The 88,998-nt window shown below is 53.2% G+C and carries 84 protein-coding genes, 3 tRNA genes, 1 rRNA gene and 2 pseudogenes; 44 read left to right on the forward strand and 46 right to left on the reverse strand.

Annotated elements, in window-relative coordinates:
• The first annotated feature begins 238 nt into the window (after positions 1-238).
• Together rrf and GA0061070_RS10270 are read left to right on the forward strand one after the other, a co-directional pair.
• Positions 239-354: ribosomal RNA gene (gene rrf, locus GA0061070_RS10265) — 5S ribosomal RNA — on the forward strand.
• A 56-nt stretch (positions 355-410) separates the two neighbouring features.
• A tRNA-Asp gene (locus tag GA0061070_RS10270) sits at positions 411-487 on the forward strand.
• 93 nt (positions 488-580) lie between these two features.
• On the opposite strand, the gene fabF is transcribed toward GA0061070_RS10270, so the two are convergent.
• Genes fabF through GA0061070_RS10290 form a run of 4 tightly spaced genes read right to left on the reverse strand, consistent with a single transcriptional unit; the run spans position 581 to position 5,017 of the window.
• On the reverse strand, positions 581-1,855 hold the full coding sequence (gene fabF, locus GA0061070_RS10275; protein ID WP_090135846.1) for a beta-ketoacyl-ACP synthase II: 1,275 nt from the start codon (positions 1,853-1,855) through the stop codon (positions 581-583).
• A gap of 18 nt (positions 1,856-1,873) precedes the next feature.
• A complete protein-coding gene (locus GA0061070_RS10280) occupies positions 1,874-3,436 on the reverse strand; it encodes a DHA2 family efflux MFS transporter permease subunit (RefSeq protein WP_090135848.1) in 1,563 nt (520 codons plus the stop codon).
• On the reverse strand, positions 3,433-4,476 hold the full coding sequence (locus tag GA0061070_RS10285) for an HlyD family secretion protein (protein ID WP_090135850.1): 1,044 nt from the start codon (positions 4,474-4,476) through the stop codon (positions 3,433-3,435). The genes GA0061070_RS10280 and GA0061070_RS10285 overlap by 4 nt, the downstream gene beginning before the upstream one ends.
• The gene (locus GA0061070_RS10290; protein WP_090135852.1) at positions 4,463-5,017 is read right to left on the reverse strand and encodes a winged helix-turn-helix transcriptional regulator; all 555 of its coding nucleotides are present in this window, start codon (positions 5,015-5,017) and stop codon (positions 4,463-4,465) included. Before GA0061070_RS10290 ends, GA0061070_RS10285 begins: the two co-directional genes overlap by 14 nt.
• A gap of 200 nt (positions 5,018-5,217) precedes the next feature.
• On the opposite strand from GA0061070_RS10290, the gene dkgB reads away from it, so the two are divergent.
• Positions 5,218-6,021 carry a 2,5-didehydrogluconate reductase DkgB gene (gene dkgB / locus GA0061070_RS10295; RefSeq protein ID WP_090135853.1) on the forward strand — a complete coding sequence of 268 codons (804 nt, stop codon included), beginning with the start codon at positions 5,218-5,220 and terminating at the stop codon, positions 6,019-6,021.
• A 36-nt stretch (positions 6,022-6,057) separates the two neighbouring features.
• On the opposite strand, the gene yafC is transcribed toward dkgB, so the two are convergent.
• Complete coding sequence (gene yafC, locus GA0061070_RS10300) at positions 6,058-6,954, reverse strand: DNA-binding transcriptional regulator YafC (RefSeq protein ID WP_090135855.1); 897 nt, start codon at positions 6,952-6,954, stop codon at positions 6,058-6,060.
• Positions 6,955-7,182: 228 nt separating this feature from the next.
• Between yafC and GA0061070_RS10305 the strand changes: the two genes are divergently transcribed.
• A complete protein-coding gene (locus tag GA0061070_RS10305; RefSeq protein ID WP_090135857.1) occupies positions 7,183-7,983 on the forward strand; it encodes an endonuclease/exonuclease/phosphatase family protein in 801 nt (266 codons plus the stop codon).
• A 58-nt stretch (positions 7,984-8,041) separates the two neighbouring features.
• Here GA0061070_RS10305 and mltD read toward each other — a convergent pair whose 3' ends face one another.
• Both mltD and gloB read right to left on the reverse strand, forming a co-directional pair.
• A complete protein-coding gene (gene mltD / locus GA0061070_RS10310) occupies positions 8,042-9,412 on the reverse strand; it encodes a murein transglycosylase D (RefSeq protein WP_090135859.1) in 1,371 nt (456 codons plus the stop codon).
• A 74-nt stretch (positions 9,413-9,486) separates the two neighbouring features.
• Complete coding sequence (gene gloB / locus GA0061070_RS10315) at positions 9,487-10,242, reverse strand: hydroxyacylglutathione hydrolase (protein ID WP_090135860.1); 756 nt, start codon at positions 10,240-10,242, stop codon at positions 9,487-9,489.
• Positions 10,243-10,275: 33 nt separating this feature from the next.
• On the opposite strand from gloB, the gene GA0061070_RS10320 reads away from it, so the two are divergent.
• The gene (locus GA0061070_RS10320; protein ID WP_090135861.1) at positions 10,276-10,983 is read left to right on the forward strand and encodes a class I SAM-dependent methyltransferase; all 708 of its coding nucleotides are present in this window, start codon (positions 10,276-10,278) and stop codon (positions 10,981-10,983) included.
• On the opposite strand, the gene rnhA is transcribed toward GA0061070_RS10320, so the two are convergent.
• Positions 10,980-11,447, reverse strand: coding sequence for a ribonuclease HI (gene rnhA / locus GA0061070_RS10325; protein WP_090135863.1), 468 nt, complete (start codon positions 11,445-11,447; stop codon positions 10,980-10,982). The two genes, GA0061070_RS10320 and rnhA, sit on opposite strands and share 4 nt — an antisense overlap.
• Positions 11,448-11,499: 52 nt before the next feature.
• Between rnhA and dnaQ the strand changes: the two genes are divergently transcribed.
• Both dnaQ and GA0061070_RS10335 read left to right on the forward strand, forming a co-directional pair.
• On the forward strand, positions 11,500-12,231 hold the full coding sequence (dnaQ, locus tag GA0061070_RS10330) for a DNA polymerase III subunit epsilon (protein WP_090135864.1): 732 nt from the start codon (positions 11,500-11,502) through the stop codon (positions 12,229-12,231).
• 132 nt (positions 12,232-12,363) lie between these two features.
• Positions 12,364-12,440: transfer RNA gene (locus tag GA0061070_RS10335), tRNA-Asp, on the forward strand.
• Positions 12,441-12,600: 160 nt separating this feature from the next.
• Here the strand turns inward: GA0061070_RS10335 and GA0061070_RS25150 are convergent.
• From GA0061070_RS25150 to GA0061070_RS10375, 8 genes and pseudogenes are all read right to left on the reverse strand, one after another.
• Positions 12,601-12,717, reverse strand: a pseudogene (locus GA0061070_RS25150) (DUF5983 family protein); the annotation flags it as partial.
• Between the two features lie 154 nt (positions 12,718-12,871).
• The gene (locus GA0061070_RS10345) at positions 12,872-13,552 is read right to left on the reverse strand and encodes an EAL domain-containing protein (RefSeq protein WP_090135866.1); all 681 of its coding nucleotides are present in this window, start codon (positions 13,550-13,552) and stop codon (positions 12,872-12,874) included.
• A gap of 182 nt (positions 13,553-13,734) precedes the next feature.
• Positions 13,735-14,748, reverse strand: coding sequence for a fimbrial protein (locus GA0061070_RS10350; protein ID WP_090135868.1), 1,014 nt, complete (start codon positions 14,746-14,748; stop codon positions 13,735-13,737).
• A complete protein-coding gene (locus GA0061070_RS10355) occupies positions 14,748-15,266 on the reverse strand; it encodes a fimbrial protein (protein ID WP_090135869.1) in 519 nt (172 codons plus the stop codon). The genes GA0061070_RS10350 and GA0061070_RS10355 overlap by 1 nt, the downstream gene beginning before the upstream one ends.
• Complete coding sequence (locus GA0061070_RS10360; protein ID WP_090135871.1) at positions 15,257-17,782, reverse strand: fimbria/pilus outer membrane usher protein; 2,526 nt, start codon at positions 17,780-17,782, stop codon at positions 15,257-15,259. Before GA0061070_RS10360 ends, GA0061070_RS10355 begins: the two co-directional genes overlap by 10 nt.
• Positions 17,783-17,805: 23 nt before the next feature.
• Positions 17,806-18,483, reverse strand: coding sequence for a fimbrial biogenesis chaperone (locus tag GA0061070_RS10365; protein ID WP_090135873.1), 678 nt, complete (start codon positions 18,481-18,483; stop codon positions 17,806-17,808).
• A gap of 53 nt (positions 18,484-18,536) precedes the next feature.
• Positions 18,537-19,097, reverse strand: a complete 561-nt coding sequence (locus GA0061070_RS10370) for a fimbrial protein (RefSeq protein ID WP_090135875.1) — start codon at positions 19,095-19,097, stop codon at positions 18,537-18,539.
• Positions 19,094-19,747, reverse strand: coding sequence for a LuxR C-terminal-related transcriptional regulator (locus GA0061070_RS10375; RefSeq protein WP_090135877.1), 654 nt, complete (start codon positions 19,745-19,747; stop codon positions 19,094-19,096). The genes GA0061070_RS10370 and GA0061070_RS10375 overlap by 4 nt, the downstream gene beginning before the upstream one ends.
• Positions 19,748-20,522: 775 nt before the next feature.
• Between GA0061070_RS10375 and GA0061070_RS10385 the strand changes: the two genes are divergently transcribed.
• From GA0061070_RS10385 to GA0061070_RS10395, 3 genes are all read left to right on the forward strand, one after another.
• Positions 20,523-21,314: a winged helix-turn-helix domain-containing protein gene (locus GA0061070_RS10385; RefSeq protein ID WP_090135881.1), complete on the forward strand. Its 792-nt coding sequence runs from the start codon at positions 20,523-20,525 to the stop codon at positions 21,312-21,314.
• Complete coding sequence (locus tag GA0061070_RS10390) at positions 21,298-21,780, forward strand: hypothetical protein (protein WP_090135883.1); 483 nt, start codon at positions 21,298-21,300, stop codon at positions 21,778-21,780. Before GA0061070_RS10385 ends, GA0061070_RS10390 begins: the two co-directional genes overlap by 17 nt.
• Before the next feature lie 234 nt (positions 21,781-22,014).
• Entirely contained in the window at positions 22,015-22,896 is an 882-nt protein-coding gene (locus tag GA0061070_RS10395; RefSeq protein ID WP_090135990.1) for a GlxA family transcriptional regulator, read from the forward strand.
• Between the two features lie 166 nt (positions 22,897-23,062).
• Here GA0061070_RS10395 and GA0061070_RS24740 read toward each other — a convergent pair whose 3' ends face one another.
• The 6 genes from GA0061070_RS24740 to queF form a co-directional block, all read right to left on the reverse strand.
• Positions 23,063-23,269, reverse strand: coding sequence for a hypothetical protein (locus tag GA0061070_RS24740; RefSeq protein WP_139109750.1), 207 nt, complete (start codon positions 23,267-23,269; stop codon positions 23,063-23,065).
• A gap of 354 nt (positions 23,270-23,623) precedes the next feature.
• Positions 23,624-24,376 (reverse strand): flap endonuclease Xni, encoded by a 753-nt coding sequence (gene xni / locus GA0061070_RS10400; RefSeq protein WP_244153085.1) that lies wholly within the window; start codon positions 24,374-24,376, stop codon positions 23,624-23,626.
• A gap of 111 nt (positions 24,377-24,487) precedes the next feature.
• Positions 24,488-25,855, reverse strand: coding sequence for an L-serine ammonia-lyase (locus GA0061070_RS10405; RefSeq protein WP_090135887.1), 1,368 nt, complete (start codon positions 25,853-25,855; stop codon positions 24,488-24,490).
• A 56-nt stretch (positions 25,856-25,911) separates the two neighbouring features.
• Positions 25,912-27,204 (reverse strand): HAAAP family serine/threonine permease, encoded by a 1,293-nt coding sequence (locus GA0061070_RS10410; RefSeq protein WP_090135888.1) that lies wholly within the window; start codon positions 27,202-27,204, stop codon positions 25,912-25,914.
• A 446-nt stretch (positions 27,205-27,650) separates the two neighbouring features.
• A complete protein-coding gene (gene ppnN / locus GA0061070_RS10415) occupies positions 27,651-29,015 on the reverse strand; it encodes a nucleotide 5'-monophosphate nucleosidase PpnN (protein WP_090135890.1) in 1,365 nt (454 codons plus the stop codon).
• Between the two features lie 86 nt (positions 29,016-29,101).
• Positions 29,102-29,947, reverse strand: a complete 846-nt coding sequence (queF, locus tag GA0061070_RS10420; protein ID WP_090135892.1) for an NADPH-dependent 7-cyano-7-deazaguanine reductase QueF — start codon at positions 29,945-29,947, stop codon at positions 29,102-29,104.
• Positions 29,948-30,016: 69 nt separating this feature from the next.
• Between queF and syd the strand changes: the two genes are divergently transcribed.
• From syd to GA0061070_RS10460, 8 genes are all read left to right on the forward strand, one after another.
• Positions 30,017-30,562 carry a SecY-interacting protein gene (gene syd / locus GA0061070_RS10425; protein WP_090135894.1) on the forward strand — a complete coding sequence of 182 codons (546 nt, stop codon included), beginning with the start codon at positions 30,017-30,019 and terminating at the stop codon, positions 30,560-30,562.
• 633 nt (positions 30,563-31,195) lie between these two features.
• The gene (locus GA0061070_RS10430; protein WP_090135896.1) at positions 31,196-31,525 is read left to right on the forward strand and encodes a YqcC family protein; all 330 of its coding nucleotides are present in this window, start codon (positions 31,196-31,198) and stop codon (positions 31,523-31,525) included.
• On the forward strand, positions 31,525-32,319 hold the full coding sequence (truC, locus tag GA0061070_RS10435; RefSeq protein ID WP_090135898.1) for a tRNA pseudouridine(65) synthase TruC: 795 nt from the start codon (positions 31,525-31,527) through the stop codon (positions 32,317-32,319). Before GA0061070_RS10430 ends, truC begins: the two co-directional genes overlap by 1 nt.
• A gap of 5 nt (positions 32,320-32,324) precedes the next feature.
• Positions 32,325-32,774: a flavodoxin gene (locus GA0061070_RS10440; RefSeq protein WP_090135992.1), complete on the forward strand. Its 450-nt coding sequence runs from the start codon at positions 32,325-32,327 to the stop codon at positions 32,772-32,774.
• A gap of 379 nt (positions 32,775-33,153) precedes the next feature.
• Complete coding sequence (locus GA0061070_RS10445; RefSeq protein ID WP_090135900.1) at positions 33,154-34,506, forward strand: MFS transporter; 1,353 nt, start codon at positions 33,154-33,156, stop codon at positions 34,504-34,506.
• A complete protein-coding gene (locus tag GA0061070_RS10450) occupies positions 34,506-35,846 on the forward strand; it encodes an enolase C-terminal domain-like protein (protein WP_090135902.1) in 1,341 nt (446 codons plus the stop codon). Before GA0061070_RS10445 ends, GA0061070_RS10450 begins: the two co-directional genes overlap by 1 nt.
• Before the next feature lie 19 nt (positions 35,847-35,865).
• Positions 35,866-37,206 carry a glucarate dehydratase gene (gudD, locus tag GA0061070_RS10455; RefSeq protein ID WP_090135904.1) on the forward strand — a complete coding sequence of 447 codons (1,341 nt, stop codon included), beginning with the start codon at positions 35,866-35,868 and terminating at the stop codon, positions 37,204-37,206.
• Between the two features lie 88 nt (positions 37,207-37,294).
• Positions 37,295-38,434, forward strand: a complete 1,140-nt coding sequence (locus GA0061070_RS10460; protein WP_090135906.1) for a glycerate kinase — start codon at positions 37,295-37,297, stop codon at positions 38,432-38,434.
• Positions 38,435-38,626: 192 nt separating this feature from the next.
• On the opposite strand, the gene barA is transcribed toward GA0061070_RS10460, so the two are convergent.
• On the reverse strand, positions 38,627-41,392 hold the full coding sequence (barA, locus tag GA0061070_RS10465) for a two-component sensor histidine kinase BarA (RefSeq protein WP_090135908.1): 2,766 nt from the start codon (positions 41,390-41,392) through the stop codon (positions 38,627-38,629).
• 57 nt (positions 41,393-41,449) lie between these two features.
• On the opposite strand from barA, the gene rlmD reads away from it, so the two are divergent.
• The 5 genes from rlmD (at position 41,450) to eno (ending at position 49,266) form a co-directional block, all read left to right on the forward strand.
• Positions 41,450-42,751, forward strand: a complete 1,302-nt coding sequence (rlmD, locus tag GA0061070_RS10470; protein ID WP_090135910.1) for a 23S rRNA (uracil(1939)-C(5))-methyltransferase RlmD — start codon at positions 41,450-41,452, stop codon at positions 42,749-42,751.
• A 52-nt stretch (positions 42,752-42,803) separates the two neighbouring features.
• On the forward strand, positions 42,804-45,041 hold the full coding sequence (gene relA, locus GA0061070_RS10475) for a GTP diphosphokinase (RefSeq protein ID WP_090135912.1): 2,238 nt from the start codon (positions 42,804-42,806) through the stop codon (positions 45,039-45,041).
• Positions 45,042-45,104: 63 nt separating this feature from the next.
• On the forward strand, positions 45,105-45,896 hold the full coding sequence (mazG, locus tag GA0061070_RS10480; protein WP_090135913.1) for a nucleoside triphosphate pyrophosphohydrolase: 792 nt from the start codon (positions 45,105-45,107) through the stop codon (positions 45,894-45,896).
• A 352-nt stretch (positions 45,897-46,248) separates the two neighbouring features.
• The gene (pyrG, locus tag GA0061070_RS10485) at positions 46,249-47,886 is read left to right on the forward strand and encodes a glutamine hydrolyzing CTP synthase (RefSeq protein ID WP_090135915.1); all 1,638 of its coding nucleotides are present in this window, start codon (positions 46,249-46,251) and stop codon (positions 47,884-47,886) included.
• Between the two features lie 81 nt (positions 47,887-47,967).
• A complete protein-coding gene (gene eno / locus GA0061070_RS10490) occupies positions 47,968-49,266 on the forward strand; it encodes a phosphopyruvate hydratase (RefSeq protein WP_090135917.1) in 1,299 nt (432 codons plus the stop codon).
• A gap of 60 nt (positions 49,267-49,326) precedes the next feature.
• Here eno and GA0061070_RS10495 read toward each other — a convergent pair whose 3' ends face one another.
• Positions 49,327-50,436: an SDR family oxidoreductase gene (locus GA0061070_RS10495; protein ID WP_090135919.1), complete on the reverse strand. Its 1,110-nt coding sequence runs from the start codon at positions 50,434-50,436 to the stop codon at positions 49,327-49,329.
• A 382-nt stretch (positions 50,437-50,818) separates the two neighbouring features.
• On the opposite strand from GA0061070_RS10495, the gene queE reads away from it, so the two are divergent.
• The gene (gene queE, locus GA0061070_RS10500; protein WP_090135921.1) at positions 50,819-51,490 is read left to right on the forward strand and encodes a 7-carboxy-7-deazaguanine synthase QueE; all 672 of its coding nucleotides are present in this window, start codon (positions 50,819-50,821) and stop codon (positions 51,488-51,490) included.
• A gap of 154 nt (positions 51,491-51,644) precedes the next feature.
• Here the strand turns inward: queE and queD are convergent, their stop codons facing one another.
• Positions 51,645-52,007, reverse strand: a complete 363-nt coding sequence (queD, locus tag GA0061070_RS10505; RefSeq protein WP_090135923.1) for a 6-carboxytetrahydropterin synthase QueD — start codon at positions 52,005-52,007, stop codon at positions 51,645-51,647.
• 358 nt (positions 52,008-52,365) lie between these two features.
• On the opposite strand from queD, the gene cysJ reads away from it, so the two are divergent.
• The 11 genes from cysJ to GA0061070_RS10560 all read left to right on the forward strand — a co-directional run bounded on the left by cysJ (position 52,366) and on the right by GA0061070_RS10560 (position 66,213).
• Positions 52,366-54,171, forward strand: a complete 1,806-nt coding sequence (gene cysJ / locus GA0061070_RS10510) for an NADPH-dependent assimilatory sulfite reductase flavoprotein subunit (RefSeq protein ID WP_090135925.1) — start codon at positions 52,366-52,368, stop codon at positions 54,169-54,171.
• On the forward strand, positions 54,171-55,883 hold the full coding sequence (gene cysI / locus GA0061070_RS10515; RefSeq protein ID WP_090135926.1) for an assimilatory sulfite reductase (NADPH) hemoprotein subunit: 1,713 nt from the start codon (positions 54,171-54,173) through the stop codon (positions 55,881-55,883). Before cysJ ends, cysI begins: the two co-directional genes overlap by 1 nt.
• 109 nt (positions 55,884-55,992) lie before the next feature.
• Entirely contained in the window at positions 55,993-56,727 is a 735-nt protein-coding gene (gene cysH, locus GA0061070_RS10520; RefSeq protein WP_090135928.1) for a phosphoadenosine phosphosulfate reductase, read from the forward strand.
• 95 nt (positions 56,728-56,822) lie between these two features.
• Positions 56,823-57,701 carry an NAD(P)-dependent oxidoreductase gene (locus GA0061070_RS10525; RefSeq protein ID WP_090135931.1) on the forward strand — a complete coding sequence of 293 codons (879 nt, stop codon included), beginning with the start codon at positions 56,823-56,825 and terminating at the stop codon, positions 57,699-57,701.
• Positions 57,702-58,444: 743 nt separating this feature from the next.
• On the forward strand, positions 58,445-59,161 hold the full coding sequence (locus GA0061070_RS10530) for a FadR/GntR family transcriptional regulator (RefSeq protein WP_090135933.1): 717 nt from the start codon (positions 58,445-58,447) through the stop codon (positions 59,159-59,161).
• Positions 59,158-60,171, forward strand: a complete 1,014-nt coding sequence (locus tag GA0061070_RS10535) for an ABC transporter ATP-binding protein (protein ID WP_090135935.1) — start codon at positions 59,158-59,160, stop codon at positions 60,169-60,171. Before GA0061070_RS10530 ends, GA0061070_RS10535 begins: the two co-directional genes overlap by 4 nt.
• On the forward strand, positions 60,168-61,235 hold the full coding sequence (locus GA0061070_RS10540; protein WP_090135937.1) for an ABC transporter ATP-binding protein: 1,068 nt from the start codon (positions 60,168-60,170) through the stop codon (positions 61,233-61,235). Before GA0061070_RS10535 ends, GA0061070_RS10540 begins: the two co-directional genes overlap by 4 nt.
• An 11-nt stretch (positions 61,236-61,246) precedes the next feature.
• On the forward strand, positions 61,247-62,761 hold the full coding sequence (locus GA0061070_RS10545) for an ABC transporter substrate-binding protein (RefSeq protein ID WP_208598165.1): 1,515 nt from the start codon (positions 61,247-61,249) through the stop codon (positions 62,759-62,761).
• A 21-nt stretch (positions 62,762-62,782) separates the two neighbouring features.
• Positions 62,783-63,727: an ABC transporter permease gene (locus tag GA0061070_RS10550; RefSeq protein WP_090135940.1), complete on the forward strand. Its 945-nt coding sequence runs from the start codon at positions 62,783-62,785 to the stop codon at positions 63,725-63,727.
• Entirely contained in the window at positions 63,727-64,602 is an 876-nt protein-coding gene (locus tag GA0061070_RS10555) for an ABC transporter permease (RefSeq protein WP_090135941.1), read from the forward strand. The genes GA0061070_RS10550 and GA0061070_RS10555 overlap by 1 nt, the downstream gene beginning before the upstream one ends.
• 9 nt (positions 64,603-64,611) lie before the next feature.
• Complete coding sequence (locus GA0061070_RS10560) at positions 64,612-66,213, forward strand: gamma-glutamyltransferase family protein (RefSeq protein WP_090135943.1); 1,602 nt, start codon at positions 64,612-64,614, stop codon at positions 66,211-66,213.
• Between the two features lie 51 nt (positions 66,214-66,264).
• Here GA0061070_RS10560 and GA0061070_RS10565 read toward each other — a convergent pair whose 3' ends face one another.
• Positions 66,265-67,035, reverse strand: a complete 771-nt coding sequence (locus tag GA0061070_RS10565; protein WP_090135945.1) for an amidohydrolase — start codon at positions 67,033-67,035, stop codon at positions 66,265-66,267.
• A 112-nt stretch (positions 67,036-67,147) separates the two neighbouring features.
• Positions 67,148-69,595, reverse strand: a complete 2,448-nt coding sequence (gene fadE, locus GA0061070_RS10570; RefSeq protein ID WP_090135947.1) for an acyl-CoA dehydrogenase FadE — start codon at positions 69,593-69,595, stop codon at positions 67,148-67,150.
• A gap of 235 nt (positions 69,596-69,830) precedes the next feature.
• Between fadE and lpcA the strand changes: the two genes are divergently transcribed.
• Both lpcA and GA0061070_RS10585 read left to right on the forward strand, forming a co-directional pair.
• Positions 69,831-70,412, forward strand: coding sequence for a D-sedoheptulose 7-phosphate isomerase (lpcA, locus tag GA0061070_RS10575; protein WP_007373312.1), 582 nt, complete (start codon positions 69,831-69,833; stop codon positions 70,410-70,412).
• A 150-nt stretch (positions 70,413-70,562) separates the two neighbouring features.
• Positions 70,563-71,330 (forward strand): class II glutamine amidotransferase, encoded by a 768-nt coding sequence (locus GA0061070_RS10585; RefSeq protein WP_090135951.1) that lies wholly within the window; start codon positions 70,563-70,565, stop codon positions 71,328-71,330.
• Here the strand turns inward: GA0061070_RS10585 and dpaA are convergent.
• Complete coding sequence (dpaA, locus tag GA0061070_RS10590; RefSeq protein ID WP_090135953.1) at positions 71,301-72,038, reverse strand: peptidoglycan meso-diaminopimelic acid protein amidase; 738 nt, start codon at positions 72,036-72,038, stop codon at positions 71,301-71,303. The two genes, GA0061070_RS10585 and dpaA, sit on opposite strands and share 30 nt — an antisense overlap.
• Positions 72,039-72,391: 353 nt before the next feature.
• On the opposite strand from dpaA, the gene dinB reads away from it, so the two are divergent.
• Positions 72,392-73,447, forward strand: coding sequence for a DNA polymerase IV (dinB, locus tag GA0061070_RS10595; RefSeq protein WP_090135996.1), 1,056 nt, complete (start codon positions 72,392-72,394; stop codon positions 73,445-73,447).
• A gap of 35 nt (positions 73,448-73,482) precedes the next feature.
• Here the strand turns inward: dinB and pepD are convergent, their stop codons facing one another.
• Entirely contained in the window at positions 73,483-74,940 is a 1,458-nt protein-coding gene (pepD, locus tag GA0061070_RS10600) for a cytosol nonspecific dipeptidase (RefSeq protein ID WP_090135955.1), read from the reverse strand.
• 260 nt (positions 74,941-75,200) lie between these two features.
• Here pepD and gpt point away from each other — a divergent pair, with 260 nt between their 5' ends.
• From gpt to crl, 3 genes are all read left to right on the forward strand, one after another.
• Positions 75,201-75,659 (forward strand): xanthine phosphoribosyltransferase, encoded by a 459-nt coding sequence (gene gpt, locus GA0061070_RS10605; protein ID WP_003863205.1) that lies wholly within the window; start codon positions 75,201-75,203, stop codon positions 75,657-75,659.
• Between the two features lie 107 nt (positions 75,660-75,766).
• Positions 75,767-77,011, forward strand: a complete 1,245-nt coding sequence (frsA, locus tag GA0061070_RS10610) for an esterase FrsA (protein ID WP_090135956.1) — start codon at positions 75,767-75,769, stop codon at positions 77,009-77,011.
• A 57-nt stretch (positions 77,012-77,068) separates the two neighbouring features.
• Entirely contained in the window at positions 77,069-77,467 is a 399-nt protein-coding gene (crl, locus tag GA0061070_RS10615) for a sigma factor-binding protein Crl (RefSeq protein ID WP_090135958.1), read from the forward strand.
• Between the two features lie 140 nt (positions 77,468-77,607).
• Here the strand turns inward: crl and phoE are convergent, their stop codons facing one another.
• Positions 77,608-78,708 (reverse strand): phosphoporin PhoE, encoded by a 1,101-nt coding sequence (gene phoE / locus GA0061070_RS10620; protein WP_090135960.1) that lies wholly within the window; start codon positions 78,706-78,708, stop codon positions 77,608-77,610.
• Positions 78,709-79,003: 295 nt separating this feature from the next.
• Here phoE and proB point away from each other — a divergent pair, with 295 nt between their 5' ends.
• The 3 genes from proB (at position 79,004) to GA0061070_RS10635 (ending at position 81,807) form a co-directional block, all read left to right on the forward strand.
• Complete coding sequence (gene proB / locus GA0061070_RS10625; protein ID WP_090135962.1) at positions 79,004-80,107, forward strand: glutamate 5-kinase; 1,104 nt, start codon at positions 79,004-79,006, stop codon at positions 80,105-80,107.
• An 11-nt stretch (positions 80,108-80,118) separates the two neighbouring features.
• On the forward strand, positions 80,119-81,372 hold the full coding sequence (gene proA / locus GA0061070_RS10630) for a glutamate-5-semialdehyde dehydrogenase (RefSeq protein ID WP_090135964.1): 1,254 nt from the start codon (positions 80,119-80,121) through the stop codon (positions 81,370-81,372).
• Positions 81,373-81,731: 359 nt separating this feature from the next.
• A tRNA-Thr gene (locus tag GA0061070_RS10635) sits at positions 81,732-81,807 on the forward strand.
• Between the two features lie 14 nt (positions 81,808-81,821).
• Here GA0061070_RS10635 and GA0061070_RS10640 read toward each other — a convergent pair.
• The 16 genes and pseudogenes from GA0061070_RS10640 to GA0061070_RS10710 form a co-directional block, all read right to left on the reverse strand.
• On the reverse strand, positions 81,822-82,979 hold the full coding sequence (locus GA0061070_RS10640; RefSeq protein ID WP_244153097.1) for a site-specific integrase: 1,158 nt from the start codon (positions 82,977-82,979) through the stop codon (positions 81,822-81,824).
• A complete protein-coding gene (locus GA0061070_RS10645) occupies positions 82,862-83,209 on the reverse strand; it encodes a helix-turn-helix domain-containing protein (RefSeq protein ID WP_244153090.1) in 348 nt (115 codons plus the stop codon). The genes GA0061070_RS10640 and GA0061070_RS10645 overlap by 118 nt, the downstream gene beginning before the upstream one ends.
• A 114-nt stretch (positions 83,210-83,323) precedes the next feature.
• Positions 83,324-83,665, reverse strand: coding sequence for a DUF7694 domain-containing protein (locus tag GA0061070_RS10650; RefSeq protein ID WP_090135968.1), 342 nt, complete (start codon positions 83,663-83,665; stop codon positions 83,324-83,326).
• A gap of 2 nt (positions 83,666-83,667) precedes the next feature.
• Positions 83,668-83,889, reverse strand: a complete 222-nt coding sequence (locus tag GA0061070_RS10655; RefSeq protein WP_090135970.1) for a TraR/DksA family transcriptional regulator — start codon at positions 83,887-83,889, stop codon at positions 83,668-83,670.
• A complete protein-coding gene (locus tag GA0061070_RS10660; protein WP_090135971.1) occupies positions 83,889-84,389 on the reverse strand; it encodes an HNH endonuclease in 501 nt (166 codons plus the stop codon). Before GA0061070_RS10660 ends, GA0061070_RS10655 begins: the two co-directional genes overlap by 1 nt.
• Positions 84,386-84,604 (reverse strand): hypothetical protein, encoded by a 219-nt coding sequence (locus GA0061070_RS10665; protein WP_090135972.1) that lies wholly within the window; start codon positions 84,602-84,604, stop codon positions 84,386-84,388. Before GA0061070_RS10665 ends, GA0061070_RS10660 begins: the two co-directional genes overlap by 4 nt.
• Positions 84,601-84,888, reverse strand: a complete 288-nt coding sequence (locus GA0061070_RS10670; RefSeq protein WP_090135975.1) for a DUF4406 domain-containing protein — start codon at positions 84,886-84,888, stop codon at positions 84,601-84,603. The genes GA0061070_RS10665 and GA0061070_RS10670 overlap by 4 nt, the downstream gene beginning before the upstream one ends.
• A complete protein-coding gene (locus tag GA0061070_RS10675) occupies positions 84,885-85,550 on the reverse strand; it encodes an MT-A70 family methyltransferase (RefSeq protein WP_090135977.1) in 666 nt (221 codons plus the stop codon). The genes GA0061070_RS10670 and GA0061070_RS10675 overlap by 4 nt, the downstream gene beginning before the upstream one ends.
• Positions 85,543-85,704: a DUF1317 family protein gene (locus GA0061070_RS10680; protein ID WP_090135979.1), complete on the reverse strand. Its 162-nt coding sequence runs from the start codon at positions 85,702-85,704 to the stop codon at positions 85,543-85,545. The genes GA0061070_RS10675 and GA0061070_RS10680 overlap by 8 nt, the downstream gene beginning before the upstream one ends.
• Before the next feature lie 13 nt (positions 85,705-85,717).
• Positions 85,718-86,410, reverse strand: coding sequence for a hypothetical protein (locus tag GA0061070_RS10685; protein WP_090135981.1), 693 nt, complete (start codon positions 86,408-86,410; stop codon positions 85,718-85,720).
• Positions 86,411-86,420: 10 nt separating this feature from the next.
• Positions 86,421-87,089, reverse strand: coding sequence for an AAA family ATPase (locus GA0061070_RS10690; protein ID WP_208598166.1), 669 nt, complete (start codon positions 87,087-87,089; stop codon positions 86,421-86,423).
• Positions 87,089-87,751 (reverse strand): exodeoxyribonuclease X, encoded by a 663-nt coding sequence (gene exoX, locus GA0061070_RS10695; RefSeq protein ID WP_090135985.1) that lies wholly within the window; start codon positions 87,749-87,751, stop codon positions 87,089-87,091. The genes GA0061070_RS10690 and exoX overlap by 1 nt, the downstream gene beginning before the upstream one ends.
• Before the next feature lie 141 nt (positions 87,752-87,892).
• A complete protein-coding gene (locus tag GA0061070_RS10700) occupies positions 87,893-88,288 on the reverse strand; it encodes a hypothetical protein (RefSeq protein ID WP_090135987.1) in 396 nt (131 codons plus the stop codon).
• Positions 88,289-88,355: 67 nt separating this feature from the next.
• Positions 88,356-88,562, reverse strand: a complete 207-nt coding sequence (locus GA0061070_RS10705; RefSeq protein ID WP_090135989.1) for a cell division protein FtsZ — start codon at positions 88,560-88,562, stop codon at positions 88,356-88,358.
• Positions 88,559-88,729: a hypothetical protein gene (locus GA0061070_RS25155; RefSeq protein WP_167353564.1), complete on the reverse strand. Its 171-nt coding sequence runs from the start codon at positions 88,727-88,729 to the stop codon at positions 88,559-88,561. Before GA0061070_RS25155 ends, GA0061070_RS10705 begins: the two co-directional genes overlap by 4 nt.
• Positions 88,722-88,998, reverse strand: a pseudogene (locus GA0061070_RS10710) (DUF7666 domain-containing protein); the annotation flags it as partial. The gene GA0061070_RS25155 and the pseudogene GA0061070_RS10710, both read right to left, overlap by 8 nt.

Below are 88,998 nucleotides of genomic sequence, written 5' to 3' on the forward strand. Positions count from 1 at the left end.
AGCTAACCGGTACTAATGAACCGTGAGGCTTAACCTTACAACGCCGAAGATGTTTTGGCGATTTGAGAAGACGAGCAATATTCAGCTTTGATTCAGATTAGCGGAAACGAAAGATTTTACGCTGAGGCAAGGCGGCAAACGCGGCGAAGGAAGGAGCATACGGTGGTATGTGACTGAGTTCGCAAGAGCAGCCAACACAGTCTCAGTGGAAAAGATTCGTTTCGTGCACCAGAATTTGCCTGGCGGCAACAGCGCGGTGGTCCCACCTGACCCCATGCCGAACTCAGAAGTGAAACGCCGTAGCGCCGATGGTAGTGTGGGGTCTCCCCATGCGAGAGTAGGGAACTGCCAGGCATCAAATTAGCAAGTCAAACCGGGGCAACAAACCGGTGGTTGTAAAGAAATTCGGTGGAGCGGTAGTTCAGTCGGTTAGAATACCTGCCTGTCACGCAGGGGGTCGCGGGTTCGAGTCCCGTCCGTTCCGCCACTTATTTGAAACCGTATCTCATAAGAGATACGGTTTTTTTTCGTCTGTAGATCGCGTAAAAAGGGCACTCATGCCCTTTATGTTACTGTCATGTTACTCCCATCGTTTCAGCAGTAAGCTGGCATTTACGCCACCAAAACCAAACCCATTTGATAATGCATAGTGCATTCGTTTAGGCTGTGCAGTAAGCGCAACCAGATGAAGCCCCGCGGCATCAGCATCCGGGTGATGCAGATTCAACGTTGGTGGAACAATCTGCTCACGCAATGCCTGAACAGTGAAGATTGCTTCAATACCCCCCGCCGCTCCGAGCAGGTGACCGGTCGCTGATTTCGTTGAAGTAATGGCTACCGGATGTGTTGCAAATATGCTCTTAATCGCGGCCAGTTCACCTTTATCTCCAACCTGCGTTGACGTGGCATGGGCATTAATATGCTGAATATCGGCTGAGCTAATACCTGCCTGCTTAATAGCTGCTTCCATCGCCCGACGCGCGCCGTTACCATCTTCTGGCCCGGCAGTAAGATGATACGCATCGGCACTAGTACCATATCCCACCAATTCTGCCAGCGGCGTAGCGCCTCTCGCAAGGGCGTGCTCCAGCGATTCAATAACGACGATACCCGCACCTTCTCCCATCACAAAACCGTCACGATCGCGATCAAAAGGCCGTGATGCCGCCTCGGGGTTATCATTAAAACTGCTGGATAATGCTTTTGCCGCAGCAAAACCGCCAAGACTGACACGATGGATCGCAGCCTCGCTTCCGCCGCACAGGGCAATATCCGCTTCACCGGCGCGAATCATTCGTGCTGCATCGCCAATTGCCTGTGCTCCTGCTGCACAAGCAGTAACTGGTGCGCCAATCGGGCCACGAAAACCGTGGGCAATAGAAACGTGACCGGCAGCCAGGTTGGCGAGAAAGGAAGGGATGGTAAAGGGGGAAAGACGGCGCGGCCCGCGAGTATCAGTGGTGCGTACGGCATTAGCTATCTCATTGAAACCACCAATACCGGTGGCGATCACTGTTGCGGTGCGGTCTCTTTTGGCTTGATCTTCTGGAAACCAATTCGCCTGAGAGAGCGCTTCTTGCGCTGCTACCATCGCAAATTCGATAAAACGATCCATTTTTTTCCGTTCCTTTGATGGGATCGCTACTGAGGGATCGAATCCATGTAGCGGATCGTCTTCAATGGAAGGAACCTGTCCTGCAACTTTACAGGCTATATCCTCAACGATTTCCTCATCGAGCCGGGAGATCCCGGATTTTCCCTGCAATAATGCTTGCCAGACATGCGACACGCCGCAGCCGAGCGGGCTGACGATCCCCATTCCTGTCACGACGACGCGCTTTGTTGGAACGCTCATAACTCTTCTCCTGAACTATCATGGTATCTGCGGCTTTTTCATAAATGGAACAAGCAACGCAGCAATTAAAAAACCCAGCATAATTAACCAGAATGCATCCGAGAAAGCCTGTGTCCGAGCCTCCCGCAGTGCTAAGGCCGAAAGGTTTTTCAGTGTTGCACTGTTGGCTATTTCCGGCGAAACACCCTGGCTCATCAATCGGTTGGTACTGTTCTGAATAAAATCTGTCACTGGAAGGCTGGCGTTATTAAGATGATCGGCAAGGCGGCTATAGTGAAAATTGGTTCGGTCATTGAGCACCGTGCCGCACAGGGCGATACCAATGGCACCACCGAGGTTGCGCATCAAATTAAACAACCCGGATGCCAGTTTTAGGCGCGTGGGAGGCAGGCTACCCAGCGTAAGTGTGACTGTTGGTGCGACAGCAAACTGTTGCGCCAGCCCGCGAAATGCCTGCGGCAACAGCAGCTCCTGCGCTCCCCATTCATGGGTGAGAGGAATAAAGCTGTACATTGAAACCGCAAATCCCAACAACCCCGCCATTAACAGCCAACGTAAATCGACATGGTTGGCCAGCCAGGCATAAAACGGTATCGAGAGCACCTGGAACAAACCGGTAGAAAATACCGCCAGACCGATTTCCAGCGCGCTGTAACCGCGAACAGTCCCAAGAAACAACGGCGTTAAATAGATCGTAGCAAAGATGCCGACTCCTGCCATAAACGAGAAATAGCAGCCCAGCGTAAAGGTTCTGTCCTGCAATGCCCGAAGATCCATCACCGGTTGAGCATGACGGAGGGTACGTACAATAAAAGCAATGCCGCACAGCAACGCTATCCAGCCGGTGGTCGCCAGCGTTGTATCATCAAACCAACCCCAGCGTGGCCCTTCCTCAAGTGTGTACTCCAGACACCCCAGAGAAACGGCGAGCAGGAGAATGCTCAGATAATCAGCTCCGCGCAGAAGCGATGTGTCAGACGTATCGATTTTTACTAATAGCGGAACCGCAATGGTGATGTAAATTCCGGGCAGGATGTTGATAAAAAAAAGCCAGTGCCAGTTAAAATTTTCGGTTATCCAGCCACCGACTGTTGGGCCAAGAGTCGGTGCCAACGATGCCAGGCCGCCAATCGTTGCCGCTGCGATGACTCGTTGTTTCCCCTGGAAAAAAGCAAATGCTGTTGTGAAAACCAGTGGGATCATTGAACCACCTGCCAGGCCTTGTAAGGCACGGAAAGCGATCATGCTTTGAATATTCCATGCCCAGCCGCATAACAGACTCATCACAGTGAAACCGGCCGCAGAAGCGGCAAACAGCCAACGTGTTGACATAACCCGCGCCAGCCATCCGGAGAGAGGAATAATGATGATTTCTGCAATCAGGTAGCTGGTCTGGACCCATACTGTTTCATCGTCCCCGGCGGAGAGCCCACCGCCAATGTCCCGCAGTGAAGCTGAAACAATCTGAATATCAATAAGCGCGATGAACATGCCCACACACATACTGGCGAAAGCAAACACTTTCTGGCTGACTGGCATTGAAACGCCTTGTAACAGCGATGCTGCGCCAGTACTGCTCATTGCGAACTCTTTTCATCAACAGTGACGACAACAGAAAGCCCCGGACGCAATACATCAAGTTTCGCCGCATCACCTTCTAATGCGATACGAACGGGGACACGCTGAACGATTTTGGTGAAATTTCCGGTGGCATTTTCTGCCGGGAGAATGCTAAACCGCGAGCCAGTTGCTGGTGAAACGCTGGCAACATGGCCATGGAAAGTATGACCCGGCAAAACATCTGCCACGATCGTGGCGCTTTGCCCAGGACGCATATGCGTCAACTGGCTCTCTTTAAAATTGGCATCGATCCATAGGCCGTCGGCGGGAACCAGCGAAAGCAGTTGTGTTCCGCTGCTGACGAAAGAGCCGGACCACGCGCGGCGATTACCGATCACGCCATCAAACGGTGCCCGAATTTCGGTATAGCTGAGATTTAATCGCGCCATTGCAAGGCTGGCCTGTGCCTGCACCAGTGCGGCTTGTGTCTGTTTTTCTTTGGCATTCAGCACTAATAACTGGCGTTCAGCGACAGTTGTATCCGCTTGCGCTTTGTTCTCTTCTGCACGGGCACGACGATAATCCGCAGAGGCATTTTCCCTCACCTGGGCTGAAACGGCACTGGACATCACCAGCGCGTTATAGCGGCGATTGTCGTTTGCGGATTTTTCCGTAACGGCTCTGGCTGCCATCAGAGACGCGGACGAACCTTCAATGATGGCCAGTTGCAATTGTCGGGTGGCGTCAATGTCAGCCAGCGCGGCCTGCTGGGCGGCAACTTCACCAATGGCTTGTTCAACGGCGGCCTGGTAGTCGCGATCGTCAAGACGGATCAACAGATCGCCTCTCTTCACTGACATATTGTCCTGCACCGCGAGCTGCTGAATATAGCCGGAAACTTTACTGGAAATTGCGCTGATATCCCCGCCGACATAGGCATCATCAGTCGACTGAATAAAACGTCCGGTTTGCCACCAGTAAACTCCGTAGCTTGCCGCCGCCAACAACCCGCTTGTCAGTGCTATCGACACCAGCATTTTTTTCTTTTTATTCAGCGTCATGATCGCGGCTCATATAGTGTTGCGGTGTGAATTTCTGCACGTTATCGCCAGCCTGTTTTCGTTGCAGATAGTCGTGGCGGTAGTGGATCTGCGGGGATGCCGCAGGGCCTGGAACCATCGTATATTTCTCCGGCGTAATTGGCTCACCGGTTGCTTTATCTACCAGGATTGCCTGGACCGGACGTTGTGTTTCACGTTCAACCAACTGAATTTGTGCCCCTTCCGGGGAGAAGTAACGATTTCCCCATTCAGCCAGCGCAAGGAGCACCGGGCGGAAGTCGCGTCCGAGCTGCGTCAAATGGTATTCGTAACGTGGCGGCGTGCTGCTATAGCTCACTTTTTCCAGCAATCCGTCATCCACCAGTTCTTTCAGGCGACGGGAAAGAATATTCGGAGCAACGTTGGCGCTTTTCTGGAACTCATCAAAGCGTGTGAAACCGGCAAACGCGTCGCGCAGGATTATCATGCTCCAGCTATCCCCAATACGTCCCAGGCTGCGGGCGATGGGGCAAGGAGTAGAGCAAAGCGGTTCATTTTTCATTCTCTGGCCTGGAAATTTTCTGAGTCATTGCGCTCACGGTGACATAGTGACTATCAAAACGCAAGTTACTCATCGCGGATGTTTCCGCCGGACTATTGCTTCTCAGGCAAAAAGTCTCTGCTTTTTATGCCCTTTTTCCTTACCTGGCACCTGGCAATAATCTACGCACTGAGTTAATAAGTGACGAAAGAGGAATTTTTATGTCTATCCCTGCATTTGGTCTGGGTACCTTCCGTTTAACGGATGAAGCGGTGATCGCTTCGGTAAAAAATGCCCTTGAACTGGGTTATCGCGTGATTGATACCGCACAGATTTACGGTAATGAAAAAGCCATTGGTATAGCACTTACTGAAAGTGGTGTGGCACGTGAAGAGCTGTTTATCACCACCAAGATCTGGACAGAAAATCTTGGTGAAGCAAAGCTGATCCCAAGCCTGAAAGAGAGCCTGAAAAAACTGAGTACCGATTATGTTGATCTGACGCTGATCCACTGGCCGTCTCCAGGTGCAGAAGTACCGGTTGCAGTCTCTATGCAAGAGTTGATGAAGGCAAAAGCGCAGGGCCTGACTCGTCAGATTGGCGTATCTAACTTCACCATCCCCTTGATGGAAGAAGCGATCGCGGCGGTGGGTGCAGAGAATATCGCGACCAACCAGATTGAACTCTCGCCGTATTTGCAAAACCACAAAGTGGTTGATTGGGCTAAACAGCACGGTATTCATATCACCTCTTACATGACGCTGGCTTATGGTAAGGCGCTGAAAGATGAAACGATTGACCGTATCGCGCAGAAACATAACGCTACGCCAGCTCAAGTGATCCTGGCCTGGGCGATGGGGGAAGGTTATGCAGTGATCCCGTCTTCCACTAAGCGTGAAAACCTTGCCAGTAACTTACAGTCACAGACACTTAAACTGGATGCAGCAGACAAAGCGGCAATTGCAGGGCTGGATTGCAATGACCGCCTGGTTAGCCCGGAAGGGCTTGCGCCGAAATGGGATTAAGCGATGGAAGAACGGGAGCCTGCACTCCCGTCATTTTTACGCTACTGTCTGCGGTAAATGCTCGCTGACAAAATCGATAAAAGCGCGGATGCGGGTGCTCACTGCCCGGTCGCTGTAGTAGACGGCACTGAACGGCATTTCCACTGGCAGACGCTTATCCGCCAGCAAATCAACCAGTTCCCCACTCGCCAGTTCTTTGTCGATCATATAGTCCGACAGGCTGGCAATACCATTTCCGCTCAAGCACAAATGTTTCAGCGTTTCACCGCTGTTCGACGCAATATCCGGTGTCACTTCATACAGTTGCCCATCGGTAGCAGCAATGGGCCAGACGTTAAGCGAAACCGGCTCGGTAAAACCAAGGCAGACGTGATTGCTTAACTCTTCCACTGTTTCCGGTTTTCCGTGGCGGGCAATATATTCCGGCGAAGCGATAATTTTGCGATAGCTTTTAAACAGCGGACGGGCGCGCAGGCTGGAATCGGTCAGTTTACCTACGCGGATCGCGACATCCACTTTGCGTTCGATCAGGTTGATAAAAGTTTCACTGGAGACCAGAGACAGTTTGATTTCCGGAAAGCGTTCGCGAAACGGTTTTATCAACGGCATCAAAAAATGCAGCACCACGGGTGTGGCTGCGTCGATGCGTAACGTACCGCTGGGCGTGGAGTTGGTCTCCATGATCTCGGTTTCTGCTGCCGCCATCTCCTGCAAGACGTTTTGTACGCGCCGAAAGTAGCGTTCGCCTTCTTCGGTCAGGCTAAGTTGGCGCGTGGTGCGGTTAAGTAAATTAACCCCAAGCTTATTTTCCAGCTTCTTCACAGCGCGGCTAATGGCCGAATTGGCTTGTCCCATGCGTTCCGCTGCCCGGCTGAAGCTGCCGCTTTCAACAACGGCAACGAAAATCGCGAGTTCTTCCGAAGTGGTTTTCATTATTGCCTCTGTAGCAACATTTCAACGATATTTTTCATTCATAAGTTATTTAACCATCTTGCCAGAGATGAGGCCACGACGGGAATGCTTTAGTGATGTCGCTAAGTACTTACTCACCAGAACAGGGGGCTTTTCTGGTGATTGAACGTTGAAACTCGGTGTTAAAATCCCTATAACTGAATGATCACCCGAGGTAGGGGCGGACATCAAAGAGGTTTAAAGCCGAAAGTGTCAAAAAATACCTATGCCATGCGATATGTTGCCGGACAACCCGCGGAGCGAATTTTACCTCCGGGGTCTTTCGCGAGTATTGGCAAGGCGTTACCCGCAGGCGTTCCGCTAAGCAGCGACGAAAAAATCCGTGTTCTGGTGTGGAATATTTTTAAGCAGCAGCGCGCGGAATGGCTATCGGTATTACAAAGTTTTGGTAAGGATGCACATCTGGTTTTACTGCAGGAAGCGCAAACCACGCCGGAACTGGTCCGGTTTGCGACCACCAATTACCTTGCCGCTGATCAGGTTCCCGCCTTTGTTTTACCGCAACACCCTTCGGGAGTAATGACACTTTCCTCGGCGCATCCGGTTTATTGCTGTCCGCTACGCGAACGTGAGCCGATCTTACGGCTGGCAAAATCGGCGTTAGTAACGGTTTACCCGTTGCCTGATTTACGCAATCTAATGGTCGTGAATGTGCATGCGGTGAATTTCAGCCTTGGCGTGGACGTTTACAGCAAGCAATTACTGCCAATTGGCGATCAAATACTGCGCCATAACGGGCCGGTGATTATGGCCGGCGATTTTAATGCCTGGAGCCGTCCGCGCATGAATGCTCTGTACCGCTTCAGCCGGGATATGTCCCTGCGGCAGGTGCGTTTTACCGACGACAATCGCCGGCGTGCCTTTGGTCGACCACTCGATTTTATCTTTTATCGGGGGTTAAACGTGGAGGAAGCTTCAGTTCTGGTGACCCGCGCGTCGGATCATAACCCACTGCTGGTGGAGTTTAGCCCTGGCAAAGCCGGGAAGTAACACGGCGGAAAGGCAAAAAAAAGCACCGTGGGAAACGGTGCTTTTTAATGAGCTTAAATCAGGAATCCGGCGTGGCGCTGTTTTTCACAAAGAGCGTCAGTTGATCGCCTGGCCGCAAATTATCCGTACCGTTGTTCCAGCGCATCACATCCTGGATGTCAACGCCGTGACGTTTTGCGATACTCGACAGCGAATCACCTTTACGCACGCGATACGTAATGCTGTCGCTGTTGCGGGCAAGACGCTGCGCACTGCTACCTGCGCCGACCATCAGGCTCTGACCGATTTTCAGGCTTGCGCCGCGAAGGTTATTCCACTGCTGGAGATCCTTCGTGGTCACGCCGAGGCGTGAGGCAATCGCTGAAAGCGTGTCGCCTGAACGAACTTTGTAGCTGCGACTGGTCAGCGGGATGTTATCCGCCACCTGGGTTGGCTGTACAGCGGCGATTTCGCCGGAGGCCAGAGATTCACGCAGTTGATCGACGTGTTTCTTCGGTACCATCACGTACTGCGGCCCAGCGGAACCGAGCGTGGAACTTTTAACACCAGCGTTAAAGGTTTTCAGCTTGTTCACAGAGATGCCAGCCATTTGCGCCAACTGAGCAACTTCAACCGGGCTGCTCAATCTGACTCGCGCCAGAGCGCGACTTTCGTCTGGCGTTGGCAAATTAACGCCATAACGCTTGCTATTCTTGAGGATATCGCTCAATGCCAGCATTTTTGGCACGTAAATTTTGGTTTCCTGCGGCAGTGAGAGCGACCAAAAATCAGTGGATTTACCCCGAGATTTGTTCGCTTTAATTGCCTTCAGTACACGTCCTTCACCGCTGTTGTAGGCGGCTACGGTCAGTAACCAGTCACCGTCGAACATACGATTCAGACGTTGCATCATGTCGAGTGCGGCTGTTGTAGACGCCACAATGTCACGACGCGCATCGTAATTACGTGTCTGTTTTAAACCATAATTTCGCCCAGTGCTTGGAATGATCTGCCAAATGCCTGCGGCATTGGAGCCAGACGTCGCGTGTGGGTTAAAAGCGCTCTCCACTATGGGTAGTAGTACCAGTTCCATGGGCATGTTACGTTTTTTAACTTGCCCTGCTATCCAGTACATATACGGCTCTGCCCGTAAAGTTACATCGTGGAGATAGCTCTTATTACTTAAATACTTCAGTTTCTGTTCGCGAATCCGGGCATTCTCCGGAATTCCCATCTTTAGCTCGTCGCCAATGGCGGTCCACAAGTCATTGTCATCCTGGCCGGTGAATGTTCCATCATCCATCCACCGCGCCTGACTAGTAAACTTCCATGCTTCCCCTTGACCAGCTGCAGAAAGGCTCTGTGCGTGCTGTTGGACCGTGCTGTCGTGCTTAGACGACTGGCACCCCACGAGCAGGACAGAGGCGAATAATATCGCTTTTGCCTTCATGTGTGTGTCAATAGTAGTTGCTTAAAAGACGAGCGATGATAACGGGACCGCTCAGAAAAGGCAACCAGGAAATATCAGAACTTATCTTTCTTTGCCCGTAACCACGCGAAACGCTCTTCAGGGTGTAGCAAATTTGTTTCTTTATTTATTACATCAATTAAATCAACGTCTTCAGTTCGTAAAAATAAATTAATTCGACGCTCGTTTTTCAGAATTACGGGTAGTGTTTTTTGATTTTTTGCACGTAACTCCTTCACTTCTCGATAGTATTCATTAAGTGCAGCATCCTCCGGCAGGATACTGATTGCAAACTTCATATTCCCTAACGTGTATTCATGTGCACAACAAATGACAGTCTCATCTGGAAGAGCGTTTATTTTACAAAACGATTGATACATCTGTGTTGCTGTACCTTCGAAAAGTCTGCCGCATCCGCCGGAAAAGAGTGTGTCACCGCAAAATAGATAAGGAAAGCTGAAGAAACAGATATGTCCTAAAGTGTGACCAGGCGTGGCGAATACAGAAAATTTATACCCCAAAACAGAGATGACCTGGCCATCAGTGACAATGTGTGTAGCACCTTTATCTTGCGTCTCCGCAGGGCCATACACTACGACGTTGGGATACCGCTGACGCAGTTTTTCCACACCGCCAACATGGTCATTGTGATGATGTGTTAAGAAGATGGCTTCCGGGTGCCACTGTTTCTCTTCAAGGGCTTGCAGTACCGGAGCGGCTTCGCCCGGATCGACAATCAAACAATGCCCGTTATCATTGTTCAGTACCCAGATGTAGTTATCCTTGAAGGCGGGAATACTGTTAAGATTCATAAAATACCTCTCAAAGCGTAGCGGAAGGTGGTGATGAAACCGGCAAGGACTCCTCAGACATTTGTGGCACCAGTAAGCTGGAATGATTTACCCAAAGGCGCATATTACCGTGAGGCGCTGGAAGAAGAACTCAATCCGTGGTTTGCAAAAATGTATGGTTTTCATTTGCTTAAGATCGGTAATCTCAGCGCAGAAATCAATGCCGAAAGTTGCGCCGTTTCCCATCAGGTGAATGTTTCCCTTGCTGGAGAACCCATGCAGGTTCGTGCCGATCCGCTGTATCTGCCCTTTGCGGAAAAATCCGTTGATGCTTGCTTGCTGGCGCATACACTTTCCTGGTGTACCGATCCGCACCGTTTATTGCAGGAAGTTGATCGTGTACTGATTGATGACGGCTGGTTGGTGATGAGCGGTTTTAATCCGATTAGCCTGCTCGGCCTTGCGAAGGCCGTACCGTTTGTCCGCCGCTCGCCAGCCGTCAAAAGCCGCATGTTTACTCTGATGCGCCAGTTCGACTGGTTATCACTGCTCAATTTCGAAGTGTTACATTATAGTCGTTTTCGCGTGCTTCCATGGACGAAGCAGGGCGGTAAACTGCTTAGCTCGCATTTACCTGCGCTGGGGTGCATGCAGGTGATCGTCGCCCGCAAACGCACCGTTCCCTTGACGTTCAACCCGATGAAGCAGAGCCGTAACAAAACGCCAGTGCGCCAGGCCGTTGGTGCAACGCGCCAGTCTTAAGCCTCTGGCTGATAACCAACATCTTCCAGTGTTGGGTTCATCGCAGCCACTCGCGCCAGCTCATCGCAGCGTTCGTTTTCCGGGTGCCCGGCATGACCTTTGACCCATTCCCATTTGATTTGATGCTGGCTGAGCGCTGCATCCAGCCGCTGCCAGAGATCAACATTCTTCACCGGTTTTTTCTCTGCGGTTTTCCAGCCGCGCTTTTTCCAGTTGTGGATCCACTGGGTGATCCCCTGGCGCACGTACTGGCTGTCGGTGCTGAGCACAATTTCGCAATGCTCTTTTAATGCTTCCAGCGCCACGATAGCGGCCATCAATTCCATGCGGTTGTTGGTTGTCAGACGGTAGCCTGCGCTGAAGGTTCTTTCATGCTGGCGATAGCGTAAGATAGCGCCGTAACCGCCAGGACCTGGGTTACCGAGACAAGATCCGTCGGTGAAAATTTCTACCTGTTTAAGCATCTCTGGTAGACTTCCTGAGTTGAAAACGACAAGTCTGACATAAATGGCCGCTATGAGCACTGCAATTACACGACAGATCGTCCTTGATACCGAAACTACCGGTATGAACCAGATCGGCGCCCACTATGAAGGGCACAAAATTATTGAAATTGGTGCGGTAGAAGTCGTCAATCGGCGACTCACCGGCAATAACTATCATATCTACCTGAAGCCCGATCGGCTGGTCGATCCCGAAGCGTTTGGCGTTCACGGTATTGCCGATGAATTCCTGCTGGATAAACCTACATTCGCCGATATCGCCGATGAATTTATCGATTATATTCGCGGTGCAGAGCTGGTGATCCATAACGCATCGTTTGATATCGGCTTTATGGATTATGAGTTCGGCAAGCTGAATCGCGGGATCCCTAAGACCGATACATTCTGTAAGGTCACCGATAGCCTGGCGCTGGCGCGTAAAATGTTTCCGGGCAAGCGTAATAGCCTCGACGCGCTCTGTTCTCGTTATGAAATCGACAACAGTAAACGTACGCTGCACGGGGCGTTACTCGATGCCCAGATCCTCGCTGATGTGTATCTGATGATGACCGGCGGCCAGACATCGATGAAATTTTCGATGGAAGGCGAAGGGCAGTCTCAGGCAGGAGATGTGGGGATCCAACGTGTTGTCCGCGCTGCCAGTAAGCTGCGCGTTGTTTTAGCCAGTGATGAAGAGCTGGCAGCCCATGAATCACGCCTGGATTTGGTGCAGAAAAAGGGCGGAAGCTGCTTGTGGCGCGGCTAAATTAGGCACTTATACGTGAATATTTGCTGCATGGGTGATTTTTGCAGCAAATGATTAAAAACAGAAGAAAAAGCGTTGACGGCACCTGGCGCAATACGTAATATGCGCCTCGTTCCCTGACGGGAACACAGCGGAGCGGTAGTTCAGTCGGTTAGAATACCTGCCTGTCACGCAGGGGGTCGCGGGTTCGAGTCCCGTCCGTTCCGCCACTATTCAGGCCCATGTTATTCATTAACATGGGCCTTTTTGTTTTTTCGGCATACCATTCAATATGCCATTACCGTCTGGTTTGTGCTGGCAGTCCAGAGAAGGCATTCGATGGTGTATTCACCTCGCTGCCAGCGCTCCCGGGTAATGTCGGGCGATAATGTCATTCAGCTTATCAATCAGTTCAGCAAGTTCATTACCGTCGATATCCACGCTAACCCGGCCCATATTGAGAGCCTGGACATTGGCGGTATCAGCTTCGGTCAGGAATAAATTCATAAATGTCGCCGCTGAGCCGCGTTCCCCGCGATGAGTGATCCTTTTATACTCCTTGCATCAGCCTCGTTGCCCGCCAGGTCCGGAGAATATTGTCAACGTCGGGTGAAAAGTGAACAACTTACATCGCCACCGATGGTCTAATTGCTCCACCGTTTTACTCCGTCATGCTGGCGGCTATCCGACTTTCTGGCCAGAGAAAACCCTGGCCAAATTGAGCACCTGACGCACAGGCCCGTTTCAGGTCCTGTGTGGTTTCAATCCCTTCGACAAGGACAGACTTAGCAATCTTCTCTCTGACGAATTGAACAAATGCGTCAAACCGGGCATTCGTGTTCAGCTCTGCGCGGTCAAGTTTTATGCCGTCTACCGGCAGGGCAAGACGTGCATAGTCGTCCACCAGCTCGAGAGTTATGTCATCCAGCCAGATTTTCCAGCCTGCCGCTTTTAGCTGGTGTAGGTTTTTATAGATGCTGCGTTGCTCTGCGGCACTCATGCGGGCCAGGATGGACGGGTCCTGAATTTCTATCGTTAAGCGCTGCTGGTGGCGTAGCGCAAGCAACCGACAGATAGCTCTGGCATCGAGCAGCTGAGCTGCCGGGAGATTAAGCCAGTATTGGCCTTTGTCTGGCATCTGCAACAGCATATTGGCCTGCCAGAAAAAAATTTGCATCGCATAGTGGGTGGGCAGCGAAGCAAAGAGTACATCAAGATCCATGTTGTGGATCTCCACGAGAACCTCATATGCTACGGCCTGGCCGGAATGAAAATCGACTAGAGGCTGAAAGCGCAGCCCCGTGATGGTATGCAGTATGGGGGGGGAAAGCACGGTGTACATGGTAAAACCTTCAGAAAAAAGTTCCCGCATACACGGGAACAAGGGCAAACGATACATGGTCGAACAGTCAATTCAATATCCAGCGGATGCTCTTTCAGGAATGGTGTGAAGCATATTACCTGAACACCACACGAAGTCCGGGCTTCCGGGGGAACCCGTTGGTGTGGGTGAAGTATTAGCCCCTACTGGTATGAAAACGTAATGCTGGCCAGCGCATTGGCCGAGCCGGGAACCAGTTCGCCGGTTCGGATGTACTGAGCCTGGAACGGCAAAGTGAGCGTTTGTGCCGCCGTGGTGCTCTGGATAAAGAACTGGCCGGTCGCGCCTGCGGCCGAGCTGTCCGGCCCCATCATCAGTGGCCCGCTGCCGTTGTAGAAAAATTGCACCCCAACGCCGGATGCCGTGGAGTCCCCGGTCAGCGTCACCACCGACGAGGTGTTCGACGGCGTGGTCTGATCGGTCATTACCGCGTTAACCGCCACGTTAGCGTCGCAGGTCAGGCCAACGGTAAACGTCCCCGATGGCGACGTGCTTCCTACTGTAGGCAGAGTGCGAATATCAATTGTACCCAGCGCCACGCTGGCGTTTTTGCTGCCGACCGTGCACCCGCTTGCGGTCACCGTGATGGTGGTCGGGCTGATAATCACCTGCGCCGTTCTCGTCTCGTTGCTAAAGGCGGTTAAGACCGCTGCGTTGATGCTCGGGATTTGATAGACGCCGGATTTCAGGGCAGCACCGGTTTTAATAAAGGTGACCTTTGCTGACCAGCCCAGATCCTGGGTCATACCACTAGAGCCCTCTGTCGGGTAGCTTTGCGTTACACCGGTTTGCAGCGGGATATATTTTGTACTCTTAAAATCCTTCAGCCCGATGATATACCCCACGCCCGGTACGCCGGTCTCAAAAATGGTGTAGTTCACACCGTCGACGGTGACCGTCATCCCGCTCGAGATGGCGCTGCTGCTGGGCTGTAGGGTGCTTTTGTTGCAGGCAAAAACGAGCAGCCCGCACCAGAACACCTGCTGTACGCTGGCGGTGGCGCTCCAGGTCGGGCCGATAATGTTGCCCGGCACAACCGAATCTGCCGGTCCGCTGTAGGTCATCGGCTGAGGGGAGAGCGTAATGTCCGATTTCCATTCCAGGGCCTGTGCGCTGACACAGAATAAAAACCCACTGATAAAAAAGAATAAACGCATTATTGATACTCCGTTGTCCATGTGGCGAAGGCTGACACATCACCGGCACTCACTGGCGCACCGGTGGCGACAAGCTGTGCATAGAAGGTCATCTGAACGCTGTCATTGCCCGCCATTCCCAGCGCGGCGGTTTGTGTGTTCAGGGGGATCTGCACGCTGTCTTTATCGAGAATTTGTACCGCCACGCCGGTTGCGCCGCCGTCGGCAATTTTTACCAGTTGTGGGTTGTTGTCATCCGGGGTACCGCTGAAGCGGATTTTTACGCCAGCAAAGGTCGGCCCGCACGCTTCTAGCCTGAGCGTGAAGGGCGTTTTGATATTGCTGATGTCCCCGGAATGACGAAATTGTTTAATACCAATGGTTCCCAGCGGAACGTCCTGCTCTTTAGAGTCAGCCGCGACAGTGCAGGTGTTGCCGATCAAATTACCGGTGACGGAAACCAGCACGTCATAGCCGCGAACGGGGAGAGTGAAAACCAGCAGCAGGGCGATGCTGGTCATCCGAAGCGTTACTGACATACCACCTCCTGTGAATAAAGACCTGTTCGGGCGTTATAACTCTGCTTGTTTAACGCATAGTTTATGGTGCAACGCTGGTCGCTGTTGCGCCCCCACACTGCGCTTAGATTGCCCTTCGCAGGCAAGCCGGACAGATACAAACTGCCGCCATCGCCAACAATGCCGCTGGTTTTGTCATCATCCAGTGAGACCAGCGTGCCGAAGGGGAGCACATCATTACCGTGACGCACGATAAACATCGCTTTTTTCCCCTGCCGTGTAACAAGGCTGGCGCGAACCAGAGCGCCTTCGGTTGGCGTTTTGTTGACGATGGCATTCTCGAGCTCAATATCGTTGCCCACAGTCGTGACATCCAGTGCGACCTGATTCACGCGGTACGGCGTGGCGTACGGGATCACCGCGTAGCCCCGACTGTCTGTTTTAATGCCCTTGTGATTAAGCACGGCAACATTACTGGCCCCAGGGGCCTTCACCAGTATGTTGGTATTACCGAGCGGCTGGCTCAGCGTCAAACCATCTTCATGCAGCACCACGCCGCCATTCATTCCGTAGCTGAGGTTGTGGGAATCGTGGGTGTAGCTGTAGCCGAGGTTATAATCCCCGTGTGCGCCTTCGTACTGTAGGGTGGCATCGCCGCCGTACTGTTGCTGCCTGCTGTAACGCTGGTTCACGCTATAAAACAGGTTCTCCTGGCCCGGTAGATAACCGCTCACGCCGGTACTGGTGGTGGTACCAGTTGAATCCGCATGGGTAGTGGTAAAGCGAGCACGGGTCGACAGCGTCGGGTTGCCCAGTGGTACCGAAAGGGACATCGCCAGAACATTATCTTTCTTGTCGTCATACAGGCTGGTGCTACGCTGGACGCTGACGCCAAGCGATACATTACGAAACGTGGCGTTCCACGCAAACTGCAGGCTTTGCGTTGTTTTCGGCGTGTTCCAGAAGGTTTGCTGATCCCACGATAATGACAGCGAGCCGTATTGTCCCATCGGCTGCGACAGCAGCAGTTGGTTTTTGGCTTTACGCGCCGTTAGCAGGTTATACACCGTGTCGTAGTGGGTGGTGATGGTGCCATCATCCTCCACGATCTGCTTTGGCGACCCACCCGCCATGCCTTTGTACGTGGTATCGCTGAGAGTATAAAACCCTTTCGTTGAGTAGCGCAGCGAGAAGAAATTGACCCGCGTGCCGATATCGTTCAGCAGTTTACTGTACCTCAGGCGCACGGAATCGCCGGTGTAGTGCCTGTCATCTGCCAACTGGCTGCGGGCGTGGGTCAGGTCAATGGAGTAGGCGCCAAAGCGGCCAAGGTTCTGCCCAAATCCGAAAGCCAGACCGTTATAGCGATCGGCAAGCTGCGCCCCGCCGTAAAACGTTAGGCCATATCGCCAGCCGTAGAACAGCTCACCTTGCGCGAAAGACGGCGTATATTGATTGCCAGTCGGACGATATTTCCCCACCCCAAGGGCATATTTCACCTGCTCGTTACGCACCAGGTTTGGCACGCTGGCAAAGGGAATGGTGTATTTCGTCTGACGGCCGTCGTTCTCCTGAATGGTGACCGCGAGATCGCCACCGGAGGAGGTCGGATAGAGATCTTTCAGCACAAACTCCCCCGGCGGAACAGAGGTTTGATAGATGATGTTGCCGTTCTGGCGAACCGTCACTGTAGCGTTGCTGCGTGCGATGCCGCGGACTTCCGGCGCATAGCCGCTCAGGCTGGCAGGCAGCATATTGTCATCGGTTTTCAGTGCCATGCCACGCAGGCCCACAGAGTCGAACACCTGCGCAGAGGTATACGTTTCACCGGCGTACACCTGGGCGTTCAGGAAGGGAATATCCCGCTGCAGCCAGGTCTGCACATGGGTAAGCTCGTTATTGTCTTTGGTCCACGTGGTGAAATCACGCAACCGCCACGCGCCGAGATTGACGCCGCTGTTCAGGCTTGCAAACAGTTGCCGATTGCGGGTGCGCGTCTCGCCCTGATATTCACTGTTCGAGCCATTCACCACATAATTTAGCCACGCGGCAGGAATACCCGCCTCCCAGCTTTCCGGGCTGACATACCCACGCGGCAAATTGCGCATCACGCTCTGCGGTACGGTGACACTCAGGGTGAGCGTCTGCTGGTCAAAATCAAACCGAGTGTCGGCAAATGCCTGTGTCAGGAAGATGCAGCGCTGCGCGCGTGGTAGCGCTCCGCCCCTGGCCTGCTGACTGTCAATACCCAGTGCGGCGATTTGTTCAGGCGTGAAGCACGGCAGGACTTCTCCTGCGGTGTTTTCAGCGACGCGGAACATGACGTTGCCTGTGAACGCATAGTTGTTATTGATATACACGTTGAGATTGTAATCACCCGGCGGCAATGCGCTGCCGGCGTTGACCCAGGCAAGATCGGCGCTGTTGGCGCTCTCGCCGTTGAGGAACGCGGGGTTAAATTGCAGCTCGCTTTCAGCAGCAACGGCTTGTCGAATCACCATGGATAGCACCGTGGCGCACAGGATTTTCCTTTTCACGTGGTCACGCCTCACTGTTGTTATTATTGAGTCAACGACGCGCGGGTAGTGGGCGTCCATGCTCCGTAATCGTTAATAGTCTGGTAGCTCACACTGTTTGCGCGGCTGAAGGTTTCGGCCAGCGTCACGCTGGATTTCGGCGGTACCATCACTGGCTTTACCGACATACCATCAATTTTTAGGTTGATGGTGGTGAGGTAATACGGTGTTGGATTGGTGAGAGTGACCTTTCCGGCACGATACGCACCGGCAAGGCTTTTCCATGCCTCTCCTGCGCCTTTCCCGAGGCTGTCCGGGCGATAAAAGACCTTGATGCGGTTAGCAGAAGCAAACTGCAGTGAATTCCCGGAACTGCTTTTAACCTGCTGCGGGATGGCCTTGACTGTCATCCAGTAGAGCGTTTCCCGATCCTCTGGCAGGTTCTTACCGTTAAACATGATTTTCACCACGCTTTCGCTGGCGGGTTTTATGACGTACAGCGGTGGCGTAATGACGAAGTCGTTGGTTCGTTCCCCTTTTTCATTTTCCATCCATGACTGGATCAGGAACGTGGAATCAGGATGTGTGTTCCTTACTTGCAGCATGGACTGGGTGGTAGCGCTGGAGTAAACCATCCGCGTTGCGCCCAGCCCCACGCCACCAGCCCAGACGGCGGTTGAGCATAATGTGGCAGCCAGAAAAATACATGTGCTTACGCGCATAGTGGGTCTCCTCAATGCTGAGTCTGGCCCGGCCGATAAGCCGGGCCAGAAGATTATGAATAGGTAACTGTGTAGGTCGCGACGGCGCTGGCATCCCCTGCCGTGGCATTGCCCTTCGGCGAATAATATTTCGCGCTGAAGTTCAGGGTGTTGGCGCCCTTACGTAAAGGGATAGCGGTGGCAGACTCGCCCAGCTTAACCACGTTGCCCTGCTCGTCGTACAGACGGATAGCGACGTTTTGCGCCGAGTTTGTACTGCCGTTTGACCCGACTGCCAGACTATTGGCATCGGCGGTGTCCGGAGTACCGGTGAAAGTGACTGCCGCGGTTGTTGAGGGCGAGGTAGCGGTGATTTCGCAATCTTCCAGAGTGATTGCAAATGCTTTTGCGGTGTTGGCTTCACTGCCTGCGGTAGCCAGTACTGCGGTGCGCACTTCCCCCATATCGACATCAATGTTGGCGCTGCCTGCACTGATGGCACATGCAGAGGTCACCACTTTGCCGTTGAAGTTAACCGTGCCGCCGCTGGTTGTCGCAGCCAGTGCCGCTCCCGCAGGCAGGACTACCGCAATGGCTACGGCAAGCAGAGTTTTTGTTTTGAATTGAGTTTTCATTGTACGGATTCCATGTTGTTATATCGATATTTGCTCTGAAAACAGCAGGTCTGACTGGTTAAAAAGACCAGCAAATCTGTCTTATTTCTGAGCCCGAGTTTTCTTATCGCTGAGCTTTTTAACGCGCTGACACGACGGTAAGAAAGCTGCTCTGTTTCGGCGATGTAACGCATATCCAGACCCTTTCGTAGGTCTTTCAATACCTTCCATTCACCCGGCGTCAGCGATAACGCCGTGGGTTTCTTTTTAGGGCGATAACGCCTATCAACCATTTTTAATAAGCTGGTTCGCCAGTGATAAATGGGTTCCTGCAGTGAGATATAGGCATCTATATCACCGTGTACCCACAGCCAGGAATTTGCCGACGCAGAGTACACACAAATAAGTACATCGGGATGCCGGGCTTTGATATTTCTTATATATTTCAGGAAATCAAAACCTGCATGATGCTTTTCCATACCAGATAAAAAAAATACGTCTACGGGTGTTTTCGAAAGCATTGTGTCCATTAGTGAGTAATCATCACTTGATGCTTTTATATTTATTTCAGGAATGGCGCTTTTTAATACTTCGCTGATCCCTTTGCGTGCAAAGTGATCTCCGCCCAATAGTGCGATTGTTAAATGACGTTTGTTGTCTGGATTTAACATGTTATTCCCCCGATTTATAATTTTAATGAGGTAAGTCTTTCTGGCAGAACGATGCCTGTATTTTCGAAGCAATTAAGTATCGCTATGGTGTGGGCTGATTATACTGATAGAGTGAAATGAATGATCTCAATTAATCTCAATTAATCTCAACTGGCATTAAGTTTAACTATAAAAGCATTCTCACTGTATCTCTATTTAATCGGCTGCCACTTACTTGCCTGTAAATAATCATACCGTCATTTTTTAATGAAAAGTTGGCTTTAATAAATGTTTTGTAATGGTATTGTATAATGGCGTCATGGGTGAGGGTTTGTTATTTACCATGGATAACAATTTCGCTCTGAAATTGTTAATTAAGCAGAGATTTTCTGCGAGGGGGGGATTCCTCAACTCGTTGTCAGGCCTCGTGTTTTCTCCCTTTAGCAGAAAAAATGAATTAAGTGTTTTGAATGATTCAGACATGGATGACTAAAGTGTTCAATTCTGTATTCTGTCAGTTTTTGTCAATGTCAAGTCTGGAGCGCAGGATATTGTATGATTTATTCTTACCGTATCTTCAGGCCTCTTAATGACTAAAAAGGAAATTAAGAAAGTTTCAGATCAGAAAAATTAAGAGAAGATAAAATAAGATTTTTCGCTAAGTGCGCGGATATACAGTTGCAGGTTTATCCGTCACATTAATCCTCACGCAAGCTGAAGGAATGCAGGCTAACAAAGGTAAAAGAAAGAAAATCTGCGCGGTAACAGTGTTAACGGGAGGTGTTTAGACAATCTTATGCATAAGTATTATATAATTAATGGTGTTGTCGAGTTTCATCCTGCGACCAGCACATTATGTGACCTCAATAATCCTGACTTAGTGGTGGTATTAAACTCTCCTGCTGGACGCTGTTTATTGTTATTAATTGAAAGAGTCGGAACTATTATCACTCAACAGGAATGTATGGACATTGTCTGGCAGAGTCGTGGAATGATGGTTTCGCCTAATACTTATTACCAGAATATTTCTATTTTACGTAAGGGATTGAAAAAGATAGGTTTTGAAACCGACCCAATAGTCACTATTCCCCGTATTGGTCTGACGCTGGCAAGCGACACGCAAATTGTCATTAAAGAGGCACAACTGCAATCTGTCGAGCAAGAAGTACAGATTTGTAAAATCCGCGAAGAGGATATTGGGCCGCATCCAGTTGCCCCGGCTGTGAAACGTCGCTTATGGCTTCCGGGCATTCTGGTGACATTAATGATATTTGTTGGCATGAGAGCCGTTAACCATAATTTACTGCATGACAACTATTTTGTGGACGGTTATCACTTCACTATGATGATGGGAGAGTGTCGACTCTATTTTGCCTACGATATTGAGACGCAACGTGATCGGGATAAAGCGCTAGCCTATGCCGCGCCATTTAAGGATCAGTGCGGCAACTACCCCTGGGTCTATGTCAGTAGATATAGCACGTTATCACGCGCTTCGGTGATACGCTGTGACAGGGAAATGACGGAGCCAAACCATTGTATGTCAGACTATTTTATTGGGGAACGCGAATATGGCTCGCTACCGTAAAATGCTTTTTGCGCTCTGTCTTTCTCTGCTGATGGTGGCTGTAGTGGTTGGATATTATTTCTGGCATCGTCATTACATCCAGCCCTTTTTATGTCAGGTAAGTTTTATTGAACATCATTCTGATGAGACGTTATACCTGTGGCTAAATTATACCGTGGACGGTGATACTGGTATGCTCAGTATAAACGGCCGGCTGAAGAGCGACCCGACAAAGACTATTGATCGTAAAATATTCTTTCAGGTGGAGCGTACAGATCGCATCTATCACCTGAAGTCGGTACGCAATATGAAATTTCCGGATGACAACGTCAGCGACAGCTGGCTGGAGAAGTATGTACCCTTATTTTTCATCTACTCTGATGAGAGTGTATATACACGAATTAAGAAGCAAGATAATCATAATTATTTATTCATTTTTGGAACATTACCGACTTATGTGTGTCACGCCTCAAAAATGGAGAGCTGAAGGGGAGCAGCTTTCCTTTTTTGTGTCTGTAGTTTATACTTCATTCAACCAACAAGAAATATTCCAGGGAAAGATAACGGCAACAAATGTTGCATTAATGTAATTATTATTTTTGGCAAGATGATGAAAAATTTATTTGAGGACTCATACAGGCCCATGCCTGCGAGAAATAAAACCCTGCACATAGGTTTACTTCTGTGGCCCAATTTTTCTTTGTTAGCATTATCAGGGCTAATGGAAGCGTTACGTACTGCGTCCAGTGTGCAAAAATGTAGTCAGAAAATAGCGTTTAACCTCAGCCTGATAAGCGTGAACCCTGACTTACCCATCACCAGCAGTGCTGGTATTAGCGTGCAACCTGAGGTCGCCTACGCAACTCCCGGTGCCTTTGACTATATTGCCGTCATTGGTGGAAGCCTGGAGTATCTTGAGCAGGGGTATAGTGGTGACCGAATGTTTCTTGCTGAAGCCCATCACAGCAACATTCCGTTGATAGGTATTGGCTCTGGCAGCTTTATCCTTGCAGAAGAGGGGTTACTCAATGAACGACGTGCCTCGATTCATCCTGATCACCATGATGTCTTCACACAACGGTTTCCGCAAGTTTATGCCGAGCAGGGTCTTGATTTTATAGATGAAGGTGATGTGCTGACCTGCCCTGGTGGGATCTCTACGCTCACGCTGACCACGGCCCTTATCCGCTCCCATGCAGGGGATGATATTGCTGCCACCACTTCCCGGCGTTTGTCGCTCTCACCGCACGCTGCCGCTACTCCGCGACCTGCTAATATTGCCCTTATCCCTGACTCGCGGCTTCGCAGGGTGGTAATGATGATTGAACAGTACCTTACGCACCCACTCAGTACTGCCGGGTTGGCTCAGGCCGTTAAACTGAGCGAGCGTCAGCTTAATCGCTTGTTTCATGCCGAATTTGGCAAGACGGCGCGTGAATTTATCCGCAGTGCCAGGTTGCGTTATGCCTGTTGGTTGTTGAAGAACTCGCAGCAAAGCGTCACGGATATTGCGCGGCGGTTGGGCTTTAGCGACTGTGCCCATTTTATCCGTCATTTCCAAATTGAGTACGGTTGTACCCCTGGGGTATGGCGCACGCCGTAGAGCTGATTTAGTGCTTTTTTCGTAGGGTTGTCAAAGCTTACCAGGGTTGTCTAACCAGCGGCTTGTTAGAAATGCCCATATGTTGAAAAGGCCGCTGAGAGAATACCTCTCACAGCGACAGCTTTAGCATAACGGCATTAAGCCGCTACATTAACCGACTGAAAAACTAATAGTGTTTTACTGGAACTGATATTGTTCTTTCGGACCAGTCCGGTCGTTCACCCGTCATGATGGCACGTTGTTGAGTTGGGGTAACGGACTGGGTGATCTCCGGCATGGTTTTATAATCCTTCTCATCGGGTAGCGTGATCACCGGGCCAGACTCACAACCGGAAAGTATAATAACGGCCAAAAATGCAGGTAATGTTTTCAAAATTTGCCCCTTCCATTAGGATAAGAAAATGACACGAACACTTTGAAACGATTCTATTATGCTAAACAGCAACAGAGTCTCAATAAGGTCGTCAGGTCATCTTATGAGGAGGTAATGATAATAAATGGGGGAACGAGGAGTAAAGTGCGCATGTAGTGAGGTGAGGGACTTGCCCTGCTGGTTTGCCGCAGCTTTCCCAGGCCATTTCCAGCGCTTTGATGATTAGGCTGTGTCCCGTAATTGTGCGCGAGTGGCGCTGATGGACATTTTTACGCAGGGCAGGCGCGAACGGCGACGTTTGGGGACCCAAATGAGCCGTGAGCAACGCAGTCATGCGTAAACGACCGCTGGCGTTCAGCGCGTCAGGCGAAGCTGTTGTAAATTGCCATCAAGTTGCAGATCGGTTTGCAGACGCGCCACATCCCGGCAGGTAAATGCCATTGCCTGGTGTGTTTCTAGTTTCTGCCGCCATTTCTCCGGTACCGTTTCAAGGTTCTCATATAGCGCCTCCAGCGTTGGGAACGAGCTCAGCAACTGCGTTGCGCTTTTCGGACCAATACCCGCCACGCCCGGCACTTTTGAACTGCTGATCCCCGCCAGCCCCCAGTAATCCGGTAATTGCTCTGGCGTAACCCCATATTCCTGATCAATAAAGGGCGCATCCAGCCAGCGTTTTTGAAAGTAATCGCGAATGCGGATGGTCGGGGAGAGCAACTGGCAGTAGCCCTTGTCGGTTGAGACGATCGTCGCTTGTTGCCCGGCCTGCGCCATTTTCACCGCCAGCGTCGCAGCAAGATCGTCGGCTTCGTTGCCAGGTGTTGCCCAACAGCGGATCCCGCGTTGTTCGAAAGCCGCGCGCAGTAATGGCATTTCCGTCTGTAAGGTATCCGGCATGGGAGGGCGGCCTGCTTTGTAATCCGGCAGCAACTGATGGCGCCAGCTCTGGTTACGGGTCTCATCATCAAAAACCGCGACAGCATGGGTTGGCTGACTGTGAATAATCAACTGCTCCAGCGCATGCAGACAGGTATCCACGCAGGGGGAACCTTGCACCGCATGGATACGGCGAATCAGATTGAGTGCGTCAACAATAAGCAGATGAGCCACAGATACCCTCCTTGAAATCATCCGTTAAGGGTATCATCGCACGCCTTGCGAGGCTATAAAGCAGGGAATAATCAGGAAGATGCCTCGCAAAACAAGGCATCTGATGCGGGATTAGTTACAGGAAACGATCTTCATCGCCAGCCCGCCGCGAGAAGTTTCACGGTATTTGGCGTTCATATCTTTCCCCGTTTCATACATTGTTTCGATAACTTTATCGAGGCAAACGCGCGGTTCACTGGTACGCCGCAGCGCCATTCGCGCCGCATTGACCGCTTTCACCGAAGCAATCGCGTTACGCTCAATACAGGGCACCTGCACCTGGCCAGCTACCGGGTCACAAGTCAGACCGAGGTTGTGCTCCATACCGATTTCCGCCGCGATACAGACTTGCGCCGGGCTGCCGCCCAGCAACTCTGCCAGCCCGGCCGCCGCCATGGAGCAGGCGACGCCGACTTCCCCCTGGCAGCCCACTTCCGCGCCGGAAATGGAGGCGTTCATCTTATACAGCGAGCCGATAGCGCTGGCAACCAGCAGATAACGTGCCAGTGAATTGGCGTTAACCTGGCGGATAAAGCGATCGTAATACGCCAGTACCGCCGGCACGATCCCACACGCGCCGTTTGTCGGTGCCGTCACCACGCGCCCACCGGCAGCGTTCTCTTCGTTCACTGCCAGCGCGAACATATTGATCCAGTCAACCACGGCCATCGGATCGGTGTTGGTCTTGTCACTGCTGACCAGCATACGGCGCAACGCAGCGGCACGGCGCGGAACGCGCAGTTTACCAGGTAATACTCCTTCCGTTGCGATACCGCGCTCTATACCGCCCTGCATCACTTCCCATACACGGGCGAGATGCTGTTCCAGCTCGGCTTTGCTGTGCAGTGCCAGCTCGTTTTTCATCATCAACCCGGAGAGCGATAAACCGGTCTCCTGGCAATAGTGCTGTAAATCGGCAGCAGTTCGGTAAGGGTAGGGTACCTCTACCGGCGCACTGGCAGGCTGGCCAAAGTGTTCTTCGTCAACAATAAACCCGCCGCCGATGGAGTAATAGGTCTGGCTGTAGAGCACCTGTTCGCCCGAGAGCGCGGTAATACGCATGCCGTTTTCGTGCAGCGAGAGGTTATCCGCATGGAAATTCATGCATTGATCGACCGGAAACTCCACTTCATGCGCTTCGTTGGCCAGCAGTAGGCGGCCATGGGTATTAACATCCTGAATAAAACCCGGAATGGCATCAATATTGACGGTATCCGGCAGATTCCCCGCCAGGCCCATAATAATCGCGATGTCAGTATGGTGCCCTTTACCGGTCAGGGAGAGAGAGCCGTAAACATCCACCACAACACGAGTTACGTCGTGCAAAATTCCACGGGCAATCAGATCTTCTGTGAACTGTTTACCGGCTTTCATCGGACCAACGGTGTGCGAGCTGGACGGCCCGATACCGATTTTAAAAATATCAAATACGCTGATCATGACGCATTATCCATTGCTATAGGGGATGCGCCGCCGGACAGGACGGCGCGAAAAGATTAGCTGAACAGGGAGAAGAAGATCGCGGAGATGGCGATGAGACCCATAACCACTACGAAGATGTTGCTGATAGCGCCACTGTATTTGCGCATTGCCGGTACTTTCGCGATGGCATACATCGGCATCAGGAACAGGATCATCGCAATGATTGGCCCGCCCAGGGTTTCGATCATGCCCAGAATGCTTGGGTTCCAGGTGGCAACGGCCCAGGTGGTCAACAGCATAAACAGCGCGGTAATTTTGTTCAGTTTGTTGATTTCGATGGATTTACCTTTGCCGCGCAGAGATTTAATCACCATACCGTTAAAACCTTCACGCGCGCCCAGGTAATGGCCGAGGAACGATTTGGTAATGGCGATCATCGCAATGATCGGCGCCATCCAGGCAATAACCGGCGCATTAAAGTGGTTCGCCAGATAAGAGAGAATGGAGATGTTCTGTTCTTTCGCCGAGGCCAGATCGGCGGGTGCCAGGCTCAGCACACAGCTAAACACAAAGAACATAACCGTCATCACCATCATGATGTGAGCGAAGGCCAGAATGCGGGAACATTTACGCTCGGCTTCTGCGCCGTACTCTTCACGCTTGGCAACGGCAAAGGAGGAGATGATCGGCGAGTGGTTAAACGAGAACACCATCACCGGGATTGCCAGCCATAACGTCATCCACAGACCATTGCCAGTAGCAGAAGCACTGCTCAGCGACAAGGTTTCCAGCACAGCACCGTTCCACTGCGGAATCAGGTACACCGCCAGCACCATCAGTGCGATAACAAACGGGAATACCAGGATACTCATCGCTTTCACAATCATCTGCTCACCGAAGCGCACGATGGTCATCATACCTACGATAAGGATCAGCGACAGGATCGCACGCGGCGGCGGGGTCATTCCCAACTGATGGGTCATAAAGCTGGCCACGGTATTGGTGATCGCCACGCTATAAACCAGCAGGATCGGATAAATCGCAAAGAAATAAAGCAGGGTAATCAACTTACCTGCGCCGATACCGAAGTGCTCTTCGACCACTTCAGTAATGTCTTCTCCCGGGTTTTTACCAGACAACACAAAGCGGGTCAGACCCCGGTGGGCGAAGTAGGTCATCGGAAAAGCAAGAATTGCCATGATGATGAGCGGGATCAAGCCGCCGACACCGGCGTTAATCGGCAGAAACAGAACACCTGCGCCGATAGCAGTGCCGTAAAGGCCCAGCATCCACATGGTGTCGGTTTTGCGCCATGAACTGCGTGTTTCTACTACAGAGGTTCTTGCGCCAGTCTGAATAGTTTCCATTGATACATCTCCTGGGGGGAAATAAAATACTGCCGTTACAGACAGATCAAATGTCGTAAACAACAGTGTTAATATTTAAGTCTGTCAATTACAGTTTTTTTATAATTTATCCCTGTAACTATTTGCGGCGGAAAGATACAGCTAAGTTATGACAGCATCAGTGACACGGATCTCAATTGCAATAATCTACTTTCGATGTGGATATATTTAGACCATTTATCTGGCTAATTATTAACAGATGAAATTTATGGGTGAAAAGGCTAACGCTCGCCAGATATATGATAAAATTTCGCGGAGCGAAATATGATAAATGCACTGAAAAATAACGTTTTTGCAGTCATTTATCGATGTTAAAAGCGGTTATAATGTATGAATTGCTGGTCAGCAAATGATCGGTTAAATGCAAGGTATAAGGGCGGATTATGATTCCGCCCTGGAAAGGTCAATCAGGTACAAATTTCGTAGCAGGGAATGTAAGCGGAACCGGGGAGTTTCATACGGTGCTGGGCAACAAAACCCTGCAACAGATCGTCCATCCGGCGCATCATGTCACTATCGCCGTGAATTTTATAAGGGCCAAACGCTTCAATCGCGCGGATACCGGGTTCTTTCACGTTACCTGCGACAATCCCCGAGAAGGCCCGGCGCAGATCCGCCGCCAGCACTTCTACCGGTTGGTCAGGGTAAAGTTTCAGGTTCGCCATATTTTCATGGCTCGGTTCGAACGGTACTTGTAGATCAGGCGCAATGCGAATTGACCAGTTGAAACTATAGGCATCGCCGGTATCGCGACGGTTCTCTTTCACCAGTGGCATGGCTTTTTTCATCTGGCGTGCCACTTCAGCCGCATCATTAATGATGATGGTGTAGTAGCGACGTGCGGCTTCACCCAGCGTATTGGCAATAAATTCATCCAGAACGCGGAAGTAGTCCGCACTCTCTTTCGGCCCGGTGAGGATCAGCGGCAGTACCTGATTTTTGTTCGCCGGATTCATCAGGATCCCCAGCAGATAGAGCAGCTCTTCCGCCGTGCCCACGCCACCAGGAAAGATAATGATTCCGTGCGCGATGCGGACAAAAGCTTCAAGCCGTTTTTCAATATCCGGCATGATGATCAACTCATTGACCAGCGGGTTCGGCGGCTCAGCGGCAATAATGGATGGCTCGGTCATGCCGATAAAACGTCCATCCTTATAACGTTGCTGCGCATGGCCAACAGCGGCGCCTTTCATCGGTGCTTCCATAGCGCCCGGCCCGCAGCCGGTGCAGATATTCAGCTCGCGCAGGCCCAACTGCGTACCCACACGGCGGGCGTAAAGGTATTCGGTTTCGTTGATCGAGTGGCCACCCCAACAAACCACCATATTTGGCGCTTCGCTTACGTGCAGGGCGCGCGCGTTGCGCAAAATGGAGAAAACCAGGTTAGTAATATGGATAGAACTTTCCAGATTTAAATGCTGGAAACGCCCGGCATTATAAATTTGCCCACTGACGAAGAGGATATCGCGCAGGACCGCGAACAGGTTGGCCTGCAACGAGCGAATGATCCGCCCATCGACAAAAGCCTCTTCCGGCGGGTTGATCAGTTCCAGCTTCACGCCGCGTTCACGGCGCAACACATTAATATCAAAACCTACATTGCGGGAAAGCAGCTCTTTGCTGCTATCCGTCTGACTCCCTGAGTTCAGTACAGCGAGCGAGCAGTTGCGAAACAGTTGATAAAGGTCGCTGCTGGCCGTGCGTTTAAGCATATCGACTTCCAGCTGCGACAGCATATCCATTGAGCCAAGCGGGCTAATATGTGTAATCAAGTGAACTCCTTACGGGACGGAATTTATCTTCCTGGTGATTACAATAGCCCTGGCTTATGACGTTTAACAACCCGGCGGGAAATGTTTTACTGACGAACCAGACGCCCGGTGGCGGGAATGAAATCAGTATTGGTACGCCACGGATTGATATCCAGCCCGCCACGACGCGTGTAGCGTGCGTAAACGCTCAGTTTTTCGGGGTGGCAGAAGCGCTGAATGTCGGTAAAAATGCGCTCAACGCACTGTTCGTGAAACTCGTTGTGATGGCGGAAAGAGACCAGATAACGCAGCAACTTCTCGCGATCGATCTTTGGCCCCCGGTACTGGATCTGCACTGAGCCCCAGTCTGGCTGGTGGGTAATCAGACAGTTTGATTTTAGCAGATGGCTAACCAGCGTCTCTTCAACAACTTTTCCGCTGGCGGCGCCCGTCAGCCATGCAGCGTCAAAGGTGTAGTTCTCGATTTCAATATCCTGATCATCAATGCAGGTACCATGAAAATGGGCAATCGGCTGACCTTCCAGTTCATCAATACGGTACAGCGCCACGCTGACGTTGCCTTGTGCACAGGCACTCAAATCTCGTTGCAGGGTCTCGCGTACCTCATCCCAACTGGCGAAGCGTGTCTGGTTAAAACTGTTGAGATAGAGTTTAAAGCTTTTCGATTCCACCAGATTTACGCTGGCGTAATCCAGTTCGACGTGGCCTACCGCAACTTGCGGCAAACCTTTGGCGTTCAGCCAGGAGAGTTCATAAAGTGTCCAAATATCCGCCCCCTGAAAAGGAAGATTCCCGGCCGTCAGGCCCAGCGGATCGCGGTTTAATGAACGGGGAACGCCCTGCAACAGGCTGGCGTCATAGGTGTCGCGGTAATCGGTAGTTTTGCCAAGCGTCAGGCCAGCCAGCGCCTGGTGGTTATCGTAAGAAGACATGTTTCATCGCCATTTTGCAGGTAAACTATTACGCAGAGTTTATCCTGGCTTATGTGAAGAGAGAAATCGGTGGAAAACGAGACGGCCATTGCGCTGAAAGCTTTTACGGAACGTTATTGCGACGCGTGGCACGCAGCGCGCGGCACCTGGCCACAAAGCGAGGAGCTGCACGGTATTCCCTCGCCTTGCATTATTTCTTCAACCGACGAGTATGTGATCTGGCAACCTCAACCATTCCCCGCGCAACCGAACGTAAAGCCGATTGAGCAGGCAATGGATATTGTGGTACAAACGCCGATTCATACGTTTTATGCCACGCAATTCGCCGGGGATATGTACGCCCGCCTTGATACACTGCCGCTGACATTGTTGCAAACCTGGAGCGAAGAAGATTTTTTGCGCGTACAGGAAAACCTGATTGGTCATCTTGTTACGCAGAAAAGGTTAAAGCTTTCGCCGACGTTGTTTATCGCCACGCTTGATAGCGAGCTGGATGTTATTTCGCTGTGTAATCTGAGCGGTGAAGTGGTGCAAGAGACGCTGGGGACTCGTCAGCGTACCGTTTTGGCCCCCAGCCTTGCGGATTTCCTCAACCGGCTCGAACCTGTCGTGTAGTCCTCGATGCCACTCAGTGTGTGCGAGATCTCTCACACGATCTGTGAGAGATCGACTGGACATTTGCCATACAGACATTGTGCTATTTTCCATATAATTATTTACTTTCATAACGTTACGATTTAACACTTGTGTTTAAAAGGTTTCATTCAAAAGAAAATATGCGTTAGGTGTCCTTGTCAGGGGGCGCAGAATGGGTAATTCTGTTTCTGTCGACAGGGAATTTGACAATGAAGCGTACATCAGGATGATGTTGCTTCAGGGATACACCGGGAAGGTGCTACAGGGAAAGGCTTCAGGATGAAGCAACTGGACAACGCAGGATTGCGCTAAGGGACGCCTCCAGGAAGGAGAATGAGAGTAGGTCAGGATGGCCTGCAGATCAGGATGATCAGGGACACGCATTAAGGATAATGCTAAGTCACATCGGGGTGGTGTGAGCATGATGCACAGTTCACGGATGAACAGGTCAGGAGACCACAGGAAAAGTTTTCACGGATGAGCAGGGAGCACAACGAGTAGCTGGACTGCTATGAAACGAACCGGGAGCACTGTTTTTACAGTGCTCCCTTTTTTTATTTGCTCTGGTCTTTGCTATGCTGCGCGCCAGTCTGTTTTCTACCGGGGGTTTTTATGACTCTGCATCAACGAGTGCGCGAGCAACTTCATCAACTCGAAGCGCAACTGCGCGAGCAAAATCTATGGCAAAGCGCGGCGCCAGCGCCGGATGCCTTTGAAAGCACGCAACCCTTTTGTATGGATACCCTTGAGCCGTTCGAGTGGCTGCAATGGGTCTTAATTCCGCGTATGCACGCGCTGCTGGATAGCCAGCAACCGCTACCGCAGGCGTTTGCCATCGCGCCCTATTATGAAATCGCTGTGGACGCCACACACCCCTCCCGTGAGGTGATGCTGGTTCACCTTCAGCAGCTTGATGCGCTGTTCTCTGGCGAAGATGACTAATGCTGGAGATTATTTACCAGGACGAATGGCTGGTGGCGGTGAACAAACCCTCCGGCTGGCTGGTACACCGTAGCTGGTTGGATCGCGATGAAAAAGTGGTGGTAATGCAAACCGTGCGCGACCAAATCGGTCAGCACGTTTTTACCGCGCATCGTCTCGACAGGCCAACGTCCGGCGTTTTATTGATGGGGCTTTCCAGCGAAGCGGGCCGACGTCTGGCGCAGCAGTTTGAGCAGCATCAAATCCAGAAACGTTATCACGCGATTGTGCGCGGTTGGTTGATGGAAGAGGCACTGCTTGATTACCCGCTGGTGGAGGAACTGGACAAAGTTGCCGATAAATTTGCCCGCGCGAATAAAGAGCCGCAGCCAGCAGTAACCCATTATCGTGGGCTGGCAACCACCGAAATGCCCGTGGCGACCAGTAAATTCCCGACCACCCGTTATGGGCTGGTCGAACTGGAACCGAAAACCGGCCGTAAACATCAATTACGTCGCCACCTGGCGCACTTACGCCATCCGATCATTGGCGACAGCAAGCACGGCGATTTGCGGCAAAACCGCAGCGCCGCAGAGCATTTTGGTTGTCAGCGGCTGATGCTGCATGCCAGCCAGTTAACGCTCACACACCCCTTTACCGGCGAAGCCTTAACGTTACGCGCCGGGTTGGATGAAGTGTGGATGCAGGCGCTGTCGCGCTTCGGCTGGCTCGGTCTTCTCCCTGAGAATGAAAGGGTTGAGTTTGCGCCGCTGAACGGTCAGGATGAGGACCATCTCGAATCACACAAGGAGTGATGAGCATGGCGAAGGTCGGAATTTTTGTTGGCACCATGTACGGTAATTCGCTGCTGGTGGCGGAAGAAGCGCAAGAAATATTAAACGCACATGGTCATAACGTAGTGGTGTTTGAAGATCCTACCGCGGCGGACTGGGATAATAACAATGGTCATTACGCGCTGGTGGTAACGTCTACGACCGGGCAGGGCGATTTGCCGGACAGTATTGCGCCGTTGTTCCATTACCTGCGTGATACTGTGGGTTACCAGCCTGATTTACATTATGGTGTGATTGCCCTGGGCGATAGCACATACGCCAATTTCTGCGGCGGTGGCAAACAGTTTGATGCTTTGTTGCAGGAGCAGGGCGCACAGCGCATTGGTGATATGCTGCTGATTGACGCGAGTGAAGACCCGGAGCCGGAAAGCGTGTCAAATCCGTGGGTTGAACACTGGGCAACGCTGCTGAAATAACGTTTTTCCTCCTCAGCCGGGGAGGAAAAATGCCCTCTTTTTACAGCGTCAAGCGACGCATTTCACATTCTTAGATCATTACCCTCGTCTGACCTTATTTGCCGATCTCCGGTTTCCATTTCCGTGAAGTACTCCCCATCAGCCTGGGCTAATGCAATAAAGCAACTTGGCGGGGCTGGTGAATGTTGTGTTGTTGCACGGTGAGAGTTAAAAGGCAGCTTCTTATACTTTTCTCGCTAGTTAAAAAATGCGTTCCGCTAAGGGAAAAAAAACCTGCAGGAACAGCAAAAAACACAACTACATCATCCTGCCTTCCCCTACAGGTTGTGCCGTACAGGATGAATGTACAAAAGAACATTGATGCTTCGGGAGTACAACCATGAGTACATTCAGCCAGGCGGCGAGCGGCGCTGAAAAGCGCACTAACGCCCGCTACTGGATAGTGGTGATGCTGTTTATCGTCACATCCTTCAACTACGGCGATCGCGCAACCTTGTCGATTGCCGGTTCGGAGATGTCCAAATCCATCGGCCTTGATTCGATCTCCATGGGCTATGTTTTTTCTGCCTTTTCATGGGCCTATGTAATTGGCCAGATCCCGGGTGGTTGGTTGCTTGACCGCTTCGGCTCCAAACGGGTCTATTTCTGGTCCATCTTTACATGGTCGATGTTTACCTTACTGCAGGGCTTTGTCGATATCTTCAGTGGCTTCGGCATCATCGTGGCTCTCTTTACTCTGCGTTTTATGGTCGGTCTGGCTGAATCGCCCTCCTTCCCTGGTAACAGTCGTATTGTTGCGGCCTGGTTCCCGGCGCAGGAGAGGGGCACGGCAGTGGCGATTTTTAACTCTGCACAATATTTCGCGACCGTTATTTTTGCGCCGATCATGGGCTGGCTGACGCACGAAGTGGGCTGGTCGCACGTCTTCTTCTTCATGGGCGGTTTAGGGATCTTCATCAGCCTGCTGTGGCAGAAAATGATCCACGAGCCGAATCAGCACCCTGGCGTCAACAAGAAAGAGCTGGAGTACATTGCCGAAGGCGGCGCGCTGATCAACATGGATCAGAAGAACAACATTCATAGTGTCCCGTTCTCGGAAAAATGGGGGCAGATTAAGCAACTGTTGGGTTCGCGCATGATGATCGGCGTTTACCTGGGGCAGTACTGCATTAACGCTCTGACCTACTTCTTTATCACCTGGTTCCCGGTATATCTGGTGCAAGCGCGCGGCATGTCAATCCTGAAGGCCGGGTTTATTGCATCAATTCCGGCTATTTGCGGATTTGTCGGCGGCGTACTTGGCGGTGTCATTTCAGACTGGTTAATGCGTCGCTACGGCTCGCTGAATATGGCGCGCAAAACACCGATCGTGCTGGGCATGCTGCTCTCGATGAGTATGGTGTTTTGTAACTATACCAACTCGGAAATGATGATCATCGGCTTTATGTCGCTGGCCTTCTTTGGTAAAGGGATTGGCGCGCTGGGCTGGGCGGTGATGGCAGATACCGCGCCGAAAGAGATCAGCGGTCTGAGCGGCGGCCTGTTCAATATGTTCGGCAACATTTCCGGCATCGTGACGCCAATTGCTATCGGCTACATTGTTGGTACCACCGGTTCGTTTAATGGCGCGCTGATTTATGTCGGTATCCATGCACTGGTCGCGATATTGAGCTATCTGGTGCTGGTCGGCGATATCAAACGTATCGTACTGAAACCAGCAGGACGTGAGTAATGAATACACAAGCTAGCCCGATTATCACCGGGATGAAAGTTATTCCCGTCGCCGGGCATGACAGTATGCTGATGAACATTGGTGGCGCGCATAACGCTTACTTCACGCGCAACATTGTCGTGCTTACGGATAACGCCGGGAATACTGGCGTCGGTGAAGCGCCCGGCGGCGAAGTGATCTACAAAACGCTGGTTGATGCCACTCCGATGGTAGTCGGGCAGGAAGTTGCCCGGCTGAATAAAGTGGTGCAGCGCGTTCATAAAGGCAACCAGGCGGCAGATTTCGACACCTTCGGCAAAGGCGCATGGACCTTTGAGCTGCGCGTCAATGCGGTTGCAGCGCTGGAAGCCGCGCTGCTCGATCTGCTCGGTAAAGCGCTGAACGTACCGGTGTGCGAACTGCTTGGTCCCGGCAAACAGCGCGATGCCGTAACCGTTCTGGGTTATCTGTTCTATGTCGGCGATCGCACGAAAACCGATCTCCCCTATCTGGATGCCACGCCCGGTAGCCACGACTGGTACCACCTGCGTCATCAGGAAGCAATGACCAGCGATGCAGTGGTACGTCTGGCGGAGGCCTCGCAGGATCGCTACGGCTTCAAAGATTTCAAACTTAAAGGCGGCGTACTGCCCGGCGAGCAAGAGATTGAAACCGTAAAGGCGTTGAAAAAACGCTTCCCGAAAGCGCGCATTACTGTGGATCCGAACGGTGCCTGGCTGCTGGACGAAGCCATAAGCCTGTGTAAAGGGCTGAATGATGTGCTGACCTACGCCGAAGATCCGTGCGGTGCAGAGCAGGGTTTCTCCGGCCGTGAAGTAATGGCGGAGTTCCGCCGCGCCACAGGTCTGCCGGTCGCCACCAATATGATCGCCACCAACTGGCGAGAAATGGGGCACGCGGTGATGCTGAATGCCGTCGATATTCCGCTGGCGGATCCGCACTTCTGGACGCTCTCCGGCGCCGTGCGGGTTGCACAGTTATGCGACGACTGGGGGCTGACCTGGGGTTGTCACTCTAACAATCATTTCGATATTTCACTGGCGATGTTTACCCATGTCGGCGCTGCTGCGCCGGGGACGCCAACCGCTATTGACACCCACTGGATCTGGCAGGAGGGCGATGCCCGCCTGACCAAACAACCGCTGGAAATCAGGCAGGGCAAAATCGCCGTACCGGATGCGCCAGGCCTCGGTGTGGAGATCGACTGGCATCAAATCGAGAAAGCGCATGCCGCCTATAAAAAATTGCCTGGCGGTGCGCGCAATGACGCAGGCCCGATGCAGTACCTCATCCCGGGCTGGACGTTTGACAAAAAACGCCCGGTCTTTGGACGTCATTGAGAAAGAAAAGGATAAAAAAATGAGCACATATACGTCTACCCCCGTTGTCGCATCCATGCAGGTGATCCCGGTTGCCGGGCACGACAGCATGCTGATGAACCTGAGCGGCGCGCATGCCCCTTTCTTCACACGCAATATTGTGGTGATCAAAGACAACGCAGGGCACACCGGCGTGGGGGAAATTCCGGGCGGCGAAAAAATCCGTAAAACGCTGGAAGATGCGATTCCGCTGGTGGTTGGTAAAACGCTGGGTGAATACAAAAACGTGCTGAACAGCGTGCGGCAGACTTTCGCCGATCGCGATGCTGGCGGCCGTGGCCTGCAAACCTTCGACCTGCGCACCACGATCCATGTGGTGACAGGCATCGAAGCGGCGATGCTGGATCTGTTAGGCCAGCACCTTGGCGTCAACGTCGCTTCCCTGCTGGGCGAAGGCCAACAGCGTAATGAAGTGGAGATGCTGGGCTATTTGTTCTTCGTCGGCGACAGCAAAAAAACGCCGCTGCCGTACCAGAGCCAGCCGGATGACAAATGCGACTGGTATCGCGTTCGCCATGAAGAGGCAATGACGCCGGATCGCGTGGTGCGTCTGGCGGAAGCCGCTTATGAAAAATATGGTTTTAACGATTTCAAACTGAAAGGCGGCGTTCTGGCTGGAATGGAAGAGGCGGAAGCCATTTCCGCACTGGCAAAACGCTTCCCACAGGCGCGCGTCACGCTGGATCCGAATGGCGCATGGTCGCTGGATGAAGCAATCAAAATCGGTAAGCACCTGAAAGGCGTGCTGGCTTACGCGGAAGACCCATGCGGTGCCGAACAGGGCTTCTCCGGCCGTGAAGTGATGGCAGAATTCCGCCGCGCGACCGGTCTGCCGACGGCGACCAACATGATCGCCACTGACTGGCGTCAGATGGGGCATACGCTGTCTCTGCAATCGGTGGATATTCCGCTGGCGGATCCGCATTTCTGGACGATGCAGGGCTCGGTGCGCGTGGCGCAAATGTGCCACGAATTTGGCCTGACCTGGGGTTCACACTCCAACAACCACTTCGATATTTCGCTGGCTATGTTTACTCACGTCGCTGCTGCTGCGCCTGGTAACATTACCGCTATCGACACACACTGGATCTGGCAGGAAGGCAATCAGCGGCTGACCAAACAGCCGTTCGAAATCAAAGGCGGGATGGTACAAGTTCCAACCACGCCGGGCCTGGGCGTTGAACTGGATATGGATCAGGTGATGAAGGCCAACGCGCTGTATCAAAAACATGGTCTTGGCGCGCGTGATGACGCGATGGGAATGCAGTATCTGATCCCTGAATGGAAGTTTGATAACAAACGGCCCTGCATGGTGCGTTAATGAAATTGCCAGTTCTTGCGAGGACTGGCAATTTCCGCATCTTTCCTGGGTGTATGCTTATTGTTGTGAATATGCATAAGGATGGCTTATGAAGATTGTTATCGCTCCTGACTCTTACAAAGAAAGCTTAAGCGCTCTGGAAGTTGCGACGGCCATTGAGCGTGGTTTTCGCGAGATATTTCCCACAGCGGAGTATGTAAAAATTCCGGTTGCAGACGGTGGCGAAGGGACGGTAGAAGCCATGGTTGCTGCGACCAACGGCCGTATTGTTAAGGTAGCGGTGAAAGGCCCGCTTGGCGAACAGGCGGAAGGATTTTATGGCATTTCCGGCGATGAGCAATCGGCATTCATTGAAATGGCGGCGGCCAGCGGGCTGGAAATGGTACCGCCAGCGAAGCGCGATCCGCGGATTACCACGTCGTGGGGAACCGGCGAACTGATCCGCCATGCGCTGGATGCGGGGGTTAAACATATCATTATTGGTATTGGTGGCAGCGCCACCAATGACGGTGGAGCAGGCATGGTGCAGGCGCTGGGCGCAAAGTTGCTCGACGAGCAGAATCAGCAGATTGCACCAGGCGGCGCGGCGCTGGAATCGCTGGTGCGCATTGATCTCCGCGAGCTGGATAAACGCCTTTCCGGTTGTCGCATTGAGGTGGCCTGCGACGTGACCAATTCATTAACCGGTGAAGCGGGGGCATCGGCAGTTTTTGGCCCGCAGAAAGGTGCGACACCAGAGATGATTGCCCGGCTGGATAAGGCGCTGGCGCATTATGCCAGCATCATTGCCCGCGATCTGGATATCGATGTACTGAACCTGGCGGGCGGTGGTGCAGCTGGGGGCATGGGCGCGGCGTTATACGCCTTTTGCGGCGCGGAATTGCGCCAGGGGATCGAGATTGTCACCGACGCGCTGGCGCTGGATAAACATGTCAGAGATGCGGATCTGGTGATCACCGGCGAAGGGCGCATCGACAGCCAGACGGTAAATGGCAAGGTGCCGGTCGGTGTAGCGAAAGTGGCCAAACGTTACAATATTCCGGTGATTGGCATTGCCGGGAGCCTGACCGCTGACGTTGGTGTGGTGTACGATCATGGCATAGATGCAGTTTTCAGCGTGCTCTATACGATCTGTACGCTGGAAAAAGCGCTGGAAAATGCAGGAGAAAACGTCCGCATGACGGCGCGCAATGTGGCGGCGGTGCTAAAAGCGGGACAGCAACTGTAATGATTTTAGCTGGATGGCGATGGCACTTCTCCTGCCTGCAAAGCGACAAAATAACGCGCTATAGAAGGCCTGAGGCCGGGGCGGGGAGAACTGGCCGGTTCCCCCTGCACGGGAACACAGGAAAGATAATACAAAGCCGGATAAGGCGTAGCCGTCATCCGGCATGCAAGTCATCCATTACTCTCAATATCGCTACCCAATCAACCGGTGCGCTTCACGCGTAACATTATCCATCTCATCAAGCAGTTCCAGAAACTCCGGTTCCAGATCGTTGGCACTAACACCGCTACGCAGTTGATGTTCAATGAGCTGGCAGAGGTTTTTCAGCCGTGGAACGCCGCTGTAACCACAACTGCCGTGCAGTTTGTGGATCGCTTCCGACAGCCCCTGCGGCGCTTCGCCGACCAGTTGTTCCTCCACCTTATTGCGGATCTCCGGCAGAAACTCGACCAGCATATGCAGCATCTCGCGCGCAAGGTCGGTTTTCCCCGCCGCCTGGCGTAGTGCCAGTTGCCAGTCGAGCGTGACATCGTTATCGATCGGCAGCTCCACCGGGATCCCTTCGGTTTCCGGCATATTCCGGACGCTGGTTTTCAGGCATGGCTTGTAGCGCAACAACAGGTTATGCAGCTTATCTTCTTCGATTGGCTTTGCCAGATAATCGTTCATCCCGGCGCTGAGCAGCTTCTCTTTTTGTCCGGCCATCGCATGTGCGGTTACGGCAATGACAGGGGTTTGCTGCTGATGTGGTAGCTGGCGGATCACCTCGCAGGCGCGAATCCCGTCCATATCCGGCATCTGGATATCCATCAGAATCAGATCGAACTGCATCTGTTTGGCCCGTTCGATGGCCTGTAAACCGTTCTCGCACAGTTCAACGTGCTGCACCTGATCGTCAAGCAGAGCGCCAATCAGCTTCAGGTTCGCCGGGTTGTCATCCACCGCCATGACGCTCATCGGCAATTTACTCTCATCCGCATGTGAGGCCTGAACCAGTTGCGTCGTGCGGCAGTACTCGGTCAGGGCGGGCAGCAGACGGGTGATAGTCAGCGGTTTAAGCAGACAAGCCGCTGCGCCATCCTGTTTCAGCTCTTCGGCATTCACTTGTGCGTGGCACGGCAGCGCCAGCAGCAGATAGTCGGTCATGGCTGCTGCACGCGCCAGACGATCATGCTGCATACTGAGCGGCTCGCGCACGGTTACCGGCACCGCCAATAGCAAAATATCGTAATGCCCTTGTGGGAGCGCCGAGAACGACGGGCTGTAAATTACCTCCAGCGGCGTGTTGTTCAGCACTTCCAGCGTGCTTTGCGCTGCCGCAGCATTTGGTTCGACATACGCCAGACGTTTACCGGCCAGTCTTTCCGTAGCGGGCGCTTCGGTGATGGCGTTTGGATTGAGGTCGAGATCAATATGGAACCAGAAAGTCGAACCCCGGTTCGGCTGGCTATGGAAAGAGATATCGCCGCCCATCTCATTCACCAGCCGTTGCGTGATAACCAGCCCCAGACCAGTACCGCCATGACGGCGAGAGATGCTGGCATCCGCCTGGCGAAATGCCTGGAACAGGCGCGACTGATCACGTTCCGGGATGCCGATGCCGGTATCGCGGATCTGCACCTCAATTTGCACTTTGTTATTGCTGATGGCGCGTTTTTCAACCATCACATCGATATTGCCGTGTTCGGTAAACTTAATGGCGTTACCGACCAGATTGGTGATCACCTGTTGCAGACGCAGCGGATCGCCAATCACATTATCCGGGACATCATTTTTGATGTTCAGCGTCAGCTCAAGCCCCTTATCGTGCGCTGAGTGCGCCAGCAAAATCACCACCTCATCCAGCGTGCTACGTAAAGGGAACGGAATGCTTTCGAGGATCAGTTTGCCCGCTTCCTGCTTGGAGAAGTCCAGCACGTCGTTAATGATCGCCAGCAGGTTATTCGCCGAGCGTTCAATAGTCAGCAGGTGATCACGCTGGGTAGGATTCAACTGAGATTTCAATGTCAAACGAGTAAAGCCAATCACGCCATTCAGTGGTGTGCGCAGTTCATGAGACATATTGGCGAGGAACTCAGATTTAATACGCGCGGCTTCCTGCGCACGCTTTTTCGCCAGGTCCAGCTCAACGTTCTGGATCTCCATCTGCTCCAGCGTTTCACGCAGATCCGATGTGGATTGATCGATATTATGTTGCATCTCTTCGTGGTAGGCCGCCAGCGACATGGCCATCGAATTGATGCCGTTTTTCAGCATATCCAGTTCGCCGAGCATAAAACCTTCAACACGGCTGTCGAGCTGCCCGCGACGGATACGGTCAACAGTATTCACCATATTACGAATTGGGCCGGTCACGTCACGCATCAGACGCCAGCCAAAAATAAGCGCAATACCAATACAGAACAAAATCATCATACTGGAGATAAACATCTCCTTGTACTGCTGCAAGCGTACTGATTTCAGATCCAACTCTAGTGCTACATAGCCGAGCATATTGCCAGTGATTTTATCCGCAGGCAGAGCGGCTTTTACCGGTTCAAGCTCTTCGGATAGGATCGGCGTGCGCAGCACCATCGTATCGCCGCGGCGGGTAACGCTCAGCTTGCGCGGGAAAGGCTGCCCTTCTGGCAGCTTGAGAGCGTCGCCATCAAGCTGGAAATTGGAAGAGACAAACACGTTGTTGTGCCCATCGTAAATGGTGATAGCGCGTACGATGTCAGAATGGCGGCGGTGAAGTACATTAATCAACTGGCCAATGGCTTCGCGATCCTGTAGTGCCATGCTGTATTCACCGGAAACCGCCAGCGGTTCAATAATACTGGCACCTGCGTCTTCCAGTTGACGCTGTAAATCGTTATAGCGATGAACGACGAAAAAGATACTGAGCAGCACACCGATAAGCACGGTAGGGGCCAGGATCAGAATCATCATGCGTGCGCGCAAGCTGTAGTTGGTCATGGAGTTCCGTTATGGGAGAATTAGGCCATTACACAGTTATTGAGAATTTTCACTGCAATGGCGCAATTCTACTCTGCAAAACGACGCGTGACGACTCGCGAGCGCATTACCGTTACGGTAACCGACCTCGATCCCTTTGGTCAGGGTGTGGCTCGCCATAATGGTAACGCATTGTTTATTCCCGGATTATTACCAACAGAAACGGCGGAAATTACCCTCAACGAGGAAAAACGTCAGTTTGCCCGTGGAGAAGTAAAACGTCGTCTGAATGACAGCCCGGAGCGTGTTAAACCAGAATGTCCGCATTTTGGCGTTTGCGGCGGGTGCCAGCAGCAACATGCCAGCGTTGCCCTGCAACAGCGCAGTAAAAGCGCAGCGCTGGCACGGTTAATGAAGCAGGACGTGGACGAGGTGATTGCCGCGCAGCCATGGGGATATCGCCGTCGGGCGCGTTTGAGCCTCAGTTGGCAGCCAAAAACGCAGCGTCTGGATATGGGGTTTCGCAAAGCGGGTGACAACGACATTATCAATGTGACACGTTGCCCGGTACTGGTGCCCCGTCTTGAAGCAATGCTGGCGCCGCTGCGTGAATGTCTGGCGGGGCTTGGCGCAGTGCGCCATCTGGGGCACGTCGAACTGGTGGAGGCCGACAATGGCCCTCTGATGGTTTTGCGGCACACAGCGGCATTAAGCCACTCGGATAAAGAAAAACTGGAACGTTTTTCGCATTCTCAGGGTATTGCGCTGTACCTCGCTCCGCAAAGCGAGATACTTGAACATGTTAGCGGAGAATCCCCCTGGTATAGCTCCGACGGGCTACGCTTAATGTTCAGTCCGCGGGACTTTATTCAGGTCAATGATGGCGTCAATCAGCAAATGGTGACCCATGCGCTGGAGTGGCTTGATATTCAGCCCGGTGACCGTGTGCTGGATCTGTTCTGTGGCATGGGAAATTTCACCCTGCCTCTGGCGCAGCGCGCGTTAAGCGTCGTTGGGGTGGAAGGTGTCGCCGAATTGGTGGTAAAAGCGCAGGAAAATGCGCAACAGAATGGCTTGCAGAATGTGACATTCTTTCATGAAAATTTGGAAGATGATGTTACTCAGCAACCCTGGGCGAGCCAGGGATTTGATAAGGTGTTGCTCGATCCCGCGCGGGCAGGGGCTGCCGGGGTGATGCGACATATTATAAAATTGTCTCCCGGCAGAGTGGTGTACGTTTCTTGTAACCCCGCCACGCTTGCCCGTGACAGTGAAGCGCTATTAAATGTAGGTTACCAGATTCAGCGGCTGGCGATGCTGGACATGTTTCCACACACTGGCCATCTGGAATCAATGGTGCTGTTTGTGAAAAACAAATGATTAATTTCGGCTTGCCGAATTCGGCAGGCCCGGTCCCTTAAAGGAGAGGACAATGGTTGCGGTACGCAGTGCGCATTTGAACAAAGCGGGTGAATTCGATCCAGCCAAGTGGATTGCCAGTCTGGGGATCACCAATCAGCTGTCGTGTGAACGCTTAACCGAAACCTGGGAGTATTGTCTGCGACAAACGCAGGGTCATCCGGATGCCGGCGTACTGTTGTGGCGCGGCATTGAGATGGTAGAAATTCTCTCCATGCTGAGTATGGATATCGATACGCTGCGAGCGGCGCTGCTGTTTCCGCTGGCCGATGCTGAAGTGGTGAGCGAAGATGTGCTGCGTGAAAGCGTCGGCGCCTCAGTGGTCAATCTGATTCACGGTGTGCGCGACATGGCCGCCATCCGCCAGTTGAAAGCCACACATACAGATTCCGTCTCTTCTGAACAGGTCGATAACGTTCGCCGCATGCTGCTGGCGATGGTCGATGATTTCCGTTGTGTGGTTATTAAGCTGGCCGAACGTATCGCGCATCTGCGTGAAGTGAAAGACGCGCCGGAAGACGAACGCGTATTGGCGGCGAAAGAGTGTACCAATATCTATGCGCCGCTGGCGAACCGTCTGGGTATCGGGCAACTGAAATGGGAGCTGGAGGATTACTGCTTCCGCTACCTGCATCCGGCGGAATACAAACGCATAGCCAAGCTGCTGCATGAACGCCGTATCGATCGCGAACATTATATCGACGAGTTTGTCGGTCATCTGCGCGCCGAAATGAAAACCGAAGGCGTCAAAGCCGAGGTCTACGGCCGGCCAAAACACATCTACAGTATCTGGCGGAAGATGCAGAAAAAACACCTCGCCTTTGACGAGCTGTTTGATGTGCGCGCCGTGCGTATCGTCGCCGAACGCTTGCAGGACTGTTATGCCGCGCTGGGTATTGTACATACCCATTACCGCCATCTGCCGGATGAGTTCGACGACTACGTCGCCAACCCGAAACCTAACGGTTATCAGTCTATTCATACGGTAGTACTGGGGCCGGGGGGGAAAACCGTTGAAATCCAGATTCGTACGCGCCAGATGCATGAAGATGCCGAGCTGGGCGTCGCCGCGCACTGGAAGTACAAAGAGGGTACGGCAGTTGCCGGCAGCCCGCGTTCAGCGCATGAAGACAGGATTGCATGGCTGCGTAAGCTGATCGCCTGGCAGGAAGAGATGGCCGATTCCGGAGAACTGCTGGATGAAGTCCGCAGCCAGGTCTTCGACGATCGGGTGTATGTTTTTACACCAAAGGGCGATGTAGTCGATCTGCCTGCGGGTTCCACGCCACTGGACTTTGCCTATCACATTCATAGTGACGTTGGGCATCGTTGCATCGGTGCGAAGATCGGCGGGCGCATCGTGCCCTTTACCTACCAGTTGCAGATGGGCGATCAGATCGAAATTATCACCCAGAAGCAGCCGAACCCAAGCCGCGACTGGCTGAATCCAAACCTCGGCTATGTGACAACCAGCCGCGGGCGTTCGAAGATCCACGCCTGGTTCCGTAAGCAGGATCGCGACAAAAACATTCTTGCCGGGCGGCAGATCCTGGACGATGAGCTGGCGCATCTGGGGATCAGCCTGAAAGAGGCGGAAAAACATCTGCTGCCACGTTACAACTTTAACGAGCTGGAAGAGTTGCTGGCGGCGATTGGCGGCGGCGATATCCGTCTTAATCAGATGGTGAACTTCCTGCAATCGCAGTTCAATAAACCAAGCGCCGAAGAGCAGGACGCCGCTGCGCTGAAACAGTTGCAGCAGAAAACGTACACGCCGCAAAACCGCAGCAAAGATAATGGTCGTGTGGTGGTGGAAGGCGTTGGCAATCTGATGCATCACATCGCGCGCTGCTGTCAGCCGATCCCGGGCGATGAAATCGTCGGATTTATCACCCAGGGACGTGGGATCTCGATCCACCGCGCTGACTGCGATCAACTGGAAGAGCTGCGTACCGTTGCGCCAGAGCGTATCGTGGATGCTGTCTGGGGAGAGAGCTACTCGGCGGGTTACTCGCTGGTCGTGCGCGTGACGGCGAACGACCGTAGCGGCCTGCTGCGCGATATCACCACTATCCTCGCCAATGAGAAGGTGAACGTACTGGGCGTTGCCAGCCGCAGCGACACCAAAGAACAGCTTGCCACCATCGATATGAATATCGAAATCTACAACTTGCAGGTGCTGGGCCGCGTGCTTGGCAAGCTCAATCAGGTGCCGGACGTTATCGACGCCCGTCGTCTGCACGGTGGCTGATTTTCACTTCATCCGATCCTCTCCCGTCAGCGGAGAGGATCCCATTTTTTACCAGGAAGACTCATGACTCAAATCGATCGTCTGCTCGGGATTATGCAACGCCTGCGCGACCCGGAAACCGGCTGCCCGTGGGACAAAGAGCAGACCTATGCCACCATTGCGCCCTATACGCTGGAAGAGACGTACGAAGTGCTGGACGCTATCAACCGGGAAGATTTTGACGATCTACGCGGTGAGCTGGGCGATCTGCTGTTTCAGGTGGTGTTTTACGCCCGGATGGCCCAAGAAGAGGGGCGCTTTGATTTTAACGATGTCTGTGCAGCGATTAGCGACAAACTGGAACGCCGTCATCCGCATATTTTTGGCGACGCCCATGCTGGAAACAGCACGGAAGTGCTGGTGCGCTGGGAGCAAATCAAAACCGAAGAACGTGCTGAGAAAGCGCAACACTCGGCGTTGGACGACATTCCCCACAGCCTGCCCGCGCTGATGCGCGCGCATAAAATCCAGAAACGCTGCTCCGGGGTTGGTTTTGACTGGACGTCGCTTGGGCCGGTGCTCGATAAGGTATATGAAGAGATCGATGAAGTGATGGACGAAGCGAAACAGGCCGTAGTGGATGAGGCAAGACTGGAAGAAGAGGTTGGCGATTTACTGTTTGCTACGGTAAATCTGTCGCGCCATCTGGGGGTAAAAGCGGAAGTCGCGCTGCAAAAAGCGAATCTGAAATTTGAGCGTCGTTTCCGCGAGGTAGAGCGAATTGTCCGCGAGCGCGGGCTGGAAATGACCGGTGTGGATCTGGAAACAATGGAAAATATCTGGCAACAGGTAAAACGCCAGGAACATGATCTTTAACGGAATTGTTCCAGCAAGCGCCATTTGTGTGATTTTTTAAATAACAAGCGCTTGATTTACGTCAAAAACATTTACCTGAAAGCAGCTATTTTCACACTCCTTATATCTGCCAGAACGCTTTGAGAACCGCCTCTTCACCTTATTCGGGGTGCAGCAAGGCGGCAACGGTGAAAATCCTTGGGCGTGTCGTCATGCTGTGCGTCCGCGATGGGGGAATGAAGCCAGGGCAGATGCGGCCTGAAGAACGGAGGAGAGGGAGAATGAAAGTTTGTGGCCTCAACCATGATCGGGTATACTGCTTTCCCGTCTTGGTTATTCCATCGTCTTTTAAACCTAACTTCTCAGGTTCAGCATGACAACGAACTATATTTTTGTGACCGGCGGGGTCGTATCCTCTCTGGGTAAAGGCATTGCCGCAGCCTCCCTGGCAGCCATTCTCGAAGCTCGTGGCCTTAACGTCACTATGATGAAACTGGATCCGTATATTAACGTCGATCCAGGGACTATGAGCCCAATCCAGCATGGCGAAGTGTTCGTTACCGAAGATGGCGCTGAAACCGATCTTGATTTGGGCCACTACGAGCGCTTCATTCGCACCAAAATGACGCGTCGCAACAACTTTACCACCGGTCGCATTTATTCCGAGGTTCTGCGTAAAGAACGTCGTGGCGATTATCTGGGCGCGACCGTACAGGTTATTCCGCATATCACTAACGCTATCAAAGAGCGCATTATTGAAGGCGGTGAAGGCCATGATGTCGCGCTGGTTGAAATCGGCGGTACTGTGGGTGATATCGAATCCCTGCCATTCCTTGAAGCTATTCGTCAGATGGCGGTAGAAGTGGGCCGTGAGCGCACACTCTATATGCACCTGACGCTGGTGCCGTACATGGCTGCTTCCGGTGAAGTAAAAACCAAGCCGACACAGCACTCAGTGAAAGAGCTGCTTTCTATCGGTATTCAGCCGGATATCCTGATTTGTCGTTCCGATCGTGCGGTTCCTGCTAACGAACGTGCGAAAATTGCTTTGTTCTGTAACGTTCCAGAAAAAGCAGTGATTTCTCTGAAAGACGTCGATTCTATTTATAAAATCCCGGGCCTGTTGAAATCTCAGGGGTTGGACGATTATATTTGTAAACGATTCAGCTTGAACTGTCCGGAAGCAAACCTGGCCGAATGGGAACAGGTTATTTACGAAGAAGCGAATCCGTCAGGTGAAGTCACCATCGGTATGGTCGGCAAGTACATTGAGCTGCCGGATGCCTACAAATCGGTGATCGAAGCGCTGAAACACGGTGGTCTGAAAAACCGCGTCACCGTCAACATCAAGCTGATTGATTCGCAGGATGTTGAAACGCGCGGCGTGGAAATTCTGAAAAATCTGGATGCAATCCTCATCCCTGGCGGCTTCGGTTACCGCGGCGTGGAAGGTAAAATTGCCACCGCACGCTATGCGCGTGAAAACAATATTCCTTACCTGGGAATTTGCCTGGGTATGCAGGTTGCGTTGATTGAATTCGCACGTAACGTGGTCGGGATGGAGAACGCCAACTCCACGGAATTTGTGCCAGACTGTAAATACCCGGTTGTGGCGTTGATTACCGAGTGGCGTGATGAAGATGGCAACGTTAAGCAGCGTTCTGAGAAGAGCGATCTCGGCGGTACGATGCGCCTTGGCGCACAGCAGTGCCAGCTTGGCGATGATAGTCTGGTTCGCCAGCTTTACGGCACACCGACTATCGTTGAACGCCATCGCCACCGTTACGAAGTCAACAATATGCTGTTGAAACAAATTGAAGCTGCGGGTCTGCGTGTTGCGGGCCGTTCCGGGGATGATCAGTTGGTCGAGATCATTGAGGTGCCGAATCATCCGTGGTTCGTCGCTTGTCAGTTCCATCCGGAGTTTACTTCTACACCGCGTGATGGTCATCCGCTGTTTGCAGGCTTTGTGAAAGCCGCCAGCGACCATCAAAAGCGTCAGGCGAAGTAAAAAAGTTACAACGACAACGCGTACCTTTGGTACGCGTTGTTTGTCTGGAGTTTTAGTTTAACTTGTACTGAGGAAAACCTAATGTCCAAAATCGTTAAAGTCATCGGTCGTGAAATCATCGACTCCCGTGGTAACCCGACTGTTGAAGCCGAAGTACACCTGGAAGGTGGTTTCGTAGGTCTGGCGGCTGCGCCGTCAGGTGCTTCTACTGGTTCCCGCGAAGCGCTGGAACTGCGCGATGGCGACAAATCCCGTTTCATGGGTAAAGGCGTACTGAAAGCGGTTGGCGCGGTTAACGGCCCGATCGCTCAGGCAATCCTGGGTAAAGATGCAAAAGACCAGGCTGGCATCGATAAGATCATGATCGATCTGGATGGTACCGAAAACAAATCTAACTTCGGTGCAAACGCAATCCTGGCCGTGTCTCTGGCTGTTGCTAAAGCTGCTGCTGCCTCTAAAGGCCTGCCGCTGTACGCTCACATTGCTGAACTGAACGGCACCCCGGGCAAATACTCTATGCCGCTTCCGATGATGAACATCATCAACGGTGGTGAGCACGCTGACAACAACGTCGACATTCAGGAATTCATGATTCAGCCGGTTGGCGCGAAAACCCTGAAAGAAGCTGTACGTATGGGTTCAGAAGTGTTCCATAACCTGGCAAAAGTTCTGAAATCCAAAGGCATGAACACTGCTGTTGGTGACGAAGGCGGCTATGCGCCGAACCTGGGTTCTAACGCTGAAGCACTGGCTGTTATCGCGGAAGCGGTAAAAGCTGCGGGCTACGAACTGGGCAAAGACATCACCCTGGCGATGGACTGCGCAGCGTCTGAATTCTACAAAGACGGTAAATACGTTCTGGCTGGCGAAGGCAACAAAGCGTTCACCTCCGAAGAGTTCACTCACTTCCTGGAAGATCTGACCAAACAGTACCCGATCGTTTCCATCGAAGATGGTCTGGACGAATCTGACTGGACGGGTTTCGCATACCAGACCAAAGTTCTGGGCGACAAAATCCAGCTGGTTGGTGACGATCTGTTCGTAACCAACACTAAGATCCTGAAAGAAGGTATCGAAAAAGGCATCGTTAACTCCATCCTGATCAAATTCAACCAGATCGGTTCTCTGACCGAAACTCTGGCTGCGATCAAAATGGCGAAAGACGCTGGCTACACTGCTGTCATCTCTCACCGTTCTGGCGAAACTGAAGACGCTACCATTGCTGACCTGGCTGTTGGTACCGCTGCTGGCCAGATCAAAACCGGTTCTATGAGCCGTTCTGACCGCGTTGCTAAATACAACCAGCTGATTCGTATCGAAGAAGCGCTGGGTGAACAGGCTCCGTTCAACGGTCGTAAAGAGATCAAAGGTCAGGCGTAATCGCTAAGCCTTGGTGAAATGAAAAATGCCAGTCATCTGACTGGCATTTTTTTTGGGGGACTATTTGAAATCCACTTCCATCTGCTGCGGGATTGTCAGCCCACGCGTCGTTTGTACGCAACGGGCAATATAGTCCGTAAAGCGAGGTGGCTTCGGCATACCCATACTCAGCAGCTTATCGTTGCTGAAACGCACGTTGAGCATGGCGAAGGCGCCATACAAACGCATCGCTTTCAACATCAACCGCTCATTACAGGGGCCAAAAATACCCTTCAGCTCGCGGCGCATCTTCACCAGCGTCTCGTAACTGACCTGCGCGTATTTATCGCCCACTGGCGCTTTTTCCAGCGCTCGTGCCATCGCTTTATCGATATCAGCAAAACGCACGCTGTTCTCTTCACCGGCAGAAATATGCACCACTTCGCCCTGAGCGATCTGGCCTTCAAGCAGCATCAGTAATGCATCGGCACAATAATCGACCGGGATAACATCGACGCGATCTTCCAGAGAGCACATAAACTTCTGCAGCATCAGCCCCATACTGAAGACCCAGAAAATACTGGTTGATGGCAGACATCCGTGGTGTGTGTGTCCAACGACGATAGAAGGGCGGGCAATCACCAGCGGCATCTGCGGGCACTCCTGGCGCATCAGTTGCTCAATGGTCGATTTGGAGCGCGTATAGGCCACCAGATGCTCTGCATTCTCGTGAAACTCTGCGCTTTCCGGCACCAGCGAATCCGGTTCCGGCGTGCAGGACATCGCTGTTCCGACGTGCAGAAAACGCTGCAAACCTGCCACCTGCGACATTCTGCGGGCAAAGGCCAGCGTCCCCTCGACATTCACTTTCCAGACCAGCGGGTTATTACCAAAAGAGGCAACCGCCGCGCAGTTCAGCACGTGAGTGACGTTGTCCAGTGCAGGCTCGTTGATGAAGCCTTCCGGCTCGCCCAAATCCCCAATCAGGATTTGTGAAGTATCAAGTTTGCTGAGCACTGCATCTGTCAGACCAAACTTGCGCATGTTGTTTTTAACGCGCTCAAGCCCGGCCTCTTTGTCTTCTGCCCTTACCAACAGCAGTAAATTTATGGCTTCACTGCCGTGGAGGATTTTTTCCAATACCGCTCCACCCAGAAATCCCGTCACACCCGTTATTAATAATGTTTTCATGAATGCTTTCTCTCCAGCCTTGCCAGGGTGGATTGTAAGCACGGAAAGCTAAACGCCATATCAATAAAGTAGAGCGGAAAATCGGGGTTTCTTAAGGTTGTTTTAAGAAAAGGAGCGCAGGGGATTTGCATTTGACAACTGCGGTAAGCAATTAATTCCAGCACGAAACGTCAAAAAAATAACTAATTGATTTTAAACATTTTATATTTTTATTGACAACGCAACATCGCGATGACAATTTGCGTTGAAGTGTGACGAAAAACACAAATGCTTACATTATTTTTGCGGTGGTCGATGGCGAAAAAGCGCAATACCGCGAAAGGCTATGAAGGTTAAGCCAGGATCTGCAATAATTAGTGTTTATTTCCGATCAGAGTTGACTATGCAGTACCCGATTAACGAGATGTTCCAGACCCTGCAAGGCGAGGGTTATTTTACCGGCGTTCCTGCCATTTTTATTCGTCTACAGGGATGCCCGGTTGGTTGCGCCTGGTGCGACACCAAACACACCTGGGATAAGCTTGCGGATCGGGAAGTGTCGCTGTTCAGCATCCTTGCGAAAACCAAAGAGAGCGATAAGTGGGGAGCGGCCAGTAGTGAAGATCTGCTGGCGATTATTGCGCGCCAGGGCTGGACGGCGCGCCATGTGGTGATCACTGGCGGCGAACCCTGCATCCATGATTTGACGTCGCTCACCAGCCTGCTTGAGCTGAACGGTTTTAGCTGCCAGATAGAAACCAGCGGCACGCATGAAGTACGCGTTTCCCATTCCGCCTGGGTGACGGTATCGCCGAAGGTGAACATGCGCGGCGGCTACGATGTACTGTTGCAGGCGCTGGAGCGTGCAGATGAAATTAAGCATCCGGTTGGACGCATGCGCGATATTGAAGCGCTGGACGAGCTGCTGGCGAAGTTAACCGATGACAAGCTGCGGGTGATTGCCTTGCAGCCCATCAGCCAGAAAGAGGATGCAACCCGCCTGTGTATTGAAACCTGTATCGCCCGCAACTGGCGGCTCTCGATGCAGACACATAAGTACCTGAATATTGCCTGATAAGTCCTGGCGGGTTGTTAGCAGGGTTGATGGGGATTTACTGCAAGCCGCGCTGCGGATTATGTCAACGGCCATGTGCTGGCCGTGGTCGGCGGCTTTCAGGTTTGCTAACGGCTGTCGGGCAGACATCTTTGGGAAGAAATGACCGACTCGCTTATTCGCCGCGATAGACGCAACCTGCGGTGCAGGTTTCTTGCACCATGACTGCGCTCAGCAGCGGTACAACCGGCTTCATCTGATCCCAAATCCACTTCGCCAGCACTTCGCTGGTGGGGTTTTCCAGGCCCGGGATCTCATTCAAATAGTAGTGATCCAGCCTGTTATACAACGGCTTAAACGCCGCTTTCAGTTCGGCGAAGTCCATGATCCAGCCGGTATAAGGATCCACCTCGCCGGTGATCTCCAGGCGCACCATAAAGGAGTGGCCATGCAGACGGCCGCACTTATGCCCTTGCGGGACATGCGGTAAATGGTGAGCGGCCTCAAAGGTGAAATCTTTAAACAACGTGGTCGACATAATGCACTCTCAGACTGACAAAAAACCGCCGCATAGTAGCGGAAATGACCTTTTTTAGCATTAACTAAAATCACTAAAAGTGTTTACCCGCAAGAAACTGCTAACCTGAATTTATTTTATTATTACAATTCAATAGGTTAATTAACCAGTTTTAGTGTTATTTCCTATAGTTAAAACAGGTTAGTTCTTTTGGTTATTTATTATTTCCAACCTTTCTTTAATTGTTATTATCCCGCCGTTAACCTTAGCTTTACTTCGTTTTTTAAAATTATATCCCCTTATCGTTTTGCGTTGTTGACCGTGAAAAAGGCTGTCTGCAAAACGGAGGGGAATTTTCGCTACTGGAACATAACAACGCATGACAACTCAGGCTCCACCTTCTGCGTTGCTGCCGCTAAACCCGGAGCAACTGGCGCGCCTTCAGGCCGCAACCACTGATTTGACGCCCACCCAGTTAGCCTGGGTTTCTGGTTATTTCTGGGGCGTACTGAACCAACAGTCCGCAGCAGCGACTACCGTACCGACATCTGCGCCAGAGATCCCGGCAATTACGCTGATCTCCGCATCGCAAACTGGCAATGCCCGCCGCGTGGCGGAAGCACTGCGCGACGATCTGCTGGCGGCGAAACTAAACGTCAATCTGGTCAACGCTGGTGATTACAAGTTCAAACAAATCGCTAACGAAAAATTGCTGGTGATGGTGGCCTCTACTCAGGGCGAGGGCGAAGCGCCAGAAGAAGCTGTTGCGCTGCATAAGTTCCTGTTCTCGAAAAAAGCGCCAAAACTTGATGGCACTGCCTTTGCGGTATTCGGCCTTGGCGATACTTCATATGAATTCTTCTGCCAGGCGGGGAAAGACTTCGACAGCAAACTTGCTGAACTGGGCGCGGAGCGCCTGCTGGATCGCGTTGATGCCGATGTCGAGTATCAGGCTGCGGCTGCCGAATGGCGTGCGCGTATCGTTGAGGTGTTGAAAGCTCGCGTACCGAAAGACTCTCCGGCGCAGGCCGTGGTGAGTGCGACGGGCGCGGTGAACGAGGTTTTCTCCAGCCCCTATACAAAAGAAGCGCCGTTGGCGGCGAGTTTCTCCGTGAACCAGAAAATCACCGGTCGTAACTCTGAAAAAGATGTCCGCCATATCGAAATCGATCTTGGGGATTCAGGGCTGCGCTACCAGCCGGGCGACGCGCTGGGTGTCTGGTATGAGAACGATCCAGCCCTGGTAAAAGAATTGGTGGAACTGTTGTGGTTGAAAGGTGATGAGCCGGTTACGGTTGACGGTAAAACCCTGCCGCTAGATGAAGCGTTACAGTGGCACTTCGAACTGACGGTCAACACCACCAATATCGTGGAAAATTATGCCACTCTGACTCGCAGCGAAACGTTGTTGCCGCTGGTGGGTGATAAAGCCCAGTTGCAGCACTATGCTGCAACAACGCCTATTGTTGATATGGTACGTTTCTCTCCGGCACAGCTTGATGCGCAAGCGCTGATTGATCTGCTACGCCCGCTGACGCCGCGCCTCTACTCTATTGCCTCTTCGCAGGCGGAAGTGGAAAACGAAGTGCATGTTACCGTCGGCGTGGTGCGTTACGAAGTGGAAGGGCGTGCGCGAACGGGCGGTGCTTCCAGCTTCCTCGCGGATCGTGTGGAAGAAGAGGGCGAAGTGCGGGTGTTCATTGAGCACAACGATAACTTCCGTCTGCCAGCCAACCCGGAAACGCCGGTAATTATGATTGGCCCGGGCACTGGCATTGCGCCGTTCCGCGCCTTTATTCAACAACGTGCAGCCGATGAAGCGCCGGGTAAAAACTGGCTGTTCTTTGGCAATCCGCACTTTACTGAAGATTTCCTCTATCAGGTGGAGTGGCAGCGTTACGTTAAAGAGGGCGTGCTGAATCGTATTGATTTGGCCTGGTCCCGCGATCAAAAAGAAAAAGTCTACGTACAAGACAAACTGCGCGAACAGGGCGCAGAGCTGTGGCGCTGGATCAATGACGGTGCGCACATTTATGTCTGCGGCGATGCCAATCGCATGGCGAAAGATGTCGAGCAGGCTTTACTGGACGTGATTGCCGAATTCGGTGGTATGGATACCGAAGCGGCAGATGAATTTTTAAGTGAGCTGCGCGTTGAGCGCCGTTATCAGCGAGATGTCTACTAATGAGTGAAAAACATCCCGGCCCACTGGTGGTCGAAGGTAAACTGGCCGACGCCGAGCGTCTGAAGCTCGAAAGCAACTATCTGCGCGGCACGATTGCAGAAGATCTGCACGACGGCCTGACTGGCGGTTTCAACGGCGACAACTTTCTGCTGATCCGTTTTCACGGCATGTATCAGCAGGACGATCGCGATATTCGTGCCGAACGCGCCGAGCAGAAACTGGAGCCTCGCCACGCGATGATGCTGCGCTGCCGGCTGCCGGGCGGCATCATTACGCCGAAGCAGTGGTTGTCGATAGATAAATTTGCCGATGATAAGACCCTCTACGGCAGCATTCGCCTGACCAACCGACAGACGTTTCAGTTCCACGGCATTCTGAAAAAGAACGTCAAACCGGCACACCAGATGCTGCACGAAGTCGGGCTTGACGCGCTGGCGACCGCCAACGACGTTAACCGTAATGTGCTGTGTACGTCGAACCCGGTAGAGTCTGAACTGCATGCAGAAGCCTACGAGTGGGCGAAAAAGCTCTCTGAGCATCTGTTGCCGCGTACCCGCGCTTATGCCGAGATCTGGCACGACGCCGAGAAAGTGGCGACCACGGATGAAGAGCCTATCTTAGGTAAAACTTACCTGCCACGTAAGTTCAAAACCACAGTGGTCATTCCGCCGCAGAACGACGTGGATCTGCACGCCAACGACATGAACTTTGTTGCGGTTGCGGAAAACGGCAAGCTGGTCGGTTTTAACCTGCTGGTGGGCGGCGGGCTTTCCATTGAACACGGAAATAAAAAAACCTACGCCCGTACCGCGAGCGAGTTTGGTTATCTACCGCTGGAGCATACGCTGGTGGTGGCAGAAGCGGTGGTCACGACCCAGCGCGATTGGGGTAACCGTACCGACCGTAAAAACGCCAAAACCAAATACACACTTGAACGTGTTGGCATCGACACCTTCAAAGCGGAAGTGGAACGCCGCGCGGGGATCAAATTCGAACCGATTCGCCCGTACGAATTCACCGGTCGCGGCGATCGCATTGGCTGGGTTAAAGGTATCGATAATAAATGGCACCTGACGCTGTTTATTGAAAACGGCCGTATTCTGGATTATCCGGGCCGTCCGCTAAAAACTGGTCTGCTGGAAATTGCTAAGATCCATAAAGGCGATTTCCGTTTAACGGCAAACCAGAATCTGATTGTGGCCGGCGTGCCGGAAAGCCAGAAAGCGAAAATCGAAAAACTGGCGCACAGCCACGGGCTAATGGATGCGGTGAAACCGCAGCGTGAAAACTCCATGGCCTGCGTGTCTTTCCCGACTTGTCCGCTGGCCATGGCCGAAGCAGAACGTTTCCTGCCTTCATTTGTTGATAAAGTGGAAGCGGTGATGGAGAAACATGGCGTTGGCAACGATCATATCGTGCTGCGCGTTACAGGTTGCCCGAACGGCTGCGGCCGCGCGATGCTGGCGGAAGTGGGCCTGGTTGGTAAAGCGCCGGGGCGCTACAACCTGCATATTGGCGGCAACCGCATCGGCACGCGTATTCCGCGTATGTTCCGGGAAAATATCACCGAAACGGAAATTCTGGCGACGCTTGATGAATTGATTGCACGCTGGGCAAGCGAACGTGAAGAGGGTGAAGGCTTCGGCGATTTCACCATTCGTGCCGGGATCGTCCGTCCGGTACTCGATCCGGCGCGCGATTTCTGGGAATAATGCAGCGATGCCGGATGGCGGCGTAAACGCTTTATCCGGCCTACGGTTTGCGTAATTTGTAGGCCTGATAAGCGAAGTGCCATCAGGCAATGAACACGGTGAGGAACTTATGTCCAGACTCGATCTGAATGCGCTGAATGAACTGCCGAAAGTTGAACGTGTGCTTCAGCTTGCTGAAACCAATGCGCAACTCGAAAAGCTGAGCGCCGAAGCGCGTGTCGGCTGGGCGCTGGAAAACCTGCCGGGCGAGTATGTGCTCTCCTCCAGCTTCGGTATCCAGGCGGCGGTGAGCCTGCATCTGGTAAACCAGGTTCAGCCGAACATTCCGGTGATCCTGACTGACACCGGCTACCTGTTTGCAGAAACCTACCAGTTTATCGACGAGCTGACGGACAAACTTAAGCTGAACCTGAAAGTATTCCGGGCAGAACAAAGCCCCGCGTGGCAGGAAGCGCGTTACGGTAAGTTGTGGGAACAGGGCGTTGAAGGTATTGAAAAATACAATGAAATCAACAAGGTTGAACCTATGAACCGCGCCCTTGCTGAGCTGAACGCGCAAACCTGGTTTGCCGGACTGCGCCGTGAACAATCCGGTAGCCGCGCCAATCTGCCTGTGCTGGCCATCCAGCGCGGCGTATTTAAAGTGCTGCCGATTATCGACTGGGATAATCGCACGGTATACCAGTACCTGCAAAAACACGGCCTGAAGTATCACCCGCTGTGGGATCAGGGTTATCTGTCCGTAGGCGATACGCACACCACCCGCAAATGGGAGCCTGGCATGGCGGAAGAAGAGACGCGCTTCTTCGGTCTGAAACGAGAATGTGGACTGCACGAAGGCTGACAGGGCAGCATCAAACTTTGAAACACAATGAGGCAGGGAGAAATCCTTGCCTTTTTTATAGTTAAACACAGTCACCTAACAACAGGAGCATTGTGATGAAGATTGCGTTTCTGGGGCTTGGCACCATGGGGTTGCCAATGGCCGCGAATCTGGTCAAAACCGGTTATCAGGTTCAGGGCTGGAACCGTTCCGCCGGGCCGCGCGAGAAACTGGCATCGCTGGGCGCCACTGCGGCGGAAACGGCCGCAGACGCGGTGATGGATGCTGATGTGGTTATTTCTATTCTGGCGGACGACAACGCCACGCGCAGCGTCGTGCTTGAGGGCAATGTGCTGGCGACGCTGAAACCTGGTGCTATCTACCTGAATATGGCGACTATCTCTGTCGATCTGGCGGTGGAACTGGCACAACTGCACCGGGCGCGTAATATCGGTTATCTTGCCGCGCCGGTACTGGGGCGGGTAAATGTTGCTGAAGCGGGGCAGTTAAATATTCTGGCGGCTGGCGATAGTGCGCTGCTGGCAAAGGTGCAGCCGCTGCTGGATGTGCTGGGTCAGAAGACCTGGTATCTTGGAGAACGGCCGGAGCAGGCGAATGCCGCTAAGCTGGCGGCCAACTTTATGATCGCCAGCGCCATTGGCACGATGGGAGAGGCGGTTGCACTGGTGCAGGGGCATGAGGTCAGTAAAGCCGATTTCATTGATTTAGTCACTTCCACGCTGTTTGCCGCGCCGGTTTATAAAGGTTACGGCCAGGCGATTGCCAGCGATACCTTTGAGCCTGCCGGATTTAAGCTGGCGTTGGGGTTGAAAGATGTGCGTCTGGCGCAGGATGCCGCCGAGCGGGTGAATGTGCCAATGGCGATTGCTGGTACGCTGCGCGCCGCGCATGTGGAAAGCCTGGCCCATGATGAAGGGCATCTCGACTGGGCCGCGCTGGCGCGTACCGCCGCCCGCCGCGCCGGACAGCTTTAGCCGCAAATCTGCCGGATAAGCGGCTCCGCCTTCTCCGGCCTGCGCCACGGCCAACAATGTAAGCCCGGTAAGCGCCAGCGCCACCGGGTATTTCCCTGCAGCGACACCTTTCCCTCGATGAATAAAAAGGCTGAAGCGATGGGGTTGAGTCCCCGCTGAAATCGGCGAGCCGGAGGGCAGATGACAAGGTCTGGACGCCCTGGATGGCGTCCAGAGGCGAACCGAGCCATGGACGGCGAGTTGAGCCGACCGCAGGCAGATGACCGGGAGGTGAGCGCAGTGCGCAGCACCGATTTCCCGTGGGGCCGCGGGGATTGATAAGGGGAGCGCGGTAAGCGCCCCTTATCCCGTTCACCGCATCAGGGGTTACAGAAACTCCCGCACGTATGGTGAACGGAACCTTTCCACGATACGCCCAAAATGCCGGATAGCGGCTCCGCCTTATCCGGCCTGCGCCACAAGCCAGCGATGCAGGCCGGGCAACTCCTCCCGTTCTGGTGCATTCCTTGCACTAAAGTTGTGCGTTTTGCGCTCAGCAAACCACACCACTTTTTCTCCTTCTTCTCGCCTGCAAAAAATAAACATTAATAAATCAAAGTATTAACAAAAATTTCAAAAATATAACTGAACCAATACGTAATTGGTTCAGTAATTGCTTAGTTATAAAGGCAGCACATAGAAGATTAACTACTTAACATTCTGTAATTAAAGAAAAAGATAACGCCAAATACGGATGAACCAATATGGAAAAACCGTCACGCTATCTGGCAAATTCCAGTACGGCGCTTGAACAACTTCGTGGGCTTATTCATCAACATGAGTCAACACCAGGGACTCCATTGCCCACAGAACGTGAACTGGCTGAACGCTTAGGTATAGGGCGGAGAGAAGTACGCCGCGCGCTGGACGTGCTGGAAGAAGAAGGACGGATCTGGCGTAAGCAGGGCAAAGGCACATTTATTGGCCCTGCTGCGCCGGTCGCGCCTCTGGCACTCCAGGGACTGGTGCAACAAACCAACATGCTGGAAGTGATGGAAGCGCGCTTGCAGGTTGAGCCGGGGCTTGCGCGGCTGGCGGCACTTCGCGCCAATCCGGAAAACCTGGCACTGATGCAGCGCATGCTGGAACGCATCGATAACGTCAATCCGGACGATCCGGATCTAAATGAGCTATGGGACAGCGCTTTTCACCGGGCCATTGCTGAAGCGGCGGGAAACCGTTTGATGCTCGGTCTTTTTGACGCTATTGACGCCGTGCGTCGCGAACCTGCCTGGCACCATTTGCGGGAGATGGCGCGTACCCCGGCGAAGGTCGAACGCTATAACGATCATCACCACCGCATCATGCAGGCCATCCGGCAGTGTCAGCCGCAGGAGGCTTTCCTGGCGATGCGTGAACATCTGCTCGACCTGCAACATGCCCTGATCCAGGCCATTCATCTCGAGGACGATACGCTATGACCACCATTCCCTTTCACGATCCCGCGCCCGTCCTGCGTCTGCACAACCTGAAAGTCCAGTTCGTCGGTAGCCCGGTCAGTGTACTGGACGGTATTTCACTGACCATAAAAAGTGGGGAAACGTTGGCGCTGGTGGGGGAATCTGGCTGCGGTAAAAGCATTACCTCGCTGGCGTTGATGGGGCTGTTGCCCAGCAGCGCGCAGATCCTCAGCGGCGAAATGCAGTTTCGCAGCCACAATCTGCGCCAGCTTTCACCGAGGGAATATGCTGACCTGCGCGGCAATGAACTGGCGATGATTTTTCAGGAGCCGATGACGTCGCTGAACCCATCATTCACCCTTGGCGATCAACTGAGTGAAGCGGTGATGCGTCACCAGCATGTCTCCCGGCATATTGCGCGGGATATCGCGCTACAGATCCTCGAAAAGGTACAAATCCCGGCGGCGGAGATGCGCCTGAAAGCGTATCCGCACCAGCTCTCTGGCGGGATGCGCCAGCGCGTGATGATTGCCATGGCGCTGATTAATAACCCGCGTCTGCTGATTGCCGACGAACCGACAACCGCGCTGGATGTCACTATTCAGGCGCAGATCCTGGCGCTGCTCAACACCCTGAAAGCTGAAACCGGCACGGCAGTATTGATGATCACCCACGATCTCGGCGTGGTGGCGGAAGTCGCCCAACAAGTCGCCGTCATGTACGCCGGGCAAGTGGTCGAGCAGGGCAGCGTGGAGGCGATTTTTGCCGATCCGCAGCATCCATACACCATCGGTCTGATGGGCTCGATCCCCTCGCTGGGCGCGCGCAAGGGCCAGCTTTCCACCATTCCCGGCACCGTACCGTTACCGGAAGCGATGCCAAAAGGTTGCCGTTTCGCCACACGCTGCCCGTTTGCGCAGAGTCGCTGCCACGCGGAAAAGCCAGCGCTACAGCCGCTGGGGCGGGGCCATCAGGCGGCCTGTTTCCGCGTTCCCCTTGAACAACATATTGCGCTGGGAGAAACCGCATGAGCACACCGATCCTTGAGGCCCACGATCTCAGCAAACGCTTTGTTGGCGCGACACGCCTGTTCGCGCCAAAACGCTTTGTCACGGCAGTCGATCGCATTTCGCTCGCCGTCTATCCCGGTGAAACGCTGGCGATTGTGGGCGAGTCCGGTTCTGGTAAATCGACGCTTGGCCGTCTGCTGTTACGTCTGCTGGCGGCATCCGAAGGGCGCGTTTACTACCAGGGCGAAGAGATCACTCACGCCAGCGGCGCGCGGTTAAACCAGTTGCGCCGCGAGTTGCAAATCATCTTTCAGGATCCCTTTGCCTCGCTAAACCCTCGTATGACTGTGGAACAGATCGTCGGCGAACCTCTGTGGCTGCATCAGAAAATGGGCAAAACAGATCGCCAGGCGCGCGTTGCCGAACTGCTTGCGACCGTTGGTCTGCCTGCGGCCTGGGCGCGGCGTTTCCCGCATGAATTCTCCGGTGGGCAGCGCCAGCGTATTGGCATTGCCCGTGCACTGGCTTCCGGGCCGAAGCTGCTGTTGGGCGATGAACCGGTGTCCGCGCTGGATGTCTCGGTGCAGGCACAGGTGGTAAACCTGCTGGAAAACCTGAAACAGCAACTTGGGCTGACGATGATCATCGTCGCGCATGGGCTGGCGGTGATCCGCCATATGAGCGATCGCGTGGCGGTGATGTACCTCGGGCAGATCGTCGAAATGGCGACCGTCGATGAGATCTTCGACGCGCCGCTGCACCCGTATACGCAGGCACTGATCGCCTCTGCGCCGCAGACCCAGCCCGGCCTCAAGCGTGAGATGCCGTTGTTACAGGGCGATTTGCCCAATCCGGCCAGCCCGCCGCAGGGATGTCGTTTTCATACCCGTTGCCCGCACGTCACCGATGAGTGTCGGCAACGCGAACCGATTGCTCAGGTACTTGAAGGCGGCCGCCAGGTCTCCTGCCACCGCTGGCAGGAGCTCAACCGGGACCGCACGGTCATCCAGATTGCTCCACCCTCCGCTGCGTTCCTGCGCCGCCGTGCGCTGTTCGAACACGCGGCCTCTCACTCATCCCTTTAAAGGAAAAAATAATGATTGTACGTAATTCTCTTTTGACCGTTCTGGGAAGTGTTATGTTGCTGGGCGCGGTGCTACCGGCCCAGGCTGAAAGTGTGCTGCGCATTGGTTTAGGTGCAGATCCGGACATGCTCGATCCGCACCTGGCGCGCACCTACTATGGCCGCTTTGTTTTCGCTTCGCTGTGCGATCGGCTGGTGGACGTCGATGAAAACCTGAAAGTGGTGCCGGGGCTGGCGAAAGCGTGGTCGTGGAGCGAAGACGGCAAAACCCTGACCATGGACCTGCGCGATGGCGTAACTTTCCATGATGGCGAGAAATTTGATGCCGCCGCCGCGAAATTCAGCCTCGACCGCGCCCTGACGCTGCCGGGCTCGCTGCGCAAAAGCGAGATTTCCTCGGTGGAATCTGTGGAAGTGACAGGACCGATGCAAATCACTCTGCATCTGAAAACGCCGGATTCGGCGCTGCTGATGCAGCTTACCGACCGCGCAGGCGCGATGCTGGCACCCACGGCTGCGAAAAAACCGGACTTCGCCGCGCATCCGGTCTGCTCCGGGCCATACAAGTTCGACAGCCGCGTTTCGCAGGATCGCATCGTGCTTTCGCGCTTTGACAACTACTGGAACAAAGGCGCTTATCACTTCGACAAAGTGATTTATCTGCCGATCCCGGATGCCTCGGTGCGCCTGGCGAACCTGCGCGCAGGTGACCTGGATCTGAGCGAAGGCATTGTACCAAGCGATGTGAAAACGGTAGAGAACGATGGCAAATTAAAACTGGCAAAGGTGACCGGGCTGGGGTATCAGGGCATCACATTTAACATCAACAATGGCAAAGTTCCGGCTAACGATCCGTTTAAAGATGCACGCGTGCGTGAAGCGTTCTCGCAGGCGATTGACCGCGAGGCGTTAAACCAGGTGGTATTTGAAGGCCTCTATGCCCCGGCGAACCAGCCGTTCTCACCGGTCAGCCCGTATCACGTTAACCTGCCAGTGCCGCCGCGCGATGTCGAAAAAGCCAAAGCGTTGCTGAAAGCGGCAGGCGTGCAGACGCCGATCACCGTTTCGCTGCTGGTGCCGAATAACCCAACTTCGCAGCAAGTAGCGCAGGTGTTACAGGCGATGACCGCCGAAGCCGGTTTTAACGTCAATCTGCAAATGACCGAATTCGCTACGCTACTGGATCGCCAGCAAAGAGGGGACTTCCAGCTCAGCTACTCAGGCTGGTCTGGCCGCCCGGATCCAGACGGCAGTATCTTCGGCTTTATTCATAGCAAAGGCACCCTCAACGATGGCCGCTACAGCAATGCGCAGGTGGATGACTGGCTGACGCAGGCGCGTCTGCATAACGATCCGACCACCCGAAAAGGGCTGTATGAGAACGTTGTTAAACAACTGCAAACAGATATGCCGATTGCATACCTCTACTTTGAGCCGCGCATTTTTGGGCTGAATAAAAAAGTAGAGGGCTTTAAACCTTACCCGGACGGCATTGTGCGTCTGGCAGGTATGACCTTCGCGAAGTAATGGGAGTTGTAAGGAGATACCATGCTGGAATTGATATGCAAACGCCTGCTGCTCGCCATCCCGACGCTGCTGATGGTCAGTATGATGGTCTTCGGGCTGCAAAAGCTGCTGCCCGGCGATCCGCTGACGGCCATGCTTGGGGAAGAGCGCGATCCGGCGGTGATCGCCCAGCTACGCGCGGAGCTGAATCTGGATGCGCCGATCCCGGTGCAATATTTCCACTGGCTCACCCGCGCCTTGCAGGGGGATCTTGGCGTCTCCTTACGCACTCAGGAGACGGTGACACATCTGATCGCCACCAAACTGCCCGTTACGCTGGAGATGTCCTTGCTGGCGATGATCTTCGCGCTGCTGTTCGGCATCAGCATGGGGATTACGGCAGCAGTGAACAGGAATAGCTGGATCGATCACGGCACTAACTTTGTCGCTATTTCCGGCATCTCGGTGCCGCACTTCTGGCTGGGGATTTTGCTGATCCTGATTTTCTCCGTCAATCTGCAATGGCTACCCGCGTCGGGCTTTGTTCCCTTCAGCGAGGATCCGTTGCAGAACCTGCGCACCTTGCTGCTGCCTTCACTGGTGCTTGGCACCGGGCTGGCGGCAACCTTAATGCGCCACACCCGCGCATCAATGATTGCTGTCCTGAAAGCGGATTACATCCGCACCGCAAGAGCGAAGGGGCTGTTACCAAAGGCAGTGATCATGAAGCACGCATTTCGTAATGCGCTGGTGCCGGTGATCACCCTGACCACGCTGCTGTTTGGCGAACTGCTGGGCGGTGCGGTGCTGACCGAGCAGGTATTTACCATTCCAGGCTTCGGCAAAATGATTGTCGACTCGGTATTCAACCGTGATTACGCGGTGGTGCAGGGCGTGGTGCTGGTGGTGGCGATTGGCTTCCTGTTGCTCAATCTGTTGGCCGATGTGCTGTACGTGCTGATTAACCCAAAAATGCGGAGCGAATAATGGCGGAACTGACCACTACGGGCGTGGCGGCGTCGCTGCCGCGCACGGAAAACCGGGTACTGAAGAAATTCCTCGCCAATAAAAGTGCGGTGATTGGAGCGGTGATTGTCGGCATCTTCGTATTGATCGCTTTACTGGCGCCGTGGATCGCACCGTTCGATCCGGTAAAAGCGAACTTTCTGGTGGTACGTAAACCGCCCTCTGAGCTGTACTGGTTCGGCACCGACGAACTGGGGCGCGATATTCTGTCGCGTATGGTTTGGGGAGCGCGTACCTCGCTGCTGGCCGGTTGTATCTCAGTGCTGATTGCGGTGGTTATTGGCGTGCCACTTGGCTTGCTGGCCGGTTTTTTCCAGGGGATCTGGGATGGAGTGATTTCACGCTTTATCGAAGCGCTGCTGGCCTGCCCGTTTTTGATCATGGCGATCGCTCTCGGCGCGTTCCTCGGCCCAAGCCTGAGTAATGCCATGATCGCCATTGGCCTGTCGGCGATGCCGATCTTCGCCAGGCTGACGCGTGGTCAGGTGATTGCCATTCGTAACGAAGAGTATATCGATGGAGCGCGGGCAATTGGCCTGCCGGATCGCTGGATAATCCTGCGCTATGTGCTGCCGAATGTGATGTCGCCGATCCTCGTCCAGGCGACGCTGGCGATTGCCTCGGCGATCATCACCGAAGCCAGTCTCTCTTTTCTCGGCCTCGGCCAACAGCCGCCGTATCCCTCCTGGGGCGCAATGCTGAATACCGCCAAAGGTTTTCTGGAGCAGGCGCCCTGGATGTCTATCTTCCCCGGTGTGGCGATTTTTCTGACCGTACAGGGATTTAATTTACTCGGCGACGGGCTGCGCGATGCGCTCGATCCTCGCCACGACTAAGGAGTCTCAATGACAAAAGCGATTGATTTTAAAGTAGGCTATGCCTCATACCGCGCACCGATGATGGGACATAACGCGGTAGCCACATCCCAGCCGCTGGCGGCGCAAGCCGGAATGCGCATGCTGGCGCTCGGTGGTAATGCGGTGGATGCAGCCATTGCCACGGCGATGGCGCTGACAGTGGTGGAGCCGACCGGTTGCGGCATTGGCAGTGATGCCTTTGCCATTGTCTGGGATGGTAAAGAATTGCACGGTCTGAACGCCTCCGGACGCTCCCCGGCGAGCTGGCATGCGGATATGTTTGCTGGTCTGGATGCGGTACCGGAGCTTGGCTGGAATGCCGTTACCGTACCCGGTGCGGTTTCCGGCTGGGTGGCGCTGGCTGAACGTTTCGGTTCGCTGCCGCTGACCACACTGGCGCAACCGGCAATTGAGTATGCCCGTAACGGTTTCCCGGTTTCACCGCTGATTGGTGAACTCTGGCAGCGTGGCTATAACAGGTTAAAAGATCAGCCGGGCTTTAGCGCCTGTTTTGCGCCGGAAGGGCGCGCGCCGAAGATCGGCGAAATCTTCCGTAACCCGGCGCAGGCGAAGACGCTGGAGTTGATTGCGCAAACCAACGGCGAAGCGTTTTATCGCGGTGAACTGGCGCAGAAAATTGCCGCTTTCGCAAAAGAGCATGGGGCGCACCTGAGCGAAGCGGATCTGGCAAACCATAAAGCTGACTGGGTTACGCTGCTCTCCAGGGCGTTTGCTGGTGGTTCTGTGCAGGAGCTGCCGCCGAACGGGCAGGGGATTGCGACGCTGATTGCGCTCGGCATTCTTGAGCACTGCGATATTGGTCGTTATGACCCGGATTCGGTGCAGTCGCTGCATCTGTCGATTGAAGCGATGAAGCTGGCGCTGGCCGATCTCGATCGTTACGTCGCTGATGCCGATCATCTGGAATTCGCCGCCGACCTGCTGCTCAGCGACGACTATTTAAAAGCCCGCGCGGCGTTGATCGACCCGGATAAGGCCTCCGATTTTGTTTACGGTTCGCCGACGCAAAGCGGCACGGTTTACCTATCTACGGCAGATGCCAGCGGCATGATGGTCTCGTTTATTCAGTCTAACTATATGGGGTTTGGTTCCGGCGTCGTGGTACCCGAAACGGGTATCAGCCTGCAAAACCGCGGCTGTGGTTTTGTGCTCGATCCGCAACACCCGAATGCGCTGGCGGGCGGCAAGCGTCCATTACATACCATTATCCCTGGCTTTGCGATGGGGGAAGACGGCAAACCGCTGATGTCTTTCGGCGTGATGGGCGGGCCGATGCAGGCGCAAGGCCATATGCAGATGGCGCTGCGCATTATGTTGCACGGACAGAACCCGCAGGCGGCGATCGATGCGCCTCGCTGGCGCGTGGTACAGGGCAGGGACGTGGTGGTGGAAGCAACGTTTGAACGCAATCTGATTGCCGGGCTGCGCGCGCGGGGACACCGGATTACGGTGGAAGATCCGCTGGAAGGGTATCATTTTGGTGGTGCACAGGTGATCTATCGCATGCCGGAAGGGCACTACGTTGCGGCGACTGAAAGCCGCAAAGATGGGCAAGCGTTAGTGAGTTAAAGGGAATCATGCCGGATGCGGCTGCGCCTTATCCGGCCTTCAAACTCTGCGTTAATCCAGAGTAAACGGATCGGCATCCTGCCAGGCCGGGAACTGCGCGCGGTACTCCTGCAATACGCTGAGCGACATTTCGGCGTCAATGCGCGTTGCCAGGTGCGGCTCGGCGGTAGCGATAATCTCGCCCTGCGGGCTGATTACCCGGCTGTCGCCACGGTAGTGATGACCATTGCCATCTGTGCCGACGCGGTTACAGCCTGCTACCCATACCTGGTTTTCAATCGCGCGTGCCACCAGCAGTGACTGCCAGTGCAGCGAGCGCGGCGCAGGCCAGTTAGCAACATAGAGCAACAGATCGTAATCGTTGCGGTTGCGCGACCACACCGGGAAACGCAGGTCGTAGCAAACCAGCGGTAGAATGCGCCAGCCGCGCCACTCAAATACCACACGCTCATTTCCTGCTTCGTAGTGATGGTGCTCTTCGGCCATGCGAAACAGATGGCGCTTATCGTAAAAATGCACTTTACCTTCCGGCTCAACCAGCAGAAAACGGTTTACCGGCCCGCGGTCCGTTTGTAGCGCAGCACTGCCCGCAACCAGCGCATTGGTTTGGCGGGCTTTACTGTGCATCCATGCCACCACATCGTCTTGCGGCATCGACTGTTTCGCCGCTTCCATCGCAAAACCGGTGGTGAACATTTCGGGCAGGACGATGATATCCCGGCCGGTAACGCCCTCCAGTTGGATGTCGAAATGGCGCAGGTTCGCGGGCCCATCCATCCAGACTAACGGTTGTTGTAACAGTGTAATTTTCAAACCAGGCACAGTGTTGGCTCCCCGTAAGACAGCATTTGCACACTGTAGCAGCTAAGACATAAAAAAAAACCCGCAGTTGCGGGTTTTGGTAAGGGAAGAATGCTTTCAGGCTATTACCGCATCAGGCCGCTTCCGGTTTGCGCAGCTTTTCCGGCGCGTTGATCACCGGCTGAGTCGCTAGCGCCTCTGGCGCAAAGTCATCAACGTTGATGCTACGCAGACGGCTGACTTCCGCTTTGCTCAACAGCGCTGCTTCTTCTGCTGTGATCAATCCGCTTGTCAGCGCCTGCTGGGCGAGATCATTCAGACGGGTAAACGGCAGGTTTTTGCCCAGCGCTTTACAGATGCGTTGGTGAACAGGATCGGCCGCCATTACATCGACCAGCGCCTCTTCCAGCAGGCCCACCGGGTTATGCTCGCTCGGCGCCAGATACTGGCCGCGCCCGATGCGGGAGCGGGTGGCGCTCGGCGTTTGCAGGATCTTCGCCACTTTGTGGTCCAGCTTGTCTGACGGCGCGCGGTAATGGCGACCGGTCGGGAAAATCACCAGGTTTAATGCGCCCGCAACGAAGCGGTTCGGGAAGTTCTCCAGCAGATCGCACATCGCTTGCTCCGCCTGATACAGCGCATCCTGCACGCTCCAGTGTACCAGTGGCAGATCCGCTTCCTGGCGGCCTTCATCCTCATAACGTTTTAGCGCGGCAGAAGCGAGGAACAACTGACTGAGAATATCTCCCAGACGGGCGGAGATACGCTCGCGGCGTTTCAGGCTGCCGCCCAGCACCGCCATTGAGACATCAGACAGCAGTGCAAGGTTGGCGCTCAGGCGGTTCAGATGCTGATAATAACGTTTGGTGGCATCGTGGGTTGGCGTGGCGCTGGTTAAACCGCGCGTCAGGCCAAGCCACAGGCTGCGCATTTTATTACTGCCCACATGGCCGATATGTTTAAACAGCAGTTTATCGAAAGCGTCCACATCATTATTCTGTGCGGCGGCCATCTCTTCCAGAACATATGGATGGCAGCGGATCGCGCCCTGGCCGAAGATCATCATGCTACGGGTCAGGATGTTCGCGCCTTCCACGGTAATGGCAATCGGCGCGCCCTGGTAGGCACGAGCCAGGAAATTGCCTTCGCCGAGCATAATGCCTTTACCGCCAGCAATATCCATTGCATCAATGATGGATTGTTGGCCCCGATGGGTGCAGTGATATTTGACGATAGCGGAAAGCACCGCCGGTTTTTCTCCGAGCATAATGCCGTAGGTGATAAGCGAGGCTGCCGCATCCATCACGTAAGCGTTGCCGCCGATACGCGCCAGCGGCTCTTCGATACCTTCCATTTTGCCGATTGGCACTTTGAACTGGCGGCGAATGTGGGCGTAAGCGCCAATCCCCATGGCGACAGATTTCAGGCCGCCGGTGGAGTTAGACGGCAGAGTAATACCGCGACCGACCGACAAACATTCCACCAGCATACGCCAGCCCTGACCGGCCATTTTTGGCCCGCCAATAATGTAATCAATCGGTACAAAAACATCGTCGCCGCGAGTTGGCCCGTTCTGGAACGGAACGTTCAGCGGGAAGTGACGACGACCAATTTCCACGCCCGGCGTTGATGTCGGGATCAGCGCACAGGTGATACCCAACTCTTCTTCGCCGCCGAGCAGTTTTTCCGGATCCGAAAGTTTAAAGGCCAGGCCGAGTACGGTGGCAATCGGCGCAAGGGTGATATAGCGTTTATTCCAGCTCAGGCGCATGCCGAGCACCTGCTCGCCCTGCCATTCGCCCATGCAGACCACGCCGGTATCGGGGATAGCGCCCGCATCGGAACCTGCTTCCGGGCTGGTCAGCGCAAAGCAGGGGATCTCCAGGCCACGCGCCAGGCGCGGCAGATAATGATTTTTTTGCTCTTCCGTACCGTAGTGTTGCAGTAGTTCGCCTGGGCCTAAAGAGTTCGGCACGCCGACAGTGATGGCAAGAATACCTGAAACGCCGGAGAGTTTTTGCAACACGCGGGACTGCGCATAAGCAGAGAATTCCAGCCCGCCGTACTCTTTTTTGATGATCATCGCGAAGAAGCGGTGCTCTTTTAAGAACGCCCACAGCTCTGGTGGCAGATCGGCCATTTCATGGGTGATCTGAAAATCGTTCGCCATGCGGCAGGCTTCTTCCACCGGGTCGTCGATAAAGGCTTGTTCTTCAGCGGTCAGGCGCGGCTGCGGATAGTTGTGCAGCTTTTTCCAGTCCGGGTTACCGCGAAACAGATCGCCTTCCCACCAGGTCGTACCTGCGTCGATCGCTTCTTTTTCGGTACGCGACATCGGCGGCATCACTTTGCGAAAACCGCGAAATACTGGGGCGGAAATCAGTGCCTTACGCATCGGCGGCAGGTTGAACGGCACCAGAATGATCGCCAGCGGCAGCAGCACCCAGATAGACCACAGCCCCATAACGCCCAGCGCGGCAGTCCACACCAGTAAAATCACGCTGCTCAAGAGCAGATTAACCCGGTGATAAAACAGCACACCGAGGAGAACGACCGTTGCGATAAGGCTCAAAATCATCATAGAAAAAGCTCCCTGTCTTGTAGGAGGTCTGACCACTTGTGATGTTATGGTTGTAGTGGATGAGATTTCTTTTAGCAATGTGTTTACAAAATAATTACAACCTGGTTCACATTGTTGGGGGGTTTTTGCGCACGGAAAACGAAAACGCGAAGGTGCTGTGGCTTTAGCTTCTCGCTCCGGATCCTATCCGGTACACTGCGCAATGTTATTTACATCTATGCTGAAGGATATCCTCATGTACCAGGATCTGATTCGTAACGAACTGAACGAAGCGGCGGAAACGCTGGCGAATTTCTTGAAAGATGAAGCCAATATTCACGCGATTCAGCGCGCGGCGGTGCTGTTGGCGGACAGTTTCAAAGCGGGTGGTAAAGTGTTGTCCTGCGGTAACGGCGGTTCTCACTGCGATGCTATGCATTTTGCGGAAGAGTTAACCGGTCGCTACCGTGAAAACCGTCCTGGCTATCCGGCGATTGCTATCTCCGACGTCAGCCATCTCTCCTGTGTGAGCAACGACTTCGGTTACGACTATGTCTTCTCCCGCTATGTGGAAGCCGTGGGTCGTGAAGGCGACGTGCTGCTGGGTATTTCCACTTCCGGCAACTCCGGCAACGTGATCAAAGCGGTGGCGGCAGCGCGTGAGAAGGGGATGAAAGTTATCACCCTGACCGGTAAAGATGGCGGCAAGATGGCGGGTACAGCGGATGTTGAAATTCGTGTGCCGCATTTCGGTTATGCTGATCGTATTCAGGAGATCCATATCAAAGTGATTCATATCCTGATTCAGTTGATCGAAAAAGAGATGGTTAAGGCGTAGGGAAGGCTATTTTATTTGCCATCTTGAACCTGGGCAGTGCTCAAAATCCTCACGTACTCCGTGTACGCTCCGGTTTTTCCGCGCTGCCCGTGTTCAAACTGGCTGCAACAATTACGCCTTCCCGGAATTAAGGCGTTTTTGGGGGTGAGTATGTGCGAACTGCTCGGTATGAGCGCCAATGTGCCGACCGATATCTGTTTTAGTTTTACCGGCCTTGTCCAGCGCGGTGGTGGAACCGGGCCGCATAAAGACGGCTGGGGCATCACTTTTTATGAAGGCAAGGGCTGTCGCACGTTCAAAGATCCGCAACCGAGTTTTAACTCCCCGATCGCGAAGCTGGTGCAGGACTATCCGATCAAGTCTCGCTCGGTGGTTGCGCATATTCGCCAGGCTAACCGTGGCGAAGTGGCGCTGGAAAATACCCATCCATTCACCCGTGAGCTATGGGGACGCAACTGGACTTACGCACACAACGGTCAGTTGAATGGCTATAAATCGCTGGAGACTGGCAATTTTCGCCCAATTGGCGAAACCGACAGTGAAAAAGCGTTCTGCTGGTTGCTGCATAAGCTTACGGAACGTTATCCGCGTACGCCGGGCAATATGACAGCGGTGTTTAAGTACATTGCCTCGCTGGCAACGCAACTGCGAGAGAAGGGCGTTTTCAACATGTTGTTATCGGACGGGCGCTATGTGATGGCGTTCTGCTCGACGAATCTGTTCTGGATCACCCGGCGTGCGCCGTTTGGTGTGGCGAAACTGCTGGATCAGGATGTTGAAATTGATTTTCAGCGGGAAACCACACCGAACGATGTGGTTACCGTGATTGCCACCCAGCCGTTAACCGGCAACGAAACCTGGCAAAAGATTATGCCAGGTGAGTGGGCGTTATTTTGTCTGGGGGAGCGCGTAGTTTGACGCCAACTGTGGCTGAACTGTGGTGTTCAGCGGCTTGTTGACGACATAGCGACCATCCACAACCGAGACAACTGGCGGCTCGTGGGTGGCGGCAAAATAGTCATAACCCGGCTTCAGTTGTTTCCAGAAATCCGCGTAGGTCGAATATTTGTGACGCTGCATATTGGCGTCGGTCATGCGGAACGGATAGATGCTCAGTTGCACGTCCGGCTGCCCAAAAACCAGCGCGGCGGTCACAAACTGGAAGATCTCATCAATGTTCGAATCCGTCATGGCATAGCAGCCAATCGAGACGCAGGCGCCGTGGATCATCAGGTACTTGCCTTCATAGCCGTGGGTGCGGTCATAGGCATTCGGGAAACCGATGTTGATCGCTTTGTAGAAGCGGCTGTCCGGCTTCAACTGATTACGCTGAATGGAGTAAAACCCTTCCGGGCTTTTAAAATCGCCCTGGCGCTGTTTCGGGCCAAGGCCGCCGGAATAATTGCAGATTTTATAGCTGTCGAGCAGTTGGTATTGCTCGCCCATTTTGACGTAGAGATCAAGGGTGCGCTCTTCTTTGAAGATTTGGATATAAACCGGCGACCCCATTAACTGCTGCTTATATTCTTTGCTTACCGGCGTAACCGAACTGTTGCTGCTCATTAAGCCAGCGAACGAGACGCACGGGATCAGAAGCATCGCAATAAACAATGCGATTTTGCGCATACAACTTGTTTCCTTGATAAAGCGAATACCACATTGCCAGGACGGCAAAAAGATGCCCAAAATTCAGACTAATCTGTTTCGGAGCGCCCACATTAGCATTACGGCATTTTTTCGCAAGCCAGAATAGAGTTCATCTTCCACGCTTCATCTTTTTTTGGCGATATTTTCGCCATCGCGAAAATTATGTTCTGTTTTGCGTTTCAAGCACCTGGCCGTTTAGCCGGTGCTTATTATGAAACTAAAACGGCAGAAGTAACCATTAAATTACCCTCTTTTCGGCAGTTTTACGTACTGTCTTCTCATTTCACTGGAATATGCTGTATACTTATCCAGTGTTCTGTGAGGGCGTACACATGCGCAAAATCATACATGTCGATATGGATTGCTTTTTCGCGGCGGTTGAGATGCGCGATAACCCCGCCCTGCGAGACATCCCCATTGCCATCGGCGGCAGCCGGGTTAAGCGCGGCGTTATCAGCACTGCCAATTATCCGGCGCGTAAATTTGGCGTGCGCAGCGCAATGCCCACGGCAATGGCGCTGAAACTTTGTCCTCACCTCACTCTACTGCCCGGCCGCTTTGATGCTTATAAAGAAGCGTCAAATCAGATCCGCGATATTTTTTCCCGCTACACGACGTTATTTGAACCGCTTTCGCTGGATGAAGCCTATCTGGATGTCACTGGCAGCCCGCACTGCCACGGCTCAGCGACGCTGATGGCGCAGGAGATCCGCCAGACTATTTTTAATGAAACACAACTGACGGCTTCGGCAGGCGTGGCACCGGTGAAGTTTCTCGCCAAAATTGCCTCCGATCTCAATAAACCCAACGGTCAGTATGTGATCACGCCAGCGGAGGTTCCGCAATTTCTCCGCACGCTGCCGCTAAGTAAGATCCCAGGCGTCGGTAAAGTGTCGGCGGCAAAGCTGGAGACGCTGGGGCTGCGCACCTGTGAAGACGTGCAGCGCAGCGACCTGGCGATGTTGCTTAAACGCTTTGGTAAATTTGGCCGTATTTTGTGGGAGCGTAGCCAGGGCATTGATGAGCGGGAAATCAGTAGCGAGCGGTTACGTAAATCTGTCGGCGTGGAGCGTACGCTGGCAGACGATATTCACCACTGGGAAGAGTGCGAAGCGATTATTGAGCATTTATACCCGGAGCTGGAGCGACGGCTGGCAAAAGTGAAGCCGGATTTGCTGATTGCCCGCCAGGGCGTAAAGCTGAAGTTTAATGATTTTCAGCTCACTACCCATGAACATGTCTGGCCGCGCCTAAATAAAGAGGATCTGCTGGCAACGGCGCGAAAAACGTGGAATGAGCGTCGCGGCGGGCGCGGCGTACGGCTGGTAGGGCTGCATGTGACGTTGCTGGATCCGCAACTGGAGCGGCAACTGGTGCTGGGGTTATAAGTAAATGCCCGCGCCGGGTGGCGCGGACAGTGGGCTTATTTCGCCGGAATAGCTTTCAGTAGCTCGGTCAGCAGCGTCCAGTAGTGGCCCACGCTTTCGATATGCACTTGCTCATCCGGAGAGTGCGGGCCAGTAATGGTCGGCCCAATGGAGACCATGTCCATGTTCGGGTACGGTTTTTTGAACAGACCGCACTCCAGGCCTGCGTGGATCACCTGAATGTTCGGCGTTTTGTTGAACAAACGCTGATAAGTCTCACGCACCAGCGCCATTACCGGCGAATGCGCATCCGGCTGCCAGCCCGGGTAGCCGCCTTTCGGCGCAGTTTTCGCGCCAGCCAGCGCGCCCAGCGATTCCAGCATGCTCACCACGTAATCTTTACCACTATCGACCAGCGAACGGATCAGGCAGATGATTTCTGCGCTGTCGTCCTGTAGGGTAACCACGCCGACGTTCAGCGAGGTTTCAACCACACCTTTTGCTACGTCTGAGTTACGAATGACGCCGTTTGGCGTGGCATTCAGCAGGCGAACAAATGTATCGCGGGAAGCGGTGGTCAGCGCGGCTTTGTCGCTGCTTGCGCTTTCCAGCAGCACCACCAGGTTCTTCTCTTTCATCTCCAGCTCGTTTTTCAGGATTGCCTGGTACGTGTTGGCCAGTGTTTTGAGCTGCGCGGCATTAGCGGCCGGAACAGCAACGACGGCAATCGCTTCGCGCGGGATTGCGTTGCGCAGGGTGCCGCCGGTGAAGTCGAGCAGGCGCAGATCCAGTTCCGCCGCGTGTCCGGCAAGGAAGCGCGCCAGCAGTTTGTTGGCATTGCCCAGACCGACATGAATTTCCGCGCCGGAGTGGCCGCCTTTCAGGCCTTTCAGCGTCAGTTTGAAGGTTTCATAACCGGCCGGTACGGCTTCGCGGGTCAGCGGCAGGGTGGTGATAAAATCTATTCCGCCCGCACAGCCCATGTAGATTTCACCCTCTTCTTCAGAGTCGGTGTTAATCAGAATGTCAGCCTGCAACCAGTTGGCCTGCAAACCAAACGCGCCGTCCATACCCGCTTCTTCAGTCATGGTCAGCAACACTTCCAGCGGGCCGTGTTGTACTGTGGAATCGGCCAGCACGGCCAGCGCAGAGGCCATACCGATGCCGTTATCCGCGCCGAGCGTGGTGCCGCGCGCTTTAACCCATTCTCCATCGACATACGGGCGAATCGGATCGGTGGTGAAGTCATGAACGGTGTCGTTATTTTTCTGCGGCACCATGTCCAGGTGTGCCTGCAATACGACCGGTTTGCGATTTTCCATGCCGACAGTGGCCGGTTTGCGGATCAGAATGTTGCCCACCTGGTCGCGCTCTGCGTGGAGACCTTTTCCCTTCGCCCAGCCCATAATGTGTTCGGCGAGTTGTTCTTCATGATAGGACGGGTGCGGAATAGAACAGATTTTGGCAAAAATATCCCACAGCGGTTGTGGCGATAGTTGAGACAGTTCAGACACGATGAGTCTCCTTGCAAAGAGCCTGCGAAACTTACCTTGCAGGTCACAGGGTTAAATAAACGGGTATCGCAAGGGCACCTTGCGAGATGGCGTTGAGAATAACACTTTCTTGCCAGACTGCGAGCTTGTAAACATGGAAAAAGCGCCGCTAATGCCGGGTACTACTGGTTTTTAGTGCCGCAGATCTCTATAATCTCGCGCAACCTATTTTCCCCTGGAACACTTTTTAAGCCGTAAAAACACGGGCTGGGACACTTCACATGAGCGAAAAATACGTCGTCACCTGGGACATGTTGCAGATTCACGCACGCAAACTGGCCGCCCGACTGATGCCTTCAGAACAATGGAAAGGCATTATCGCCGTAAGCCGCGGCGGTCTGGTACCGGGCGCATTACTGGCGCGTGAGTTGGGTATTCGTCATGTTGATACCGTTTGCATCTCCAGCTACGACCACGATAACCAGCGCGAATTGAAAGTGCTGAAACGTGCGGAAGGCGATGGTGAAGGCTTTATCGTGATTGACGATTTGGTCGATACCGGAGGTACTGCGGTAGCGATTCGTGAAATGTATCCGAAAGCGCACTTCGTCACCATTTTCGCGAAACCGGCAGGTCGCCCGCTGGTTGACGATTATGTTATTGATATCCCGCAGGATACCTGGATTGAACAACCGTGGGATATGGGCGTGGTTTTCGTCCCGCCTATCAGTGGTCGCTAATTCCTCCCGCATATTCTGCTAACGCCCGGTTCTACCGGGCGTTGTTCTTTTTTTAGCGCCTTAGGTTACAATGGCCTCCAGTGAAAGATACATGGAGGCTGCGCGCGATGTCACAAACCAATCTTAGCGAAACTCTGTTCAAACCCCGTTTCAAGCATCTGGAAACTTCAACGCTGGTACGTCGATTCAACGCTGGCACGCAGCAGCAAGTCTTATCAACGCTGGATGGTAAAAACGTCCCGCACTGGTATCGCATGCTCAACCGTTTAATGTGGATTTGGCGCGGTATTGATGCCCGCGAGATCCTCGAAGTGCAGTCGCGCATTGTGGTAAGCCAGGCCGAGCACACCGATCCGGAACTGTACGATACGGTGGTCGGTTACCGTAGCGGTAACTGGATCTACGAATGGTCCACGCAGGCTATGCTCTGGCAGCAAAAGGCGATGCAGGAGCAGGAAGCGGTGCAGAGCGGTCGCCACTGGCTGCATGCCTCCTGCCTGTACAGCCTGGCGGCTTATCCGCACATCAAAGGCGATGTGCTGGCCGAGCAGGCACAGGCGCTGGCGAATCGCGCCTATGAAGAGGCGGCACAGCGCCTGCCAGGGACGCTCAAGGAGATAGTGTTCAGCATTCCGGGCGGTTCGCCGGTGACCGGCTTTTTGCATATGCCGCCTGGTGATGGCCCTTTCCCGACTGTCTTAATGTGCGGTGGGCTGGATGGCCTGCAAATCGATTACTACACCCTGTACGAGCGTTATTTCGCTCCACAAGGAATGGCGATGTTGACGCTGGATATGCCTTCTGTCGGCTTTTCGTCGAAATGGAAATTGACCCAGGATTCGAGCCTGCTGCATCAGCACGTTTTGCAAGCGCTGCCGAATATTCCGTGGGTCGATCATACGCGGGTCGCGGCGTTTGGCTTCCGTTTTGGCGCAAACGTGGCGGTACGCCTGGCTTATCTGGAAGCGCCGCGCCTGAAAGCGGTGGCGTGTCTTGGGCCAATAGTGCATGCGTTGCTTAACCAGCCGCTACGCCAGGGGCAGGTGCCGGAAATGTATCTTGATGTCCTGGCCAGCCGCCTGGGTATGCATGATGCTTCCGATGAAGCGCTGCGCGTTGAGTTGAACCGTTACTCCCTGAAAACCCAGGGGCTGCTCGGACGACGTTGCCCAACGCCGATGCTTTCCGGTTTCTGGCAAAATGATCCATTCAGCCCGGAAGAGGAGTCGCATTTAATCAGTACGTCATCGAGTGAGGGTAAACTGTTTGAGATCCCCTTTAATCCGGTCTATCGCAATTTTGATAAGGCTCTGGAGCAAATAACCGGATGGATCAACCATCATTTCCGTTAATAGATTGATAAATTCTATTGATTTGGTAAAACAGTTGCTTCACAAAAGGAGATCGCAATGACGTTACCGAGTGGACATCCGAAAAGCAGACTGGTCAAAAAATTTACTGCACTTGGGCCTTATATCCGCGAAGAGCAGTGCGAAGATAACCGCTTTTTCTTTGATTGCCTGGCTGTTTGCGTCAACGTAAAACCAGCGCCGGAGAAACGCGAGTTTTGGGGATGGTGGATGGAAATGGAAGCGCAGGATACACGTTTTACCTATCGTTATCAGTTTGGTCTGTTTGATAAAGAAGGGCACTGGAAGCCGATGGCAATTAAAGACCAGGACGTGGTCGATCGCCTCGAGCAGACGCTACGTGATTTCCACGAACGGGCGCGTAAGATGCTGGCGTCCTTAGAACTGAAGCTGGAACCTGCCGATAATTTCAACGAATCGTTGAAACTCCCTGCGTAAATCCCTCTGAATAAAAAAAGGCCCGATCGTCTTTCACCTATCGGGCCTCTGGCACTAGCCAGCCTGTAACCTGAAGCAGGTTACAGAAATGCCCTCAGTTGAGGGCATTAATATAACGAGGGTGTTACGAGTTCAAAAACTTAGAACTGGTAAGTCATGCCAACGGCAACAACGTCGTCATTCGCCAGACCCAGTTTGTTGTCGCTTTTCAGCTGGTTGATTTTGTAATCCACCATTGCAGACATGTTTTTGTTGAAGTAGTAAGTTGCGCCAACATCGATGTAGTTAACCAGATCTTCGTTGCCAACCCCTTTTTCCAGGTCTTTGCCTTTGGTCAGCACATAGCCCAGGGACGGACGCAGACCGAAGTCGAACTGGTACTGGAGAACCGCTTCGAAGTTCTCACTTTTGTTAGCAAAACCTGAACCCAGACCGGTGGAAGCTGCGGCAGATACTGGCGTCATGTTGTAAGCGTTGCCGTACATGGTGGCGAAGTACACGTTATTTGCATCGTATTTCACGCCGGTTGCCCAGGCTTCTGCTTTCTCGCCGCGACCAAACGCTGCGGTGTTCTGCGCGTTGGTACGGTCAGAGTTGGCATAGGCACCAATCAGGCTGACAGCGCTGCCGCCGAAGTTATAGGAGAGAGAAGTACCCCAGCCGTCGCCGTTTTGTTTGCTAACAGCACGGTTGCTTTCATTTTTACCCTGGTACTGCAGGGACATATTCAGACCGTCGACCATACCAAAGAAGTCGGTGTTGCGGTAAGTAGCAACGCCAGTGGTACGTTTGGTCATGAAGTTATCGGAACGTGCCAGACCGTCACCACCGAATTCCGGGAACATATCGGTTATGGCAGCTACATCGTACAGTATGCCCAGGTTACGACCGTAGTCGATAGAACCAACGTTTTTCATTTTCAGGCCAGCAAACGCCAGACGGGTTTTTTGGCTGTTTGTTGTGTTGTTGTTGTTGGTTTCGTCATTGTTGCCAGCAAACTCAGCTTCCCAACGGCCAAAACCGGTCAGTTGATCGTTAATCTGAGTTTCACCTTTGAAACCTAAACGAACATAAGTTTTATCACCGTCGTTGCTGGTATCGTCGCTGAAGTAGTGCTCGGCTTTCACTTTGCCATACAGATCCAGTTTGTTACCGTTCTTGTTATAAACTTCTGCCGCGTGAACTGAAGAAGCTGAAGCGACAACGCTCATTACCATTAATGCCAGAGTGCTCTTTTTCATTTTGATTCCTGATTTAACTAACGCGCTAATATTCGCTGGGCATATACCCCGTGAAAAACATCAAGGGTTTTATCGCCCAAAAATTAACTATTTATGACAACTTAAGAATATCATTAAAAAAATGTGTTTTAGTGTGATCGTAATAAAAATATCAAAGTCTGCCGTTACGCTTGCTGATCCTGCGCAACAAAAAAGCGGCCTGATTGCACTGACGGTTGGCAATCGCCGCGACTCCTGTTACAACGTCTGACGACTATCGATATTTCTTATTTTTTCTAAAAAACGGCAGAGAATCATGAGTGACAGCCAGACGCTGGTGGTAAAACTCGGCACCAGTGTTTTAACGGGCGGTTCCCGTCGCCTGAACCGCGCCCATATTGTGGAGCTGGTGCGCCAGTGCGCGCAGCAGCATGCCGCCGGGCATCGTATTGTAATTGTGACTTCCGGGGCGATTGCCGCCGGGCGCGAACACCTGGGCTACCCGGAATTGCCGGCAACCATCGCCTCAAAACAACTGCTGGCGGCGGTCGGTCAGAGCCGTTTGATTCAGTTATGGGAACAACTGTTTTCTATTTATGGTATTCATGTCGGGCAGATGTTGCTGACTCGCGCGGATATGGAAGACAGAGAGCGCTTCCTTAACGCTCGTGACACGCTGCGTGCGCTGCTTGATAACAATATCGTGCCGGTGATTAACGAGAATGACGCGGTCGCGACGGCGGAAATCAAAGTTGGTGACAACGATAACCTCTCTGCGCTGGCAGCGATTCTGGCTGGTGCGGATAAGCTGCTGTTGCTGACCGATCAGCAGGGGCTGTTCACTGCCGATCCGCGTAACAACCCGGATGCGGAACTGATTAAAGATGTTTACGGTATTGATGATGCTCTGCGTGCGATTGCAGGCGACAGTGTTTCTGGCCTCGGTACTGGCGGAATGGGTACCAAATTGCAGGCTGCCGATGTCGCCTGCCGCGCCGGGATCGACACTATTATTGCCGCAGGCAGCAAACCGGGCGTAATTGGCGATGTGATGGAGGGGATCCCCGTGGGAACGCGTTTCCACGCGCAAGCCTCACCACTGGAAAATCGCAAACGCTGGATCTTCGGCGCGCCGCCTGCGGGTGAGATTACCGTTGATGAAGGCGCTACCGCCGCGATCCTCGAACGTGGTAGCTCGCTGTTGCCGAAAGGTATTAAAAGCGTGACAGGCAATTTCTCGCGTGGTGAAGTGATCCGCATCTGTAATTTGCAGGGGCGCGATATTGCCCACGGCGTAACCCGCTATAACAGCGATGCGCTGCGTCGTATTGCCGGGCACCACTCGCAGCAAATCGACGCCATTCTGGGCTATGAATATGGCCCTGTCGCTGTTCACCGCGATGACATGATTACCCGTTAAGGAGCAGAAGTATGCTGGAACAAATGGGCATTGCTGCGAAAGCAGCATCATATAAGCTGGCATTGCTCTCCAGCCGCGAGAAAAATAGCGTGCTGGAAAAAATCGCCGATTATCTCGAAGCGCAGTCGCACGAGATCCTGCTGGCGAACGAGCAGGATCTGCTGGAAGCTCGTCGCAACGGCCTGAGCGAAGCGATGCTCGACCGTCTGGCGCTGAACCCGACACGTTTAACAGGGATCGCCGATGATGTTCGTCAGGTTTGCAAACTGGCTGATCCGGTCGGCCAGGTGATCGATGGTGGTTTGCTGGACAGCGGCCTGCGCATTGAGCGCCGTCGTGTACCGCTGGGCGTTATCGGTGTGATTTATGAAGCGCGCCCGAACGTGACCGTGGACGTAGCTTCGCTGTGTCTGAAAACCGGTAACGCGGCAATTCTGCGCGGCGGCAAGGAAACCTGGCGCACCAATGCGGCCACGGTAAAAGTGATTCAGCAGGCGCTGGAAGAGTGTGGCCTGCCAGCCGGTGCGGTACAGGCGATTGAAAGCCCGGATCGCGAACTGGTTAATCAAATGCTGCGCATGGATAAATACATCGACATGCTGATCCCGCGCGGTGGCGCGGGTCTGCACAAGTTGTGCCGCGAGCAGTCAACCATCCCGGTGATCACTGGCGGTATTGGCGTCTGTCATATCGTGGTGGATGAGTCTGCCGAGATCGAACCGGCGCTGAAGGTGATCGTCAACGCCAAAACGCAGCGCCCAAGCACCTGCAACACTGTCGAAACCCTGCTGGTGCATCAGGATATTGCCGCGACCTTCCTGCCTGCGCTGAGCAAGCAGATGGCGGAAAGCGGCGTTACGCTCCACGCCGATGAACAGGCGCTGGCGCTGCTGAAAAGCGGCCCGGCAAAAGTGGAAGCCGTGAAAGCGGAGCAGTATGACAACGAGTTTTTGTCGCTGGATCTGAATGTGAAAGTCGTGGCCGATCTGGATGAGGCTATCGATCATATTCGCCAGCACGGTACGCAGCACTCCGACGCCATCCTGACCCGTACGCTGCGCAATGCGGACCGCTTTATCAATGAAGTGGACTCTTCGGCGGTGTATGTGAATGCCTCTACGCGCTTTACCGATGGTGGCCAGTTTGGCCTTGGCGCGGAAGTGGCTGTCAGCACGCAGAAACTGCATGCGCGCGGCCCGATGGGTTTAGAAGCGCTGACTACCTATAAATGGATTGGTTTTGGCGACAATACTGTTCGCGCATAAATAAAACGGGCGGTACATCAGAATTGGATGTACCGCCCGTTGGTTATTTTCCGGTTCTGACGCTTTCTGCGTGCCGCATATTCCTCTCGCGAGTAACCTCAACGTTCGGTCTGTTTACAGGCGCGAAGCCTTCATTTTATAGCCCGTTTGACCCGCTACAATATGGCTGCGGTGACGGTACCCAAAAACGGTGCAAGTGTTGGAAATATCGGCAATCTATCTGCGATAGTATGCCCAACCGAGCAGAAATGAAGCAGTATGGTGCAAAAGTAGCCGTTTGATTCTCAAGGGCATTGACGCATCACTCGCTTAGTTTTAACCTTCTACCCCGTGATTCACATTCGTGAACGCATCGCAGGGCCGATATAGCTCAGTTGGTAGAGCAGCGCATTCGTAATGCGAAGGTCGTAGGTTCGACTCCTATTATCGGCACCACTAACCACGCGGGTTCACGCGATATTCACCAGATCAGCAAAAGCGCTTTGTGCCATATTTGTGCCATTCCCAGCCAGAAATGAGTCAATTTGCATGGCGTGCTGCGTAAGGTGATTGGGTGCCAGATGCGCATAACGCTGCACCATCTCGATACTTTCCCAGCCTCCCATTTCTTGCAACGCAGACAGTGGCACGCCGGACTGAACAAGCCAGCTCGCCCAGGTGTGCCGCAGATCATGGAAACGGAAATTCTCTATTCCTGCCCGCCTTAACGCAGCGCGCCAGGCCGTATTAGCATCAGGCCTCATTTTTCTGACCGCTTTTGTTCTCGTTCCGTCAGGTCGAACGGATGATTCAGTATGAACAAACACCCAGCGGTTATGTTTCCCCAGCTGATCCCTCAGCACCTTACAGGCCGAATCGTTCAGGGCGACCCCAATCGCCCTTCCTGCTTTTGCGTCCTCGGGATGCACCCAGGCCACCTTCCTTTGCATATCAATTTGCGACCACTCCAGATCGGTGATGTTTGACCTTCTCAACCCTGTCGCCAGCGCAAAAATAACGACAGGCTTCATGTGGTCCGGCAGCTCACGGATCAGGTTTGCCGCTTCTTCTTTGGTCAGCCAGCGAATGCGCTTGTTTTTCGGCACCGGACATTTGATATTCGGCGCTTTGGCTATCCATCGCCATTCGTTGGCCGCGCAACGCAGCAGCGCGCGGATGAAAGCGAGATGAGTCGTTTTTGTGGCCTGCGCTGCTGGCTTATGCCTGAATTCGGGAACGGGTTTTCCCCGACGCAAACAGCTATCACGTCTGGCCTCCCAATTCATTCTGTGCTTACGGTTAACCATGCTGCTGACCGCAGACAAAATCCTGTCTTCTGTAATGGCCGACAGGTCCATCCCACGGAAATGCATAAGCCAGAATCCGATCCGGCTTTTGTCATCATCAAGGCTTTTCTTGTGCTGCTTTTCGTTCAGCCAACGCACACACGCTTCGTCGAAAGTGTGCGCCTTATATTCCCCCATTTTGTCAACGCGCCAGGCCTCCGCCTTTAACTGGTCATGGAGCTCCTGTGCTTGCCTTTTGTCCGTTGTGCCAAGAGATCGTCTAATTCTGACTCCACCAGGCGTAACGAAGTCGCAGTGCCACGTACCGGCACGCTGTTTGATTGACATGCTTTACCCTCCTGCACATCAACCGCATTCACGGGTTGATTGTGGATCGTGTTTTTCACTGCTGCAATACAGTCTGTTTTGCAGATCAGATATGGGCTTTTTTTCTTTCCCGGATTTTTGCGGCTGGCAGCGAGACGACCGGATTTTATCCACTGCGCAATAGTACCTTTATCCACTTTCAGAAAGGCGGCCGCTTCATCCCGGGTGAATATTTCTTCTTCCATCGGCTTACTCCAGGCAAAAAGAATGCCGCCCGCAGGCGGCAAAACAGGGAAATTACATTGGTCTTATCGGTGCTAAGCACCCAACAGGCGACTCAGTGAATCGCCTGTAAGCTGCTATCGACGCCAGGCAAAAGGGATAGGGTCTTTAACTATCCAGAGGTGTCGCATATTCGCGACGTTTACAACATCGTTAGCGCTCGGGTAAATTTCAACGGCGTCACGGTCTTCATAGCCACATGCGTTCTTGATGTCCTGCAATGCATCCCAGCTTATGCCATCCTTCCAGCGCCCTTGCGCTCCTGTGCTGGTGGTATTAATCGAAAGACGAATTACTCCGTCTTCTTCCTGAAATTCCTGAACCAGAAAATAAGCGTTAACCCATACCCGACTGCGTTTCGGGTCGTGTAATTTGACAGGCCAGCTTTCCTTCGGCACCGGCTTGAGTGTACCGATCATCCTCACATCCCCCTCTGTTTACGCTTCAGTTCGATAATGCCCTGACACTCAGCGCACGTCTGGCATCCTGGAACGGCAATTCGCCGCGCCTGTGGAATATCCTCGCCGCATTCTTCACAATACTCAGCAGATACCGCGTTACGGTTAATACGGTGCGCCTGAATGGCATTGTTGATGTTCTGCTCTACCAGCTCGTTGGCCTGGTCGATGATTTCTGATGGCATCATGCACCTCCGTGGTTTGCAAATTCGCCGTGTCCTTTCTCCCTGAATTTAATCAGTGATTTCTCGGCTTCTTTAAGAGAACTGAACCATCCAACGCATTGCCGTTTACCATCAACCTGACAACGAGCTCTCCATTTTTTAACTTTGTTATCCCAGCCAATGCCTTTTACCCCAGATGTATTATTTTTCCTTTTTAATTGGTTCATCATGTTTTGTGATCGGGTGGCCAACCTCAGGTTTTTAATCCTGTTGTCTGAGCGAATAGTGTTTTTGTGGTCAATAAATTTTTCCGGCAGCACACCATGCATATAAAGCCATGCGAGTCGGTGCGCAGCATGCTTGACGCTATCAACCTTAATGTATATGTAACCATTTCTATCGAGATAACCTGCTTTTTCTCCAGCATGCATGCAATAAGCCTGCGGATTGACCCAATAAAAAACCCCTGTTAAGGGGTTATATTTCAGTACTTCTTTGAGCCTTTGCTGCGTTAATTTCATGTCTCAACTCCATACCTTCCGGTCATGCGCCCAATGCTGCTAACGAATGCCACAAGGCTGACGCCCATCGGCTCGATTTTTTTGTGGTGCTTTTTGAGGATCGGCGGCACTGCATCATTCCATTTCGGCTTCGGCCGGGCTTTCATGGCCTGGCGTATTTCCTCGACGCATTTACGGCCCTGCGCGCGTATGGCATTTTCCTGTTCTGGTGTCATAGGCTTTTCTCGCTGATGATGAGCAGAGCTAACTTTTCAGCCAGTGCATGCTCGACACGCGCGCCAGCGGATAGCTTCCAGCCGTCAAGAAGGTAAATGGCATCAGCGCAGCGGAGCATGGAAAGACAGATATCCATGTATTCCTTTTCGCTTAGACCATCAGGGAGCGTTGCCGGGTTTAGCGCTATATGGCCCTGGCTCCCGAGCAGCAACGAGGCTTCGTGAAAAGCAGGGCGATTGAAATGCGGAAGGCCAGTCATAGGACCGCTGATAAAAATCTTCATGCTGCCCTCCATCCGTCTTTGAAGATGGGCTGAACATTGCCGGGAAATATTTCGACATCCGGCGACTCTGCCTGATTACCCCAGTGATGCCAGCCTGGCTCAGCGCTACGGCTGAATAGCTCGATTCGCGGCACATCGCCATAAAGTAGTTCAAGGCGGTGGCGCACTTCCCATGGCTTTTCGCTGTGTTCGCCAAGCGGGCTGTAGACAACCTGTTTTATCCCGGCATTCATGCGCTCAATTCCGGTGCCGCAGGTGGCGATCAGCACGTCTTCGGTATTGGCTCGGGTATGGTTGCCGCCGTTCATGCGTGTCTCGGCGTTAAGCAGATCGAGGAAGTCGTAAAAGTCGGTGATGTCACCTTCAGTCAACGCCTTATTAATCCGTTGCTCAGCCAGTTGATTCAACTTCACCCACGTAAAGCCTTTCATGGTACGCACGGTAAAGCCCCACGCCTCGGCGAGTTCTATCGCCTCCATGTTATGTGTGCCGGTGTACCACATTGCCAGCACCGCGTTTTCGGCGGCCAGTTCCCACACAGGAAGCCGCTTAAGGTCGGTTAATCGCATCGTGGAATAGTGATCGGTGGCTGCGCCGTTGCTGGCAGTGTTGCCATAACTCCAGGGAGGATCGGCGTAGATGAGAGAGTATTTATCAGTCATTCGGGCCTCTCTTTTGATCTAACTCTTCGGCCAACCGCTGCGCTTTAAGGGGATTGGTGATCACCTCACCCCATGGCATTAACCAGCCTTTCCTGACAGCAATGAAGGGAAGGCGCACCGCGCCAACCCTTATATCGTCGTGCGAGTTCGTCATAGAGTCGCATCATTCAGAAGGGGATATCATCGTCGAATTCAGGCGCAGCCTGTTGTTGTGCATGCTGGCGCGCGGCCTGCTGTAGACGAGAATCGGGAACGGCATAGGGGTTATGGTTTCCTGCGGACTGAGTCCGTCCTGCGCTCGCAGACTGCTGCCCTCCCTGAATACGGTCGTCTTTGTCCTTCATGGACAATTCGAGTGCAGTAATGGTCTCTGCTGGTTTGTTATCAGCGTATTCAGCGTAGGTCTTACGCGTACCGGGCTGAAATACATGGCGGACTTCAAATTTATATCCATCGCTACCGTCACTTTTGGTGTAGAGGACCTTCTGAAGCATCAGGCCGACTTTTTTACCAACGAGCGCCGGGCATTGCCATTCAGGACCGTTTTCAGTGTTAACCTGCTGAGCTGTAGCCTGCTTAATTTGTGCAGCCCACATCAATGCAGTAACTAGCCCCATACCAAACGTCTGCGCACCGTCTTTTCCGAGATAATTAATGCGGAGGTAGTTTGCTTTTGCACCATTACAATCAAGGCTTAATTCAAGTGCCTGTGACTGGCTTCCATCCTTACCAAAAGAATAAATGGCTGATGTTATAACTCCTTCATAAGCGCCGGTTTCGCTGATTCCGCCGGATGAGCCTGCTTTCTTGGCTAATTCAGCAGCGTTCTGATCCCACATAAAGCTCATAGGTTGGTTCATTTTTTGGTCCTTATAATTCGGTCATAAATTCTGTGATGGCGACATCGACCGCTTTCAGGTCATTGTCCATTTCTGTTTTGCCAGGGAATAAATCGGGAGGTGCTTTGGCGGTGTCGTTGTCGTCACCTTTAATAAGAAAAACATGTTTGCCGTCTTTTTTGATTGCCCGTAATACGATCGAGAAATAACCTTCCGGCGTAAGTTTTTCGTTCAGCATTTTCCCTGTGGTCTTCATGCGAATTTTCCCCTCACTCTCTTCTGTGTGAGCGAGGAAATAGATTCGGAAATCGTCAGGAAGTTGTGTGGCCGCCGTGATGATTTGCCAGATGTGATCGGCCATTTCGGTAAACTTGGCGTAGCCAGTCTGGTAGGCACGGCTCATGTTTTCGTGCTGCATGACAACCTGAAAATCATCGATAATCAGTACGCGACGGTTTTTAGCCATCACCATTCTGTGAATGGTATCCAGCACCACACTCCAGTCGTCTGAGCGCAATACGTTACCCCGCTGAGTTGTTCCATCGGCCAACTGTTTACCGTTTAACTTCCAGCCAGGGGCTTTAAACGGAAGCATTTTTGGAATGCACTGGAGTAAAACCATTTCGTCAGCACTGAAATTTCGCAGACTGTATGACTTGCCAGCGCCGGAATCGCCAAGGATTAAAACGGGGGTTCCCATCATGCATCTCCGTGAAGCCAGTGTTTGATGGTGAATAGAATATCTTCATCGTCACTGTTGCTGGATAACCAGCGGAGATAACCCGGATCAGACTTGGCAATCTCCTCGAATGTCAGGCCTTTATGCTTGCCAAAGCGGATCGCCTTCAGCAGGGAAGGGCTGTTGGAGATGACGCGCATTTCGCCCATGGTCCACTTTGCGAGGCGGCCCATATACAGGAGCAGCTCGGCGGTAACGTAGCAGTCATACAGAGCGCGGTGCGCATACAGCCCTTCAGGTAATTCCGGCTTAAGCCCGAGGCTGTATCGCAGATACTGGTTACTGTGACTCGGGTGATCAGGGAAGAGTGTGCGGGCCAGCTTGGCGGTGCAAATCCACGGTGCTTCAATTTGTGGAAGTTTTGAACGGTCAAATTTAGCGTTATGCGCAACGTAAGCTGTTGCACCAAGATAGCGAGGGATAACCTCGCCAATCAGCGGGGCATCAGCAACCATATCTTCCGTAATATGGTGGATAGCCATAGCCTCGAAGCTGATCGCTTCAGTGGGCTTTACAAAATCGCTCATGGGGTTACAGATCACACCATCGACGATATCAACGCTGGCGATCTCAAGAACACTCCCTTCGAGGCTGGTGGTTTCGGTATCAATCACACGCAACATTTTCTTTTCCTTCAGTCTTTGCGTCGTTCACTGCGTCGAACTCCGCCAGTTGTCGGGCCACGCTGTCGAGATCTGCGGGTTGCAGACCGTATTTGAGACAAAGCATGGCGATAATCAGGAGGCCGCAATCACGGCGGTTGCTTACCATTTGCGGCGACCAGGCTGGGGTTTCTGGTTTGGGTGGATCAGGAAATAACGATCAGCGCATTTGCTGTCCTGACAGAAGTAGCCGTTGCTGCGCGTCATGTAGGTTTCGACCACCTTTACTTCGCAGTCGCGTTTATCGCGTAGCTGACCGCACATATCGCAGCGCACCGAATTGAGATATTGCGTCGCGGTTTGCAGGAAGATTTTCTCTTCAAAACTGCCATTCACGCCGCGTGAGTCGGTGTATTCGATGATGGTTTCAGTGCGACCGGCGGCATTAACAAGCGTTCCGCGACCGACGAGTTTAACGATCTGACCACCAAACTTGATGCGGGTGCCGGGAGGAAGAGAAGCGAGTTTTTCAGGGGTTAAACGGGGTAATACATCCATAGGTCACCTCGGAAAGGTTGAACAAATCCGGCCCGAGTGGTGCCAGGCGGATTATTTAAATGGGGAATCAGTGAATCAGGGGCTCACCGCGTGCATTCAGCAGCACAATGACGGAATCACTTTTGATGATGGTTTTTTCAAAGATATTGAAGGCATACAGGCCTTTCTCAACGTTCGCAGAGGCGCGATAAGTTTTGCCGTGGTGCTGGAGCATTGTGCCCGGCAAAATCTCGCTGCGTGGCATTGATGCCGTTCCGTAATGAATACCAATCACGATTTCACCTCCACGATGTGACCGAATCCTGCGAGAATCATCTGGTCGCGATTCATGGGAAAGCTGTTGCGCGCGCTGCCGACTTCAGACAGGCGCCAGTGATAACCATCAGCAAGCTTGCGTACTGTGTACTGCCTGCCTTTGTGAGTGACGATTGGATTATTCATCTTCAACCTCGACAAACTCGTTATCTGCACTGAGCTGATACCACTTATTGGCCTCCACTCCGTTTTCACCAACCTTACTGGCGCGAATGTGGATTAACTCGCCTTCATCGTCGCGGTAGCAAAGAACGATTGCGCTACCTTCTGATGCTCTGGCCTTACCTTCAATGCCGAACGCCGCCGCTACCGAATTAGATCCAGACACTTCGGCGGCAGAGTAGTCGCCGGTGTTGCTGGCGGCAGAGCGGTTGCCGGTGTTGCTGGCGGCAGAG

Origin of the sequence: Kosakonia oryziphila, from assembly GCF_900094795.1 — a bacterium.
In the GTDB taxonomy this organism is placed as follows: domain Bacteria; phylum Pseudomonadota; class Gammaproteobacteria; order Enterobacterales; family Enterobacteriaceae; genus Kosakonia; species Kosakonia oryziphila.

Excerpts from the sequence above, each read along its gene's own strand:
- fabF (WP_090135846.1), bottom strand. The coding sequence starts at position 1,855 with ATGAGCGTTCCAACAAAGCGCGTCGTCGTGACAGGAATGGGGATCGTC.
- GA0061070_RS10280 (WP_090135848.1), bottom strand. The coding sequence starts at position 3,436 with ATGAGCAGTACTGGCGCAGCATCGCTGTTACAAGGCGTTTCAATGCCA.
- GA0061070_RS10285 (WP_090135850.1), bottom strand. The coding sequence starts at position 4,476 with ATGACGCTGAATAAAAAGAAAAAAATGCTGGTGTCGATAGCACTGACA.
- GA0061070_RS10290 (WP_090135852.1), bottom strand. The coding sequence starts at position 5,017 with ATGAAAAATGAACCGCTTTGCTCTACTCCTTGCCCCATCGCCCGCAGC.
- dkgB (WP_090135853.1), top strand. The coding sequence starts at position 5,218 with ATGTCTATCCCTGCATTTGGTCTGGGTACCTTCCGTTTAACGGATGAA.
- yafC (WP_090135855.1), bottom strand. The coding sequence starts at position 6,954 with ATGAAAACCACTTCGGAAGAACTCGCGATTTTCGTTGCCGTTGTTGAA.
- mltD (WP_090135859.1), bottom strand. The coding sequence starts at position 9,412 with ATGAAGGCAAAAGCGATATTATTCGCCTCTGTCCTGCTCGTGGGGTGC.
- gloB (WP_090135860.1), bottom strand. The coding sequence starts at position 10,242 with ATGAATCTTAACAGTATTCCCGCCTTCAAGGATAACTACATCTGGGTA.
- GA0061070_RS10320 (WP_090135861.1), top strand. The coding sequence starts at position 10,276 with ATGAAACCGGCAAGGACTCCTCAGACATTTGTGGCACCAGTAAGCTGG.
- rnhA (WP_090135863.1), bottom strand. The coding sequence starts at position 11,447 with ATGCTTAAACAGGTAGAAATTTTCACCGACGGATCTTGTCTCGGTAAC.
- dnaQ (WP_090135864.1), top strand. The coding sequence starts at position 11,500 with ATGAGCACTGCAATTACACGACAGATCGTCCTTGATACCGAAACTACC.
- GA0061070_RS10345 (WP_090135866.1), bottom strand. The coding sequence starts at position 13,552 with ATGTACACCGTGCTTTCCCCCCCCATACTGCATACCATCACGGGGCTG.
- GA0061070_RS10350 (WP_090135868.1), bottom strand. The coding sequence starts at position 14,748 with ATGCGTTTATTCTTTTTTATCAGTGGGTTTTTATTCTGTGTCAGCGCA.
- GA0061070_RS10355 (WP_090135869.1), bottom strand. The coding sequence starts at position 15,266 with ATGTCAGTAACGCTTCGGATGACCAGCATCGCCCTGCTGCTGGTTTTC.
- GA0061070_RS10365 (WP_090135873.1), bottom strand. The coding sequence starts at position 18,483 with ATGCGCGTAAGCACATGTATTTTTCTGGCTGCCACATTATGCTCAACC.
- GA0061070_RS10370 (WP_090135875.1), bottom strand. The coding sequence starts at position 19,097 with ATGAAAACTCAATTCAAAACAAAAACTCTGCTTGCCGTAGCCATTGCG.
- GA0061070_RS10375 (WP_090135877.1), bottom strand. The coding sequence starts at position 19,747 with ATGTTAAATCCAGACAACAAACGTCATTTAACAATCGCACTATTGGGC.
- GA0061070_RS10385 (WP_090135881.1), top strand. The coding sequence starts at position 20,523 with ATGCATAAGTATTATATAATTAATGGTGTTGTCGAGTTTCATCCTGCG.
- GA0061070_RS10390 (WP_090135883.1), top strand. The coding sequence starts at position 21,298 with ATGGCTCGCTACCGTAAAATGCTTTTTGCGCTCTGTCTTTCTCTGCTG.
- GA0061070_RS10395 (WP_090135990.1), top strand. The coding sequence starts at position 22,015 with ATGGAAGCGTTACGTACTGCGTCCAGTGTGCAAAAATGTAGTCAGAAA.
- GA0061070_RS10405 (WP_090135887.1), bottom strand. The coding sequence starts at position 25,855 with ATGATCAGCGTATTTGATATTTTTAAAATCGGTATCGGGCCGTCCAGC.
- GA0061070_RS10410 (WP_090135888.1), bottom strand. The coding sequence starts at position 27,204 with ATGGAAACTATTCAGACTGGCGCAAGAACCTCTGTAGTAGAAACACGC.
- queF (WP_090135892.1), bottom strand. The coding sequence starts at position 29,947 with ATGTCTTCTTACGATAACCACCAGGCGCTGGCTGGCCTGACGCTTGGC.
- GA0061070_RS10430 (WP_090135896.1), top strand. The coding sequence starts at position 31,196 with ATGACTCTGCATCAACGAGTGCGCGAGCAACTTCATCAACTCGAAGCG.
- truC (WP_090135898.1), top strand. The coding sequence starts at position 31,525 with ATGCTGGAGATTATTTACCAGGACGAATGGCTGGTGGCGGTGAACAAA.
- GA0061070_RS10440 (WP_090135992.1), top strand. The coding sequence starts at position 32,325 with ATGGCGAAGGTCGGAATTTTTGTTGGCACCATGTACGGTAATTCGCTG.
- GA0061070_RS10445 (WP_090135900.1), top strand. The coding sequence starts at position 33,154 with ATGAGTACATTCAGCCAGGCGGCGAGCGGCGCTGAAAAGCGCACTAAC.
- GA0061070_RS10450 (WP_090135902.1), top strand. The coding sequence starts at position 34,506 with ATGAATACACAAGCTAGCCCGATTATCACCGGGATGAAAGTTATTCCC.
- gudD (WP_090135904.1), top strand. The coding sequence starts at position 35,866 with ATGAGCACATATACGTCTACCCCCGTTGTCGCATCCATGCAGGTGATC.
- GA0061070_RS10460 (WP_090135906.1), top strand. The coding sequence starts at position 37,295 with ATGAAGATTGTTATCGCTCCTGACTCTTACAAAGAAAGCTTAAGCGCT.
- barA (WP_090135908.1), bottom strand. The coding sequence starts at position 41,392 with ATGACCAACTACAGCTTGCGCGCACGCATGATGATTCTGATCCTGGCC.
- rlmD (WP_090135910.1), top strand. The coding sequence starts at position 41,450 with ATGGCGCAATTCTACTCTGCAAAACGACGCGTGACGACTCGCGAGCGC.
- relA (WP_090135912.1), top strand. The coding sequence starts at position 42,804 with ATGGTTGCGGTACGCAGTGCGCATTTGAACAAAGCGGGTGAATTCGAT.
- mazG (WP_090135913.1), top strand. The coding sequence starts at position 45,105 with ATGACTCAAATCGATCGTCTGCTCGGGATTATGCAACGCCTGCGCGAC.
- pyrG (WP_090135915.1), top strand. The coding sequence starts at position 46,249 with ATGACAACGAACTATATTTTTGTGACCGGCGGGGTCGTATCCTCTCTG.
- eno (WP_090135917.1), top strand. The coding sequence starts at position 47,968 with ATGTCCAAAATCGTTAAAGTCATCGGTCGTGAAATCATCGACTCCCGT.
- GA0061070_RS10495 (WP_090135919.1), bottom strand. The coding sequence starts at position 50,436 with ATGAAAACATTATTAATAACGGGTGTGACGGGATTTCTGGGTGGAGCG.
- queE (WP_090135921.1), top strand. The coding sequence starts at position 50,819 with ATGCAGTACCCGATTAACGAGATGTTCCAGACCCTGCAAGGCGAGGGT.
- queD (WP_090135923.1), bottom strand. The coding sequence starts at position 52,007 with ATGTCGACCACGTTGTTTAAAGATTTCACCTTTGAGGCCGCTCACCAT.
- cysJ (WP_090135925.1), top strand. The coding sequence starts at position 52,366 with ATGACAACTCAGGCTCCACCTTCTGCGTTGCTGCCGCTAAACCCGGAG.
- cysI (WP_090135926.1), top strand. The coding sequence starts at position 54,171 with ATGAGTGAAAAACATCCCGGCCCACTGGTGGTCGAAGGTAAACTGGCC.
- cysH (WP_090135928.1), top strand. The coding sequence starts at position 55,993 with ATGTCCAGACTCGATCTGAATGCGCTGAATGAACTGCCGAAAGTTGAA.
- GA0061070_RS10525 (WP_090135931.1), top strand. The coding sequence starts at position 56,823 with ATGAAGATTGCGTTTCTGGGGCTTGGCACCATGGGGTTGCCAATGGCC.
- GA0061070_RS10530 (WP_090135933.1), top strand. The coding sequence starts at position 58,445 with ATGGAAAAACCGTCACGCTATCTGGCAAATTCCAGTACGGCGCTTGAA.
- GA0061070_RS10535 (WP_090135935.1), top strand. The coding sequence starts at position 59,158 with ATGACCACCATTCCCTTTCACGATCCCGCGCCCGTCCTGCGTCTGCAC.
- GA0061070_RS10540 (WP_090135937.1), top strand. The coding sequence starts at position 60,168 with ATGAGCACACCGATCCTTGAGGCCCACGATCTCAGCAAACGCTTTGTT.
- GA0061070_RS10545 (WP_208598165.1), top strand. The coding sequence starts at position 61,247 with ATGATTGTACGTAATTCTCTTTTGACCGTTCTGGGAAGTGTTATGTTG.
- GA0061070_RS10550 (WP_090135940.1), top strand. The coding sequence starts at position 62,783 with ATGCTGGAATTGATATGCAAACGCCTGCTGCTCGCCATCCCGACGCTG.
- GA0061070_RS10555 (WP_090135941.1), top strand. The coding sequence starts at position 63,727 with ATGGCGGAACTGACCACTACGGGCGTGGCGGCGTCGCTGCCGCGCACG.
- GA0061070_RS10560 (WP_090135943.1), top strand. The coding sequence starts at position 64,612 with ATGACAAAAGCGATTGATTTTAAAGTAGGCTATGCCTCATACCGCGCA.
- fadE (WP_090135947.1), bottom strand. The coding sequence starts at position 69,595 with ATGATGATTTTGAGCCTTATCGCAACGGTCGTTCTCCTCGGTGTGCTG.
- lpcA (WP_007373312.1), top strand. The coding sequence starts at position 69,831 with ATGTACCAGGATCTGATTCGTAACGAACTGAACGAAGCGGCGGAAACG.
- GA0061070_RS10585 (WP_090135951.1), top strand. The coding sequence starts at position 70,563 with ATGTGCGAACTGCTCGGTATGAGCGCCAATGTGCCGACCGATATCTGT.
- dpaA (WP_090135953.1), bottom strand. The coding sequence starts at position 72,038 with ATGCGCAAAATCGCATTGTTTATTGCGATGCTTCTGATCCCGTGCGTC.
- dinB (WP_090135996.1), top strand. The coding sequence starts at position 72,392 with ATGCGCAAAATCATACATGTCGATATGGATTGCTTTTTCGCGGCGGTT.
- gpt (WP_003863205.1), top strand. The coding sequence starts at position 75,201 with ATGAGCGAAAAATACGTCGTCACCTGGGACATGTTGCAGATTCACGCA.
- frsA (WP_090135956.1), top strand. The coding sequence starts at position 75,767 with ATGTCACAAACCAATCTTAGCGAAACTCTGTTCAAACCCCGTTTCAAG.
- crl (WP_090135958.1), top strand. The coding sequence starts at position 77,069 with ATGACGTTACCGAGTGGACATCCGAAAAGCAGACTGGTCAAAAAATTT.
- phoE (WP_090135960.1), bottom strand. The coding sequence starts at position 78,708 with ATGAAAAAGAGCACTCTGGCATTAATGGTAATGAGCGTTGTCGCTTCA.
- proB (WP_090135962.1), top strand. The coding sequence starts at position 79,004 with ATGAGTGACAGCCAGACGCTGGTGGTAAAACTCGGCACCAGTGTTTTA.
- proA (WP_090135964.1), top strand. The coding sequence starts at position 80,119 with ATGCTGGAACAAATGGGCATTGCTGCGAAAGCAGCATCATATAAGCTG.
- GA0061070_RS10645 (WP_244153090.1), bottom strand. The coding sequence starts at position 83,209 with ATGGAAGAAGAAATATTCACCCGGGATGAAGCGGCCGCCTTTCTGAAA.
- GA0061070_RS10650 (WP_090135968.1), bottom strand. The coding sequence starts at position 83,665 with ATGATCGGTACACTCAAGCCGGTGCCGAAGGAAAGCTGGCCTGTCAAA.
- GA0061070_RS10655 (WP_090135970.1), bottom strand. The coding sequence starts at position 83,889 with ATGCCATCAGAAATCATCGACCAGGCCAACGAGCTGGTAGAGCAGAAC.
- GA0061070_RS10660 (WP_090135971.1), bottom strand. The coding sequence starts at position 84,389 with ATGAAATTAACGCAGCAAAGGCTCAAAGAAGTACTGAAATATAACCCC.
- GA0061070_RS10665 (WP_090135972.1), bottom strand. The coding sequence starts at position 84,604 with ATGACACCAGAACAGGAAAATGCCATACGCGCGCAGGGCCGTAAATGC.
- GA0061070_RS10670 (WP_090135975.1), bottom strand. The coding sequence starts at position 84,888 with ATGAAGATTTTTATCAGCGGTCCTATGACTGGCCTTCCGCATTTCAAT.
- GA0061070_RS10675 (WP_090135977.1), bottom strand. The coding sequence starts at position 85,550 with ATGACTGATAAATACTCTCTCATCTACGCCGATCCTCCCTGGAGTTAT.
- GA0061070_RS10680 (WP_090135979.1), bottom strand. The coding sequence starts at position 85,704 with ATGACGAACTCGCACGACGATATAAGGGTTGGCGCGGTGCGCCTTCCC.
- GA0061070_RS10685 (WP_090135981.1), bottom strand. The coding sequence starts at position 86,410 with ATGAACCAACCTATGAGCTTTATGTGGGATCAGAACGCTGCTGAATTA.
- GA0061070_RS10690 (WP_208598166.1), bottom strand. The coding sequence starts at position 87,089 with ATGGGAACCCCCGTTTTAATCCTTGGCGATTCCGGCGCTGGCAAGTCA.
- exoX (WP_090135985.1), bottom strand. The coding sequence starts at position 87,751 with ATGTTGCGTGTGATTGATACCGAAACCACCAGCCTCGAAGGGAGTGTT.
- GA0061070_RS10700 (WP_090135987.1), bottom strand. The coding sequence starts at position 88,288 with ATGGATGTATTACCCCGTTTAACCCCTGAAAAACTCGCTTCTCTTCCT.
- GA0061070_RS25155 (WP_167353564.1), bottom strand. The coding sequence starts at position 88,729 with ATGAATAATCCAATCGTCACTCACAAAGGCAGGCAGTACACAGTACGC.